Below are 81,868 nucleotides of genomic sequence, written 5' to 3'. Positions count from 1 at the left end.
GCGGCGCGCTGGTGCAGCGAAAGAGGTCGCCCCCTCACGGGGGCGCGGATCGAAACAAGCATCTCGGGGGTCATTGACGCCCCCTCAGATGGTCGCCCCCTCACGGGGGCGCGGATCGAAACAAGAAGGCGTGCCGGCAAGCCGGGGTACCTGGCCGTCGCCCCCTCACGGGGACGGCCTCACGCGATGATGTTGTCCTCCGGGGCGCGGTAGGCGTCGTCCTCCAGGCGCAGGCCGGTGCGGGGATCGTAGAACGCCATGTCGTCGAGGCGCAGCAGGGCGCCTTCGAGCAGGGGGTGGACGGGCCGCAGGCGCCCGCGCGCCAGCCAGAGGGCGCGCAGGGCCGGGGGAACCGGCACGACGTAGGCCTGGAGGCGGCGCAGGTCGTCGCCGAGGGGGCGGTCCATGGCGGCGATCCGCGCGAGCAGCGTCTCCGCCCGGTCGTCGTCGGGGGTGGCGCGCCACGGCACGATGACCGGCTCCATCGCCTCGTCGATGAGGCGGAACGCCCGGGCGATGCGGGCGAAGGGGAAGGCCTGCGTCGTCGCCCGCTCGGCGAGGGCGGGCAGGATCGGCCAGGGCTCCCCGTCGAGCTGCGGCGCGTCGAGGGCGTGCTCGCCCCGGCGCCAGTAGACCTCCTGGAAATACGCCCGGATGGCGTCCGGGGCGAGCGGGTCGTCCCGCGTCCGCAGGACCTCCTCGGCGGCGCGCCGGGCCGTCTCGAGCGCGCGGGGCGGCGGCGCGTCGGCCGGATCGAACACGACCACGCGCCCGGGTCCCGCGAGGGCGCCCTCGCGGTTGCACCGCCCGGCGGCCTGGGCCACCGCGTCGAGCCCGGTCGCGGCGCGCCAGACCTCCGGCAGGTCGATGTCGACGCCCGCCTCGATCAGCGAGGTGCTGACGATCCGCACCGGCGCCTCGCCGCGCAGGGTGGTGCGGGCGGCGTCGAGCACGGCCCGGCGGTGGCGCGGGCACATCAGGGTGCTCAGGTGGACGGCGCCCGGCAGGGGCGCGATCCGGTCGAACAGGGTTATGGCATGCCGGCGGCTGTTGACGATGCAGAGCATCCGCGGCGCCTCGGCGAAGCGGCGCGCCACCGTCTCGTCCGGGGTCGGACCGGGGATGCGCTCCACGGCGACGCGCCGCAGGGTGCGGGCGAGCCGGGGCGGATCGGGGGCGAGCTCGCGGGTGTCGTCGATCGGCAGCCCGGCCGCGAAGCCGTCGATCCGGCGCAAAGCCGGCTGCGTCGCCGTGCAGAGCACGACGCTGGCGCCGTAGTTGCGGGCCAGCTCCTCGATCGCGGCGAGGCACGGCTTGAGCAGGGGGAGCGGCATCGCCTGCGCCTCGTCGAGGACGATGACGCTGCCGGCGAGGTTGTGCAGCTTGCGGCAGCGCGCGGTGCGGTTGGCGTACAGGCTCTCGAAGAGCTGCACCGCCGTGGTGACGACGACCGGCGCGTCCCAGTTCTCGGCGGCGCGGCGCAGCCGCGAGACCGGATCGAGGCCGGTCCCGTCGTCCCGGGTGCCATCGTCCCGGGACCGGGCCGCCTGCCAGTCGAAGGTGGCGTGGTGCTCGAGGATGCCCGCCTCCTCGCCCAGCGCGCTGCGGAACACCGCGGCGGTCTGCTCGATGATCGCCGTGAACGGCGCCACGTGGACGACCCGGCGCAGGCCGTGCCGCGCGGCGTGGTCGAGGGCGAAGGTGAGCGAGGCCAGCGTCTTGCCCCCTCCCGTCGGCACCGTGAGGGTGAAGAGGCCCGGGTCCAGGGCCGCCCGCTCGCGCACGGCCGCCAGCACCTCGGCCCGCACCGCGTTGACCCGGCTCGGCGATGCCGCCGCCGACACCGCGTCCATGTGGGTGCGCAGCCGCGCCTGCAGGGCGGGGATCCCGGGATGGCCGCCGCGGGGGACCGGCCGCGCGCCGGCGTAGAAGCGCTCGGTCTCCAGGAAGTCGGCATCGACCAGGCAGGAGAAGAGCATCCGGATGAGGAATGCGTCGGTGAAGCCCGGCAGCCCGCTCCGGGCGAAGCGCCGCGTCGGTGCCAGCCGGGCCATCGGCGGGAGCGCCGCCGCGTGGCTCTGCCAGCCGTCGAAGGCGGGGATCTCGGTCTGGCGCGGATCGAGCCGGCGGTCGATCCCGTCGCCGTCGTCGAGGCCGGCATGATGACCGGCGACGAGGGTAGCGAGGATCCGCCCGACCGGGTGAGGGTAGTCGGCCGCGGCGACGCGGGCGCCCGCCGTCGAGTGGTCGCAGCTCGGCGCCCGTCCGTGCAGATAGGCCTGGAACGCCTCCGAGGCCTTGCCGACGTCGTGGAGCGTGCCGGCGAGCCGCGCCAGCTCGCCCCAGCCGAAGACCCCGGCGAAGCGCGCCGCGGTGTCGCCCACCCGGGCGAGATGATCCGCCAGGGGCTCCCATTGTGCGGTCGGCCGGCCCGGCACCGAGTGAGCGTAGATCCCCGTCATGCCCGATCCTCCCGCCGCATGTCCGCCGCGACGGCGAGGCCAGACCAGCACGGGCGCAGCCGGCGCGCCAGCGGCGCTGGGTGCCGGCCGCGCCGTCCACGTCGCCGTCAGGCCGCCTTGGTCAGGCCGCCCTGCCGGTCGGCACCGCGACCCCGGCGGGGGCCTCGCCCGTCTCGTCGGGGCCTTCCTGCATCTCGCCCTGCCAGCGGGCGACCGCGGCGGTGGCGAGCCCGTTGCCGAGCACGTTGGTGACGGTGCGGCCCATGTCGAGGATCTGGTCGACGCCCATGATCAGCAGGATGCCGGCGGCGGGCAGGCCGAACATCGGCACGGTGGCGGCCACCACGACGAGGGAGGCGCGCGGCACGCCGGCGATGCCCTTGCTGGTCACCATCATGACGAGCAGCATGGTCAGCTGCTCGGTGACGCCGAGATGGATGCCGAAGGCCTGGGCGATGAACAGCGAGGCCAAAGCCTGGTACATCATCGAGCCGTCGAGGTTGAACGAGTAGCCGAGCGGCAGCACGAAGCCGGTGACGCGGGGGCGCACGCCGAACTTCTCCAGCACCTCGACGGTGCGGGGGAAGGCGGCCTCGCTGCTCGCGGTCGAGAAGGCGACGATCATCGGGGTGCGCAGCAGGCGCAGGAGCCGCACGACGCTGTGGCCGAGCACCAGCCAGCCGGCGCCGATCAGCAGCGCCCACAGGACGGCGAGGCCAAGATAGAACACGGCGATGAACTTGCCGTAGTCGATCAGCACGCCGAGGCCCTGGATGGTGACGACGGAGGCCATGGCGGCGAAGACCGCGAGCGGGGCGACCTTCATCACCGCGTCGGTGACCTTGAACATCACTGCGGCCAGCCCATTCAGCATGTGGACCATCGGGTCGGCGTAACGGCGGTCGATCGCGCTGAGGCCGAAGCCGAAGAACACCGAGAAGACCAGGATCTGCAGCACCTCGTTCGTCGCCATCGCCGACACGATGCTGGTCGGGAAGACGTGGGTGATGAACTCGCGCAGGTTGATCGAGGCGGCCTTGAGCCCCGTCTGGGCCGCGGCGTCCGGCAGCGGCAGGCCGAGGCTGGCGCCGGGCTGGAAGATGTTGGCGACGAGGAAGCCGAGCGACAAGGAGACGATCGAGGCGGTGAGGAACCAGCCCATGGCGAAGCCCGCGACGCGGCCGACCGCCTTGGTGTCGCCGAAGCTCGCGATGCCCGACACGATGGTGGCGAAGACGAGCGGCGCGATGATCATCTTGATCAGCCGCAGGAAGATGTCGGTGCCGATGGTGAAGTAGCCGGCGATCTCCTTCGCCTCGGCCGGGCTGCCGGCCATGCCGTGCAGCACCGCGCCGACCGCGACGCCGAGCGCCAGGCCGATGCCGGTATAGAGGGTCAGACGGCTCGACGAGCGTCCGGTCGATTCGACGTGGGCCATGGTTTCGTGTTCCTCCCAAGGGTGAACGGATGTGCGAAAAGACCCCGGGCGCGATCTGGCGCCCCCGGGTTCGTCCGCGAATGTCTGGCGTTTCCGTCCGGTGCGTGCCGGCGATCCGGAAGACCGCGGCGCGTTCGGGCCACGGCGATCGCGAGATCGCGGCGATCGTCAGATCGCCGTGAGGGCCTGCGGGCGCGTCAGCCGGTCGGGCTGGAGCACCCTGTCGAGCTGGTCCCGGGCCATCAATTGCTTCTCGAGCACGAGGTCGTAGACGCCCCGGCCCGTGGCGTGCGCCTCCATAGCGATGGCGGTGGCGTTGCGATAGCCGATATACGGGTTGAGGGCGGTCACGATGCCGATGGAGTTCTCGACGCTGGCGCGCAGGCGCTCGCGGTTGGCGGTGATGCCGCGCACGCAATGGACGTCGAGGGTGCGGCAGGCCGCCTCCAGGTGGGCGAGGCTGCGAAACAGGCTGTAGGCGATCACCGGCTCGAAGGCGTTGAGCTGGAGCTGTCCGGCCTCCGCCGCGAAGGAGATCGTCACGTCGTTGCCGATCACCTCGAAGGCGACCTGGTTGACGACCTCCGGGATCACCGGGTTGACCTTGCCGGGCATGATCGAGGAGCCGGCCTGGCGCGCCGGCAGGTTGATCTCGTTAAAGCCTGCCCGCGGCCCGCTGGAGAGCAGGCGCAGGTCGTTGCAGGTCTTCGACAGCTTGACGGCGACGCGCTTGAGTACGCCCGAGACCTGCACGAAGGCGCCGCAATCCTGCGTGGCTTCCACCAGGTCCTCGGCGGTGATCAGCGGGATCTCGGTAATGGTCGAGAGCCGCTCGCGCACCAGGCCGGCATAGAGCGGATGGGCGGTGATGCCGGTGCCGATCGCGGTGGCGCCGAGGTTGATCTCGCGGATCAGGAGCTCGGCCTCGCCCAGCCGCGCCTCGTCCTCGGCGAGCATCCGGGCGTAGGTGCCGAATTCCTGGCCGAGCGTCATCGGCACCGCGTCCTGGAGCTGGGTGCGGCCCATCTTGAGGACGTCGTGGAATTCCTCCGCCTTGGCCGCGAAGCTGCCCCGCAGGGCCGCCATGGCGTCGACGAGGCGCCGGATCGCGCCGATCCCGGCGATCTTGAGGGCGGTCGGATAAACGTCGTTGGTGCTCTGCCCCATGTTGACGTGCTCGTTGGGGTGGAGCCGGCCGTAATCGCCCCGCGTGGCGCCCAGCAATTCGAGCGCCCGGTTGGCGATCACCTCGTTGGCGTTCATGTTGGTCGAGGTGCCGGCCCCGCCCTGGATCTGGTCGACCACGAACTGGTCGTGGAGCGCGCCGGCCCGGATCTCGATGCAGGCCGCCACGATGGCGTCGCAGCGCGCGGCATCGAGCAGGCCGAGTTCGTGGTTGGCGAGCGCCGCCGCCTGCTTGATCGCGGCGAGCGCCCGGATCAGGTCGGGGCAGGTGGCGAGCGTGGTGCCGGTGATCGAGAAATTCTCGACGGCGCGCAGGGTGTGGATGCCGTAATAGGCGGCCTGCGGCACCTCCCGGTCGCCGAGAAGGTCGTGCTCGATGCGGGTTGCGATGGCGGTCAAGGCAAGGCTCCTCGCGCGCGGCCGCGTTCCGGCGCGCCCGAAGGCGTGCCGGGGCTCGAGCCCGCGTCGGATGGATGGATCGAGGCCGGGATCGGGCGGGGCGGTTCGGGGAGAACCGCGGCGCCGTCAGCGGATGGCGGCGGAATAATCCCGCATCGTGCCGACCGCCAATGCTATGGTTGGCATGAACTATTCCGCATCCGAATAGTTTGGCGGGTCCTCGGCGGCGACGGCCCAGACCTCGTCGAGGAAGGAGCGGTGGCGCTCGGCGCTGCGGTAGAGCCGGATGTCCATCGGCATCTCGCGGCCGAGCACCGTCAGCGCGCCGGCCCGGATCTCGGGAGCCACCAGGCTGCGCGGCAGCCAGGCGATGCCGTGGCCGCCGAGCGCCATCGAGCGCAAGGCCTCGGCCATCGAGTTCTCGTTGGTATGGACCGGGTAGGTCGCCGGCGCGTCCTCGGCGGATTGCGCGATCCCCGCCAGCCGCCCGAGGAACGAGCCGCGGGAATATTGCAGCAAGGGCAGGCGGCCCCTGGCGTCCGGCACCAGCCCGCGGGGCGCGGCCACCGCCGCCAGGCTGTCGCGGCCGACGATCCGGCACGGATATCGCTCGGGATCGAGGGGGATCGGGATGCCCGGGTGGTGATAGGTCAGGAGCAGGTCGTAGCCGCCCTCGACCAGCGCCTGGACGCAGATGTTGAAGTTGTCGGGCAGCACCCGGCTCGCCACGGGACCGAGGGCGTCGCGGATGCGCCCGAGCCAGCGCGGCAGGAACGACAGGCAGAGCGAGTGCAGCGCCGTGATCGTCACCACCGGCAGCCCGGCGCCGTCGCTGCGGGCGCGGAAATCCGCCCGGCTCAGGGTGAGGAGACGCACCACCTCCTCGGCGGTCTCCAGGAACTGGCGCCCGTCGGCGGTGAGCGTGATCGGGTAGGTGCTGCGGTCGAGGAGCGCGGTGCCGAGCCAGACCTCGAGCGAGCGGATGCGCCGGCTGAACGCCGACTGGGTGACGGCACGGGCTTCCGCCGAGCGCGAGAAGCTGCGGGTCTCGGCGAGGCTCAGGAAGTCCTCGATCCACTTGAGTTCCATCGCGCTCGTCCGGGTGGGGGGAGGAGAGGGCTCCCCGTGCCGCGTCATACGATTTCCAGCGGATCGCTTCGCGATGCGGAAATCGGCTTCGCTCAGGCGCTGCACCTTACGGGAAGCGGCCGGGCAAGGCAGCCGGTCCGCGTCTCCGGCGCCCTCACGCCTCCCGCAGGCCGGGTTTCAGCCCGGGCTCGAAGGTGAACGCCACCCCGGACGCCTCGAGCGCGCGCCGCACCGCCAGGAGCGTGTCGGCGCGCGGCCGCACCGCCGAGCCGGGCGCCTCGAGCCGGTTGACGGTCGAGACCGAGACGTTCGCGAGCGCGGCCAGTTCCTCCTTCGACAGGCCCGCCATGGCGCGGGCGCCCCGGACCTGGGCGGGGGTGAGCGTCTCGTCGGCGGCCGGCACGGCGCGGGGCGCCGCGGCCGGCGCCTCGGACGGGGCGGCGCCGTAGCGGGTCCGGCCCGGGACGCTGAGGCAGACCCCGACCCATTCCCGCACTGAGCCGTCGCGGTCGAGGACCGGGGCGCCGCGGGCGTTGAACCAGCGGTAGATCCCGTCCGCGCACAGGACGCGGTAATCCGTGTTGTAGGGCGCCGTGTGCTCGACCGCCGTGGTCCAGGCCGCGAGCGTCCGGGGACGGTCCTCGGGATGCACGGCGTCGAGCCAGCCGAAGCCCTGCATCTGCGCGTGGGTCTGGCCGGTCAGGGCCATCCATTGCGGCATCTCGCTCGGCTCGCCGTTGGCCTTGTTGACCCAGAACACCGAGGCCGTGGCGGCGATCAGGGCATTCAGCCGGTCGTGACGCTGCTGCAGCGCCCGCAGGGCGTCGTGCTGGGCCGTCACGTCGAACACCACGCCCATGCCCTGGCACGGCACGCCGTCCTGGCCCAGGATCGCCTCGGCCTGGTGCAGGATCCAGCGCTGGGTCCGGTCCGGCCGGACGATGCGGAACTCGCGGCTGACCGACTGGCCGGAGCGCAGCACCGCGATCTGGTCGCGGTGCGTCGCCTGGTCGTCGGGATGGATCATGTCGAGGCCGAAGCCGAAGGTCAGCTCCATCGCCGGGTCGAGCCCCAGGATCCGGTACAGGCCGAGCGAGGCGCTCAGCCGCTCGGTGCGCAGGTCGGCCGACCAGAACCCGACCTTGCCGGTCTCCTCGATGAGCTTGAGGAAGTGGCGGGACGAGAACGCGTACGGCACGGCGTTCGCCTCGGACGTCGCGGGCTGTCGCATCAGGGCACGCGTCGGCATGCGTCGTCCTCGCCGTGTTCGATTCGATTGATGGACGGTTTTATCTCATTCGATCGGTTAACCGGGCATTCCATGAGTCGATGAACATCATGCGCAGCGGGGCCGTGGCGGCGATCGTGTCTCGTGACGCGAAACCTTTCATCGCGGCGGCGCTCTCTTCCCGGGATCGGGAAGATGGCATGAAATCGCCGTCGAGGATGGTGGCATACGCTTGCTTTCGCCGGCTCCCGTTGAGGGCGCGGCAGTCCTGCGGTCCCATCCTGTAAGACGATGGCGCCATGCCGCCATCCCGGGACGAGAGCGCCGAAGCGCCGCGGTCCCGGAATGACGGGGGCGAACGCCCCGCTCGACGATGGAGGGCGACGATGCTGCTGGGACACAACGCATTCAAGGCCAGGCTGGCCGCGCTGGACGCGTCGCAGGCGCTGATCGAGTTCGACCTCGACGGCACCGTCATCACGGCCAACGCCAGGTTCCTCGCCGCCCTGGGCTACCGCCTGGAGGAGATCCGGGGGCGGCACCACTCCATGTTCGTCGATCCCGCCGAGCGCGACGGCGAGGCCTACCGGGCGTTCTGGGAGGCCTTGCGCCGGGGCGAGTTCCAGCAGGCCGAGTACAAGCGCCTCGGCAAGGGCGGGCGCGAGGTCTGGATCCAGGCGAGCTACAACCCGATCCTCGGGCGCAACGGCAGGCCCTGCGGCGTGTTCAAATGCGCGGTCGACGTCACCGCCCAGAAGCTGCGCAACGCCGATTGCGAGGGCAAGCTGAACGCCCTCGACCGTGCGCAGGGCATCATCGAGTTCGACCTCGACGGGATCGTCCTCACCGCCAACGCCAACTTCCTGGCGGTGGTCGGCTACGCGCTCGACGAGGTGCAGGGCCGGCACCACCGGATGTTCGTCGATGCGGCGGAGCAGGGCGCCGGCTACGCACGCTTCTGGGAGGCCCTGCGCCGGGGCGAGTTCCAGCAGGCCGAGTACAAGCGTCTCGGCAAGGGCGGGCGCGAGGTCTGGATCCAGGCGACCTACAACCCCGTCTTCGACGCTTCCGGGCGGCTCCTGAAGGTGGTCAAGTTCGCCGTCGACGTCACCGCGTCGGTGACGCGGCGGCGGCGGCGGGAGGAACTTCACCACGGCATCGACCGCGACCTCGACGGCATCGCGGCCTCGGTCTCCGAGACCTCGCAGCAGGCGGTGAGCGCGGCGAGCGCCGCCGAGCAGGCCACCGGCAACAGCGAGAGCGTCGCCGCGGGCGCCGAGGAACTCGCCGCCTCCGTCGGGGCGATCAGCCATCAGGTCGGCCTGTCCCTCGCGGTGACGCGGAACGCCGTGGCGCAGGCCGACGCGACCTCGGCGGTGGTGGCCGGCCTCGCGGCCGCGGCCCAGCGCATCGGCGAGGTCGTGGAGACGATCGACCAGATCGCCGGCCAGACCAATCTCCTGGCGCTCAACGCGACGATCGAGGCGGCCCGCGCCGGCGAGTCCGGTCGGGGCTTCGCGGTCGTCGCCGCCGAGGTGAAGAGCCTCGCGGCCCAGACCAGCCGGGCCACCGAGACCATCGGCCGTCAGATCGCCGAGACGCAGGCCGCCGCCAACCAGGCCGCCGCCGCCATCGCGGGCATCGGCGCCACCGTCGGCCAGGTCGACGAGATCTCCTCGTCGATCGCGTCCGCGGTCGAGCAGCAGGCGGCGGTCGCGCGGGAGATGTCGTCCAGCATGCAGGCGATGACGGAGGCGGTCGGCGCGATCAGCCGCAATCTCGGCGTCGTCGCGTCCTCGACCCGGCAGATCGACGCCGCGGCCCGCCTGGTCCGCGACGCCTCCCGCAGGATGGCCGGCTGAGGCGGTCCGCAAGGGACGCCGCCCGATCCTCCGCGGGCGGGACCGGCCGGGGAAGGGAGCCGGGACCGAACGCCTGTCGTCGGAGCGCCCGGGCTTCCGGGCGAGCCGCCGGGGGCCGGTGTGGCGCCCGGGGGAACCGACACTCCGCTCCGGCGCGAAAGGCGCCGGCCTCAGGCCGAGCGGCGCAGCGGGTAGGACGGCATCGGGACCTCCACCGGCGTCCGGTCCTGGGCCACGATCACGTCCGGCACGCCGGCCGCCTCGGCGGTGTCGAACAGCCCGACGAGGCGCGGGTCGTCGGCCTCCGCGTTCGAGGCGATCACCACCGCGTCCATCCAGGCCGCCACCGCGCTCACCAGCGCCCGGGTCTCGGCCGAGAAGCCGTCCCCGACCGAGGCGATCACCCAGTCGTAGGCCTCGCCGAGGGCGTCGAAGGTCAGCCCGAGTGCCTCGCCCCCGGCGGCCAGGATCCGGGTCTCGCCGCGGCCGCGGCCGATCAGGTTCAGGCGCGGGCCGGCCTCGCGCCGGATCGCCGCGGTGAAGTCGGCCCGGCCGGCGACGAGGTCGGTGAGGCCCGGATGCGCGTCCGCCGGGCCGTCGAGGCGCACCAGCAGGGCGCGGCCATGCAGGGCGGCGGCACGGCCGAGGCTGCGGGCGAGGTCGTCGAGATCGGTGCCCTCGCCGGTGCCGACGAGGAGCACCCGCCGGCCGGCCCCGGCGGTCTCGACCGCGTCGAGCCGCGCCACCAGGACGTCGAGGTCGTAGCGCGGCTCGGCCGGCGCCTTCGCGGCGGGGGTCGGCGCGGCCTGCACGGGCGGGATCTGGGCCAAGGGAATCTCGGCGAGTGGGATCTCGGCGAGCGGGATCTCGGCGAGTGGGACCTGGGCTGGCGGGATCGGGGCGGTCGGGCCCTGTGCGGACGAGGCGACGACGGGGTGGGCCGGGTCCGTCGGCGCGACGGCCGGATGCGCGACGGCGGGGCCCGGGTCCGCCGCGACGACCGGGGCGGGCATCGCCTCGCCGTCCGGCTCCGCCGCGAGGGCGGCGGCGGCCTGGGGCATCGGTACCGCGCTCGGCGCCGCGACGGGGGCCTCGGCCTCCGTCTCGGGGCGACGCAGCGGCGGGCGGCCGCGGCCCCGGCCGGGCGGATCGCCGGCGAGGAGCGCCTTGGCGACGATGCCGCCGACGGCGAACAGGAAGGCGATCACCGTCGCGAACAGGACGATCGGCAGCTTCTTGGGGAAGGACGGCAGGTCGGGCACCACCGCGCGGGAGACCACCCGGGCATCCGCCGGGGCGGCGCTCGCCTCGTCGCGGGCGGCGGCCTCGCGGAAGCGGCCGAGGTAGGATTCGAGCTGCTCGCGCTGGGCCTTGGCCTCGCGCTCCAGCGCCCGCAGCGCGACCTCGTCGCCGTTCGCCTTGGCGACGACGGTGCGCTGGGCGTCCACCGCCGCCTGCAGGCTCTCGACCCGGCTGCCGGCGATGCGGGAATCGTTCTCGAGCGTGCGCACCGCGCGATCGGCGGCGGCGCGGATCTGCGTCTCCAGGCCCTCGAGCTGGGCGCCGAGCTCCTTCATCCGCGGGTGCTGGGGCAGCAGCGTGCGGGCCTCCAGCGCCAGCTGCGCCTTGAGGCCGATGCGCTGCTCGACGAGGCGGCGGATCAGCTCGTTGTTGGCGACGTCCGGGATCTCGAAGCTACGGCCGTCCTTGAGCAGCTCGCGGATCAGCTTGGCCTTGGCGCCGGCATCGGCCTGGGCGGCGCGGGCCTGGGTCAGCTGGGTCGAGATCTCGGCGAGCTGCTGGGCGGCGAGCGGCTGGTTGGCGGTACCGCCGCTGCCGATCAGGCCGTTGCGGGCCCGGAACACCTCGACCTTGCCCTCGGCCTCGGCGACGCGGCTGCGCAGGGTCTCGATGTTGGAGCCGAGCCAGGTCGAGGCGTAGCGCGCGGTGTCGACCTTGGCGGCGGCGAGCGAGGAGAGGTAGAGGTCCGAGATCGTGTTGGCGGCCTTCGCGGCCAGCTCGGGATCCTTCGAACGGAACTCGATCGTCAGGATCCGCGACTTGCCGGCCGGGTAGACCAGCAGCCGCTCGAAGTATTTTTCCAGCACCCGGTCGACCGGCTCGCGGTCGAGGGGGTTCTGGGCGAGGCCGAGCATCACCAGCACCTGCTGGAGGCCGCCGACGCCCTTCACCATCGGGTCGAATTCGGGGTTGCCGACGAGGCCGAGGCTCTTGATCGCCTCGCGGGCGATGTCGCGCGACATCACCACCTGGACCTGGCTCGCCACCGCCTGCTCGTCGATCGGCTGGGGCAGCTCGCCCCGGTCCTGCTGCAGCCGCGTCAGCGCGCTGTCGCGGCTCTCGAGCAGGAGCTTGGTCTCCGCGGTGTAGCGCGGCGTGACCACCTGGACGAAGACGACCGCGAGCCCGAAGGCCGCGAGCGTCGGCAGCAGGATCACCAGCCAGCGCCGCCGCAGCAGGCGGCCGACATCGGCGAGGGTCAGGCCGTCCGGGGATCCGCGCCCGGTCTCGTCGCGGGGCGGAAGGTCGGAGCGGGATTCGTCCTGGCCGTTGCGGCCGCGCCCGGCCAGGCGGTCGGGCAGGCGGGCACGCGACCGCTCGGCGAAGGGGAAGACGCGGGGCATGGCGGACCGTCTGTCAGGACGCGGGGAGAGACGGCCCTGGTCCGGGCCGCGCCCCGATAACACCCGATTAAGGTTGCCGACGAGTTAAGGCGCTGGCGGGGCGGGCGATCCGCTTGCGCACGTCTCGCCCGACCTCGCGTCCGGGTGAGACTTCATTAACCATGCCGCCCTAGACCTCGGTGCATCAGACCCCGCCGACACGATCTGGACTGGCCGGAAGCGATGAACCGACGCGCCCTCCTCACCGGCATGGCGACCACCGTGGCGACCACCATCGCGCTCGGGGGCTGCCTGCGACCGGAATACCGGACTGCTCTGCTCGACGAGACGGGAACGGGCTCGGTCGGCGCCGCCTATTCCCTGGCGGCCGGCGACAAGCTCCGGGTGATCGTCTTCGGGCAGGACAACCTCTCGAACATCTACGCGGTGGACGGGGCCGGGCGCATCGCCCTGCCGCTGATCGGCCCGGTCAAGGTCGCGGGCGGCTCGACCGCCCAGGCCGCCCGCGCCATCGAGGCGCGCCTGCGCGACGGCTACGTCCGCGAACCCCACGTCACGGTCGAGGTCGAGGTCTACCGGCCGTTCTTCATCCTGGGCGAGGTCACGACCTCGGGCCAGTACCCCTATGTCAGCGGCATGACGGTCGAGACAGCGGTGGCGATCGCGGCGGGCTTCGGGCCCCGCGCCGCCCGCGACTACGCCGTCGTCACCCGCGAGGGGCCGACCGGCCTCGTCTCGGGCATCGTGCCGATGACCTACCCGGTCCGCCCCGGCGACACGATCGTCGTCAAGGAGCGCTGGTTCTGACGTCCCGCCGGCGGGCCTTCCCCCGTCCGGCGCGGCGCAGGCCCCTGTCCTGGCGGACGGTCTCCCGGCCTCGACTTCCGCCGAGACTTCCACTGACCTCCGGTTAACCACGTGCCCGTCGATCCGGGTACGGACTCAACTTTCGATCGGACTTTAACCGGCCGGGTACGGGCCCGGGGCGAGATGGAGGCTGCCGCGCGCCGCGGCGCCGTCATCGAGCCTGAGGACACGCCCGTGGCCGCCTCCCCACTCCGCCTCGTCGCCGATCCCGCTCCGCGGGACGCCGCGCCCGTCGCCGCCGCCGCGCCGCGGGAGCGGATCGTGCACGTCTTCCGGGCCCCGGTCGGCGGCCTCTTTCGCCACGTCGTCGACGTCGCCCGGCTCCAGGCCGCGGCCGGCCACGACGTCGGCCTGTTCTGCGACGCCAGCACCGGCGGCGCCCGGGCCGAGGCGGCCCTCGCCGCCCTCGCCCCGCACCTGACGCTCGGCGTCACCCGCCTGCCGATGCGCCGCAACCCGCATCCGAGCGACCTCTCGGCGCTCGCCGCCCTGTCGCGCCTCGTGCGCCGCGCCGCGCCGACCGTGCTGCACGGGCACGGCTCGAAGGGCGGCCTGTTCGCCCGCCTGGTCCCGGTCGGGCCGGCCTTGCGCCCGGTGCGGGCCTACACGCCGCATGGCGGCAGCTTCAACTACCGTCCGGGTTCGGCGCTCCACCGCCTCTACATGCAGGCCGAGCGCGTGCTCACCGCCCGCACCGACGTCTTCCTGTTCGAGAGCGACTTCATCGCCGGGCGCTACCGGGCCTATGTCGGTCCGACCAGCCGGCTGGTGCGGATCGTCCACAACGGCATCGCCACCGAGGAATTCGCCCCGATCGACCGGGCGCCGGACGCCCTCGACCTCGTCTATATCGGCGAATTGCGCGAGGCGAAGGGCGTCCCGGTGTTGTTCGAGGCGCTGGCGCGCCTGCGCCGCGAGCACGGACGGCGCCTGACCCTGCTGGTGGTCGGCTCGGGACCGGACGAGAACACCCTGCGCACGCGGGTCGCGGCGCTCGGCCTCGCCGAGGACGTGCGGTTCGAGCCGCCCCAGCCGATCCGCGCCGCGTTGAGCCGCGCCCGCGTGATGGTGGTGCCCTCCCTCGCCGAATCGCTGCCCTACGTGATCCTGGAGGCAGCGGCCGCGGCCCAGCCGATGGTCTCGACGGATGTCGGGGGGATCCCGGAGATCTTCGGGCCCGCCGCCGCCGCCCTGGTGCCGCCGAACGACGCCGCGGCCCTCGCGGGCGCGATCCTGCGCAAGGTCGACCAGGATCCCGAGGCGCGTCGCGACGAGGCGGCGGGCCTGAGCGCCTTCATCCGCTGCCGGTTCTCGATGGACCAGATGGCCGAGGACGGCCTCGCCGGCTACGCCGCCGCCCGCCGGCGGATCGCCGGGGGGCTGAGACCGGCCGGGCCCCACCCGGCCCCTTCGGTCGATTTTTAGCGATTCGATTGCGGGCTTCTTAATCCTTCCGTCAGTGCCGACGGGCGATATTCCCCTTTCCACCTAGATCGATGCGGGGGCCACCTCCGCGAGCCGTGACCGGAACCGTGCCATGAGTGCGTTCGACGTCCGCGACATCCTCAAGACCGTGGCAGCCGACCAGGGCGGCCCGCTCGGCCGGCCCGGCCACGAGCGCGAGGCCGTGCCTCCCGCCGAGACCGTGGCGCCGGTGCGCCCGGACCCGGCGGTGTCACCGGTGGTGTTCACCGGCTGCGTGCGGGCGGTCGAGTTCGTCCTCGTGGCGCTCGCCGGCCTGTGCGCCCAGCGCGGGCTCCTCGCCGGCGTGGTGCCGCTGCATCTCGGCTACGTCGCGGCGATCCTCGGGCTCGCCGGCCTCAACGTCCTGGTGCTGCAGGCGCTCGGCGCCTACGGCATCCGGGCGTTCCGGGCCTTCTTCAGCGTCGGCGCCCGGGTGGTGCTCGGCTGGTCGCTGGTGATGCTGCTCGCCGCCACGGTGCTGTTCTTCGCCAAGCTCGGCGACAACTACTCGCGCCTGTGGCTCGGCACCGTCTACGGCGGCGGGCTGGCGCTCCTGGTCGTCGGGCGGCTGGTCCTGTCCCTGGTGGTGAGCGCGCAGATGCGCCGCGGCCGCTTCGACCGGCGCGTCGCCGTCGTCGGCGGGGGCGAGCCGGCCGAGGCGCTGATCCGGGCGATCGAGGCGCAGGGCGATTCCGGCCTCAAGGTCGTCGGTCTGTTCGACGACCGCACCGACGGCCGCTCGGCCGACGTCGTCGCCGGCTACCCCAAGCTCGGCACCGTGAGCGACCTCGTGACCTTCGCCCGGCGCACCAAGGTCGACCTGATCGTGTTCACCCTGCCGATCTCGGCCGAGGCGCGCATCCTGCAGATGCTGGCCAAGCTCTGGGTGCTGCCGGTCGACATCCGCCTCTCGGCCCACGCCTCGAAGCTCCGCCTGCGCCCGCGCAGCTACTCGTATCTCGGCTCCGTGCCGGTGCTCGACGTCTTCGACCGGCCGATCGCCGACTGGGACGTGGTGGTCAAGGGCGTGTTCGACCGGGTGGTCGGCGCCGTGCTGCTGATCCTGCTCTCGCCGGTGATGCTCGGCGTCGGCCTCGCCGTGAAGCTCACCTCGCGCGGCCCGGTCTTCTTCCGGCAGAAGCGCCACGGCTTCAACAACGAGATCATCGACGTCTACAAGTTCCGGTCGATGTACACCGACCAGTGCGATTACGCGGCAAGCAAGATCGTCACCAAGGGCGATCCGCGGGTGACCCCGGTCGGCCGCTTCATCCGCAAGAGCTCGCTCGACGAGCTGCCCCAGCTCATCAACGTGGTGAAGGGCGACCTGTCGCTGGTCGGTCCGCGCCCGCACGCCCTTCAGGCCAAGGCGGCCAACACCCTCTACGACCAGGTCGTCGACGGCTACTTCGCGCGCCACAAGGTCAAGCCCGGCATCACCGGCTGGGCCCAGATCAACGGCTGGCGCGGCGAGACCGACACCAACGAGAAGATCCAGCGCCGCGTCGAGCACGACCTGTACTACATCGAGAACTGGTCGGTGTTCTTCGACCTGCAGATCCTGGCGATGACGCCGCTGGCGCTGTTCAAGACCGAGAACGCCTATTGAGCGGGGCGGGGGCCCCGCGCCTCAGGCGCGCTGGGCCGCGATCCGGCGCAGCGACAGCGTGACGTCGTCCCGGTGCCCGTAGGCGAGGCCGGCGAGCAGGATCAGCAGCACCAGCGCCGGCAGCATCAGGGCGACGGAATCGCCGGCGCCGAGATGGCTGGCGACCGCCCCCGCCATGATGGCCATCAGCAGGAGGGCGCCGAACGCCGTGGCGCCCCTCACCCAGAGCAGAACCGCGCCGTAGAGCTGGGCGGCGCCCACCACGTACATGAACCACGCCGGGTAGCCGAAGCGCGCGAAGCCCGCGACCTCGAACGGGGCGGCGCCGAACTTCAGGCCGGCCGCAACCACGAACACCACCGTGATCAGGATGCGCAGCACGAGCGCGGCGAGGCCGGTCCAGTTCCGGATCGGGGTCATGGGTCTGTCCTTCGGATGGGGTCGTTGCGCGGGAGGGCCGAGCGGGCGGCGGGCGCGATGGAGGCGCGGATCGTCGCGACCGCGGCGTCAGCCGATGGAGGGCCGCCGCGGGAGGCGATGGGTTGCGGTCGCGCCGCTTGCCGCCTCGGCCGGCGCAGGGCGCGCGGAACCGGCCGCAAGGGGCGGTCGCGCGCCGGCCAGAACGTTCAGGATCGCAAGGATGGTCCGCATCGCAAGTCCCCGTCCCGGCCTCCTCGGGCCGTCGATGACGGGGTGGTTACGGCGTGACTGTTGCGGCGCGATTGCGTCGCGTGTTGCGTGCCGGGTCGGGCCAGTCCGGACGGTCTCGTCGTTGCCCCGCGCGGGAGGGCGATCCACCCTCCCGACGCTTTCCTCGTTCCTGCGATGTCTCTGGCCGGGCGGGGGGCCGGAGCCTCATACGCTTTCCGATTGATCGCTTCGCGATGCGGAAAGCGGCTTCGCTCAGGCGCCGCGCTGGCTGGTGATACGAGATCCGGAAGTCATCTTCCGGATCTCGTATCACTCGGCCTGGGCTTCCACCGTCAGGCGGTCGAAGATCTTGCCCGGGCTCGGCGCGGTGCTGAAGTCGATCAGGCCGAGCCCGGCCGGGTCCTTGGCGGCGGCGCGGACCGAGAGCCGCCCGGGCTTGACCACGAAGCGCGACACCGCCTGGCCGAGCGCCTTGGCCGACGGCGAGCCGCCAAGCACGGCGGGGATCCCCAGCATCGCGGCGGTGCCGTATTCGCGCTGCAGCTCCTCGGGCTTCAGGCTCTGGGCCTTGGCCTGCTGGTCGACGAAGCGCTGGAACAGGCCGCCATTCTCGAGCGTGAGCGCCAGCGACTTGGCGCTGGCGCCGAGCAGCGCCAGGGACGAGACCATCGGCTCGGGATCGAACACCTCCTTGCCGATCCCGCCGATCGTGCCGGTGATCCGGGCGGTGCCCATGTCCTTTCCGGTCAGCGTCACGTCCTTGAAGGTCAGCTCGCGGGCGGCCTCGTCCCAGCGGGCGTCCACGGTGCCGGAGAGGTCCAGGCCGGTATAGCCGAGGCCGGCGAGGTCCGAGAGGAGCGGCGCCGTGGTGTCGGGCGGCACCGCGCCGGTCAGTCCGTCGATGGTCAGCCGCGAGGCGGTCGGCACCCCGTCGCGCACCTCGCTCATGGCGAGGCTCCCGCCGCGCAGGGCGAAGCGGAGCGGCCCCGAGGCCTGCCGGAGCGGGTCCGCCCCCGGGCCTGGGGCCGGCGAACCTTGGCCCGGCGAACCTTGGGCCGGCAGATCGACGTCGAGGCTCTCCACCGCGATGCGGGCGAGCGCCGGGGCGTAGCGGCGCATCTCGGCCGGGTCGAGCGGCCCGGCGGCGGCCCGGCGCAGGCCTTCCAGCACCGGCTTGAGCGACAGCCCCGACAGGGTCAGTCCTTTCAGCGCGACGCGGCCGGCCGGCGCTTCGACGGCCAGCCCCTCGGCCCGCATCTCGCCGAGGCCGGGCTGGCCGGCTGCGGTATTGCCGGCCCCGGGTTTGGCCTCGCCCTCCGGCCCGTAGGTCAGCCGTGCCAGGCTGGCCAGGACCGGCTTCGCGCCGGGTCCCGCGGCCGGTCCTCCGGGCGTTGCGGCCGGCCCACCGGGCGCCGCCAGGGTCAGTCCGCTGATCTCGAGGCCGCCGATCCCGAGGCCGTCGATCAGGTCGGCGGCGAGGCCCGCCATGCGGGAGCGCTCCGGCGCGTCCTTGCGGCCGGCGCCCTCCGCGAGCGCCCGGACGGTCTCGCCCCAGGGGATCGTGGTCGGCCGGCCGGTGAGGTCGCGGGCGTCGATGCGGGCGATGCGGAACGCCGCCCCGTCGGGGCCGGTGAGCGCGATGTCCTCGGCGGTGACGCCGGCATAGACCCGGATCGGCGCCGCATCGGGCCCTCCGGGCTCGGTGAGCAGGCGCGCGAGGCCCGGCAGGTCGAGCTCGCGGGCGCTCAAGCGGCCGTAGGCCCCGGCCGCGTCGGGGCCCGGCCCCTCGACCGTCAGGGTGGCGCCGCCGGCCTCCAGGACCCCGATCCGGCCTGCCGTCACGTCCCGCGCGACGACGTCGTGGTAGACCGCGACCTGCACCCGGCCGCCCGCGGGCTGCTCGACCCGCAGGACCGGGATCACGATCTCGCGGGCGCTCAGGCGCTCGAGCCGCGTGCGCCACGGGGCCGGCCCGGCCGGGTCCAGGATCGCCCGTGCCTCGTCCCGCGACAGGGCGGTGCCGCGCAGCTCGAGCGTCGGCGCCTTGAGGGTGACGGGGCCGAGCGACAGCACCACCGCGTCGAGGGCGACCGTGGCGGTGGGGGCAGGGGGCTGTTGCGCGAGCGCCGGGCCGGCGAGGAGCGGCACGGCCGCCGGCAGGGCGGCGGCCAGCGTCGCGCAGGCGACGACACCGAGCGCGGCCCGGGCCACGCCCGTTGTCAGTGAGCGGGTCATGGCGGAACGTCCCGGAAGGATGGCTGGCGGGATTACAGGGAGAACGAGGTGCCGCAGCCGCAGGAGGCGGTGGCCTGCGGGTTCTCGATCTTGAACGACTGGCCGATCAGGTCGTTGACGAAGTCGATCGTGGCGCCCTCCATGTACGGGAGCGAGGTCGGATCGACCAGGACGGTCGCGCCGTCGCGCTCCACCGCGAGGTCGTCGTCGGTGCGATCCTTCGCGATGTCGAAGGCGTACTGGAACCCGGAGCAGCCGCCGCCATTCACGCTGATGCGCAGCATCGAGCCCGGGGGCTCGGCGCCCATGATCTCGTTGATGCGGCGGGCGGCGCGGGACGTCAGGGTGATCGGGGTCATCGACGGCTTCTCGGGTGGGGGTCCGGCGTGCGATGGCAACATAAGAACGGCGGCCCCGGGCCGCAACTGCGGCGCGCGGGCGGATGAGGGGGCACGGGACGTGAGACGGACAGGCGAGCGCTGGCGGGCCCCCTACGGCAGCGATCCTGCCGCGTCGCGCGGGCGGCTGATCGCGGAACCCGGCTCGCCGACCCGCAGCGACTTCCAGCGCGACCGCGACCGGATCGTGCACTCGGCCGCCTTCCGGCGCCTCAAGCACAAGACGCAGGTGTTCGTCCACCACGAGGGCGACCATTACCGCACCCGCCTGACCCATACCCTGGAGGTGAGCCAGATCGCCCGGGCGCTCGCCCGCGCGCTCGGCCTCGACGAGGACCTGGCCGAGGCGCTGGCGCTGGCCCACGACCTCGGCCACACCTGCTTCGGCCATACCGGCGAGGACGCGCTGCACGCCTGCATGGCCGAGCATGGCGGCTTCGACCACAACGCCCAGGCCCTGCGGCTGGTGACCCGGCTCGAGCGCCGCTACGCCACCTTCGACGGGCTCAACCTGACCTGGGAGACGCTGGAGGGGCTGGTCAAGCACAACGGCCCGCTCCTGACCCGCGACGGGCGGCCGACGCCGCATTACGCGGCGGGCGGCATTCCGATGGCGATCACCGAGTACAACGCGATCAACGACCTCGAGCTCGCGACCTTCGCCGGGCCCGAGGCCCAGGTGGCGGCGCTCGCCGACGACATCGCGTACGACGCCCACGACCTCGACGACGGGTTGCGCGCCGACCTGTTCGGCCTCGACGACCTGAACGAGGTGCCGTTCCTCGCCGGCCTCCTCGACGAGATCCGCACCACCTATCCGGGCCTCGAGCGCTCGCGGGTGGTGCACGAGCTCGCCCGCCGGGTCATCACCCGCTTCGTCGAGGACGTGATCGCCGAGGCCGAGCGGCGCCTCGCCGCCCTGCAGCCGGCGGATGCCGCCGCGATCCGCCACGCCGCCGCCCCGGTGGTCGCCTTCTCGGAACCGATGGCGGCGGCCGACCGGGACATCAAGACCTTCCTGTTCGCCCGGATGTACCGCCATCCCGGCGTGATGGCGGTGCGCCGCCGCGCCGCCGCGATCGTCGAGGACCTGTTCTCGACCTTCCGCCGCGACCCGACCCGGATGCCCGAGGAATGGAGCGCGGGCCTCTCCGGTCCCGACGATCCCCGCACGCCCCGCCGCGTCGCCGACTTCATCGCCGGCATGACCGACAACTATGCGGTGGCCCAGCACCGCCGCCTCTTCGCCGAGACGCCGGACCTGCACTGGGTGATCTGGCCGGGGCGGGAGGGGGGAGGGGCGTAGCCGGGCGCGACGGGCCTCACGCCGGCGCGATCACCCGCTGGAGGCAGACGGCGTTCGTGTCGCGGTAGCCGAGATGGTCGTAGAACCCGAGCACGCCGTCGTTCTCGCGCCGCACCAGGAGCTGCACCTTCCAGACGCCGCGCGCGGCGAGCCACGCCTCCGCCGCCTCGACCATGACGCGCCCGAGCCCGCTGCCCTGATGCGTTGGATGCACCGCCACGTAGTAGAGCCAGCCGCGGTGCCCGTCCTCGCCGGCCATCGCGGTGGCGGCGACCGATCCGTCGATCTCCGCCACCAGGACGGTGCCGTGCGGCCCCCGCCGGGCGAAGGCGATGTCGGTGGCCGGGTCGTTCCAGGGCCGCGCCACGCCGGCCGCGTGCCACAGGGCGATCACCGCCGGTATGTCGGCATCCTCGATCGGGCGGATCGTCGGCGTCATGCGGGGTCCTTCTCGTAGCCGGGCTCGTGGCCGGGCGGGTCCCTTGCCAGGACCGTGTGACGGGAGGATGCAGGCCGCTCTACCCTCGCAGGAGCCGCCGGAATGTCCCGACTGATCGACCTCTCCATCGCGATCGAGAACGACGTTCCGGCCGACCCGCCGTTCCAGCGGCCGACCGTGACCTACATGGACCATGCGGCCTCGGCCCCGATGGTCGCCGGGCTGTTTCCGGGCCTGAAGCCCGAGGACCTGCCGGACGGCCAGGGCTGGGCGGTCGAGAGCGTGCAGCTCACCACCCATAACGGCACCCATCTCGACGCGCCCTGGCACTACCACCCGACCATGGATGGCGGCGCCCGGGCGATCACCATCGACGAGGTGCCCCTCGACTGGTGCTACCGGCCCGGCGTGAAGCTCGATTTCCGCCACCTGCCCGACGGCCACGTGGTGATGCCCGACGAGATCGACCGCGAGCTCGCCCGCATCGGCCATGTCCTGAAGCCCTTCGACATCGTGCTGGTGAACACGGGCGCCGGCGCCCGCTTCGGACAGGCCGACTACGTCGATTCCGGCTGCGGCATGGGCCGGGCCGCGACCCTGCACCTGACCGGGCAGGGCGTGCGCGTCGTCGGCACCGATGCCTGGAGCTGGGACGCGCCGTTCTCCCATACCGCCCGCCGCTACGCCGCGACCGGCGATGCGAGCCTGATCTGGGAGGGCCACAAGGCCGGGCGCGAGGCCGGCTACTGCCAGATCGAGAAGCTCGCCAACCTGGAGGCCCTGCCGGCGACCGGGTTCACGGTCGCGTGCTTCCCGGTGAAGATCAAGGGCGCCTCGGCGGGCTGGACCCGGGCGGTGGCGATCCTGGGGGAGTAGGGTAGGATGACGCTGCGGCAGGTCGTTGACCCGCCGCGGCGGAGACCCGATATCCCGTGCGCATAGAGTGGGACGAGCCGAAGCGCCGGGCCAACCTTCAAAAGCATGGCCTGGACTTCGCCGACATCACGGCGCAGTTCGATTTTGCGACGGCAGTCCTGCTGGAAACACGGCCGAGCCGAACGGGACGGGGACGGTTCAAGCTGATCGGATGGTTCAGGAGCCGCCTGATCGTCGTGGTGGTGGCTTCCCCGCTCGGTACGGAAGCTTTCTCGGTCATCAGCCTGCGCCCCGCCAATCTGAAGGAGCGTGTTCATGTCGAGCAACTCTGATTCGAGAAAACCCGACCACGCGCCCGGCTATGTTCCCAATCCGGATTACACGCAGGACGACTGGGACGAGGTCTGTGACGATCCGGAATCGACCGACGAGGAATTTCGCCGGGCCGTGCCATTCCGGGAGGCCTTTCCGGATCTCCATGCGAGCCTGATGCAGGACCGCGAGGCGATCGCGGCCGGGCGTCGGGTCGGAATCTCTATGACGCTGGACGCGGACGTCGTGGCCCGGTTCAAGGCGACCGGTCCGGGCTGGGAGGCGCGGATGAGCGACGCCCTGCGCCGGGCTGCCGACGCGCTGCCTCCGGCCTGACGCGACTGATCCGGCCACTCCGCGGGACCGCCTCACCCGCCGGGGGCGAACAGGTCCCGCTCCGCCTCGACCACCGCGTAGATGTGCTCGGCCACCGCCCGGATGCGGGCGAGGTCGCGGCTGTCGGCGTGCATCATCAGCCAGAAGCTGCGGGTGAGCGACACCGCGTCCGGCAGCACGCAGGCGAGGTCCGGGCGCCCGGAGGCCATGAAGCAGGGCAGCACCGCGACGCCGAGGCCCGCCACCGTCGCCTGGAGCTGGGCGTTGAGGTTGGCGCTGCGAAGCCGCGCCCCGGCCCCGGGGGCGACCTGGTGCAGGTAGTCGAGTTCCGGCGAGTAGAGCAGCTCGTCGATGTAGCCGACGAAGCGGTGGCCCTGAAGGTCGCGCCGCTCGCGGATCGGCGGGTGCCGGGAGAGGTAGGCCGGGGCGGCGTAGAGCTTGAGCGCATAGTCGGTGAGCTTGCGCCCGACGATGCGGCCCTCCGGCGGCAGGCTCAGGCCGATGGCGATGTCGGCCTCGCGCTTCGAGAGGCTGAACAGCCGGGCGGTCGCCACGAGCTCGATGTCGAGCTGAGGGTGGCGCTCGATCAGGCCGGTCAGGCGGGGGGCCAGGAAGGCGCTGCCGAAGCCGTCCGGCGCGCCGATCCGCACCGTGCCGACGAGCTGCGAGGCCGCCCGGCCGATCGCCGCCTCGCCGTGGATGATCGCCGATTCGATCCCGTCGGCGGTGGCGACCAGCGCCAGCCCGGCCTGCGTCGCGGTGTAGCCCGAGGCCCGGCGGTGGAAGAGCTTCTCGGAGAGACGCCGCTCCAGCCGGTCGATCCGCCGGATCACCGTCGCGTGGTCGACCCCGAGCCGGCGCGCCGCCGCCGAGACCGTGCCGGCCCGGTGCACCGCCAGCACGAAGCGGTAATCGTCCCACACGTCGCCCCGTGTCCCGTCGCTGCTCCTGGCCCCCTCGCTCCTGGCCCCATCGCCCCGTACCCCGTCGTCCTTGGCACCGTCCGGTTCCCGCATCCGCGCACACCCGTTCCGCTCTCCTGCCCCTTCCGTCATGCGGATCGCCAGGGCAAGGTGCGCGCAAGACATCTGATCCAGGGAGGATCCCTCATGGCGCGCGAAGTCGGGCACTTCATCGGCGGCGAGCACGTTTCCGGCCGCTCGGGCCGCTTCTCGGACCTCTACCAGCCGATGACCGGCGAGGTGATCGGGCGCCTGGCGCTCGCGAGCCGGGACGAGATGCGCGCGGCGATCGAGAACGCCGCCAAGGCGCAGATCGGGTGGGCCGCCACCAACCCGCAGCGCCGCGCCCGCGTGATGATGCGCTTCCTCGACCTCGTCGCCCGCGAGATGGACAGCCTCGCCGACCTGCTCGCCCGCGAGCACGGCAAGACCATTCCCGACGCCAAGGGCGACATCCAGCGCGGCGTCGAGGTGGTGGAGTTCGCCTGCGGCATCCCGCACCTGCAGAAGGGCGAGTACACGGAAGGAGCGGGCCCCGGCATCGACATCTACTCGATGCGCCAGCCGCTCGGGGTCGTCGCCGGCATCACGCCGTTCAACTTCCCCGCCATGATCCCGATGTGGAAGTTCGCCCCCGCCATCGCCTGCGGCAACGCCTTCATCCTCAAGCCCTCGGAGCGCGATCCGGGCGTGCCGATGCGGCTCGCCGAGCTAATGATCGAGGCGGGTCTCCCAGCCGGCATCCTCAATGTCGTCAACGGCGACAAGGAAGCGGTCGACGCGATCCTCGACGACGACCTCATCCAGGCGGTCGGCTTCGTCGGCTCCTCCGACATCGCCCAGTACGTCTATGCCCGGGCGACCGCGACGGGCAAGCGCGCCCAGTGCTTCGGCGGCGCCAAGAACCACATGATCATCATGCCGGACGCCGACATGGACCAGGCGGTCGACGCCCTGATGGGTGCCGGCTTCGGCTCGGCCGGCGAGCGCTGCATGGCGATCTCGGTGGCGGTGCCGGTCGGCGAGAAGACCGCCGACGCCCTGATGAGCAAGCTGATCCCGCGGGTCGAGAGCCTGAAGATCGGCCCGTCCACCGATCCGAGCGCCGATTACGGCCCGCTCGTGACCAAGGCGGCGCTGGAGCGGGTGCGCAACTACGTGGAGATCGGCGTGAACGAGGGCGCCAAGCTCGCGGTCGACGGCCGGGGCTTCAAGATGCAGGGCTACGAGAACGGCTTCTACATGGGCGGCTGCCTGTTCGACCACGTGACGCCGGAGATGCGGATCTACAAGGAAGAGATCTTCGGTCCCGTGCTCTCGGTGGTGCGGGCCAAGGACTACGCCGAGGCGCTGCGGCTGCCCAACGAGCACGAATACGGCAACGGCGTCGCGATCTTCACCCGCGACGGCGACGCGGCCCGCGACTTCGCCGCCAAGGTCCAGGTCGGCATGGTCGGCATCAACGTGCCGATCCCGGTGCCGCTGGCCTACTACACCTTCGGCGGCTGGAAGCGCTCGGGCTTCGGCGACCTCAACCAGCACGGCCCCGACGCGGTGCGCTTCTACACCAAGACCAAGACGGTCACCCAGCGCTGGCCGTCGGGGGTGAAGGAAGGCGCGCAGTTCTCGATGCCGGTGATGCAGTAACGCCTGTCAGGCGTGCGGGAGCCATCCGGGCTTTACGCGAGTGGCACGGGTTTCCCCTCTCCCCGCCCGCGGGGAGAGGAGAAACGCGCCCCATTCCAAGGCCGGGCACAGACAATAGTCGACATAGAACGGGAGGAACCGCCGCCATGACCCTGTTCACCCTCCCCGAGGACCAGATCGCGATCCGCGACATGGCGCGCAGCTTCGCGGCCGAGCGGATCGCGCCGCACGCCCTCGACTGGGACGAGCGCAAGCATTTCCCCCTCGACGTGCTGCGGGAAGCCGCCGCCCTCGGCATGGGCGGCATCTATGTTTCCGAGGAGCATGGCGGCTCGGGGCTGACCCGGCTCGACGCGGCCCTGATCTTCGAGGCGCTGAGCCTCGGCTGCCCGACGGTGGCGGCCTTCCTGTCGATCCACAACATGGCCGCCTGGATGATCGACCGGTTCGGGTCGCAGGACCAGCGCGCGCGCTTCCTGCCGGGCTTGTGCCGGATGGATCAGGTCGCCGCCTACTGCCTGACCGAGCCGGGCTCGGGCTCGGACGCCGCGTCGCTGCGCACCGCCGCGCGCCGTGACGGCGACCATTACGTCCTCGACGGCGCCAAGCAGTTCATCTCAGGCGCCGGCGCGGCGGATTTCTACGTGACGATGGTGCGAACCGGCGAGGCGGGACCGAAGGGCATCTCGACCCTGGTGGTGCCCGCCGACGCGCCCGGCCTGTCCTTCGGCCCGAACGAGCGCAAGATGGGCTGGAACGCCCAGCCGACCCGGGCGGTGATCTTCGAGGGATGCCGGGTGCCGGTCGAGAACCGCCTCGGCGAGGAGGGGATCGGCTTTCGCATCGCCATGGCGGGGCTCGACGGCGGCCGGCTCAACATCGGCGCCTGCTCGCTCGGCGGCGCGCAGGCCGCCCTCGACAAGAGCTTGGCGTACATGGCCGAGCGCAAGGCCTTCGGGAAGCGCCTCGACGAATTCCAGGCGCTGCAGTTCCGCCTCGCCGACATGGCGACGGAGCTGGAAGCCGCCCGCGCGCTCCTCTACGGCGCGGCGGCCGCCCTCGACCGCAAGGATCCCGACGCCACCCAGCGCTCGGCGATGGCCAAGCGCTTCGCCACCGATACCGGCTTCCGGGTCGCCAACGAGGCGCTCCAGCTCCACGGCGGCTACGGCTACCTGTCGGAGTACGGGGTGGAGAAGATCGTCCGCGACCTGCGGGTGCACCAGATCCTGGAGGGCACCAACGAGATCATGCGGGTGATCGTGGCGCGGGGCCTCGTCGCAAGCTGAGCGCCGTGCCGGCCATGATGGTCGTACCTCACAGAATCAGAAACCAATCGAGGACACGCTGAGCCATGACGCAGATCGCATTCCTCGGCCTCGGCAACATGGGCGGGCCGATGGCCGCCAACCTCGTCGCGGCGGGCCACGCCGTGACCGGCTTCGACCTGATGCCCGACGCGCTCGACGCCGCCCGCGCGGCCGGCGTGACGGTGGCCGAGAGCGCCGAGGCCGCGGTGACGGGGGCCGAGGTCGTCGTCACCATGCTGCCGGCGGGGCGTCACGTCCTGGCGGTCTACGACGCGGTGCTGCCTCATGTGGCGGCGGGTGCGCTCTTGATCGACTGCTCGACCATCGACGTGGCGAGCGCTCGCGCCGCGCACGAGAAGGCGCAAGGACGCGGTCTCGCCGGCCTCGACGCCCCGGTCTCGGGTGGCGTCGGCGGCGCCAAGGCCGCGACCCTGACCTTCATGGCGGGCGGCTCGGCCGACGCCTTCGCCCGGGCCGAGCCGATCCTCGCCAAGATGGGCCGCAAGGTCGTGCATTGCGGCGAGGCCGGCGCCGGCCAGGCGGCCAAGATCTGCAACAACATGATCCTCGGCATCTCGATGATCGGCGTCGCCGAGGCCTTCGTGCTGGCGGAGAAGCTCGGCCTGTCGCACCAGGCCCTGTTCGATGTCGCCTCGACCTCGTCGGGCCAGTGCTGGTCGCTCACCACCTACTGCCCGGTGCCGGGCCCGGTCCCGGCCTCGCCGGCCAACGCCGACTACAAGCCGGGTTTTGCCGCCGCCCTGATGCTGAAGGACCTGCGCCTGTCGCAGGAGGCCGCCGCGGGCGCCGGCGCCGCGACGCCCCTCGGCGCCCATGCCGAAGCGATCTACGCCGCCTTCGAGGCGTCGGGGCAGGGAGGCACGGACTTCTCGGGCATCATCCGCCACCTGCGCGAGGCGGGTCGGGAGTAGAGGACCGCACGCCTCAGCGCACGGCCACCGCGATCAGGGCGGTCGAGGCGATCGGCAGGACGGAGCGTCCCTCCGCCATGCGGCGCGCCTCGGCGATCACCGCCGCCTTGTCCGCGTCGTCGAGGTTCGTCCAGTCGGGCGACAGGCCGAACACGGTGTCGGGGGTGTCGAGCCGCGCGACGTCGAGATCGTAGTCGAACACGACAGGGGTGATCTCCGGACCGCGATACCCGGCCGCGACCATCGCCCGGGCCAGCCGGTCCGGGTCGCCCAGGATCGCCACGCCGTCGGGCATCGCCATGGACGGGCGGTCGGGAAACAGTTTCTCGCGGATCCGGCGCAGGAGCAGGAAGCTGGCCGCGCCCTGCTCCCGCCAGGCCGCCACCACGCCGTGGCCGCCGGGCTTCGTCACCCGGGCCATCTCGGCGAGCCCCCGGTGCCAGTCGGGAAACAGGATCACGCCGAAGATCGAGAACACGGCATCGAAGCCGGCATCCGGCAGGGCGAGGGCCTGCCCGTCCATCACCCGGGCGTCGATGCCAGGGCCGCCCGAGGCCGCCACGCGGGCGACCATGGCGGGCGAGAAATCGACGGCCAGGACCTGCGCGCCCGTCCGCGCCGCAGCGTGCGCGAGGGCGCCCGTCCCCGTCGCCACGTCGAGGACGCGGCTGCCCGGGATCAGCGGCACCCGCGCGAGCGCCGCCTCGGCGAAGCGCGCGGTGAACGGATGCGCAGTCTCCTCGTAGTGCTCCGCCACCTTGTCCCACCGGGCGGGATCCTCGAACTCGCGCATCGCCGACGCTCCTCCGTTTCGTGATCGTGCATCACGTAACTTCAAAAGTATCGTAATGCGGCGCGCTTGCCAATCCGGTCGTCCCGTGGAGGATGGCGCCGTGCGCACCGACAGCCGCCTCTCCCGGACCCTCCACGTCCTCCTGCACATGGCCCGCCACGACGGGCCGATGACCTCCGAGGCGATCGGGCGGATGCTCGGCACCCATCCGGTCGTCGTGCGCCGCACGATGGCGGGCTTGCGCGAGGCCGGCTACGTCCGCTCCGACAAGGGACATGGCGGCGGCTGGACCCTCGCGGCGGATCTCGACGCGGTCTCGCTGCTCGACGTCCATCGCGCGGTCGGCGGTCCCCATCTCTTCGCGATCGGCAGCGACCATCCGAACCCGGCCTGCGCCGTCGAGCGGGTGGTCAACGAGGCGGTGGAGGGCACGCTGCGCGAGGCCGAGGCGCTGCTCGTCGCGCGGCTGGCCTCGGTCAGCCTCGGCGAACTGGCCCGCAGCTTCGATGCGCGCTGTCGCGTGGACGGGGTCGAGGCGCCGGCCTGGTGCGAGTGAGGCGGGGCCCGCAGCGTCGTCGCCGGGCTGTCCGTCATGTCGCAACCGGGCGTCGCCACCCGTGCGGTCGGGCGCGAGCGAGCGCGCGAACCCGGGGCCTCCGGGCGGCCGGTCGGCGAATCCCAGCATCCGATCGTACGATTGCGCGCGGTGGTTGTCGGCATGGGTCCCGACGACGAGGCGGACGCAGCCCTGGGCTCTCGCTTCCGCCTCGGCCGCCCGGATCAGCCTTCGGCCGATGCCGGCGCAGCGCGCGCCCGGGGCGACGAAGAGAGGGTGGAGGTCCACGATTCGCGCCGCTTCCTGGGCGCGGTACAGGCGGACGAGGAGCGCGTAGCCGACGAGGCGCGTCCCGTCCTCGGCGACCAGGGCGACCGCCCAGGGCGATGGGCCGAACAGGTCGGCCCGCAGGGCCGCCGCGTCGGTCGTCGCCCGGTCGCCGTCATGCGCGGCGAGCTGCCCGATCAGGTCGGCGAGTGCCGGCGCGTCGTCCGGAACGGCGCGACGGAGGAGGGGCGTGCCGGAGGTCGCGTCGGGCGCTTCATCCAGGGTCGTCTCCGCCGACAACGAAAACGGCCGCCGGGCGTCTGCCCCGCGGCCGTGGAGAGAGGCGGGCCCGTGCCGGGCCCGCCGTATCGGCTCAGCCGATCCGTGCGGATCAGAGGCCGTTGAACTTGTAGCTGAAGCCCGCGCGCACGAGGTTGCCCTCGGTGTGGAAGCGCGAGGTGTAGGAGCCGCGCGGCTGGGCGCCGACGCCGTTGTTCACCGCGAGGCCGGTGTTGTTCACCAGCACGTTGCGGCTGCCGAGGTCGTAGTGCAGGTACTCGGCCTTCACGGTCACCGCCTCGGACTTCACGCCGATCAGGCTGAGGACGCTGAAGCGCGAGAAGATCGAGTCGGTCGGCAGGGCGTACTCGATGCCGCCGCCATAGGCGTAGCCGGTCTCGAGGTCGTTGTAGCGGCCGGTATAGGCCAGCGCGAGCGGCGGGTTGGCGCCGGCGGTGGTGTAGAAGTTGGCGCGGTAGTCGACGCCGCCATAGGCGAAGCCGCCCATGCCGTAGACGAAGACGCGGTCGAAGGCGTAGCCGACGCGGCCGACGACGGTGCCGAGCCAGGACAGCTCCTGACGGAAGGCGCTCGGGTCCGAGAAGCCGTTGTTCGCGGCGAGCTGCGGGCCGAGGTAGAAGGTGTTCTTGTGGATGTCGTTCCAGGCCCAGTCGGCCTGGACGCCGACCACGAAGCCCGAGCCCGGCGTGAACTGGTAGTTGTAGCCGAAGCCGCCGCCGATGTTGGCGAGGCCGTCCTGCTCGTTGCGCACCGACGGCGGACGGCGCAGGGTCGCGACGTTGCCGATGGTGTTGGTCGGGGTCAGGTCGTTGCCGAGCGTGGTGATGCGCTGGCGGTCGGTGAAGGTGTAGTCGGTGTGCAGGCCGCCGTAGAAGCCGGTCCAGGTGAAGACCGGGACGGGGGTGAAGACCGGCGGCGGGGCGACGCGGCGCGGCAGGTCGGCGGCGGTGGCGGCACCGGCGAGGAGGGTCGCGGCGACGCCGGCGAGCAGGAAGGACTTGAACACTGGACGGCGCCTCGGTTGGACGGATACGTGGCGCCACGCTAGCTTGGGCGTGGCCGAACGCCTATGACCGCCGTGCCACACCGGCCGCGGCACCGTCGTGGTTGTCTGAATTTTTTCCGGCCCGCGCCGCGACGGCGCGGCCGGGTCACCCGGAGCAGCCATGCGCGTGGGGAAGCGGCGGAGTGCCGGAGGCGCCGCGTGACCGCCCGGGCCCTGATGATCCAGGGCACCGGCTCGGATGTCGGCAAGTCGCTGATCGTCGCCGGGCTCGCCCGCCTCTACGCCCGCCGGGGCCTGCGGGTCCGGCCGTTCAAGCCGCAGAACATGTCGAACAACGCCGCCGTCACGGCCGATGGCGGCGAGATCGGTCGCGCCCAGGCGCTCCAGGCCCGGGCCGCGGGCGTCGCGCCCTCGGTCCACATGAACCCGGTGCTGTTGAAGCCCCAGAGCGAGATCGGCTCGCAGGTGGTGGTGCAGGGCCGCATGGTCGGCACGGCCCGGGCCCGGGAATACCAGGACTGGAAGCCGCGCCTGCTCGCGGCGGTGGTCGAGAGCTTCGGGCGCCTGCGGGTGGAATCCGACCTCGTCCTCGTCGAGGGCGCGGGCTCGGCCTCCGAGGTCAACCTGCGCCGGGGCGACATCGCCAATATGGGGTTTGCCCGCGCCACCGGCACGCCGGTGATCCTCCTCGGCGACATCAACCGCGGCGGGGTGATCGCCAGCCTCGTCGGCACCAAGGCGGTGATCGATCCGGAGGACGCGGCGATGGTCCGCGGCTTCCTCGTCAACCGCTTCCGCGGCGACCCCGCGCTGTTCGCCGACGGGATGGAGCTGATCGCCGCCCGCACCGGCTGGGAATCGCTCGGGCTGATCCCGCACTTTCCCGACGCGGCACGGCTGCCGGCCGAGGATGTCCTGGGCCTCAAGGGCGCCGAGCGGCCGGGGGGCAAGGTCGTGGCGGTGCCGGTCCTGCCGCGCATCGCCAATTTCGACGACCTCGACCCCCTGCGGGCCGAGCCCGGGGTGAGCGTGGTGCTGGTCGAGCCCGGACGGCCGATCCCCGCGGCGGCCGACCTCGTGCTGCTGCCGGGCTCGAAGACCACCATCCCCGACCTCGCCTTCCTGCGCGCGCAGGGCTGGGACGTCGACATCCTGGCCCATCGCCGCCGCGGCGGGCGGGTGCTCGGCCTGTGCGGCGGCTACCAGATGCTCGGCACCTCCCTGAGCGACCCGCACGGCATCGAGGGCCCGCCCGGCACGGTGGCGGGCCTCGGCCTCCTCGACGTCGCGACGGTGCTCACGCCCGAGAAGCGGCTGGCGGCGGCCCGCGGCGTCAGCCTGCCGGACGAGACCCCGTTCACCGGCTACGAGATGCATGTCGGCGAGACCGACGGGCCCGACGCGGCGCGCCCGCTCGTGCGCCTCGCCGACGGCCGCCCCGACGGCGCCGTCTCGGCCGACGGGCTCGTCTGCGGCACCTACGTGCACGGGCTCTTCGCCGACGAGGGCCAGCGCGCCCTGTGGCTCTCCCGCCTCGGCGCTGCGCCGGGGCCGGAGGCCTACGAGGCAGTGATCGAGCGCGTGCTCGACCGGCTGGCCGACCATCTCGCGGCCCATGTCGACGCCGACCGGCTGCTCGCGCTCGCGGGCTGAGCGCCCCGGCTTCACCTTACCAAACCGTCATCCGCCGCTCAGCCTCGGTTAAGCCGGCGCGGCGCGTGATGGAGCCTCGTGCGAGGGGGGGAGGGGCATGACGGTCGATCCGCGGCAGACGGCGCTCGCCCTCGGGCGCTTCGGGCTCGGTGCCCGCCCCGGCGACCTCGCCCGCCAGGAGCCGATCCGCGACGCCCTGCGCCGGGAGGTGACGGCGGGCGCGGTCGCCCTGCCGAGCGGACCGGACCTCGAGGCCACGCCGACGCTGCTCTCGGCGCTACGCGCCGAGGAGCAGGCCCGCAAGCTCGCCCGGGAGGGCGCGCCGGACGCGAGCCTGCCGGAAGGGCCGCCGGCGCCGCCGGTCCCCGAGCGCACCTACCGGGCCGAGGTGGCGGCGCGCCTCTCCCTCGCGCAAGCGGCACCGATCGGGTTTGCCGAGCGCTTGGTCTGGTTCTGGACCAACCACTTCACCGTCTCGGTGGCGCGGGGGCCGCAGCTGCGGGTCACGGCCGGCGCCTTCGAGCGCGAGGCGATCCGCCCGCACGTCTTCGGGCGCTTCCGCGACCTCCTGCTCGCCGCCGCCACCCATCCGGCGATGCTGATCTACCTCGACAACGTCGCCTCGGTCGGCCCGAACTCGCCGGCCGGCCAGCGCCGGCAGAAGGGCCTCAACGAAAATCTCGGCCGCGAGATCCTGGAGCTCCACACCCTCGGGGTCGGGAGCGGCTACACCCAGGACGACGTGACGGCGCTCGCCCGCATCCTCACCGGCTGGTCGCTCACGCGCGAGGGCAACGCCGACGGCCTGCCCGGCGCGACCGCCTTCCGCCGCGGCGAGCACGAGCCCGGCGCGGTGACGCTGCTCGGCCGCACCTACCTCGATGTCGGGCCCGAGCAGCTGCGGCTCGCGCTCGCCGACCTCGCCGCCCATCCGGCCACCGCCCGTCACGTCGCCCTGCGGCTCGCCCGCCACTTCGTCGCCGACGATCCGCCCCCCGCCCTGGTGGCGCGCCTCGCCCAGACCTTCCTCGACCAGGACGGCGACCTCGCCCGCGTGTCGCTGGCGCTGGTCGAGGCGCCGGAGGCCTGGGACCCGGCGCAACGCAAGGTGCGCTCGCCGCAGGAATTCCTGGTCGCGGCGATGCGCGGGCTCGGCCTCGCGCTGGATCCCCGGATGGTGATGGCGGGGCTCGCGAGCCTCGGCCAGCCCTACTGGTCGGCCGCGGCCCCGAACGGCTATCCGGACGAGGCGGGCGCCTGGGCCTCGCCCGAGGGCCTGCGGGCGCGCCTCGACCTCGCCGCCCGGGCGGGCCAGCTCGCCGCCGGCACCGATCCGCTCGCGCTCGCCGACGCGGTGCTCGGCCCGCTCGCCACCGAGGAGACCCGCACGGCGCTGCGCCGGGCGGAGAGCCGGGCGCAAGGGATCGCCCTGCTGCTGATGGCGCCCGAGTTCCAACGACGGTGACACCGATGAGCGACCACGCCGACCTCTGCGAGACCCATCCGAGCCGCCGCCGCATCCTCGGCACCGCCGGCGCGCTGTTCGCCTGGAGCGCGATCCCCCGCACCGCCACCGCCGCCCCGGGCGCCCGCGACGCCCGCCTCGTCGTGGTGGTGCTGCGCGGCGCCCTCGACGGGCTCTCGGCGGTGGCGCCGCTGGGCGATCCCGCCTACGCCGACCTGCGCCCCGGCATCGCGCTCACCCGCGACGGGCCGGGAGCGGCCCTGCCGCTCGACGGCTTCTTCGCCCTGCATCCGGCCCTGCCGACCTTCGCCCGGCTCTACGCCGCCCGGCAGGCGCTGGTGGTCCATGCCTGCGCCACCGGCTACCGCGAGCGCTCCCATTTCGACGGTCAGGACGTGCTCGAGAGCGGTCAGCCCGGCCCCGGCCACACCGCCAGCGGCTGGCTCAACCGCCTCGTCGCCGCCCTGCCGGCCGGGGAGGGGATTGCGCCCCGCACGGCGCTCGGCGTCGGGGTGGTGCCGCCCCTGATCCTGCGCGGGCCGGCCCCGGTCCTCGGCTGGGCGCCGCCGCGGATGCCGCGGGCGAGCGACGAGCTCGCCCGGCGGGTGCTCGCCCTCTACGAGGCCGGCGACCCGGCGCTCGCCGCCTCCCTCGCCCGCGGCCTCGACGTCGATGCGCTGGCCAAGGGCGGATCGAAGGAGGGCGGACCGAAGGAGGCCGGGGGGCTGCGCGGCCTCGCCGAGGGCGCGGCGCGTCTCGTCGCCGCCGACGACGGCCCGCGCATCGCCGCCCTCGCCCTCGACGGCTGGGACACCCACGCCAACGAGGGCGGCGCCACCGGCCGCCTCGCCGGCCTGCTCGGCGGGCTCGACGGGGTGTTTTCCGCCTTCGCCGAGGTGCTGGCCCCGCGCTGGGCCGACACCGCGATCCTGGTCGTCACCGAGTTCGGCCGCACCGCCCGGGTCAACGGCACCACCGGCACCGACCACGGCACCGGCACGGTGGCGTTCCTCCTCGGCGGGGCGGTGCGCGGCGGCCGGGTGCTGGCCGACTGGCCGGGCCTCGCCCCCGCCCAGCTCCACCAGGGCCGGGACCTCGCCCCGACCACCGATCTGCGGGCGGTCGCCAAGGGCTTGGCGGCGGACCTGTTCGGCCTCTCCCCGGCGGTGCTGGCGCGCAGCGTCTTTCCCGGCACCGAGGCATTGCGGCCGGTGGGCGGGCTGGTGGTCTGAGGCCTCTTCAGACGGAGCGGGGCCGGCTCGTCGAGAGGGTGCCGCGCGACATCGGAGGCTCAGAGCGGCATCCGGTCTAGGCGCTACGGGACACGGTACGGCGGGTTGTGGGGTGCAGGCGCGACGGTCGCCGCGCAAGAACCTTCCCCCCTCTGCGGGGGAGGGTGGCGAGCGTCAGTGAGCCGGGAGAGGGGCAGCGCGACGCTGATTTAGGTGGCGACCGTCATTGTGGTCGCGACATATCCGGAAGCGGCGTCCCCTCTCCCGCCCCACTCCGTGGGGCACCCTCCCCCGCAGAGGGGGGAGGGGTCACGCTCGCTGTCGTTGCGTCCGCACTTGAACAGCCTCCTGGATCGTGTCCCGTGTTGCCAACCCGGTTGGGCGCTGCTCTAGGCGCCGACATCGCTCGGTCCGTTCGTTCTCGTCAAACCCACACGCAAAGATTGAATGTCAGGATTTATTTAACCTTCGTATCGAAGTATCGATCCACGGCTCCGGTCGTCATATCGCCGTCGGGCCATATGCAATAGGGCGCGATACAACGACTCTATAGATTGTATAGGAGTCCGGATGCGATGATCGGTGGCAATGTCGTGGAGTCATTCCGGCAAGAGAGTGCCGCCGACCGTCCCGCCGAAGACAAGCGCGGACGGGTGCGTCACGTGACGTCGATGCCGGCCACGATCGTGATTTCCCATTACGATCAGATTCCCTGCATCGTCCGCGATCTGTCGGACAGCGGGGCAAAGATCGGTCTGTCCCGGCGCTATGTCCTCTCGGAGCGCTTCTGGATCGTCATCCGGCACGCCAACGTCATCCGCCGCGCCTCCCTGATGTGGCGGCGGGGCGAGTTCGCCGGCATCGCCTTCGATCGCCCGTTCGAGTGATCCGGAGCGCGACGTCGGACGATCGTCATCGCGCTTGACCGAGGGTATCGCCGGAAGAAGGCCGGCCTTCCCTCGATCTCGGGCCGTGTTCTCGGGGTGCCCCCTACCGGAAGGTCTTTCTCGGATCGAAGGCGTCCCGCACCGCCTCGCCGGCGAAGATCAGCAGGCTCAGTGTCACCGCGATGACGGCGAAGCCCGTCAGGCCGAGCCAGGGCGCCTGGAGGTTGGCCTTGCCCTGCGCCAGCATCTCGCCGAGCGACGGCGAGCCCGGCGGCAGGCCGAAGCCCAGGAAGTCGAGGGAGGTGAGCGTCGTGATCGAACCGTTCAGCACGAAGGGCAGGAAGGTCAGCGTCGCCACCATGGCGTTGGGCAGGAGGTGGCGGAACATGATGCGGGCGTTCGACAATCCGAGCGCGCGGGCCGCCCGCACGTACTCGAAGTTGCGCGCCCGCAGGAATTCCGCCCGCACCACGCCGACGAGCGACACCCAGGAAAAGAGCAGCAGGATCCCGAGCAGCACGAAGAAGCTCGGCGTGATGATCGACGAGATGATGATCAGGAGATAGAGCGACGGGATCGCGGTCCAGATCTCGATCACCCGCTGGAACACCAGGTCGACCCAGCCGCCGAAATAGCCCTGCACCGCCCCGGCCAGCACGCCGATGACCGACGAGACCAGCGCCAGGGTGAGGCCGAACAGCACCGAGAGGCGGAAGCCGTAGAGCAGCCGGGCGGCGACGTCGCGGCCCTGGTCGTCGGTGCCGAGCCAGTTCCACTCGATGTCGCGGCAGGTCGTGCCGCCGGTCTTCTCGGCGACGCCCCGACACTGCGCGTCCGAGAGCCGCCAGGTCGGCGGGGCCGGGGCCGGCACCGGCAGGTCGAGGTTGTGGGTGTTGTACGAGAACCGGATCGGCGGCCACAGGGCCCAGCCGTGCTCGGCGATCTCCTTCACGATCACCGGATCGCGGTAGTCGGTCCGGGCGAGGAAGCCGCCGAACTTCTCCTCCGGATAGTCGACCACGATCGGAAACAGGATCTCGCCCTTGTAGGAGGCGACGATCGGCCGGTCGTTGGCGATGAACTCGGCGAACAGGCTCAGGACGAAGATCAGGCAGAACAGCACGAACGACCAGTAGCCGCGCCGGTTCGCCTTGAAGCTCGCCAGCCGCCGCCGGTTGAGCGGCGACAGCCGGCCGTGTCCGGCCGCACCGGGGAGCGGCAGGATCACCGGCGCGGCCGCCGGCGAGGTGACGGGAATCGCGTCGAGTTCGGGGGCCGGAGGGCGCTGGTTCATGCGGCGTCCCCCGGGCAGGCGGTCGAGAGCGGTCGAAGCGGGATCAGTCGATCCGCGTCGCGGTGACGTCGATCACGCTCGGCTTGAGCGACCCGCTGCGCTCGAGGTGACGGCGCAGCAGCACGACGTTGCGGCGGTTGGCCTTGAAGGCCGCGTCGAACAGGTCGCCCACCAGCGGCACCGCGCCGACGACGCCGTCGATCGCCACGTTCGCCGCCATCCGGGCGATGAGCCAGCGCGGCGCGCCGAGGCGACGGGCCTCCCAGACGATGTAGGAGGAGATCGCCGTGGTCACCACGTCGCCGATCACCGGGATCAGGCCGACGATCGCGTCGAGGCCGATGCGCCGGTTGCCCGGCAGCACGATCGCCGTGTCGAGGATGTGGGCGAGCAGCTCGAGCCGCGCCATCACCTGCTCGGGCGTCGAGCCCGCCATGGCCTGGACCGCCTGGGCGCGCAGCCCCAGCGGGTCGTCCTGCGGGAAGCGGGCGTCCTTGAAGCCCGCGCCCTGGGAGCCGCCCGTCTGGAAGCCATTTGCCTGGAACTGGGCCCCGGAGCCGAAGGACCCGGCCCCGAAGGGCGGGACAGGGCCGGCCGTCTGCGAAGAGGTCATCCCGGAACTCCGGAGCGTGTGCGTGGTGCTCATGCTCCAGGATGTGGCCCCGGCCTGCCCGTTCAACAAGGAGGTCCCGCATCAGGCGGCGCGCCCGGGCGCGAGCCCGCGCAGGCGCTCCAGCGCCCGGTCGAGGGTGTCGTCGCGTTTGGCGAAGCAGAACCGCACGATGGTGCGCACCGGCCGGTGGGCGTAGAAGGCGCTGACGGGGATCGCCGCGACGCCGTGCTCCCGCACCAGCCGCTCGCAGAACGCCACGTCGTCGCTCTCGCCGAGCGGCGCGATGTCGAGGTTGAGGAAGTAGGTGCCGGCGGACGGCAGCACCCGGAAGCCGAGGCCTGTGAGGCCGTCGGCGAAGCGGTCGCGGGCGCGGGCGAAGTCGGCCCGCATGCCCTCGTAGTAGGAATCCTCCTTGCCGAGCCCGTAGGCGACCGCGGCCTGGAGGTTCGGCGGCGTCGTGAAGGTGAGGAACTGGTGCGCCTTGGCCAGCCCCCGCATCAGCCCGGGGGCCGCCATCACGAAGCCGACCTTCCAGCCGGTCAGCGAGAAGATCTTGCCCGCCGAGCCGATCTTCACCGTGCGCTCGCGCATGCCCGGGAAGGCCATCAGCGGCCGGTGGCGGCGCCCGTCGAACACGACGTGCTCCCAGACCTCGTCGCAGAGCGCCACGGCGTCGAACCGCTCGCAGAAGCCGGCGAGCAGGGCCAGGTCCTCGTCGGGGAAGACGGTGGCCGAGGGGTTGAGCGGATTGTTGAGCAGCACGACCTTCGTGCGCGGCGAGAAGGCGGCGGCCAGCGCCTCGTCCGTCAGCCGGAAGTGCGGCGGCGTCAGGGTGACGAAGCGCGGCACGCCGCCGGCCCGGCGCACCAGCGGCAGGTAGGCGTCGTACATCGGCTCGAACAGCACGACCTCGTCGCCGGGCTCGATCAGGGCCATCAGGGCGCCGGCGAGCGCCTCGGTGGCGCCCGAGGTCACCATCACCTCCGTGTCCGGGTCGAGGTCGAGCCCCTGCCAGCGGGCGTAGTGCCGGGCGATCGCTCCGCGCAGCTCGGGCAGCCCCATCATCGGCGGGTACTGGTTCCAACCCTCCACCACCGCCTCGGCGGCCTTGGCGCGCACGTCCGCCGGGCCCGGATCGTCCGGGAAGCCCTGGCCGAGATTCACGGCGCCGGTCTCGCGGGCGAGCGCCGACATCACCTCGAACACGGTGGTCGGCAGGTCGGCGAAGATGGGATTCATGCGCGGGACGAAGGGGTTCGAGGGGAAAGGCGCCTCGCTACCACGCCGGGCGGCCGGACGGAACCGAGGGCGATCGTCGCCCTGCGGCCGGTGCCGGTCCGCCTCACGGGCTATCCGCCTCCGGCGTCCCGTTGGCCGAACGGCGGGCGGCCTCGTCCTCCTCGGCCTTCCGGCGCGCGGCTTCCGCCGCGCGGGCAGCCTCCACTCGGGCAGCCTCGGCCGCCTTGGCGGCTTCCGCCGCGCGGGCGGCCTCCGCTACTCTCGCTGCTTCGGCAGCCCTTGCCGCCTCCAGCCTTGCCGCCTCGGCCGCCCGCGCGGCCTCCGCAGCCCGGGCGGCTTCCGCCCGCGCCGTCTCCTCCGCCCGCTGCCGGGCCTGGCGCGCGTCCTCGAGGGCTCGGGCGCGGTCCATCTCCAGGCGGCTGCGGCGGCGGGCGAGCTCGTTGCGGTCGGATTCCACCGTCTCGATCTTGTCGAGCTCGCGCTGCAGCACCACCGCCGCCAGCACGTTGGAGAGCGGGACGAGGTCGAGGTCGCGCTGCGGCTTCGCCAGGGGGCCGGCGAGCGCCAGGCCCAGCGTCGGAGCCGGCGCGGTCCAGGTCCGGGGCGTCGCCGTGGCGGTGAGGGTGCCGCGGGCGTCGAGGCGCCAGGCCTTGGCGTCGACCTGCACCAGGCCGGTCCAGGTCGTCGGGCCGAGGTCGAGGGTGAGCCCGCCGGTGCGCAAGACCCCGCCGACCACCGAGGCCGGGACCGAGACCGGCCCGGCCATCACCAGGGGGCCGCGGTCGAGCTCCTCCGCCACCACCTGGGCGACGCGGCCGGCGCGCAGGGGGTCCTCCTCGGACAGGAGCCGGGTCAGCGCCCGGGGCACCCCGGCGGGATCGAGGTCGCGCACGCTCAGGCCCGCGAGCTCCAGCGCCCCGCTGCCGGCGAGGTTGCCCACCAGCGCCGCGGGGCTCTCGCCCGCGGCCCCCAGGCGCAGCCGTAGCGACACTTGGCCCTTCACGGCATCGCCGCCGGTCAGCGCCGCGAGCGAGGCCGCCGTCAGGCCGCCCTCAGCGGTAAGCGTCGCCTGCCCGCCCTGGCGCGCCAGGGTGGCGCCGCCGGTGAGCCGCCCGCCCGCCAGCCCGCCGGTGAAGTCGCGGATGGAAAGACCGTCGGACCCGAATCCGAGGTCGAACCGCGCCCAGTCCGCCGCGAGGCCGCGGCCGAGATCGAGGCGGCGCACCGTCAGGGCGACGTGGCCTGTCGCGGGCGGCACCGGGGCCGGGCCGAACCGTGCCGCGGACCACGCCTCCGGCCAGGACGGGACCGTCCCCCCGTTCAGCACCATCGCGTCGGCGAGCCAGGGCAGGGAGAACCGCTCGAGGGCGACCGTGCCGGCGACGTCGCCCCCGGCATTCCGCGTCAGGGTCGCGTCGACCGCCGATCCCGCCACCGTGCCGGTCACCGCCAGGCGCGGCGTCTCGCCGGTGCGCGACAGGCCGAGGGTCAGCGTCGCCGGCACCGGGTCCGGCGGGGGCGCGGCGCGGCCGAGAAGGCCGGCGAGCGGACGCAGGTCGGTGGCCGCCACGGTCAGGGCGCCGTCCTGCAGGGGACCGCCGGCCGCCGGCATCACCAGGGCCCGGGCGGTCCCGACCTTGGCCCCGGCGAACTCGCCGTCCAGGGTCAGGCGCAGCGGTCCCTCCGCGCCGTCGCGGCGCCCGGCCATGTGGAGCACCGCCGGCATCGCCAGGGCCGGGTCGGCCGGCCGGCCGAGCCAGCGGCCGGAGGGGACGCCGTCGAGGCGGATGTCGAGGTCGTCGAGCCGCCCGGCGCGGGCGGCCAGCGACAGGGCCAGCCGCCCCCCGGCCGCGGTGCCGCGGGCCTGGCCGCGCAGCCGGTCCGGGTCGGTCCCGGATTCCCGCTCCAGCGTCAGGTCGAGGGCGACCGGGCCGTCGCGCAGGAAGCCCGGCACCAGGCGTGCCTCGTCCACGAAGGCGTGCGACACGAGGTCGATGAGCGGGGCCGCCGCCGGCGCGCTCACCTGCCCGGCGATGCGCCCGGCGCCGTCCGCCCCGATCCGGCCCGACAGGCTGGCCCGGGCCCCGGCGAGGTCGCGCACCTCCAGGCTGTCGAGGCGGATCGCGGCGCCCTCCGATTGCAGGCTGGCGGCGATCTCGCCGGTGCGGGGCCCGGCCGGGCCGTAGCGCAGGTCGCGCGCGAGCAGGGTCAGCCCGACATCGTGGTCGTGCAGGGCGGCCACCGCGCCGCGCATCGGCGGCAGTTCCGCGACGTCGAGGCCGTCGGCGATGATCTGGGCGTCGAAGCGCGGGCGCGGCTGGTCCGGCCCGGCCGGGCTGTAGCGGGCCGATCCGGTGATCCTCGCGCTGCCCAGCGCCACCCGGGCGTTGCGCACGGACAGGACGGGGAGGGCCGCCGCCACGTCGGCCTCGGCCGAGAACGGCCGGCCGTCGAGAAGCCCCGTGAGGGGACCGCCGAGGCCGAGCCGGTCGAGGAGGCGGGCGAGGCGGTCGGAGGCCGGCGCGTTGAGGGCGACGTGGCCCGAGAGGCCGCCGCTCGGCGTCACGTCGCCGGAGAGCGCCAGCCCGAGGCCGCCCGCCGCCTTGCCGTCGAGCCGCCGCAGCGCCACGGCGCCGGAGGGCCGCAGCACCGCGCTCAGGGCCGCGCCGGTCCATTCCTCGCGGGCAAGCGTCAGGCTGTCGACCGCGACGTCGAGGGACAGGGTGCCCGGCAGGGCGCCGGGCGAGAGGCCGCGGCCGAGGAGCGCCTGGCCGGTGGCGCTCATCAGAAAGCCGTCGAGGTCGAGGCGGCGCGCCTCGAGGGTCAGGGCGGCCCGGGCGCCCGCGAGGTCGAGGCTGCCCCGCCCGGTGAAGCGCAGCGGCGCCTCGCCCGGGACCTCGAGGCTCAGGGTCTCGAAGGTGGCGAGCCGGCCCCTCGCCTTGAACCCGCCCTGGACCGAGAACGGCAGGGCGGCGCCTGCCGCCTGGGCCGGCGGCCCCACCACCAGGCGGGCGCTGCCGGCGGCCTCCGGCACGCTGCCGCCCTCGGGGCCGGGGACGAGGCTCACCCGGGCGTCGAGGTCGAGCCGGGGCATCGTGTCGCCGCCGGCGCCGAGCTTGACCGGCACCGCCCCGTCCGGGCCCGGCTCGCCGGTGGTGAGGCGGAACGGCACCGCCTCGACGCGGCCCTCGGCCCGCCACGGGCCGGCGAGTCGCGGGGCGGAGAGGCGGACGGTCTCGGCGTAGACCTGGTCGGTGCGCCCGGTCGCCGCCACCCGGGTGGTGACGAGGAGCTGGGCCACCCTCAGGTCCTCGACCGCGAGGTCGCGGCCCTCTCCGGCGAGGGCCGGCAGGGGCAGGAGGCCGCCGGCCTCGGTCGTCGGCAGGGTGACCTCGCCGCGGCCGATCCGGGTCTCGGTGAAGCGGATCTCGCCGGAGAGGAGCGGGGTGAGGGCGATCTCGGCCTTGACGAAGCGCGCATCGAGGGAGGCCCGGTCGCGCCCGGCCGCGAGGCGCAGGTGGTCGACCCGCAGGCGCGGCGAGGGCAGGAGGCGGATCTCCAGGCGCCCGTCGCTGCGGGCCTCGAGCCCGAGCGAGCGGCTGAGCGCCGCGTCGAGGGAGCCGCGATAGGCTTCCCACGGGATGAAGGGCGGCGCGATCAGAGCCGCGGCGAGGATCAGGATGACGAGGCCCGCCAGGGCGGTCAGGATGTCGCGCACCGTGCTGTCCGTGCCGCCCCGCGAGGAGAGCGCCGTCCCATGTTCGTCCGACGGCCCGACGGGCCGTACCCCGATGACCGGGCTAGCATATCGGCATCGGAAACGCGGGCGAAATCCGGCGCGATCACGCAGCGAGAGCCCGCCCCCGATGCGCCCGTGCCACGCTCCGGACCCGCCTGACAGGGCGGGGCGACGCTGCTAGAGCGGCAGCGTGACCCGATCGACGGACCCGATGCGCTACTATCTCGGCCTCGCCACCACCTTCCACGACCCGGCCCTCGCCCTGGTCGGGCCGGACGGCACGGTGCTCTTCGCCGAGGCGACGGAGCGCTACCTCCAATACAAGCGCGCCCCGAACTGCGAGCCGGATTCGGCGCCCCGCATGGCCGGCCTGCTCAAGGCCCACCTGCCGCCGGGCGCCGAGCTCGTGGTCGCCACCACCTGGGGGCCGGAGTTCAGCCGCTACCTCGCCGACCAGGCCGGGACCGGCGCCTTCCGGCTCGACGCGCTGAAGGCCCATTCGCCGGCCCTCAACCGCTCGCTGGTGCCCGAGCGGGCCGAGCGCACCTTCATCGCCGAGCTGGCGCTGGCGCAGGGGCGGGCGGGCTACGGCACGCTGCTCGGCCTCGACCGGGCCCATGGCGGCCGCTCGACCATCGCGGGACTCAGGCGCTACCCCCACCACCTGACGCACGCCGCCTACGGCCTGTGGGGCTCGCCGTTCCGGGACGCGACCTGCCTCGTCGTCGACGGCATGGGCGAGACCGGCGCCTCGGCGATCTACCGGATGGAGGCGGGGCGCCTCGTCGAGGTCAAGCGCCATCGCGGCCGCGAATCGGTCGGCTTCTTCTTCGGCCTCGTCACCGACCTGGCCGGCTTCGACCAGGCCAAGGGCGAGGAATGGAAGATCATGGGGCTCGCCCCCTACGGCCGGCCCGACCCGGAGCTGATGGCGCTCCTGCGCCGGCTCTACCGGATCGAGGGGGGCCGCCTGCGCTTCTCGGACGCCGCCACCGTCCAGGCGGTGGCCGACGAGATCCGCGCCCGCCGCCCGGCGGAGGCCGACGAGGACGGGTGGGCCGACCTCTCGGCCTGCGGCCAGGCGATCTTTTCGGAGATGATGGACGTGCTCGTCGCCGAGGCATGGCGGCTCGCGCCCCACGAGAACCTCGTCGTCACAGGCGGCTGCGCGCTCAACTCGTCCTATAACGGCCGGCTGCTCGGGCGCAGCGAGTTCCGGCACCTCCACGTCCCGTCGGCGCCGGCCGACGACGGCAACGCGCTCGGCGCGGCCTGGCTGGCCTTCCAGGAGGACCACCCGGACTGGACCGGGCCGGGCGTGCTCGCCACGCCCTATCTCGGCTCGCGGGTCTCGACCGAGCCCCTGGAGCGGATGGTCGGGTGGGAGCCGCGGCTGCGCCATCTCGGCCATGACGGGGTGACGCAGGCGGCGGCCGACATCCTGGCGGCGGGCGGGCTCGTCGGCTGGGTGCAGGGCCGGGCGGAGTTCGGGCCCCGCGCCCTCGGCAACCGCTCGATCCTGGCCGATCCGCGGCCTTCCGACGCCAAGGCGATCCTCAACGGCAAGGTGAAGTACCGCGAGGCGTTCCGCCCCTTCGCGCCCTCGATCCTGGCCGAGGCCGGGCCCGACTGGTTCGAGGATTACCAGGACAGCCCCTACATGGAGCGCACCCTGGTCTGGCGGCCGGAGGTGCGGGACAGGGTGCCGGCGGTGGTGCACGAGGACGGCACCGGCCGCCTCCAGAGCGTGACCGAGGCGCGCAACCCGGCTTACGCCGCCCTGATCCGCGCCTTCGCCGAGCGGACCGGCGTGCCGATCCTGCTCAACACTAGCTTCAACGTGATGGGCAAGCCGATCCTCCACACCGCCGAGGACGCGATCCTGATGTTCGCCACGACGGGGCTCGACGCCGTGGTGATCGAGGACTGGATCCTGGTGAAGGACGGGGTGAAGACATGAAAAGGGCCGGCCCCGTGCCCGGGTGCCGGCCCCTGAATTCTCGGAGAGGCTGCGAGACCTACTCGCAGACCTCGACGCGCTTGTAGGTGAAGGACTCGTCGTCGAGCCACACCTTGCGGCGCTCGAAATGACAGATCGGGCCGCGGCGCGGGCGCACGTACACGGTCTCGGGCTCCTCGACGTAGACCCGGCGCGGCGGCGGCACGGCATAGGCCGGCGGCGGCGGGGGGGCGGCCTGGGCGCCGTTCATGATCGCGCCGGCGGCGACGCCGCCGAGGATGCCGGCCGCCGCGCCGCCGATGAGCGCCGCGCCGACATTGTCGCGGGCCTGGGCCTGGGGGGCGGCGGTGACGAAGAGGGCGGCGACGAGCGCCGCGCCCGCGCCGAGGCGCGGAAGGCCGTGAGAGGTCAGAGCGCGCACGCTGAGGGTCTCCGAAGGATGTGGGCGCGAGGATGCGAGTGAGTGCTTAACGAAGTGCCAAGCTTGCCCGCCCGGTCGAGCACCGGACGGTACGGCCCGGGGCCGACGTGAGCCTCGCGCCGTCGGATCGGAGAGGTGACGGCGGTTTGCGGCGATTTCCGGGTAAGCCGGAGCTTCCGACCGGGGTGTGTCTTTCGGGTCGCGACGGCAGCCGGTCCGGTGCCGACGACGAAAGGACCGCCCGGGGGCGGTCCTCGCTGGTGCCTTACATGTTCATCAGGGCGCTGGCGGTGCCGAAGGCGGTCATCGCGAGGCCGCCGGCCAGGACACCGATCATGCCGTAGGACACGGCGCGCAGAAGCTTCATGTCGCTCATCTCACGGTATCCGTCAGCAGCGGTAGCCGCCGGCCGTCTGGCCGTACTGCTTGACCGGGAAGTTCTGCTGCTTGGCGTTGCCCTCGGCCGCCGAGCTCATCGGGCAGGCGCCGTAGAACGGCACGCTGGTGTTGGCGCGGCCCCCGATGGAGCCGGTGGTCTCGACGTCGCGCGGGGCGAACGGGTTGACGGGGGAATTCGCGCTGAACGCCATGGTGGACGAGATCGGGGCGACGCCAAGGACAAGCGCGGTGACGGCGGCGGCGATACGGGTCTTCATCTGGTATTCGAGCTCCTGTTCGGGGGCGATCCGGGCTCTCGGCCCGCTCTCTTGCGATGATTGGAATATAGGTGGCTGCACACCCGCGCGATGTGCTCCCGCGCACGCGGCATCAGGGAATAAAGATCTGATGCGATCGCCGGCTGACGCGGTCGATCCGGTCACGCTTTCGTAGGGATCGTGGCGGAGGTGGCGAGGCGCGTGGCATTCCCCGGTCCGCGAGCCCAGCATGGCGACGGCCGGCCGGGCGGGGGCTCGCCTCTCTGGACTTGCGGTTCGACGGACTTGCGGTTCGACCGTTCGGAGATCCGGAGAGGCGCAGGTTTCCCCCTTCCCGTGGGTAGCAGGGCTGCCGGGGGGAGGGGACACCGGAGACCGCCCGTTTCGGGTCAACCGAGGTGCTAAGCAGACTTGCGTTGGCAGGCCAACGCTTCGCCCGCCTAGGTTCTCGTTCTGTCGCAGATTTTCGGCGCCGAACCGGTAACTACTTCGGCGAAATCTGCTTAGGCGCGGCGAGTGCGCAGGCGGGCTACGCCGCCCCGTCGCGGCCCGCCGGCGGCACCGCCGCGATGCCGGCGCCCGCCGCCCAGGCGGCGAGGTCCTGCTTGCGGATCGCCGCGGCCATCATGTCGGGAAACAGGTCGGGCGTGCAGGCGAAGGCCGGCATGCCGAGGCCGGCGAGGCGGGCGGCGAGCGCCCGGTCGTAGGCCGGCGCGCCCTCGTCGGAGAGCGCCAGCAGGGCCACCGCCTGGACGCCGGCCCCGACGAGGGCTTGCGCCTGGGCGAGCAGCCCGGCCTCGACCCCGCCCTCGTAGAGGTCGGAGATCAGCACAAGAATGGTGTCCTCGGGCCGGGTGATGCGGGAGGCGCAATAGCCCATCGCCCGGTTGATGTCGGTGCCGCCGCCGAGCTGGACCGAGAACAGCACCTCGACCGGATCGTCGAGTTCGTCGGTGAGGTCCACGACCTGGGTGTCGAAGACGACGAGGCGGGTCGAGACCGCGGGCAGCGAGGCCATCACCGCCCCGAAGATGCTCGAATAGACCACCGAGTTCGCCATCGAGCCGGACTGGTCGATGCACAGGATCACGTCCTTGAGCGAGCCGCGGCTCCTGCGGCCGTGGCCCAGCCGCGTCTCCGGGATGATGGTGCGGTACTCGGCCTGATAGTGGCGCAGGTTCGCCCGGATGGTGCGGTGCCAGTCGATCTCGGCGTGGCGCGGCCGGCGGTTGAGGCTGGCGCGGTCGATCGCCCCGGTGACCGCCTGGCGGACCGGCTCCTCGAGCCGCTTCATCAGCGCGTCCACCACCTTGCGCACCACGAGGCGGGCGGTCTCCTTGGTGCGCCCGCCGAGGAGGCCGCGCATGGAGATCAGGGTCGAGACGAGGTTCACGTCGGGCTGGAGCGCCTCCAGCATCTCCGGTTCGGTCAGCATCCGCTTGAGGTCGAGCCGCTCGAAGGCGTCGCGCTGCATCACCTGCACGACCGGGGCCGGGAAGTAGTCGCGGATGTCGCCGAGCCAGCGCGGGACGGAGGGGGCGGAGGCCCCCAATCCGCCCTTGCGGTCGGAATCGTAGAGGGCGCCGAGCGCCCGGTCGAGGTGGAGGTCGCGCTCGGCCAAGGCGCAGCCGGTGCCCTCCGCCGCGCCCCCGCCGAGGACGAGGCGCCAGCGGCGCAGGCGGTCGGTCTCGCTCATGCTGCGTCTCCTGCGGTGTCTCCGGGGGTGGTCGCGGGGGCAAGGAGCAGGCGCAGGATCGGCAGCACGGCCGCGGCGCGGGCCGCATCGAACCCCTCTGGCCCGTCCGGGCTCCCGGCGCCGCCGCCCCGCGCCAGGGTCTCGCCGATCGCCCGGCGCTCGGCCGGGGCCAGCGTCGCGAAGGTGCGGCGCACCAGCGGCAGCAGCTCGGTGAACAGCGCCTCGTCGAGGCCCGACAGCCAGTCGTCGACGACGCCGAGCAGGCCCTGCCCGTGGATCAGGACGGTGCCGCTCTCCTCCAGAAACCCTTCGATCCAGGCCGCGGCCGGCCCGGCCCCGGAGGCCCGCGACAGGGCGAGGCGCAGGCGCGTGCCGGCCTCCTCGGCGTCGATGGCGCGGTCGTCGAACAGGAGCCGCACGGCGCGGCCGACGACCCGGCCGTGGACGTGGTCCTGGTCGGCGAGCGCCCGGAGCGCCTCCCGCCAGGTGACCTTCAGGCCTGCATCCTCCAGGAGCGCCACCGCGCCCGAGACGGCGACGAGGTGGGCCTTGGCGCTGCGGGCCGCGTCGTCGTCGAGGCTCTGGCAGGCGGCGACGAGGCCGGCGGCCGCCCGGGGCACCAGCCCCCGCACCACGGCGAGCACCGGCTCGGTGTCGGAGGAGCGTACCGACCCGTAGCGGGCGAGCTCGGCCAGAGCCGGCAGCGCCTCCATGAGGTCGAACACGTCGGCCGAGACCGCGGCGCGGTCGTCCAGCGCCCGGGTGACCTGGGCGGTCGCCTCGGGCAGGTCCGCGTCGAGCAGGGTGCCGATGAGGCCCGACAGGTCGGCGACGCGTTGCGCGCCCCGGGCCCGCGCCTTGACCCGGGAGGCGGCGGCCTCCGCCACCGTGCCGCCCTCGGCCGAGGCCGCCACCAGCTCCACCACCCAGTCCGGCTGCCAGGCGAGGAACCACGCCTCCTTGAAGGTGCCGCGCCCGCGCGCCTCGCGCCGCGTGCCCCACGGCACGCCGATCAGCGCCAGCCGGTTGAGGAAGTGGCTGCGGGCAAGATCCGTCTCCTTGCGCAGGTCGAGGACGAGGTCGCCGGCGGACGCGCCGGGCTTCAGCCGCAGGCGCTTGCACTGCGCCTCGAAGTCGGCCTCGACCGGCGTGCCGGGGCTGTCGGGTGGGGTGGCGCCCAGCCGCTCGCCGATGACAAGCTTGCGCCGGATCAGCTCCATCGGCCCCGGATCGGCGAAGCACAGGGTGGCCTGCGTCGCCTCGTCGAGGTCGTCGAGGGAGGGCCGCGAGCGCCCGCGGAACGCGGCCAGCGCCTCGGCGAGGCGCGCCGCCTCGATCACCGAGGCCGGCGAGGCGTCGAGGTCTTCCTCGCGCAGGAGCGCGGCGGCGCGGGCGAGCCAGCGGGCGGCGACCCGGCCCTCGTGGTGCCAGAGCGTGTCGTACCACTCGGGCGACAGCACCCCGGCGCGGTAGCCGGAGGCGGTGGCCAACCGCTCGTAGGACCACGGCGCCCAGGCGGCGGCGACCTTCGTCTTGGGCAGCCCCTTGAGGATGGCGGTGTCGGCGGTCGCCTGGCCCTTGGCGTCGTGGCGGGCCAGCGCCGGGACGTGCCAGGCGCCGCACACCACGGCGATGCGCGAAAACTCCTCCCTGGCAGCCTTGCGGATCGCCGCCCGCATGTGGGCCTCGCGGGCCTCCTCGCGAAGGCCGTCCTCCGGATCGGGGGCTGCGCCCTCGCGCAGGACCGCCATCGCCTCACCGATCGCTGCGAACACGTCGCCGTCGGCGCCGGCCCGGCTCTCCAGCAGGGCGTCCCACCAGCGCTCGCCGTCCGGGTAGCCGGCGGCGGCGGCGAGCTCGCCGAGTGGATCGCGGCGGATCGCGGCCGGGGCGGGCAAGCCCCCCGCCGGCTCCTCGGCCGCGTCGGCGACCGGCTCGGCCTCGACCGGCGCGGATTCGCTCTCCGGCGGAGTGCCGAAGCCGTCGGCGAGCTGGTGGGCATGCGGCAGGTCGATGAAGCGGATCGCCGCCCCCGCGGCCAGCCCGTGGCGCATCGCCACCCATTCTGGCGAGAACGCCGCGAAGGGAAAGAACGCGCAGTCGCGCGGCCGGTCGGGCCGGTAGACGAGGAGCGCCACCGGCGGCGCCATCGCCGCGTGGGCGGCGAGCGGGATCAGCGCGTCGGCATCCGGTGGGCCCTCGATCAGCAGGCAGTCGGGGGCGAAGTCGGCGAGCGCCGCCCGGAGCGAGCGGGCCGAGCCGGGCCCGTGGTGGCGGATGCCGAAGAGGCGGATGTCGGGCATCGTCGCGGGGAGCCTGTTTGACCGATCGTGCGGAGTGTCCCACCCGCGGCCTCATCCTGAGGTGCGGGCGATCGAAGATCGCTGAGCCTCGAAGGAGGGCTCCAGCGAGCGCGGAGACCTCTGGAGCTCTCCTTCGAGGCCTCCGCTGCGCTACGGCACCTCGGGATGAGGTTCGGGGTGGGAGAGAAGAATGGCCGCCCTCGAATCGAAAAATTTCGTTCGGGCAGCCTGCGGGGTCACGCGCTCGCGCGGGCGGCCTTGTAGAAATCCTTCCAGCCGTCGCGCTCCTTGACCACGGTCTCGAGGTATTCGCGCCAGACGATCGCGTCCTGGACCGGGTCCTTCACCACCGCGCCCGAGATGCCCGACACGAGGTCGCCCGCCGAGAGGCGGCCGTCGCCGAAATGCGCCGCGAGCGCGAGCCCGCTGCCGACGACGCTGATGGCCTCCGCCGTCGAGAGGGTGCCCGAGGGCTGCTTGACCTTGCTCTTGCCGTCCACCGTCACGCCCTCGCGCAGCTCGCGGAAGATCGTGACGACGCGGCGGATCTGCTCGGCGCCCGGCGGCTCGGCCGGGATCTCGAAGGCGCGCCCGAGCGCGGCGACGCGGCTCTCGACGATCGCGATCTCGGCCTCGATCGTCGCCGGGGGCGGCAGCACCACGGTGTTGAAGCGCCGCTTGAGCGCGCTCGACAGCTCGTTGACGCCGCGGTCCCGGTTGTTGGCCGTGGCGATGAGGTTGAAGCCCTTCTGCGCCGGCACCTCCTCGTTCAGTTCGGGGATCGGCAGGGTCTTCTCGGAGAGGATGGTGATGAAGCTGTCCTGCGTCTCCGAGGGGATGCGGGTCAGCTCCTCGACCCGGGCGATGCGGCCCTCGTCCATCGCCCGCATGATCGGCGAGCCGACCACCGCCTCGCGGCTCGGCCCCTTGGCGAGCAAGAGCGCGTAGTTCCAGCCGTAGCGGATCGCCTCCTCGCTGGTGCCGGCGGTGCCCTGCACGATCAGCCGCGAGGTGCCGCAGATCGCGGCCGCCAGGTGCTCGCTGACCCAGCTCTTGGCGGTGCCGGGCACGCCGAGCAGCAGCAGCGCCCGGTCGGTGGCGAGGGTGGCGACCGCGACCTCCATCAGGCGCCGATCGCCGATGTATTTCGGGGTGATGTCGAGACCCGAATCGAGCCGGCCGCCCATCAGGTAGGTGACGACGGCTTGCGGCGACATCCGCCAGTTCGGCGGACGCGGCCGGTCGTCGGCCCGGCACAGGGCGGTAATCTCCTCGGCGAAGGCGTCCTCGGCGGCCTGGCGCAGCTGCGCGGCCTTGCGCCCCGTCGCATTGGATCCGGTGCTCGACGTCATCCTCGGGCGGTCTCCTCGGTCGGGGTTTCGAATTCGCGCCGCATCGCGACGCGCAGGTCCAGGGTCTCGCAGAGGGCGGTCACCTGCGGGCGCAGGCGGTCGCCCTCCTGCTCCGGCAGCCGGGCGGCCAGCGCCGCCGCGCTCGCCGCGATGGCCTCGCCCGGCCAGAGCCGCTCGCCGAGGCGGCCGATCACCCAGGGCTTGGCGAGGTCGCGGCGCAGGTCGTCGGAGCCGCGGGCGAAGAAGGCGAGCCAGTCGATCAGCGCGGCGCTGAAGCCCTCCGAGAAGGCCTCGGGCCCGCTGCCCAGCATCGCCAGTACCACCTCGACCTTGCGGGCGCGGATCAGCTCCGTCACGGTCGCCTCCCATTCGGCGTCGGGCAGGAGGTCGGCGGCCCGCACCCAGCGGCCGATCAGTTCGTTGGTGCGGCGGACGCCCGCGACCTTGCCCTCGCAGGCCTCGGCCAGGAGATCGATGGCGGCCCGGGTCCAGTCCGGGTCGCGCTCGCGCGCGATGGTCTCGAACAGCCCGGTCAGGATCGGCTCGGACCACTCGCCGCGCAGGGCGAGCTCCAGCCACCGCCGCGGCGGGTGGTCCGCGAAGGCGCGCAGCGGCGTGCGGGCCAGGATGTCGCGCAGGAGCCCGGCCCGGATACCGCCGCCGCGCTGCTCCCACTGGTTCGGCGTCACGCCGTCGCGGGCGAGCGTGGGCGAGTCCACCGGCAGGGTCACGACCAGTTCGTGGGTCGCGCCGCGCAGCAGCCGCGCCTTGCTCTGGATCACGAGCGCGGTGGCCGTCCGCGCCACCATGCGCGAGGCGTAGAGCGAGCGCGGCAGACGCGGCAGGAGGCGCTGCGCCGCCTCGCGCACGCCCCCGGCCCGGTCGTCGAGGCAGGCTTCGAGGAACGGCTCGTCGGCCGGCGACAGGCCGGTGACGAGCGCACCGACCAGCGCCTCGCGCGCATCCGCCTTCTCCTTGCGGAAGACCGGCTCGAGCGCGGCCCGCGCCGCGTCCGGGTCGCGGGCCCGGAAGGCCGCGAAGGCGGCGCGGCGCTCGGCGAGGCTGCCCTCGGTCCAGTCGTCCGACGCCTCGGCCGGGGCGTCGCCCGGCGCCTCGCCGCAGGCTCCGGCGAGCCAGGCGAGCTCGGGGCCGACGACGGCCCGTGCGGCCTCCGGCAGGGAGCGCGCCTGGAGCATCAGGGCCTGGTGCAGCCAGGCCGGCGGGCGCATCCGCGCCGCGGCGGCGAGATCGAACCACTCGCCCAGGCGCTCGCGGGCGGCGTGGCCGCCGCCGAGGAGGCCGTAGAGCCGCATCGCCGCGGCCGGCGGGCAGTCGCGCCCGGCCGGTTCCCGCGGCTCCAGCGGCGCCATCGCGTCGGGCGCGAGGTCGAGGCCGGCGAGGTGGTGCAGGCCCTCTGCCGCGAGCCGCGCCAGCAGGGCGGCGCCGGGATCGGGTTCGGTGACGAGCTCCGCCAGGGGGCCGGGCGGGGCGGACGGCGCCCGCTCGGCGCCCAGCAGGGCGGCGGCGAGGATCGGCTCCCAGCCGTCGGCGGCGGTCACGGTCGCGTCCATCACGCCACCTGCAGCAGCGCCGGCTGCGACGCCTGGGCCGGCATCGCGTAGAGGCGGCCCTGCGCCGCGAGGGCCAGCGGCGCGACGCCGTGGCCGTCATGGAGGCCGAACAGGTCGAAGGGGTGCCCGCTCGCCACCGCGATCAGGCTCGGCAGGCGCGCATCGGCCCGAAGCGGCAGGCAGCCGGTGTCGTCGCCGACCGCGAAGGCCGGGGCGGCGCCGGCCGGACCCGGCAGCCGGCCGAGCCGGACGCCCGAGAGCCGTACCGGCCAGCTCTCGGTCCAGGGCGCCTGCGCCAGGACGCCCGTGAAACTATCTCGTGCCGCCGCGACGGTGCCGCCTCCGGGCAGGCTCGCCGCGGCGGCCGGGCCGGCGCGGCCGTCCCGGAAGACGGCGCGCAGGGGCGGCGCGCCGGGATGGAAGGCGAGCGCGCCGGAAAAATCCTGGCCCGCGGCGGGGGCCGGCGGCAGGGGCGAGCCGGCGGTGCCGTAATCGAGCACCTGCGCGACCGCGCCGCTGCGGCGGCCGACGAGCCAGACCGCGCGGGCGGTGAGCTTGTCCTCCTCCTCGACCGTATGGGCGAGGACCGCCCACTCGTCGGTCTGGTCGGGCCGCACCGCCATCTCCTCGGCGGTGACGGGATAGCCGAGCGCGGCGCGGGCACCCGCCGCCTGCTCGGGAAAGAGCGCGTCGAGGCGGCGCGCGGCCCGCGCCAGAAGGGCGATGCGCCCGAGCGCCAGGCCCAGGGCCGCCTCCGGCCGGGCGGCGCCGGCCCGCGGGCCCGCCGCGATCAGGCCCGGCAGGGCGCGCACCCGGCGGGCGAGGCCGGGGGCCTGACCGTCGACGAGGCGGCCGGCCATGCGATCCCAGAAGCCGTAGGGCTCGGTGCGGGCGGCGGCGAGCCCGCGGCGCATCAGGTCGCGCAGCCAGAGATCGAGTTCGTCGAGGGCGGCCGCGACCTTGTCCTCGCGGGCCTGGCGGCGCTTGGCCTGCGCCTTCTCGTCGACGGGCCTCGCTGGCTCGGCGGCCCGGGTCTCGGCCGCGGCGGCGCGGCTCTCGCGGCCCTTGGCCCAGGCGGCGACCCAGTCCGGCGCCTCCGCCTCGGCGAGGGGGGCGGCGGCGTCGACCAGCATCAGGCCGAGCGCGTGCTTGCAGGGAAACTTCCGGCTCGGGCAGGTGCATTTCGAGGCCGGCCCGGCGAGGTCCGCGACGGTGCGGTAGGGGCTGGCGCCGCTGCCCTTGATCTCGCCCCAGATCACCGATCCGGCCCGGCCGAGGCCACTCCATTTCGGCGGCTTGGCCTGGTCCTGGCCGGCCTTGCGGCTCGCGGCGTCGGGCGCGAGGTCGAGGATCTGTGCAGTCGTCAGGCTCATGCGGCGGGTCGTCTCTCCGTCGATGCACCGTGTCGGGCGTGCCGCGCAGTCTGCACGAAACGATGTCGCGGGCAAGCCTGGCCGCAGGACGCAAGGTCGCCGTCGATAAACTTTAAATCAATTCCAGGAATGGTCTTCGGGAAAATCCGGTACGACGATAGACGGCTGACGTGCGCGGCTTTCCGGCGGGCGATCGTCTTGCGGGCGTCTCATCGCGACGATCCGGGTTGCGGATTCCATCCGCTGGGGCCCTCGAGCGAAGAAAGCGGCCTCGTGCGAGGGGGCGGCCCGCCGGGCCGCCCCCTCCTCACCCGCGGAGGAAATCCGCGATCACCGCCGGCGCCGCGGCGTCGAACCCGACCACGTCGAGCATGCCGGGATCGGCCGGGTCGGCGATGCTGAAGCCGCTGGAGACGAGCCCGACGACCACCAGCTTCGCCCGGATCCCGGTCTTCTCCCGGTATTCCCGCAGCGCCTGGACCGGATGGACCGGGCCGGCCCAGGTCTCCGAGTCCGTGTAGACCACGAACGCGTCGGCCTCGATCCCCCGCTCCAGCGCCCAGCGCATCGGAAGCGAGCAGTCGGTGGCGCCGAACGGCAGGTCCGCCGTCGCCGCCACCGCCCCGTCGATCCCCTCCGCCTGCATTTGCGCGAAGGCGTGGACGATCATCGGAACCTCCTCGACCAGGCGGCCGCGGCAGATCCAGTCGAACAGGGCCCGGCGTGCCGGCTCCGCCATCTCCGGATGGGCGAGGCGCAGGAGGTCGCGATGCGTCCAGCCCTGGCGCGCACGGAACTTGATCGCCTGGAAGGCCAGGGCCTCCACCGGCGCGGCCGCGTACCAGGCGCCCACCGCCCGCCGCAGACCCCGGCCCCAGCCGTGCATCGCCTCGACGGCCCCGGCGAACTGGAACAGGTGCGTGCCGGTGCGGCAGACCCGCGGCAGCGCCTGGAGCGCGGCGCGCCGGGTCCGGGGCCGCCGCCGCGAGGGCCAGCGCGAAGATCGCCGGATCCTGCTTCGGCGCCCGGCCGCCCTCGCTCACCGCGACGATCGCCGCGACGGCGCGCAGGCCGTCCTCGGCGAGGCAGCGCTGCACCGCCGCCGCGTTCTCGACGGTCAGCGCGCGGGGGCTCGCGTAGTACGAGCCGCCCTCGGAGCCGAGCACCAGGAAGCGCGCGAGCCGGGTCCAGTCGTCGACCGCGAAGGCGTAGCCGCCGGCGCCGTTGCGCACGGTGCCGGGGACGCGGCGACGCTGAGAGCGTCGTGCTGTGTCATGCCTGGCTCCGTCCGAACGGGGCTTCCGGGGTGGCGCAGGCGTGTCGTGCGATGGCTCGGGGTGATCTTCGACAAGATAATTTTGGACGAGATAACCGAGCATCTCCGGCCCGCGCCCGCGACGGACCCCGAGCCGGCCTGACGGCGCGGCCGGTGCCGTCAGCGGAACCGCTCGTGGATCCCGGCCCAGATCGGCCGCGGGCTTTCCGCCAGCCGCTGCTGGCGCCGGCCGGTCTTCGAGGCGGCGAAGCGGCGCGCCGCGTCCGCCCGCTTGCGGTCGTCGGCGGTCTTTCGGATCACGAACCGCACCTTGCCGGTGCCGTCGAGGATGATCGTCGCGCCCCCGATCATCGCGACCGCGTCCGCGCCGGTCCCGAGCGTACCCTCCTGCAGGACCTCGCAGACGAGGCCGAACCGCACCTGCCGGTCGGGTCCGATCCGGCGCAGGATGCGGACCGATTCGACCGACGGCAGGCCGAAGCCGCGTCGGTCCGAGAGGCCGAACTCGCCCCGGAAGCGCGGATCGGTCACCACGTCGGCGAGCGCCCCGGCCTCGCGGGCGATCTCCTCCTCGTCCGGGGCCTGGCCGGGATCGCCGCGCAGCTGGAGCGCCGAGAGGGCGAGGCCGGAGATCTCCGGAATGTCCGCGATCTCGGGCTTCTGCCAGAGCAGGGCGTCCTCCGACAGGTCGGCGACGTCGGGCGGGAAGATGCCCCGGGCCGCGAAGGCGACGATCAGCTCCTGGCGGAACTTGTGCTTGTCGTCCTCGACGAGGTCGCGGTCGGCGGTGATCAGCGCGCGGAGATACTCGCCGAACCGGATGTCGACCGGCGGGCAGTAGTCGATCGCCCGGATGCAGAGCGACAGGAACTGCGAGGCGGTCTTGCTGGCGAGGTCGGCGAGCAGCTCGACCGTGGCGGCATGCAGCGTGCCGGACTTGCGCTGCGCGGCCTGGAGGGCCTTCACCGGGGCGGCGCGCCGCTCGAACACCCGCGCCAGCGCCTCCATGATCGCGCCGACCAGGATCGCGCCGCGCTCGTGCGGCTCCTCCACGCTGCCGTAGGGAGCTGTGCCGCCGCGGCCGCGGCCGAGCGCCACCCGCAACGGGCCGTTGAGGCCCGTCGCCTGCCCGAACTGCTCGGCCAGCGAGAAGATCACGCCGTCCTCCCCGAGCCGGCCGCCGCTGCGCTCGATCGCCTCGCGGACGGCCTCCGGGTGCGTGAAGTGCTGCAGGATGGCGACGAGGTCGGCGAAGGCCTCGTGGAAGGCGAGCACGTCCGGGTTGGTCGGCGCGTCGAAGCGGGCCCGCATGCCGTCGAGCAGCGCGTGGGTCATCTCGTGGGCGACGATGTCGCGGGACATGCAGGTATGGATGTGCCCGCACGGCAGCACCCCGGCGCCCGGCCGGGGATCGGCCCGGAACGAGCCGAAGCGCAGCGCGCCCGCACCCGCGTCGTAATAGGCGTTGCGCACCTCGCCGGCATCCGGGACGAGGGTCAGGCGCGGCCCCTCGAAGCCCCAGGACAGGTCGCGCCCGAGGGCGATCGAGAAGGCGGCGGCCACGTCGGCGCACACTGCGTAGACCATCTGCGCGCGGAAGCGCGGGTCGGTCACCGAGGGCCGCAGCCCCCGGCCCATGGCGACCACAGGGTCGTCGAGGTCGATGGGGTCGCCCACACCGGTCGGGACGACCTCCAGGAAGGCCCCGACCGGTCCGGGCTTCAAGTGCTCGTAGGGCACGGAGACGACGGCGGTACGGCCGGCATAGCCCGATTCCACCGGATCCATCATGAAGACCTGGAGCGGGCGGTAGAGCGGGTCCGTCGGCGTTCGGGTGTAGCGTCCGAACCGGGCGGCCCTCAGCAGGTTCTCGCCGTGCCGGTAGTCGATCCCCGGCCGGGCGATGTGGCGCGTCGGCGGGCCGCCGGGCTCCGGGTTGTTGATCCCGCGCTGCTCGGCCTCGCCGCGGGCCGCCGCCGAGGTGGTGTCGGACGTCATGCCCCGTGCTCCCGGCTTCGGATCAGGGGGCCCGCAGGAGGCGGGCGGTCGCGTCGAGCAGGTCCGCGACCGCATCGCGGTGGTCGCCCCCCGCCTTGGCGACGGCCGGATCGGAATCGCGCCCGCCGGTGGCCGACAGCCCCAGGACGACGAGGTCGTTCGCCTCGCGGCGGCAATCGAGCATCGGGTGCTGGCGCGGCTGGGTGCCGAGCCCGTCGGTCACCCGGTCGCGGAACTGCCGATGGGTCAGGCCTTTGCCCAGCAGCGGCACGGCGATGCGGGAGAAGTCGCCCCGTCCGCCGGATTCGTAGGCGACCTCGTCCGACCGGCAGGCCGAGAAGGCCACCCAGCGCATCTCCTCCGGCGTGCCGGGGCCGCGGCTGGCGCCCCCCGCGAGCGCCCGGCTGCCGCTGCGCCGGCTCGCCTCGTAGCGGGCGATGATCTGCGCCGACAGGGCGACGAAGCGCGCCCGCGGCGGGTCGCCGTCGGCGGCGCCGAGGCCGCGGGTGCGGGGCGGTGCCGCCCGGCCGACGGCGAAGCGGGTGTTCGAGTACGAGTAGCAATTGTCCATGAAGCAGGTGAGCCGGACGCCGTCCGGCAGCGTCTCGAAGACGGCCCTGATGTCGTCGTCGATGAGCAGGTGCCCGTCCTCGAAGTCGACCGGGCAGATCGCCTGGTCCTGGCCCGCCATCTGGCCCGACACCTCGTCGCCGTCCAGGTCCGGCACGAAGGTGCCGTGGCCGGAATACTGGAACACCAGGGCGTCGCCGGCATGGCTCTCGTCGATCATGCGCTTCAGGCCGTCGAGGATCGCCCACCGCGTCGCCTCGCGGTCGTGCAGGCGGTCCACCGTGAAGCCGAGCCGGGCGAGGGCGTTCTCCCAGTCGGTCGCGTCCGCCACGCAGCCGTGCAGCCGGTGGCTCGGGTTCGGGTAGTCGTCGATGCCGACGCAGAGCGCCTTGCGGGCGCCGGATCCTTCGGGGCGGGACGACATCGCGGAAGCTCCTCTCTGGGTAATGGAGGCCGAGGACGGACCGGCGGCCGCGCGGCTGCCGGTCCCGGGCGGGAAGGGACGCCGGAGCGGCGTCTCGTCGGGAATGTCGAGGATGCCCCGGGCGACGCTCTCCATCGTGGCGACGTCGTTGTCGAAGCCGCCATGGGTCCGCGAGCGGCTGGCACGGGCGCCGGTCCGGGCCTGGGTCACGGACCAGATCACCTCGCCGGTCCGGCTCGCGCCGCCGGCCAGGCCGAGGCGGCGCGCGAGGTCCGGGGTCGCCCGCACGGATTCCTCCAGCCCGAGGATCGGTTCCTCCGGCTTCCGCTCCAGGGCGTGGTGGATCAGGTAGAGCAGCGACTTGCGGTAGGCGGGGGTGACGGTGTCGGCCCGCTCGTAGTCCTTCGTCATCGTGAACATCCGCACCCGGCGGATGCGGGCGGGGACGAGCGGATCGACGAGGCGCAGGTACTGGTCGATCGTGATCGCCGGGGCGAGCAGCGACAGGGTCTCGAGCATCGGCGCGTCCAGCGCCTCGAGGCGCCGGATCAGGTGGGCGTGGAAGATCGAGCCGGCGCTGTGGCCGACCGCGTGGAGCCGTACCCGGTCGCCGTGCGCGCGGGCAAAGCGCACCAGCCGCTCGGCGACCATCGATCCCGCGGCGCCGGGCTCGAAGGCGCTGGCCGCCGCCTGCTTCATGCCGCCCCAGATCGCCGGCCCGCCGAGACCGCGGACGGCCCGCTCGACGACGGCGTCGGTGAGGTCGGTCAGGTCGCGGGCCGCCTCGCGCGCGAGACCGCGCTGCAGGCCGAAGAGCCGCTCGATCTGCTCGAACAGCCCGGTCTCCCAGATGAACTGGATCGGGTAGCAGCCGTTGGCGTTCCACCACGGCACCTGGTCGGCGGCGATGCCCAGACCCGCCGCTTCGTCGACGAGCCCGCCATGGGCGTAGAGCACGACCGGGAGGAGGCCGTCGGTCTCCCGCAGGCGGCGCGGCAGGTGCTCCTCGAAGATCCGGGCGATGTCCGCCTCGTCGGTGCGGAACACGCCGCCCGAGGAGAGCCGGCCGGCCCACAGGTCGACGACGTGCGGCCGGAGCCGCTCGAGCGTGCCGGGATCCGGCGCGCCTCCGCGGGCCGCGGCCCGCGTCCCGGGCCAGGCCTCGTCCCGGTGGTGCGCGCCGGATTCCGGGATCGTCGCTCGTGGAGTCATCGCGGGGTCCTCCCTCAACCAGTCGAGCGCGGCCGCGACGGCCGCACGCCCCCGGGGCGGCGGCGGGCCGGTCCCGCGCAGGGGCCGCACGGCGTTCTGCCACCCGGCCGGAGAGCCCGGCGGCCCGCCGCCCGGTCCCGGCACGAGCCGGAGGGAATCGAGCGGCAGGCCGAACCGGTCCTGCAGCAGGGCGACGACCCGCAGCGCGGCTCCATGCGCATCCGCGACGGCCACGACGAGGCATCCCGCGCCGGCCCGGGGGTCCTCCGCGGCGAGCGCCCAATGCCGTCCGAGCCGGATCGCCCCGTCCTCGCCCACCGCCAGGTGCGCGTCGCCGTCCCGCCCGGGGCCTGCGGCTTGCCGGACGGCGATCGTGCGGACCGGACGCCGGCCCGACCGGATCCACTCGCGCAGGACGGCGTCCAGGCCGGCGAGGTCCAGGGGTGCGGACGGCGCCGCCCGGTCCCGGAGCCCGGTCCTCACGGGTAGGTCCGGGCGTAGCCGACGACGAACCGGACCGGCCGCACCCTGCGCGAGACCGCGCCGCCGTCGCCCTGGTTCGGCCCGTCGGCCGCCGTGGTGTTGAACTCGATCGTATGGAGCGATCCGCGTGCGCGCGCGTCGTCCAGGATCGCTTGGCAGCGTGCGCTCGGCTTGAAGTAGTGCCGGCCGATGTCGCCGAGCACGCTGCGGAAGATCGCGAGCCGGTTCGCCTCCGCGTACGTCGCCTCCTGGGTCACCGCCGCATTGCCCTTCGCGCTGGCCGCGCCGCTCGCTTTCACGCCCAAGAAGATGCCCACTAGCGCGCTGAAGAATGTCGTGATCAATCCAGTGGTAGAAGAATTATTGTAATTATTTACCCCGATACAAGCAAAGATAACGACCAGACAGGCTACCGTGGCTGACATCGCGCCGCCGACGATCCAGCTTCCAAGTTGAATTCGCAATCGTTCGGCATCGTGAATGTCAGCCATGATCGCCTCTCCCTGATATTTGAAGGGCGTTCCATGCTCGATGCGCGTCCCATGTCCGAGCAGCGGCCCAATTTTGTTTGATCACGAATAGCGTTGTGGAGCGAAGGCGGCTCCGAACGATCGAGTGTCTTGTAGTTTAGTGTGATGCTGGCAGTCGATTGCGTCAAGATGGCAGTAATGAATTTCGGTTCACGCGCCGCGCGTCCGATTTGCGGTCCGGCTCCAGGTCGTGCTCCGACTCCCGATCGTGACCTCGAAGCGCTCGGCCGGCTGGCCGGGCATGCCCCGTTGCGCTGGATCAAGGTCGGGGCGCCGCACGGGCGCGAGACTGGTCCCAGGCCCGGGGAAGCCCGGGCGGTCCTTCGAGGCCCGGGCTACCCCTGGCGGGCCCTCGGATCGGGAGGTCGTCATGACGTTCGCCACCCTCATGGTCTCGGTCGATCTCGGCGCCGCGGCGGCGGATCGCATCCAGCTCGCGGCCGGCCTCGCCGCCCGGTTCGGGGCGCGCCTGTCGGGCGTCGCGGCCTGCCCGGTGCCGATCCCGATGCCGGCCGGCGAGGCGCTGCTCCTCGCCGACGACCTCTACGAGAGCGAGGAGGAGCGCGCCCGCGAGCGCCTGGACGGCGCGAAGGCGCTGTTCGAGCGCGAGGCCGGCGCGGTCGCCGCGCGGTCCTGGCACGCGGGCCTCGGCTCGCCCTCGGCCTTCCTCGCCGAGCAGGCGCGGGGCGCCGACCTTGTCCTGGTCGGCCGGCAGGGGCCGGCGGACGGCGATCCGGGCCCGCTCGGGGTCTCGGCCGGGACCGTGCTGATGGAAGCCGGTCGCCCGGTCCTCGTGGTGCCGCCGGGGCTCGAACGGCTCGATGCCCGGCGGGTCGTGGTCGCCTGGAAGGATACCCGCGAGGCGCGGCGCGCGGTCCGGGACGCCCTGCCGTTCCTGGCCGGCGCCGAGCGGGTCCAGGTCGTCGCCGTCGGGGCGGAGACCCGGCGCGGCGGCGCGGAGGGCACCGCCGCCTACCTCGCCGCGCACGGCGTCGCGGCGACCGTCCAACTGCTGCCGGGCCAGCCGCTCGGCGCCGCCGACCCGCTGCTCCGCTTCGCCGCCCGCGAGGAGGCCGACCTGATCGTGATGGGCGCCTACGGCCATTCGCGCCTGCGCGAATGGGCCTTCGGCGGCGCCACGCGCGACATCCTGCGCACCGCCCCGATCTGCTGCCTGGCGAGCCATTGATGGGCGCGCGCCGGTCCATCGCGACGATCATCGCCCCGGCGCTGGCCGCTCTCCTGGCCGCTCTCCTGGCCGCGGGGCCCGCGGTGGGCCGGGACCGGCGCGAGGTCCAGGGCGCGGCGCTCGCCCGGGCGCATTGCGCCCGCTGCCACGCCGTCGGGCGGGCCGGCCCGAGCCCGATGCGAGCGGCCCCGCCCTTCCGCGACCTCCACGCCCGCTATCCCGTGGAGGAGCTGGCCGAGTCCCTCGCCGAGGGCATCCGCACCGGCCATCCGGGCATGCCCGAGTTCCGGTTCGACCCCGACCAGGCGGACGACCTGATCCGCTACCTCAAGTCCCTCGAGCGCTGACGCCGCAGGACGCCCGGCGGCCCCGTGCGGCCCCTCGGTTTCCGATCCACCCTGCCGGCCCTCTTCAAGTCGAGCCCAAATCCCGACGGCCCGGATGGCGGGTCGATCGCCGCGCCTTGACTGTCGCGGAGGGACGGGCAAGCTGAAAGAACCGCGCCGGCCTGCCAAGAGCGCGGCCCGAGGGAGTGAGACCATGCTGACGCGCCGCGGCTTCGCCGGGCTGGCTTCCTGCGCCATCTGCAGCCTGACCGGGTTCCTCGCCACCGACGCGGAGGCGCAGACCGCGCCGCCCGCCGCCACGCCGGGGGTGAAGCGCAAGATCCTCGGCCGGACCGAGGGACCGATGCCCGGCTACGTCACCATCACCGCCGAGGTCGAGATCGAGCCCGGCATCCTGGTCGGCCGCCACACCCATCCGGGAATCGAGTCGGGCTACGTCGTCGAGGGCGAGATCGAGCTGCCGATCGAGGGCCAGCCGACCCGCGTGCTCAAGGCCGGCGACGGGTTCCAGGTGGCGCCGGGCGTGCCCCATGGCGGCGCGAAGAGCGGCGAGCGCCCCGTGCGCCTCGTCAGCACCTACATCGTCGAGGCGGGCAAGCCCCTGGCCTCGCCGGCCTGAGGGCCGGCCCGGCCGGCAGGCCAGCCTCGGCCGGTAGGCCAGTCTCGGCCGGTAGGCCGACCCGAGGCCTCCGCCCTGGTTGCGTCCGTGCCGGTGGGGTAGGGGTGGGACCGCCGTTCGCGGCCCGCCCTCGTCGAGTCACGCCCCGCCGCATGCTGCTCTCCCCCCTGGTCGCCGTCCTCGTCGCCATCCCGCTCGCCGCCGTCCTGTCGGCCGGCCTGATCGTCGTCCTGCGCCCGCTCCTCCTGCGCTACGCCCTGGCGCGGCCGAATGCCCGGTCGAGCCACCGGGTGCCGACACCGCAGGGCGGCGGCATCGCGGTCGTCGCGGCGGCGCTCGCGGTGCTGCTCGGGCTGTCCGGCGCGGTGGGCCCCGAGATCGCGGCGCTCGCCGCCGGCACGCTGGCGCTCGCGGCGATCGGCGCGGTCGACGACATCCGGCCGCTCTCGGCGGGGTTGCGCCTGCCGCTCCAGGCCGCCGCCGTCGTGCTGGTGCTCTCGGCCTCCGGCGGCGCGCCGCTCGTCCCGGTCCTGCCGTCCTGGCTCGAATACGCGATCGCGGTACTCGCCGGGCTGTGGTTCGTGAACCTCGTCAACTTCATGGACGGGCTCGACTGGATGACGGTGGCCGAGATGGTGCCGCTCCTCGGCGCCCTCACGGCCTTCGGCCTCGCCGGCCACCTGCCGGTCGAGGCGACCGTGGCGGCCGCCGCCCTGCTGGGGGGGCTCCTGGGCTTCGCGCCGTTCAACCGGCCGGTGGCGAAACTCTTCCTCGGCGATGTCGGCTCTCTGCCGATCGGCCTCCTCGTCGCCTGGCTGCTCTACCGGCTCGCCGGGGAGGGGGGGCTCGCCGCCGCGATCCTCCTGCCGCTCTACTACCTGGCCGACGCGACCCTGACCCTCGGGCGCCGGGCGCTCGCCGGCGAGCCGGTCTGGCAGGCCCATCGCAGCCACTTCTACCAGCGGGCCACCACGAACGGCCGGCCGGTGCCGTTCGTGGTCGGCGCGGTGTTCGGGCTCAACCTCGCCCTGGCGCTGCTGGCCGGCCTCACCCTGGCGGCGCCGGGCTGGACGGTGTCCCTGGTCGGCCTCGCCCTCGGCGGCGGTCTCGTCGCCGCCCTGCTCCGGCTCTTCGCCCTGCCCGCCACCCGGACGAACCCCGCATGACCGCTCCCCTCGTCGCCCTGACCGGCTCGACCGGCTTCATCGGCCGCCACCTCCTGACGGCGCTCGCCGCCCGGGGCTACCGGGTGCGGGTGCTGCTGCGCCGGCCCGTGGACCTGCCGCCGGGGATCAGCGGCGCGGTGGTGGGCGATCTCGCCCGGCCGCAGAACATGGCGGCGGCGCTCTCCGGCGCCGACGCGGTGGTGCACTCGGCCGGCCTCGCCCACGCGATGTCGGGGGCGCCGGAGGACGATTACCGGACCTTCAACACCGAGGCGACGCGGGGCCTCGCCCAGGCCGCCGCCCGCGCCCGGGTGCGCCGCTTCGTGTTCCTGTCCTCGATCCGGGCCCAGTCCGGGCCCTCGGCGGACCGCGTCCTCACCGAGGCCGACGCGCCGGCCCCGACCGATCCCTACGGCCGCTCGAAGCTCGCCGCCGAGGAGGCGCTCGCCGGCATCGATATCGATTACGCCGCCCTGCGCCCGGTGCTGGTCTACGGTCCGGGCCAGAAGGGCAACATGGCGGCGCTGCTGCGGCTCGCCCGCGCGCCCTACCCGCTCCCCCTCGGTGGGCTGTCCGGGCGGCGCTCCCTGGTCTCGGTCGAGTCGCTGGCCGACGCCGTCGATGCGGTCCTGCGGGCGCCCGATCCCCTGCGCCGGCCGCTGATCGTCGCCGAACCCGAGCCGGTGAGCGTGCCGGAGATGATCAAGGCCCTGCGGGCCGGCCTCGGCCGCCGGCCGGGCCTCGTGCCGGTGCCGGAAGGCCTGCTGGGCGCCGCTCTGGCCCTGACCGGGCGGAGCGAACTGCGCGAGCGGCTGGTCGGCTCCCTGGCGGCGCGGGCGGCGGGCCTCGCGGCGCTCGGCTGGGCCGCGCCGGTCGAGACACGGCACGGCCTGGAGAGGCTGGCCCGGGCCGGCGGCTGAGGGCCGGCCCGGACGGGGTATCAATCCTCTGCGTCGTCCTCGTCGCTCTGGCGGATGCCGTAGCGGTTCTCGAGGTTGACGCTCGGGCGGGGAGCGGGGTCCCGGGGCGCGTAGTCCCGCGGGCCGTCCGTGCCGATGGCGCGCGCCGGCCGGGCCGGGCGCTCGCCCTGCTCGCGGCCGATGCGGGGGATCAGCTGCACGATGTCGACGAAGTCGTCGGCCTGGCGGCGCAACTCGTCGGCGACCATCGGCGGCTGGGTCTGCACCGTCGAGACCACGGTCACCCGCACGCCGCGGCGCTGCATCGCCGCCACCAGCGGCCGGAAGTCGCCGTCGCCGGAGAACAGCACCATGTGGTCGATGTGGGGGCTGAGCTCCATGGCATCGATCGTCAGCTCGATGTCCATGTTGCCCTTGATCTTGCGCCGGCCGGTGGAGTCGGTGAACTCCTTCACGGGCTTCGTGACGACGCGGTAGCCGTTGTAGTCGAGCCAGTCGATCAGCGGGCGGATCGAGGAATACTCCTGGTCCTCGACCAGGGCGGTGTAGTAGAACGCGCGCACCAGGTTCTCGCGCGCCTTGAAGTCGGCCAGCAGCTTGCGATAATCGATGTCGAAGCCGAGGGCCTTGGTGGTCGCGTAGATGTTGGCGCCGTCGATGAACAGGGCGCTCCGGGACGGATTGGGCATCGGGTGTCCTTGAAAAGTGCGGTACGGCCGCACGAAAAGAATGACTTGCGAGTAAAGCCGCTACGAGCAATGCACTGCCCCCGGAGTATTGAGGGCAGGGACAAACCGCATGGGTGCCGCACACCGGGCAGCGGCCGCAATCCGGCCAGCTAAGGACGCGCCGCCGCGCCTGTCAAGCGAGGATGCGGCGGCGCAGCGGGGACGACCCGGTTCTAGCCGACCGGCAGGGCGCGGCTGCCGGGCTTCACCGCGGGGATCGCGGCGAGCTCGGGCGGCAGCTGGTCGGCCGGGTAGTTCGGGATGTCGAGGGTGACGAGGGCGACGAGCGGCATGCCGAGATCGGCCTTGCCGCCCGAGCGGTCGATCAGGCAGGCGGCGCCCACCACCTCGCCGGGCTCCTGCGTCAGGGCGGCCAGGCACTCGCGCGAGGACAGGCCGGTGGTGACGATGTCCTCGACCATCACCGCCCGGGCGCCCTTCGGGATCTGGAAGCCGCGGCGCAGGGCGAAGGGCTTGCCGGGGTCGCGCTCGACGAAGATCGCCTTGGCGCCGAGCGCCCGCGCGGTCTCGTAGCCCGGCACGATGCCGCCGATCGCCGGCGAGACGACGTAGTCGACCTTCCCGTACCGGGCCGTGATCCGCTCGGCGAGGGCGCTGCAGACCCGGGCGGTGCGCACCGGATCGGTGAAGATCGCCATCTTCTGCAGGAACACCGCGCTGTGCAGCCCCGAGGAGAGCACGAAATGGCCCTCCAGCAGGGCGCCGGCGGAGCGGAATTCGGCGAGGACGTCGTCGGAGGTCATGAGAGCCTTCAGTGGTCGGCGGGGGAGCACTGAGCCGGGGCTTGTGGCAGCCCGCCGGCCCCGGTGCAATCCTGCCCGTCCGCCCGCCTCACCCGTTCACCCGGTCGACCCGGCTCACCACCCGCTTGGCGCGCAGCTCCGACACGATGGCGTTGAGGTGCTTCAGGTCCCACACCGCGAGGTCGATCGTGACGTCGGTGAAGTCCTGGCTGCGCCGCTTCATCGAGATGTTGTCGATGTTGCCGTCGTGGTCGGCGATCACCTGGGCGATCTGGGCGAAGCTGCCGGGCTCGTTGATCGATTGCAGGGCCAGCCGCGCCGGGAAGCGCTGGTTGGAGGCGCCGTCCACGTCCCAGCGCACGTCGAGCCAGCGGTCCGGCTCGTTGTCGAAGGCGGCGAGCGCCGGCGACTGGATCGGGTAGATCGTCACGCCCTCGCCGGGGGTGAGGATGCCGACGATCCGGTCGCCCGGCACGGCGCCGCCGTCGGGGGCGAAGCGCACCAGGAGGTCGCTGTCGAGGCCGCGGATCGGGATCGCGCCGTCCTCCGAGGCCTCGCCGCCGGGGGCGGCCTGCTTGCCGTTCACGTCCTTGCCGTTCGCGTCCTTGCCCGGCCAGGTGAGCCGCACCGTCTGGTCCTTGTCGAGGGACAGGCGGCCGGCGCCGCTGACGTGCGGCCGCGGACCGCCCGGGGCGGGCTGGCTCGCGGCGCGGCGCTCGTCCTTGTAGTCGGGATAGACCGCCTTCACGACGTCGCCGGAGAACATCTCGCCCCGGCCGACCGCCGCGAACACGTCCTCGGTCGATTGGCGGGCGAGCCGGGGCAGGGCGCCCCGCAGCTTCTCGTCGGAAAAGTTCTTGCCGGCGCGCTCGAAGGCGCGGTCGAGGATCTGCCGGCCGAGACCCGCATATTGCCGGCGCACCGCCGAGCGGGTGGCGCGCCGGATGGCGGCGCGGGCCTTGCCGGTGACGACGAGGGATTCCCACGCCGCCGGCGGGATCTGCCCGTCGGCCCGGGCGATCTCGACCTCGTCGCCGTTCTGCAGTTCGGTGAGGAGCGGCGCGATGCGGCCGTTGATCTTGGCCCCCACCGCGGTGTTGCCGACGTCGGTATGGACCGCGTACGCGAAGTCGATCGGGGTGGCGCCCCGGGGGAGCGCGATCAGCCGGCCCTTCGGGGTGAAGCAGAAGACCTGGTCCTGAAACAGCTCGAGCTTGGTATGCTCCAGGAATTCTTCGGGGCTGTCGCCCTCGGCGAGCAGTTCGATGGTGCGGCGCAGCCATTGGTACGCGCCGCTCTCGGTGGCGAGATGCGGCGCGCCGTCCTTGTAGAGGGCGTGCGCGGCGATGCCGTACTCGCCGATCTCGTCCATCTCGGTGGTGCGGATCTGGAGCTCGACGCGCTGGCTCTTCGGCCCGATCACGGTGGTGTGGATCGACCGGTAGTCGTTCTGCTTCGGGGTCGAGATGTAGTCCTTGTAGCGGCCGGGCACCATCGGCCAGGTGGTGTGGACGACGCCGAGCGCCCGGTAGCAGGTGTCGACCGTGTCGACGATGACCCGGAAGCCGAAGATGTCGGACAGCTGCTCGAACGCGACCGACTTGCGCTCCATCTTGCTCCAGATCGAGTAGGGGCGCTTCTGCCGTCCCTTGACGGTGGCGGTAATGCCGGCATTCGCGAGCTTGGCGACGAGGTCGCGCTCGATGCTCTCGACGAGGCGCTCGGACTTGGCCGAGAGGTCGGAGAGGCGCTTGCTGATCGTCGCGTAGACGTCGGGCTTCAGGTTGACGAAGGAGAGGTCCTCCAGCTCCTCGCGCAGCTCCTGCATGCCCATGCGGCTGGCCAGCGGCGCGTAGATGTCGAGGGTCTCCTGCGCGATGCGGGCGCGCTTCTCCGCCGGCATGTGCTGCAGGGTGCGCATGTTGTGCAGCCGGTCGGCGAGCTTGACCAGCAGCACCCGGACGTCGACCGCGATGGCGAGCAGGAGCTTGCGGAAGTTCTCGCCCTGCGCGGCGCGCTTCGAGACCAGATCCAGGCGCTTGATCTTGGTGAGCCCGTCGACGAGCCGGCCGATCTCCGGGGTGAACACCCGGTTGATCTCGTCGAGGGTGGCGGCGGTGTCCTCGACCGTGTCGTGCAGCACCGCCGCCACGATGGTGGCGTCGTCGAGCCGCAGGTCGGTGAGGATGGCCGCCACCTCGAGCGGGTGGGCGAAGAACGGATCCCCGGAGGCGCGCTTCTGCGTGCCGTGCGCCCGCATCGCGTAGACGTAGGCCCGGTTCAGCAGCCCCTCGTCGGCGCCGGGGTTGTAGGCCTTGACCCGCTCGACGAGCTCGTACTGGCGCATCATCCGCCGTTGGTCTCCTTCAGGCGCGCGAGAGCCGACGGCACGCGGCCGGCGGAGGCGTCGCGGCGTGCCGGATCTGAAGCCGGTTGCGCTGAACGCCGACGACGCTGGTGGAGGTCCGGATGGGAATATCGAGCCGAACGTGCGGCCGCGCCAGCCCCTAAACGTCGCGGCGGCGGCGCTTCCGCCCGGGATCGGTCAAAAAGGTCACGAAAAAACCCGGCCTCTCGGCCGGGTTCGGGTCGTGGGGGTCCTGAGGGAAGGCTCGGTCGCCTTCCTGCTCTTGGTCCCGACGGAAGGCTCGGTCGCCTTCCTCCTCCGGGTCCCGACGGAAGGCTCAGTCGCCTTCCTCCTCCGTCTCGGTCGGGGGCGCGAGGTTCTCGAGGCCGCGCAGCAGGTCCTCTTCGCTCATCTTGTCGAACTGGATGTCGTCGCCGTCGCCGGAGCCCTGCGGTGCCACCGCAGCGGCGGCCGGCGAGCTGGAGAGCAGTGGCACGGTCTCGGCCTCCGGCTCGTCGACCTCGACGTATTTCTGCAGCGAGTGGATCAACTGCTCCTTGAGGTCGTCCGGCGTGATGGTCTCGTCGGCGATCTCACGCAGGGCCACGACCGGGTTCTTGTCGCGGTCGCGGTCGATGGTGAGGGGGGCGCCGGAGGAGAGCAGGCGAGCCCGGTGGCCGGCGAGCAGAACCAGCTCGAAGCGGTTCTCGACCTTGTCGATGCAGTCCTCAACGGTGACGCGAGCCATGCGCGACCCCTTCCTTGGTCAAACGAAAATCTCGGAGTAGCGGCCTCCCTACACGAGATGCCGTTTTGCAACAAGCGTCGGCAGCCCGGAGGATGTGAGGCTTTGCAGGGCAGCCGGGTAAAGTGCACGGCGCGGGTAACCCTCCCCCTCCGCGGGGGAGTGTGGCCTACGGAGTAGGCGCAGCGGGACGCAGTCCCGCCGAGAGGGGCAGCGCGACATCGGTATAGAGGGAGCCGGTCACCGAGGTCGCGACCCCTCCGGAAGCGTCGACCCCTCTCCCGCCTCGCATCCGCGAGCAACCCTTCCCCGCAGAGGGGGGAAGGGGGAAACCCGCGGCACTTCTTCTTGCCGAACGGCTCGCCCTCCGTAGAGGATCGCCGAGGCGACGACGTTCCGCCGACTGGATTCTCCCGCGTCGGACGACGCATTTTTACCGTCCGGCCACGCTTGACTAGCGCCGAAGGCTCTGCGACTGGCGCCGCCCAATCGCTGCGTCCCGCAGCCGCATCGACTCACGAACCCAGGGCAGGAAACACCCGCACGTGTCGCGCGCCTTCATCTTTCCGGGCCAGGGCAGCCAGGCCGTCGGCATGGGCTCGGCCCTCGCCCAGGATCACGCCGCCGCCCGCGCGGTCTTCGCCGAGGTCGACGAGGCCCTGGGGCAGAACCTCTCGCGCCTGATGTTCGAGGGCCCGGCCGAGGAGCTGACCCTCACTGCCAACGCCCAGCCGGCCCTGATGGCCGCCAGCATCGCGGTGCTGCGGGTGCTGGAGGCCGAACGCGGCCTCGATCTCGCCCGGGACGTCGCCTACGTGGCCGGCCATTCGCTCGGCGAGTACAGCGCGCTCGCCGCCGCCGGCAGCCTGTCGCTCGCCGACGCGGCCCGCCTGCTGCGCCTGCGCGGCGAGGCGATGCAGAAGGCGGTGCCGGTGGGCTCGGGCGCCATGGCGGCGCTTCTCGGCCTCGACGTCGAGGCGGCGGCCGAGGTCGCCGCGGAGGCCCGTGACGGCGAGGTCTGCGACGTCGCCAACGACAACGGCGCCGGCCAGGTCGTGGTGTCGGGCCACCGCGCCGCGGTCGAGCGGGCGGTCGCCCTGGCGCAGGGCCGCGGCGCCAAGCGCGCGGTGATGCTCAACGTCTCCGCCCCCTTCCATTGCAGCCTGATGGCGCCGGCCGCCGAGGCGATGCGCGAGGCGCTCGCCCGCGTCGACCTGTGCCCCGCCAGGGTGCCGGTGATGGCCAACGTGCTCGCCGCTCCGATCGGCGAGCCGGCGGCGATCCGCTCGGCCCTGGTCGAGCAGGTCACCGGCACGGTGCGCTGGCGCGAATGCGTGGCGGCCATGGCCGCTGCCGGCGTCGACGCCTTCTACGAGATCGGCACCGGCAAGGTGCTGTCGGGCCTCGTCAAGCGCATCGCGGCGGGGACGTCGGCCACGCCGGTCGGTACCTCGGCCGAGGTCGCGGCCTTCACGCTCTGAGAAAGACACCATCCATGTTCGACCTCAGCGGCCGCAAGGCCCTCGTCACCGGCGCCACCGGCGGCCTCGGCGGCGCCATCGCCCGCTCCCTGCACGCCCAGGGCGCCCACGTGGCGATCTCGGGCACGCGGCGCGAGGCCCTGGAGGCGCTGGCGGGCGAGCTCGGCGAGCGCGTCCACGTGCTGGAGGCCAACCTCTCCGACACCGCGGCGGTCGAGGCCCTGGTGCCGGCGGCCGAAGCCGCGCTGGGCGGCCTCGACGTCCTGGTCAACAACGCCGGCATCACCCGCGACAACCTCTTCCTGCGCATGAAGGACGAGGAGTGGGACAGCGTGATCGCCGTGAACCTGACGGCGGCGTTCCGGCTGTCGCGGGCGGCGGTGAAGGGCATGATGAAGCGCCGCCACGGCCGCATCGTCAACATCGGCTCGGTGGTGGGCGCGACCGGCAATGCCGGCCAGGGCAACTACGCCGCCGCCAAGGCCGGCCTCGTCGGCCTGACCAAGGCGCTGGCGGCCGAGGTGGCGAGCCGCAAGATCACCGTCAACTGCATCGCGCCGGGCTTCATCACTTCGCCGATGACCGACGTGCTGAACGACAAGCAGCGCGAGGGCATCCTCGCCACGGTGCCGATGGGGCGCCTCGGCGAGGGCGCCGAGATCGCGGCCGCGGCGGTCTACCTCGCCTCCGACGAGGCGGCCTACGTCACCGGCCAGACGCTGCACGTCAACGGCGGCATGGCGATGTACTGACCCGGGCGCGGATGGCGGGTTGTCCCCAGGGCAAGGGCACCATTCCGTCGGCGGGGTACGGTTCCTTAACCGGAGCTGAAGCGGGCCTCGCCAGGGCGGAATCCCTGTGTTAAGCACCCGCCGGCCGTGCAAGGGGATTGACGGACCGGCCGTCCGCGGCTTTTCCACGACACGCGCGACCGGTGCGCCGGCCGCATGACGAACTCTCCCCGGGGCTCCGCCCGCACGCGGCGGCTCCGAACAATTCCACGAGCAGTAACTTAAGGACCTACACGATGAGCGATATCGCGGACCGGGTGAAGAAGATCGTCGTCGATCACCTGGGCGTCGAGCCCGAGAAGGTGACCCCGAACGCGAACTTCATCGACGATCTGGGCGCCGACAGCCTCGACACCGTCGAGCTGGTGATGGCGTTCGAGGAAGAGTTCAACGTCGAGATCCCGGACGACGCCGCCGAGACGATCCAGACGGTCGGCGACGCGATCAAGTTCCTCGAGAAGAACGCCGGCTGATCGCCGCGTCCTCCATTCACAGGTAGAACGCTTCCGTCATGGGATCGGGTCGGGATAACGCGATGCGTCGAGTCGTCGTCACGGGCCTCGGAATGGTGTCGCCGCTGGGAAGCAGCGTCGACGTCACGTGGAGCCGCCTCATCGAGGGGCAAAGCGGTGCCGCCCGCGTCGAGGCCTTCGACGTCTCGGATCTGGCGTGCAAGATCGCCTGCTCGATCCCGCTGGGCGACGGCAGCGACGGCACGTTCAATCCCGACAAGTGGATGGAAGCCAAGGAGCAGCGCAAGGTCGACCCCTTCATCGTCTACGCGATGGCGGCGGCCGGCCAGGCGCTCGACGACGCCGACTGGCACCCGACCTCCCAAGAGGATCAGTGCGCCACCGGCGTCCTCATCGGCTCCGGCATCGGCGGCATCGGCGGCATCTACGATGCCTCGGTGACGCTGTTCGAGAAGGGCCCGCGGCGGATCTCGCCGTTCTTCATTCCCGGCCGGATCATCAACCTGGCCTCCGGCCAGGTCTCGATCGCCCACGGCCTCAAGGGCCCGAACCACGCCGTGGTGACGGCCTGCTCCACCGGCGCCCACGCCATCGGCGACGCCGCGCGCCTCGTGGCGCTGGGCGACGCCGACGTGATGCTGGCCGGCGGCGCCGAATCGCCGATCAACCGGCTCTCGCTCGCGGGCTTCGCCGCCTGCCGGGCGCTCTCCACCGGATTCAACGACGAGCCGCAGCGCGCCTCGCGCCCCTACGACCGCGACCGCGACGGGTTCGTGATGGGCGAGGGCGCCGGCGTGGTGGTGCTCGAGGAATACGAGCACGCCAAGGCCCGCGGCGCCAAGATCTACGCCGAGGTCGTCGGATACGGCCTCTCGGGCGACGCCTACCACATCACCTCGCCCTCGCCGGACGGCGACGGCGCCTTCCGCTGCATGACCGCGGCGGTGAAGCGCGCCGGCATCGCCCCGTCCGAGATCGACTACATCAACGCCCACGGCACCTCGACGCCGCTCGGCGACGAGCTCGAGCTGAAGGCGGTCGAGCGCCTGCTCGGCAACGCCACCGACGTGGCGATGTCCTCGACCAAGTCCGCCACCGGCCACCTGCTCGGTGCCGCCGGCGCGATCGAGGCGATCTTCTCCGTGCTCGCGATCCGCGACGGGGTGGTGCCGCCGACCCTCAACCTCGACAACCCCTCGGTCGAGACCGCGATCGACCTCGTGCCGCACAAGGCGCAGAAGCGAAAGGTCGACATCGCCCTGTCGAACTCCTTCGGATTCGGCGGCACCAACGCCTCGCTGATCCTGCGCCGGGTCTGAGTTTTTCGGCCGGGCGAATCGTCCGGCTCCTGCTCGTCTGTTTCGAAAAGCCCCTCTCGCTCCTGCGGAGGGGCTTTGTCGTCTGTGGCCGGCGATGCGCGCGCGGCTCCATTTCGCCATAAAAGTTGCTAGGGTCTCGGTCGATTTCCGCCCCATCGGGCCGGCACGCGCGTCCACCGGCCGCTTCCCGGACGCGCCACGACAGGACCGCCATGTTTCGCAGATCGAAGACGCAGGACCCGGCGCCGAGCGTGCCGGAGCCGGTCAGCCAGCCGAACCGGCTCACTCCGCGCAGCCCGAGCGAGGCCATCAAGCCCACCGCCGCCCCACCCCCGCCCGAGAAGCCGGTGCGCGAGCGCGGCGGCCTGCTCTCGGCGGTGAGCGGCCTCCTGACCCTGTTCGTCATCCTCGGCCTCGGCGCCATCCTGGGCATCGTGGTCCTGGAGCGGCAGACCAACGAGGCCGGCCCGCTGCCCGCCGACAAGGTCGTGGTGGTGCCCCGTTCCAGCGTCGGCGAGATGGCGGAACTGCTCCAGCGCGAGGGCGTGATCGGCCACCCGATGCTGTTCGAGCTCACCGCCCGCTTCGGCCGCAAGGCGGCGCTGAAGGCCGGCGAGTACAACTTCAAGGCCCATGCCAGCATCGACGACGTGGTCGACGTGCTGGTGCAGGGCCGGCCGGTCCAGCACGCCATCACCTTCCCGGAGGGCCTGACGAGCGAGCAGATCGTCGCCCGCCTCAACGACAACGACGTGCTGACCGGCGACATCAACGAGACCCCGCCGGAGGGCTCGCTCCTGCCCGATACCTACAAGTTCGAGCGCGGCGATTCCCGCCAGAAGATCCTCAACCTGATGCGCACCAAGCAGCGCGAGGTGCTGAACCAGATCTGGGCCCGCCGCTCGCCCGACGTGCCGGTGCGCACGCCCCAGGAGATGGTCACGCTGGCCTCCATCGTCGAGAAGGAGACCGGCCGGGCCGACGAGCGGCCCCGCGTCGCCGGGGTCTTCGTCAACCGGCTGCAGAAGCGGATGCGGCTGCAATCGGATCCCACCATCGTGTACGGCCTGGTCGGCGGCCGCGGCACCCTCGGGCGCGGCATCCTGCGCTCCGAGATCGACCGGGTGACGCCCTACAACACCTACGCGATCGAGGGCCTGCCGCCGGGGCCGATCGCCAATCCGGGCCGCGCGGCGCTGGAGGCGGTGGCCAACCCCTCGCGCACCAAGGAGCTGTTCTTCGTCGCCGACGGCACCGGCGGCCACGTCTTCGCCGAGACCCTGGAGGCCCACAACCGCAACGTCGCCCGCTGGCGCCAGGTCGAGAAGGCCAAGGCCGCCGCCGATCCCGGCACGACGATCGGCGTCGACAAGGTCGAGCCGCCGGCGCAGGCCGACCCGGCGGCCGCCGGCGCCGCCCTGCCGCCGCGCACCGCCCTGCCGGGCGCCCCGCTCGCCTATGACGGCGGCGAGGCGAGCACGTCCGCCCGCTCGCGCGCCTTCGACGCCTCGGAGGGGACGGCCCGCGATCCCCTGCGCAACAAGACGTTCGACCTGAACTCGCCCAAGACCGTCCCGGTCCTGCGCAACCCCTGAGCGCCGCACACGATGACCATCGCCAGCATGACGGGCTTCGCCCGCGAGGCCGGAACCACCGGGCCCACGCACTGGGCCTGGGAGCTCAAGAGCGTCAACGGCCGCGGCCTCGAGGTCCGGGTCCGGGTGCCGACGGGCCTCGATTCCGTCGGCGAGGAGGCCCGCACCCTAGTGCAGAAGCGTCTCGGGCGCGGCACCTGCCACCTCACCCTGACCCTGTCGCGGACCGAGGCCGCGCCGCGGGTACGCATCAACGAGGCCCTGCTCGCCTCGCTGGCCGAGGCGGTGACCCGGGTGCCGATGCCGCTCGGCATCACGCTTCCCTCCGTCGACGGGCTGATGGGGGTGCGCGGCGTCGTCGAGGTCGAGGAGGAGACGGGCGACGACGAGGAGGCCCTGCGGCGCGACCTCGCGGCGGCCGCCCTGCGGCTCGTCGAGGCCCTGGCCGAGGGGCGGCGCGCCGAGGGACGGGCGCTCGCGGAGATCGTCGGCGGCCAGCTCGCCGCCATGGCCGATCTCGTCGAGGCGGCGGAGGCCTGCCCGGCCCGCCGGCCCGAGGCCGTGAAGGCCCGCCTCGCCGCCCAGGTCGCCGCCCTGATGGATGTCGCGACCTTCGATCCGGCGCGCCTGCACCAGGAGGCGGTGCTGCTCGCCACCCGCGCCGACGTGCGCGAGGAGATCGACCGCCTGCGCGCCCACCTCGCCGCCGCCCGCGAATTGCTGGCGGCTGGGGGTGCCGTCGGCCGGCGGCTCGACTTCCTGGCCCAGGAGCTCGGGCGCGAATCGAACACCCTCTGCGCCAAGGCCAACGACGTCGCGCTCTCGCGCATCGGCCTCGACCTCAAGGCGGTGGTCGAGCAGTTCCGCGAGCAGGTGCAGAACATCGAGTAGGGGCACTTGTCCCCGCCCGGCCCGCATCTCCCCGGTTGCGCGCCCGCCGGGCCGGCGGCATTGGAAGGGATCTGACGGAAGAGCCGGATGCGCGGCGGGGCACGGCCCCGCGCCCGCCCGCGCCGCCGACGAGGATGATGGAACGCGATGGTGGCGACTATGGGCTCCGAACTCCTGAACGCACCGGTGGCGCGCCGGGGCCTGGTGCTGATCCTGTCCTCGCCCTCGGGGGCGGGCAAGACCACCCTGACCCGGGCGCTGGCGCAGCGGCCCGAATGGGGCCTCGAGCTCTCGGTCTCGGTCACCACCCGGGCGCGCCGCCCGTCCGAGATCGACGGCCAGCACTACCGCTTCATCGACCGGGACGCCTTCGAGCACCTGCGCGAGCGCGACGACCTGCTCGAATGGGCCGAGGTCCACGGCAACTATTACGGCACGCCGCGCAGCCCGGTGGAGAAGGCGCTGGCCGCCGGCCGCGACATGATCTTCGACATCGACTACCAGGGCACCCGCCAGGTGCGGGGCAAGCTGCGCGACGACGTCGTCACCGTCTTCATCCTGCCCCCCAGCATGGCCGAGCTGCGCCGCCGCCTGGAGCGCCGGGCCGAGGATTCCGCCGAGACGATCGAGCGCCGCCTGCTCAACGCCCGCACCGAGATCGAACGCTGGTCGGAATACGACTACGTGCTGGTCAACGACGACCTCGACCGCTCGTTCAAGACCCTCGAGTCGATCCTGGCCGCCGAGCACCTGCGCCGCGAGCGCCAGGTCGGCCTGTCCGGCTTCGTCGGCCGGCTCCTCGCCGAGGGCGGTGCATCGCCGGCCTGATGCCCGGGACGACCCGACGCGCGGGAACGAATCGTCCACGATCCAAGTTGCCCGGGGGCCAACAAGCGCCGTCGCCGCTCCGCCGCGCCGTGCGGCCCGAGGGGAAGACAGATGCGTGAACTGACCTGCGACGTGGCCGTCATCGGGGCCGGCACGGCCGGGCTCGCGGCCTACGACGCGGCGGCGAAGGCCGGCGCCCGCGCGGTCGTGATCGAGCGCGGCCCCGGCGGCACCACCTGCGCCCGGGTCGGCTGCATGCCCTCGAAGCTCCTGATCGAGGCGGCGCGCGCCGCCCACGACGCGCGCCACGCGGGTGTCTTCGGCGTCGGGGTCGGTGAGGTCCGGATCGACGGTGCCGCCGTGATGCGGCGGGTGCGGGACCTGCGCGACGATTTCGTCGCCTCGGTCCTCGGCGGGCTCGATCGCATCCCGGCCGAACAACGGATCTCCGGCACCGCGCGCTTCTCCGACCCGGCGACGCTCGTGGTCGACGACCACACCCGGATCGTCCCGGGCGCCGTGGTGATCGCCACCGGATCGAGCCCGAGCCTGCCCGAGCCGCTGCGGCCGGTCGCCGACCGAGTGCTCACCACCGACACCCTGTTCGAGATCGAGACGCTGCCCGATTCCCTCGCGGTGCTGGGGGCCGGCGCCGTCGGGCTCGAACTCGCCCAGGCGATGACCCGCCTTGGCGTGCGCGTCACCCTCCTCGACCCCGCGGAGGCCGTCGGCGGTATCCGCGACCCCGAGGTCGCGGCGTGCGCCGCCGCGCTCCTCGGCGCCGAGATCGACCTGCGCCTCGGCGCCACCGTCGAGACCGCGACCGCCGAGGGCGAGGGCGAGGGCGTGCGGCTGACCTGGCGCCTCGCCACGGGCGAGCGGGGCGAGGGGACCTTCGCGCGGGTTCTCGCCGCCGCCGGGCGCCCGCCGAACCTCTCCGACCTCGACCTCGCGGCGGCCGGCCTCGACGACCACGAGGAGGACGGCCTGCCGGACTTCAACCCGCGCACCCTGCAATGCGGCACCCTGCCGATCTTCATCGCGGGCGACGCCAACCACGAGCGGCCGGTGCTGCACGAGGCCCAGCGCCAGGGCTGGATCGCCGGCGGCAACGCCGCGCGCTTCCCCCAGGTCGAGGCACCGTCGCCCTGGCCGGCCTTCAGCCTCGTCTTCACCCATCCGCAGATCGCCGCGATCGGCCGTCCCTTCGACGCGGAAGCCGCCCGCGACTGGGTCGTCGGCGAGACGTCCTTCGCCGACCAGGGCCGCGCGCGGGCGATGGACCGGGCCGACGGGATGATCAGGGTCTATGCCGAACCGGACGGGCGGCTCATCGGTGCCGCGATGATCGGACCGGGCGTCGAGCACCTCGCCCACCTGATGGCGGTGGCGGTGCAGGAGGGCTGGACCGCCGCGACCTTCCTCGACCGGCCGTTCTACCACCCGACCCTGGAGGAGGGGCTGCAGACCGCAGTCAAGGCGGTGGCCGCGCGGACCGGCGGCACGCGGTGACGCGTCGTCGGCGGGGACGATACTCCGTTGCGGTTTCGTTCAGCCCCAGAACCCGATAAGATGAGCGGCCCGTCGCTGGACGCGCGCCCGTTTCGGGCCTTCGCCTCCCTGGAATACCCGTGACCTTGCCCGATCAGACGATGTCTCCGGCGATCGACCTCGACGCGCTTGCGCCGCACGGCCTCGACGCGCTTCAGCAGGGCGTGATCCAGGTCGACGGCCGGGGCGTCATCCATCTCTACAACCGCGCCGAGAGCCTTTTCTCGGGCCGGCAACCCGAGCGAGTGATCGGACGCAACTTCTTCACCGACGTTGCCCCCTGCACCCACCTGCCGCATTTCTACGGCCGCTTCCGCGAGGGGTTGCGCCGGGGACGGCTCGATGACAGCTTCTCGTTCGTCTTCGGCTTCGACCCCAAGCCGATGCAGGTGCGCATCACCCTGCGCGACGCGGCGGCGCCCGACCGCTACTGGATCATCACCGAGCCGCTGGAGGCCCTCGAGGCCGGGCACCGGCGCGACGCGGTGCAGGCGGCGGTGAGCCAGCGCGTGCGGGCCGAGCCGGTCGATCCGAGCCTGTGCGAGCGCGAGCCGATCCACATCCCCGGGGCGATCCAGCCCCACGCGGTGCTGATCGCCGCCGAGGTCGACAGCCTCGCGGTGGTCGCCTGCAGCGCCAACGTCTGCGACGCGCTCGACCGCGATCCCCTCGGCCTGCCCCTCGAGGCGGTGCTGGGCGCCGGCCTCGCCGGGCGCATCCGCGCGTCCCTGCAGGGGGAGGGGATCGATCCCGGCCGCACCGTGCGCGAACGGGTCGTCCTCGCCGCCGGCCTGCCGGTCGAGGCGGTGGCCCACCGCAACGGCGAGCGCATCGTGGTCGAGCTGGAGCTGGCCCCGGCCCATCCGGACGATTTCCGCAGCGCCAGCCAGCTCGACATGGAGCTCGCGATCGGCCGGCTGCGCGGCGCCGATTCGCTCGAGGGCGCGGCCCAGGTGGCCGCGCGGGAAACCCGCGCGCTCACCGGCTTCGACTGCGTTCTCGTCTACCGCTTCGATTCCGACTGGAACGGGGCTGCGATCGCCGAGGACAAGGACCCGGACTGGAGCCGGAGCCTGCTCGGCCTGCATTTCCCCGCCTCCGACATCCCCGCTCAGGCGCGCGCGCTCTACACCCGCTCGAAAAGCCGCTTCGTCATCGATCGCGACTACGTTCCGGTGCCGCTGGTCGCGACGCCCGCGACCGCCAACGCGCCGGTCGACCTCACCTTCGCGCAGTCGCGCAGCCTGTCGCCGATCCATCTCGAGTACCAGCGCAACCTCGGGGTGAACGGCTCGATGTCGGTCTCGATCCTGGTCGAGGGGCGGCTCTGGGGGCTGATGATCGGCCATCACCGCCGGCCGCACTACGTCGCGCCCGAGACCCGCGCCGCCGCCACTGTGCTGGCCGATGCCTTCGCGATGCGGGTCTACGAACTCGAGAGCCGGCGCCTCTGGCAGGAGCAGCAGGCCCACCTCGCCCTCGAGAGCGATCTCGTCCGGGAGCTCGCCCGTTCCGACGATTTCGTGAGCGCGCTCACCGAGCAGGCCCACACCGTCCTCGACCTGTTCGGGGCCCGGGGTGCCGCGACGGTCTCGCACGATTCCGTGCGCTCCCTCGGCGAGACCCCGCCGGCCGACGCGATCCGGGCGATCGCGGGCTGGCTGCGCGAGACCCTGCCGGCGGACCGGGCCAGCTACGCCACCGCCGAGTTCCCGGCCGCCCATCCACCGAGCGCGCCCTTCGCGGCCTGCGCCAGCGGCCTGCTCGCGGTCTTCGTCGATCCGGAGCGGCGCCACCTGCTCCTGTGGTTCCGGCCCGAGATGCCGAGCACGGTCACCTGGGGCGGCGATCCGCGCAAGCCGGTGCTCGCCGGCAGCGGGCCGGTGGCGGTGCTGCCGCGACGCTCGTTCGAGCGCTGGGTCGAGGAGCGCCGCGGCATCTCGGAGCCGTTCGCCCCCTGGCAGGTCGCCATCGCCGAGGCGCTCGCCCAAGCGGTCGAGGGCGTGGTGCTGCGCCAGCAGCGCAAGATCACCGAGCTGACCGGGCTCTTGGCCGACAAGGAGCGCCTGCTGGCCCAGAAGGACCTGCTGACCCGAGAGATCGACCACCGGGTCAAGAACTCGCTCCAGATCGTCTCGGCCTTCCTGCAGATGCAGCGCCGCCAGGTGACCGATCCGGCCTCGCAGGCGGCCTTCGCCGAGACCGCGGCGCGCGTGATGAGCGTGGCGCGGGTCCACGACAGCCTCTATCAGGCCGAGAGCGTCGAGGAGGTCGATCTCGGCCAGACGATCGAGAACCTCTGCGCCGACCTCGCCGGCATGGCCGGCAAGGGGCACGCGGTCGACCTCGACGCAGAGCCCGGCCTGATGGTGCCCTACCGCAAGGCGGTGGCGCTCTCGCTGATCGCCACCGAACTCATCACCAACGCCTTCAAGTACGCCTACGCCGAGGCCGGTGGGCGTGTCGCCGTCAGCGTCGCCGGCGAGACGGAGGGGCGCATCCGCCTCTCGGTCTGCGACGAGGGCCAGGGCCTGCCGGCCGGCTGGTCCGACGCGCCGGCCCGCGGGACCGGCCTCGGCATGAAGCTGGTCCGGGCGATGCTGGACCAGATCAATGCCCGGCTCGAGGTCGAGAACCGTCCCGGCGCCTGTTTCACGGTCACGGCGTGATCGATTCCGGGGGCGACGACATCCTCGCGCGCCTGCGTGCCGAGACCCGGGAGGCGCACGAGGCGATCGAGCGCGACCTCGCCTGGGAGACCCGCGTCTCGACCCGCGAGGGCTATCGCGGCCTGCTCGCCCGCTTCTGGGGTTTCCACGCCGCCTGGGAGCCGGCACTCGCCGAGGTTCTGGCGGACGACGCCTTCTTCGGCCCGCGCCGCCGCCTCGATCGCCTCAGCGCGGACCTGCGTCATCTCGGGCTCGACGACGCGGCGATCCGGGCGCTGCCGCGTCCCGCCGCGGTGCCGCCCCGCGACCGGGCGGAGGCCTTCGGCAGCCTCTACGTCCTCGAAGGCTCGACGCTCGGCGGCCAGGTCATCGCCCGGCACGTCACCCAGCAGCTCGGCCTGACCGGCGAGGACGGCTGCCGCTACTACCGCGGCCACGGCCGCGACACCGGCGCGATGTGGAAGGCGTTTCGCCTGCGCCTCGCCGAGGAGGCCGGGACGGCCGGGGCCGAGGCCATCGTGGCCTCCGCCACCCGGACCTTCGACACGATGCGCCTCTGGCTCTGCGCGCCGTCCGACCCCGCGTGACGGCAGGGGAGGGGGCCGGGACGGGCATTCCTGTCGCCGGAGCTTCATAAAACCGGTTGACGGGCCGAAACCCCGGGCCTATACGACCATCCATCGGCGCCGGCCGCGACAGCGGCCCGGGCGCTGAGCCATCTTCGAGACAGTCCGGGCCGGTGAGCCTGACCTTGGTCAGGTGCCGGTCCTGTTTTCGCCGATGGATGCCGGGTTCGCCCGGCGCGCTCTTTGACAAGTTCATATGAGAAAGAGAAGCGTGGACGGCGTCGTCCCTGCGGATCGGATCTTCGGGTCTGGTCGTGAGTAGGATGATGCTGGTCCGACGTTTCGGTGCTCACACGAT

General features: G+C 73.1%; 65 protein-coding genes. 33 read left to right on the top strand and 32 right to left on the bottom strand.

All coding sequences use genetic code 11. The annotated features are described in order from the left end of the window. Positions 1 to 179: 179 nt before the first annotated feature. The 5 genes from BMX97_RS17475 to BMX97_RS17455 all read right to left on the bottom strand — a co-directional run bounded on the left by BMX97_RS17475 (position 180) and on the right by BMX97_RS17455 (position 7,822). The gene (locus BMX97_RS17475) at positions 180 to 2,462 is read right to left on the bottom strand and encodes a CRISPR-associated endonuclease Cas3'' (RefSeq protein ID WP_091752630.1); all 2,283 of its coding nucleotides are present in this window, start codon (positions 2,460 to 2,462) and stop codon (positions 180 to 182) included. 121 nt (positions 2,463 to 2,583) lie between these two features. After that, positions 2,584 to 3,900: a dicarboxylate/amino acid:cation symporter gene (locus BMX97_RS17470; protein WP_091752629.1), complete on the bottom strand. Its 1,317-nt coding sequence runs from the start codon at positions 3,898 to 3,900 to the stop codon at positions 2,584 to 2,586. 168 nt (positions 3,901 to 4,068) lie between these two features. Beyond that, on the bottom strand, positions 4,069 to 5,484 hold the full coding sequence (aspA, locus tag BMX97_RS17465; RefSeq protein WP_091752628.1) for an aspartate ammonia-lyase: 1,416 nt from the start codon (positions 5,482 to 5,484) through the stop codon (positions 4,069 to 4,071). Between the two features lie 189 nt (positions 5,485 to 5,673). Next, the gene (locus BMX97_RS17460) at positions 5,674 to 6,573 is read right to left on the bottom strand and encodes a LysR family transcriptional regulator (protein WP_091752627.1); all 900 of its coding nucleotides are present in this window, start codon (positions 6,571 to 6,573) and stop codon (positions 5,674 to 5,676) included. A gap of 154 nt (positions 6,574 to 6,727) precedes the next feature. Continuing rightward, positions 6,728 to 7,822 (bottom strand): PAS domain-containing protein, encoded by a 1,095-nt coding sequence (locus BMX97_RS17455; protein WP_091752626.1) that lies wholly within the window; start codon positions 7,820 to 7,822, stop codon positions 6,728 to 6,730. Between the two features lie 365 nt (positions 7,823 to 8,187). On the opposite strand from BMX97_RS17455, the gene BMX97_RS17445 reads away from it, so the two are divergent. Continuing rightward, positions 8,188 to 9,663, top strand: a complete 1,476-nt coding sequence (locus tag BMX97_RS17445) for a methyl-accepting chemotaxis protein (protein ID WP_091752624.1) — start codon at positions 8,188 to 8,190, stop codon at positions 9,661 to 9,663. Positions 9,664 to 9,833: 170 nt separating this feature from the next. Here the strand turns inward: BMX97_RS17445 and BMX97_RS17440 are convergent, their stop codons facing one another. Beyond that, positions 9,834 to 12,308, bottom strand: a complete 2,475-nt coding sequence (locus BMX97_RS17440) for a GumC family protein (protein ID WP_091752623.1) — start codon at positions 12,306 to 12,308, stop codon at positions 9,834 to 9,836. Between the two features lie 222 nt (positions 12,309 to 12,530). Between BMX97_RS17440 and BMX97_RS17435 the strand changes: the two genes are divergently transcribed. From BMX97_RS17435 to BMX97_RS17425, 3 genes are all read left to right on the top strand, one after another. Then, positions 12,531 to 13,115 carry a polysaccharide biosynthesis/export family protein gene (locus BMX97_RS17435; protein ID WP_060850742.1) on the top strand — a complete coding sequence of 195 codons (585 nt, stop codon included), beginning with the start codon at positions 12,531 to 12,533 and terminating at the stop codon, positions 13,113 to 13,115. Positions 13,116 to 13,433: 318 nt separating this feature from the next. Beyond that, positions 13,434 to 14,600, top strand: a complete 1,167-nt coding sequence (locus BMX97_RS17430; protein ID WP_244538494.1) for a glycosyltransferase family 4 protein — start codon at positions 13,434 to 13,436, stop codon at positions 14,598 to 14,600. A 112-nt stretch (positions 14,601 to 14,712) separates the two neighbouring features. Beyond that, positions 14,713 to 16,248, top strand: a complete 1,536-nt coding sequence (locus BMX97_RS17425) for an undecaprenyl-phosphate glucose phosphotransferase (RefSeq protein WP_091752621.1) — start codon at positions 14,713 to 14,715, stop codon at positions 16,246 to 16,248. Between the two features lie 21 nt (positions 16,249 to 16,269). Here BMX97_RS17425 and BMX97_RS17420 read toward each other — a convergent pair whose 3' ends face one another. The 3 genes from BMX97_RS17420 to erpA all read right to left on the bottom strand — a co-directional run bounded on the left by BMX97_RS17420 (position 16,270) and on the right by erpA (position 19,493). Next, a complete protein-coding gene (locus tag BMX97_RS17420) occupies positions 16,270 to 16,668 on the bottom strand; it encodes a DoxX family protein (RefSeq protein ID WP_091752620.1) in 399 nt (132 codons plus the stop codon). A 540-nt stretch (positions 16,669 to 17,208) separates the two neighbouring features. Next, positions 17,209 to 19,134 (bottom strand): hypothetical protein, encoded by a 1,926-nt coding sequence (locus BMX97_RS17415; protein ID WP_091752619.1) that lies wholly within the window; start codon positions 19,132 to 19,134, stop codon positions 17,209 to 17,211. Between the two features lie 32 nt (positions 19,135 to 19,166). Then, positions 19,167 to 19,493, bottom strand: coding sequence for an iron-sulfur cluster insertion protein ErpA (gene erpA / locus BMX97_RS17410; protein WP_048429502.1), 327 nt, complete (start codon positions 19,491 to 19,493; stop codon positions 19,167 to 19,169). Between the two features lie 100 nt (positions 19,494 to 19,593). Between erpA and BMX97_RS17405 the strand changes: the two genes are divergently transcribed. Beyond that, complete coding sequence (locus tag BMX97_RS17405; protein ID WP_244538485.1) at positions 19,594 to 20,838, top strand: deoxyguanosinetriphosphate triphosphohydrolase; 1,245 nt, start codon at positions 19,594 to 19,596, stop codon at positions 20,836 to 20,838. A 16-nt stretch (positions 20,839 to 20,854) separates the two neighbouring features. Here the strand turns inward: BMX97_RS17405 and BMX97_RS17400 are convergent, their stop codons facing one another. Beyond that, on the bottom strand, positions 20,855 to 21,277 hold the full coding sequence (locus BMX97_RS17400) for a GNAT family acetyltransferase (RefSeq protein WP_091752617.1): 423 nt from the start codon (positions 21,275 to 21,277) through the stop codon (positions 20,855 to 20,857). 102 nt (positions 21,278 to 21,379) lie between these two features. Here BMX97_RS17400 and BMX97_RS17395 point away from each other — a divergent pair, with 102 nt between their 5' ends. From BMX97_RS17395 to BMX97_RS17385, 3 genes are read left to right on the top strand one after another with little or no spacing between them, the layout of a single operon-like run. Further along, complete coding sequence (locus tag BMX97_RS17395) at positions 21,380 to 22,153, top strand: cyclase family protein (protein ID WP_091752616.1); 774 nt, start codon at positions 21,380 to 21,382, stop codon at positions 22,151 to 22,153. Between the two features lie 56 nt (positions 22,154 to 22,209). Further along, positions 22,210 to 22,485, top strand: coding sequence for a BrnT family toxin (locus BMX97_RS17390; RefSeq protein ID WP_091752615.1), 276 nt, complete (start codon positions 22,210 to 22,212; stop codon positions 22,483 to 22,485). Beyond that, positions 22,469 to 22,801: a BrnA antitoxin family protein gene (locus BMX97_RS17385; RefSeq protein WP_091752614.1), complete on the top strand. Its 333-nt coding sequence runs from the start codon at positions 22,469 to 22,471 to the stop codon at positions 22,799 to 22,801. The genes BMX97_RS17390 and BMX97_RS17385 overlap by 17 nt, the downstream gene beginning before the upstream one ends. A gap of 32 nt (positions 22,802 to 22,833) precedes the next feature. Here the strand turns inward: BMX97_RS17385 and BMX97_RS17380 are convergent, their stop codons facing one another. Then, on the bottom strand, positions 22,834 to 23,724 hold the full coding sequence (locus BMX97_RS17380; protein ID WP_244538484.1) for a LysR family transcriptional regulator: 891 nt from the start codon (positions 23,722 to 23,724) through the stop codon (positions 22,834 to 22,836). A gap of 186 nt (positions 23,725 to 23,910) precedes the next feature. Here BMX97_RS17380 and BMX97_RS17375 point away from each other — a divergent pair, with 186 nt between their 5' ends. From BMX97_RS17375 to mmsB, 3 genes are all read left to right on the top strand, one after another. Further along, complete coding sequence (locus BMX97_RS17375) at positions 23,911 to 25,410, top strand: CoA-acylating methylmalonate-semialdehyde dehydrogenase (RefSeq protein WP_091752612.1); 1,500 nt, start codon at positions 23,911 to 23,913, stop codon at positions 25,408 to 25,410. 146 nt (positions 25,411 to 25,556) lie between these two features. Then, complete coding sequence (locus BMX97_RS17370) at positions 25,557 to 26,699, top strand: acyl-CoA dehydrogenase family protein (protein ID WP_091752611.1); 1,143 nt, start codon at positions 25,557 to 25,559, stop codon at positions 26,697 to 26,699. 65 nt (positions 26,700 to 26,764) lie between these two features. Beyond that, on the top strand, positions 26,765 to 27,652 hold the full coding sequence (mmsB, locus tag BMX97_RS17365) for a 3-hydroxyisobutyrate dehydrogenase (RefSeq protein ID WP_091752610.1): 888 nt from the start codon (positions 26,765 to 26,767) through the stop codon (positions 27,650 to 27,652). 13 nt (positions 27,653 to 27,665) lie between these two features. Here mmsB and BMX97_RS17360 read toward each other — a convergent pair whose 3' ends face one another. After that, positions 27,666 to 28,445 carry a class I SAM-dependent methyltransferase gene (locus BMX97_RS17360; RefSeq protein ID WP_091752609.1) on the bottom strand — a complete coding sequence of 260 codons (780 nt, stop codon included), beginning with the start codon at positions 28,443 to 28,445 and terminating at the stop codon, positions 27,666 to 27,668. A gap of 100 nt (positions 28,446 to 28,545) precedes the next feature. Between BMX97_RS17360 and BMX97_RS17355 the strand changes: the two genes are divergently transcribed. After that, positions 28,546 to 29,001 (top strand): Rrf2 family transcriptional regulator, encoded by a 456-nt coding sequence (locus tag BMX97_RS17355; protein ID WP_091752608.1) that lies wholly within the window; start codon positions 28,546 to 28,548, stop codon positions 28,999 to 29,001. Positions 29,002 to 29,037: 36 nt separating this feature from the next. Beyond that, the gene (locus BMX97_RS33780) at positions 29,038 to 29,673 is read left to right on the top strand and encodes a hypothetical protein (protein ID WP_244538483.1); all 636 of its coding nucleotides are present in this window, start codon (positions 29,038 to 29,040) and stop codon (positions 29,671 to 29,673) included. Here BMX97_RS33780 and BMX97_RS17345 read toward each other — a convergent pair. Next, on the bottom strand, positions 29,660 to 30,574 hold the full coding sequence (locus BMX97_RS17345) for an outer membrane protein (protein WP_091752607.1): 915 nt from the start codon (positions 30,572 to 30,574) through the stop codon (positions 29,660 to 29,662). The two genes, BMX97_RS33780 and BMX97_RS17345, sit on opposite strands and share 14 nt — an antisense overlap. 216 nt (positions 30,575 to 30,790) lie before the next feature. On the opposite strand from BMX97_RS17345, the gene BMX97_RS17340 reads away from it, so the two are divergent. From BMX97_RS17340 to BMX97_RS17325, 4 genes are all read left to right on the top strand, one after another. Next, positions 30,791 to 32,227, top strand: coding sequence for a cobyric acid synthase (locus BMX97_RS17340; RefSeq protein ID WP_091752731.1), 1,437 nt, complete (start codon positions 30,791 to 30,793; stop codon positions 32,225 to 32,227). Between the two features lie 97 nt (positions 32,228 to 32,324). Next, on the top strand, positions 32,325 to 33,692 hold the full coding sequence (locus BMX97_RS17335; protein WP_091752606.1) for a DUF1800 domain-containing protein: 1,368 nt from the start codon (positions 32,325 to 32,327) through the stop codon (positions 33,690 to 33,692). A 5-nt stretch (positions 33,693 to 33,697) separates the two neighbouring features. Then, a complete protein-coding gene (locus BMX97_RS17330) occupies positions 33,698 to 34,924 on the top strand; it encodes a DUF1501 domain-containing protein (RefSeq protein WP_091752605.1) in 1,227 nt (408 codons plus the stop codon). Between the two features lie 575 nt (positions 34,925 to 35,499). Then, positions 35,500 to 35,811 carry a PilZ domain-containing protein gene (locus BMX97_RS17325; protein WP_143074640.1) on the top strand — a complete coding sequence of 104 codons (312 nt, stop codon included), beginning with the start codon at positions 35,500 to 35,502 and terminating at the stop codon, positions 35,809 to 35,811. Positions 35,812 to 35,914: 103 nt separating this feature from the next. On the opposite strand, the gene BMX97_RS17320 is transcribed toward BMX97_RS17325, so the two are convergent. From BMX97_RS17320 to BMX97_RS17305, 4 genes are all read right to left on the bottom strand, one after another. Beyond that, complete coding sequence (locus tag BMX97_RS17320) at positions 35,915 to 37,105, bottom strand: ABC transporter permease (protein WP_091752603.1); 1,191 nt, start codon at positions 37,103 to 37,105, stop codon at positions 35,915 to 35,917. Between the two features lie 43 nt (positions 37,106 to 37,148). Then, a complete protein-coding gene (locus BMX97_RS17315; protein WP_244538482.1) occupies positions 37,149 to 37,718 on the bottom strand; it encodes a DUF4112 domain-containing protein in 570 nt (189 codons plus the stop codon). Between the two features lie 81 nt (positions 37,719 to 37,799). Beyond that, positions 37,800 to 38,957, bottom strand: a complete 1,158-nt coding sequence (locus BMX97_RS17310) for an aminotransferase (protein ID WP_091752602.1) — start codon at positions 38,955 to 38,957, stop codon at positions 37,800 to 37,802. 103 nt (positions 38,958 to 39,060) lie between these two features. Next, complete coding sequence (locus BMX97_RS17305; protein WP_091752601.1) at positions 39,061 to 42,675, bottom strand: AsmA family protein; 3,615 nt, start codon at positions 42,673 to 42,675, stop codon at positions 39,061 to 39,063. A gap of 232 nt (positions 42,676 to 42,907) precedes the next feature. Here BMX97_RS17305 and BMX97_RS17300 point away from each other — a divergent pair, with 232 nt between their 5' ends. Further along, positions 42,908 to 44,656: a carbamoyltransferase family protein gene (locus tag BMX97_RS17300; protein ID WP_091752600.1), complete on the top strand. Its 1,749-nt coding sequence runs from the start codon at positions 42,908 to 42,910 to the stop codon at positions 44,654 to 44,656. Between the two features lie 58 nt (positions 44,657 to 44,714). On the opposite strand, the gene BMX97_RS17295 is transcribed toward BMX97_RS17300, so the two are convergent. The 11 genes from BMX97_RS17295 to BMX97_RS32135 all read right to left on the bottom strand — a co-directional run bounded on the left by BMX97_RS17295 (position 44,715) and on the right by BMX97_RS32135 (position 60,482). Beyond that, positions 44,715 to 45,077 (bottom strand): hypothetical protein, encoded by a 363-nt coding sequence (locus BMX97_RS17295; protein WP_091752599.1) that lies wholly within the window; start codon positions 45,075 to 45,077, stop codon positions 44,715 to 44,717. A 389-nt stretch (positions 45,078 to 45,466) separates the two neighbouring features. Continuing rightward, positions 45,467 to 45,733, bottom strand: coding sequence for a hypothetical protein (locus tag BMX97_RS17290; RefSeq protein WP_091752598.1), 267 nt, complete (start codon positions 45,731 to 45,733; stop codon positions 45,467 to 45,469). A gap of 529 nt (positions 45,734 to 46,262) precedes the next feature. Further along, a complete protein-coding gene (locus BMX97_RS17285; protein WP_091752597.1) occupies positions 46,263 to 47,429 on the bottom strand; it encodes a VWA domain-containing protein in 1,167 nt (388 codons plus the stop codon). Then, the gene (locus BMX97_RS17280) at positions 47,426 to 49,732 is read right to left on the bottom strand and encodes a DUF5682 family protein (protein ID WP_091752596.1); all 2,307 of its coding nucleotides are present in this window, start codon (positions 49,730 to 49,732) and stop codon (positions 47,426 to 47,428) included. Before BMX97_RS17280 ends, BMX97_RS17285 begins: the two co-directional genes overlap by 4 nt. A gap of 236 nt (positions 49,733 to 49,968) precedes the next feature. Next, the gene (locus tag BMX97_RS17275) at positions 49,969 to 51,084 is read right to left on the bottom strand and encodes an ATP-binding protein (protein ID WP_091752595.1); all 1,116 of its coding nucleotides are present in this window, start codon (positions 51,082 to 51,084) and stop codon (positions 49,969 to 49,971) included. Then, complete coding sequence (locus BMX97_RS17270; RefSeq protein ID WP_091752594.1) at positions 51,081 to 52,655, bottom strand: DUF5691 domain-containing protein; 1,575 nt, start codon at positions 52,653 to 52,655, stop codon at positions 51,081 to 51,083. Before BMX97_RS17270 ends, BMX97_RS17275 begins: the two co-directional genes overlap by 4 nt. Further along, positions 52,655 to 54,028, bottom strand: a complete 1,374-nt coding sequence (locus tag BMX97_RS17265; RefSeq protein WP_091752593.1) for an SWIM zinc finger family protein — start codon at positions 54,026 to 54,028, stop codon at positions 52,655 to 52,657. Before BMX97_RS17265 ends, BMX97_RS17270 begins: the two co-directional genes overlap by 1 nt. Before the next feature lie 307 nt (positions 54,029 to 54,335). Beyond that, positions 54,336 to 54,944, bottom strand: a complete 609-nt coding sequence (locus BMX97_RS33775) for a TROVE domain-containing protein (RefSeq protein ID WP_244538493.1) — start codon at positions 54,942 to 54,944, stop codon at positions 54,336 to 54,338. 519 nt (positions 54,945 to 55,463) lie between these two features. Then, positions 55,464 to 57,302, bottom strand: coding sequence for a gluzincin family metallopeptidase (locus tag BMX97_RS32925; RefSeq protein ID WP_091752592.1), 1,839 nt, complete (start codon positions 57,300 to 57,302; stop codon positions 55,464 to 55,466). Between the two features lie 22 nt (positions 57,303 to 57,324). Then, positions 57,325 to 59,991, bottom strand: coding sequence for a caspase family protein (locus tag BMX97_RS17250; protein WP_091752591.1), 2,667 nt, complete (start codon positions 59,989 to 59,991; stop codon positions 57,325 to 57,327). Continuing rightward, positions 59,988 to 60,482: a hypothetical protein gene (locus BMX97_RS32135; RefSeq protein ID WP_143074639.1), complete on the bottom strand. Its 495-nt coding sequence runs from the start codon at positions 60,480 to 60,482 to the stop codon at positions 59,988 to 59,990. Before BMX97_RS32135 ends, BMX97_RS17250 begins: the two co-directional genes overlap by 4 nt. 409 nt (positions 60,483 to 60,891) lie before the next feature. Here BMX97_RS32135 and BMX97_RS17240 point away from each other — a divergent pair, with 409 nt between their 5' ends. From BMX97_RS17240 to BMX97_RS17220, 5 genes are all read left to right on the top strand, one after another. Then, a complete protein-coding gene (locus BMX97_RS17240; protein ID WP_091752589.1) occupies positions 60,892 to 61,710 on the top strand; it encodes a universal stress protein in 819 nt (272 codons plus the stop codon). Further along, positions 61,710 to 62,057, top strand: coding sequence for a c-type cytochrome (locus BMX97_RS17235; protein WP_091752588.1), 348 nt, complete (start codon positions 61,710 to 61,712; stop codon positions 62,055 to 62,057). Before BMX97_RS17240 ends, BMX97_RS17235 begins: the two co-directional genes overlap by 1 nt. 193 nt (positions 62,058 to 62,250) lie before the next feature. Beyond that, entirely contained in the window at positions 62,251 to 62,676 is a 426-nt protein-coding gene (locus tag BMX97_RS17230; protein ID WP_091752587.1) for a cupin domain-containing protein, read from the top strand. Positions 62,677 to 62,828: 152 nt separating this feature from the next. After that, complete coding sequence (locus BMX97_RS17225; RefSeq protein ID WP_091752586.1) at positions 62,829 to 63,842, top strand: MraY family glycosyltransferase; 1,014 nt, start codon at positions 62,829 to 62,831, stop codon at positions 63,840 to 63,842. Continuing rightward, entirely contained in the window at positions 63,839 to 64,762 is a 924-nt protein-coding gene (locus BMX97_RS17220) for an NAD-dependent epimerase/dehydratase family protein (RefSeq protein WP_091752585.1), read from the top strand. Before BMX97_RS17225 ends, BMX97_RS17220 begins: the two co-directional genes overlap by 4 nt. 20 nt (positions 64,763 to 64,782) lie before the next feature. On the opposite strand, the gene BMX97_RS17215 is transcribed toward BMX97_RS17220, so the two are convergent. The 4 genes from BMX97_RS17215 to rpoZ form a co-directional block, all read right to left on the bottom strand. After that, positions 64,783 to 65,451, bottom strand: coding sequence for a LabA-like NYN domain-containing protein (locus BMX97_RS17215; RefSeq protein ID WP_091752584.1), 669 nt, complete (start codon positions 65,449 to 65,451; stop codon positions 64,783 to 64,785). Positions 65,452 to 65,663: 212 nt separating this feature from the next. Continuing rightward, positions 65,664 to 66,254 carry an orotate phosphoribosyltransferase gene (gene pyrE / locus BMX97_RS17210; protein ID WP_060848250.1) on the bottom strand — a complete coding sequence of 197 codons (591 nt, stop codon included), beginning with the start codon at positions 66,252 to 66,254 and terminating at the stop codon, positions 65,664 to 65,666. An 88-nt stretch (positions 66,255 to 66,342) separates the two neighbouring features. Next, positions 66,343 to 68,604: a RelA/SpoT family protein gene (locus BMX97_RS17205; RefSeq protein ID WP_091752583.1), complete on the bottom strand. Its 2,262-nt coding sequence runs from the start codon at positions 68,602 to 68,604 to the stop codon at positions 66,343 to 66,345. 334 nt (positions 68,605 to 68,938) lie between these two features. Next, positions 68,939 to 69,349, bottom strand: a complete 411-nt coding sequence (gene rpoZ, locus BMX97_RS17200; protein WP_060848248.1) for a DNA-directed RNA polymerase subunit omega — start codon at positions 69,347 to 69,349, stop codon at positions 68,939 to 68,941. A gap of 542 nt (positions 69,350 to 69,891) precedes the next feature. Here rpoZ and fabD point away from each other — a divergent pair. The 10 genes from fabD to BMX97_RS17150 all read left to right on the top strand — a co-directional run bounded on the left by fabD (position 69,892) and on the right by BMX97_RS17150 (position 81,531). Next, positions 69,892 to 70,827 (top strand): ACP S-malonyltransferase, encoded by a 936-nt coding sequence (gene fabD / locus BMX97_RS17195; protein WP_091752582.1) that lies wholly within the window; start codon positions 69,892 to 69,894, stop codon positions 70,825 to 70,827. Positions 70,828 to 70,841: 14 nt separating this feature from the next. Next, a complete protein-coding gene (gene fabG / locus BMX97_RS17190) occupies positions 70,842 to 71,579 on the top strand; it encodes a 3-oxoacyl-[acyl-carrier-protein] reductase (RefSeq protein WP_060848246.1) in 738 nt (245 codons plus the stop codon). A 275-nt stretch (positions 71,580 to 71,854) separates the two neighbouring features. Beyond that, the gene (locus tag BMX97_RS17185; protein WP_048430877.1) at positions 71,855 to 72,091 is read left to right on the top strand and encodes an acyl carrier protein; all 237 of its coding nucleotides are present in this window, start codon (positions 71,855 to 71,857) and stop codon (positions 72,089 to 72,091) included. A gap of 62 nt (positions 72,092 to 72,153) precedes the next feature. After that, positions 72,154 to 73,410 carry a beta-ketoacyl-ACP synthase II gene (gene fabF / locus BMX97_RS17180; RefSeq protein WP_091752581.1) on the top strand — a complete coding sequence of 419 codons (1,257 nt, stop codon included), beginning with the start codon at positions 72,154 to 72,156 and terminating at the stop codon, positions 73,408 to 73,410. Between the two features lie 212 nt (positions 73,411 to 73,622). Beyond that, positions 73,623 to 75,005, top strand: coding sequence for an endolytic transglycosylase MltG (mltG, locus tag BMX97_RS17175; protein WP_091752580.1), 1,383 nt, complete (start codon positions 73,623 to 73,625; stop codon positions 75,003 to 75,005). 12 nt (positions 75,006 to 75,017) lie between these two features. Then, positions 75,018 to 75,896, top strand: coding sequence for a YicC/YloC family endoribonuclease (locus BMX97_RS17170; RefSeq protein ID WP_091752579.1), 879 nt, complete (start codon positions 75,018 to 75,020; stop codon positions 75,894 to 75,896). A gap of 147 nt (positions 75,897 to 76,043) precedes the next feature. Then, entirely contained in the window at positions 76,044 to 76,724 is a 681-nt protein-coding gene (gmk, locus tag BMX97_RS17165) for a guanylate kinase (RefSeq protein WP_060848242.1), read from the top strand. 111 nt (positions 76,725 to 76,835) lie between these two features. Further along, positions 76,836 to 78,236, top strand: a complete 1,401-nt coding sequence (locus BMX97_RS17160) for a dihydrolipoyl dehydrogenase (protein WP_091752577.1) — start codon at positions 76,836 to 76,838, stop codon at positions 78,234 to 78,236. Between the two features lie 140 nt (positions 78,237 to 78,376). Then, the gene (locus BMX97_RS17155; protein WP_091752576.1) at positions 78,377 to 80,944 is read left to right on the top strand and encodes a histidine kinase dimerization/phosphoacceptor domain -containing protein; all 2,568 of its coding nucleotides are present in this window, start codon (positions 78,377 to 78,379) and stop codon (positions 80,942 to 80,944) included. Further along, positions 80,941 to 81,531, top strand: a complete 591-nt coding sequence (locus BMX97_RS17150) for a biliverdin-producing heme oxygenase (RefSeq protein WP_091752575.1) — start codon at positions 80,941 to 80,943, stop codon at positions 81,529 to 81,531. The genes BMX97_RS17155 and BMX97_RS17150 overlap by 4 nt, the downstream gene beginning before the upstream one ends. The last annotated feature ends 337 nt before the right edge of the window (positions 81,532 to 81,868 follow it).

The organism is Methylobacterium sp. ap11 (assembly GCF_900110515.1).
GTDB lineage: Bacteria > Pseudomonadota > Alphaproteobacteria > Rhizobiales > Beijerinckiaceae > Methylobacterium > Methylobacterium ajmalii.
Note: the sequence above shows the minus strand (reverse complement) of the source record. Positions and strands in the feature narration are given on the sequence as shown.

Excerpts from the sequence above, each read along its gene's own strand:
- BMX97_RS17395 (WP_091752616.1), top strand. The coding sequence starts at position 21,380 with ATGTCCCGACTGATCGACCTCTCCATCGCGATCGAGAACGACGTTCCG.
- BMX97_RS32925 (WP_091752592.1), bottom strand. The coding sequence starts at position 57,302 with ATGACGTCCGACACCACCTCGGCGGCGGCCCGCGGCGAGGCCGAGCAG.
- fabF (WP_091752581.1), top strand. The coding sequence starts at position 72,154 with ATGCGTCGAGTCGTCGTCACGGGCCTCGGAATGGTGTCGCCGCTGGGA.
- BMX97_RS17340 (WP_091752731.1), top strand. The coding sequence starts at position 30,791 with ATGATCCAGGGCACCGGCTCGGATGTCGGCAAGTCGCTGATCGTCGCC.
- pyrE (WP_060848250.1), bottom strand. The coding sequence starts at position 66,254 with ATGACCTCCGACGACGTCCTCGCCGAATTCCGCTCCGCCGGCGCCCTG.
- BMX97_RS17330 (WP_091752605.1), top strand. The coding sequence starts at position 33,698 with ATGAGCGACCACGCCGACCTCTGCGAGACCCATCCGAGCCGCCGCCGC.
- BMX97_RS17235 (WP_091752588.1), top strand. The coding sequence starts at position 61,710 with ATGGGCGCGCGCCGGTCCATCGCGACGATCATCGCCCCGGCGCTGGCC.
- BMX97_RS17475 (WP_091752630.1), bottom strand. The coding sequence starts at position 2,462 with ATGACGGGGATCTACGCTCACTCGGTGCCGGGCCGGCCGACCGCACAA.
- mmsB (WP_091752610.1), top strand. The coding sequence starts at position 26,765 with ATGACGCAGATCGCATTCCTCGGCCTCGGCAACATGGGCGGGCCGATG.
- BMX97_RS17420 (WP_091752620.1), bottom strand. The coding sequence starts at position 16,668 with ATGACCCCGATCCGGAACTGGACCGGCCTCGCCGCGCTCGTGCTGCGC.
- BMX97_RS17470 (WP_091752629.1), bottom strand. The coding sequence starts at position 3,900 with ATGGCCCACGTCGAATCGACCGGACGCTCGTCGAGCCGTCTGACCCTC.
- BMX97_RS17360 (WP_091752609.1), bottom strand. The coding sequence starts at position 28,445 with ATGCGCGAGTTCGAGGATCCCGCCCGGTGGGACAAGGTGGCGGAGCAC.
- BMX97_RS17160 (WP_091752577.1), top strand. The coding sequence starts at position 76,836 with ATGCGTGAACTGACCTGCGACGTGGCCGTCATCGGGGCCGGCACGGCC.
- gmk (WP_060848242.1), top strand. The coding sequence starts at position 76,044 with ATGGTGGCGACTATGGGCTCCGAACTCCTGAACGCACCGGTGGCGCGC.
- BMX97_RS17460 (WP_091752627.1), bottom strand. The coding sequence starts at position 6,573 with ATGGAACTCAAGTGGATCGAGGACTTCCTGAGCCTCGCCGAGACCCGC.
- BMX97_RS17335 (WP_091752606.1), top strand. The coding sequence starts at position 32,325 with ATGACGGTCGATCCGCGGCAGACGGCGCTCGCCCTCGGGCGCTTCGGG.
- fabG (WP_060848246.1), top strand. The coding sequence starts at position 70,842 with ATGTTCGACCTCAGCGGCCGCAAGGCCCTCGTCACCGGCGCCACCGGC.
- BMX97_RS17385 (WP_091752614.1), top strand. The coding sequence starts at position 22,469 with ATGTCGAGCAACTCTGATTCGAGAAAACCCGACCACGCGCCCGGCTAT.
- BMX97_RS17290 (WP_091752598.1), bottom strand. The coding sequence starts at position 45,733 with ATGAAGACCCGTATCGCCGCCGCCGTCACCGCGCTTGTCCTTGGCGTC.
- rpoZ (WP_060848248.1), bottom strand. The coding sequence starts at position 69,349 with ATGGCTCGCGTCACCGTTGAGGACTGCATCGACAAGGTCGAGAACCGC.
- BMX97_RS17375 (WP_091752612.1), top strand. The coding sequence starts at position 23,911 with ATGGCGCGCGAAGTCGGGCACTTCATCGGCGGCGAGCACGTTTCCGGC.
- BMX97_RS17170 (WP_091752579.1), top strand. The coding sequence starts at position 75,018 with ATGACCATCGCCAGCATGACGGGCTTCGCCCGCGAGGCCGGAACCACC.
- BMX97_RS17270 (WP_091752594.1), bottom strand. The coding sequence starts at position 52,655 with ATGGACGCGACCGTGACCGCCGCCGACGGCTGGGAGCCGATCCTCGCC.
- BMX97_RS17280 (WP_091752596.1), bottom strand. The coding sequence starts at position 49,732 with ATGCCCGACATCCGCCTCTTCGGCATCCGCCACCACGGGCCCGGCTCG.
- BMX97_RS17265 (WP_091752593.1), bottom strand. The coding sequence starts at position 54,028 with ATGAGCCTGACGACTGCACAGATCCTCGACCTCGCGCCCGACGCCGCG.
- BMX97_RS17370 (WP_091752611.1), top strand. The coding sequence starts at position 25,557 with ATGACCCTGTTCACCCTCCCCGAGGACCAGATCGCGATCCGCGACATG.
- BMX97_RS17315 (WP_244538482.1), bottom strand. The coding sequence starts at position 37,718 with ATGACCTCTTCGCAGACGGCCGGCCCTGTCCCGCCCTTCGGGGCCGGG.
- BMX97_RS32135 (WP_143074639.1), bottom strand. The coding sequence starts at position 60,482 with ATGGCTGACATTCACGATGCCGAACGATTGCGAATTCAACTTGGAAGC.
- BMX97_RS17440 (WP_091752623.1), bottom strand. The coding sequence starts at position 12,308 with ATGCCCCGCGTCTTCCCCTTCGCCGAGCGGTCGCGTGCCCGCCTGCCC.
- BMX97_RS17155 (WP_091752576.1), top strand. The coding sequence starts at position 78,377 with ATGTCTCCGGCGATCGACCTCGACGCGCTTGCGCCGCACGGCCTCGAC.
- BMX97_RS17285 (WP_091752597.1), bottom strand. The coding sequence starts at position 47,429 with ATGAGCGAGACCGACCGCCTGCGCCGCTGGCGCCTCGTCCTCGGCGGG.
- BMX97_RS17425 (WP_091752621.1), top strand. The coding sequence starts at position 14,713 with ATGAGTGCGTTCGACGTCCGCGACATCCTCAAGACCGTGGCAGCCGAC.
- BMX97_RS17230 (WP_091752587.1), top strand. The coding sequence starts at position 62,251 with ATGCTGACGCGCCGCGGCTTCGCCGGGCTGGCTTCCTGCGCCATCTGC.
- BMX97_RS17415 (WP_091752619.1), bottom strand. The coding sequence starts at position 19,134 with ATGACCCGCTCACTGACAACGGGCGTGGCCCGGGCCGCGCTCGGTGTC.
- BMX97_RS17205 (WP_091752583.1), bottom strand. The coding sequence starts at position 68,604 with ATGATGCGCCAGTACGAGCTCGTCGAGCGGGTCAAGGCCTACAACCCC.
- BMX97_RS17275 (WP_091752595.1), bottom strand. The coding sequence starts at position 51,084 with ATGACGTCGAGCACCGGATCCAATGCGACGGGGCGCAAGGCCGCGCAG.
- BMX97_RS17300 (WP_091752600.1), top strand. The coding sequence starts at position 42,908 with ATGCGCTACTATCTCGGCCTCGCCACCACCTTCCACGACCCGGCCCTC.
- erpA (WP_048429502.1), bottom strand. The coding sequence starts at position 19,493 with ATGACCCCGATCACCCTGACGTCCCGCGCCGCCCGCCGCATCAACGAG.
- BMX97_RS17220 (WP_091752585.1), top strand. The coding sequence starts at position 63,839 with ATGACCGCTCCCCTCGTCGCCCTGACCGGCTCGACCGGCTTCATCGGC.
- BMX97_RS17225 (WP_091752586.1), top strand. The coding sequence starts at position 62,829 with ATGCTGCTCTCCCCCCTGGTCGCCGTCCTCGTCGCCATCCCGCTCGCC.
- BMX97_RS17435 (WP_060850742.1), top strand. The coding sequence starts at position 12,531 with ATGAACCGACGCGCCCTCCTCACCGGCATGGCGACCACCGTGGCGACC.
- BMX97_RS17320 (WP_091752603.1), bottom strand. The coding sequence starts at position 37,105 with ATGAACCAGCGCCCTCCGGCCCCCGAACTCGACGCGATTCCCGTCACC.
- BMX97_RS33780 (WP_244538483.1), top strand. The coding sequence starts at position 29,038 with ATGTCGCAACCGGGCGTCGCCACCCGTGCGGTCGGGCGCGAGCGAGCG.
- BMX97_RS17445 (WP_091752624.1), top strand. The coding sequence starts at position 8,188 with ATGCTGCTGGGACACAACGCATTCAAGGCCAGGCTGGCCGCGCTGGAC.
- BMX97_RS17215 (WP_091752584.1), bottom strand. The coding sequence starts at position 65,451 with ATGCCCAATCCGTCCCGGAGCGCCCTGTTCATCGACGGCGCCAACATC.
- BMX97_RS17240 (WP_091752589.1), top strand. The coding sequence starts at position 60,892 with ATGACGTTCGCCACCCTCATGGTCTCGGTCGATCTCGGCGCCGCGGCG.
- mltG (WP_091752580.1), top strand. The coding sequence starts at position 73,623 with ATGTTTCGCAGATCGAAGACGCAGGACCCGGCGCCGAGCGTGCCGGAG.
- BMX97_RS17455 (WP_091752626.1), bottom strand. The coding sequence starts at position 7,822 with ATGCCGACGCGTGCCCTGATGCGACAGCCCGCGACGTCCGAGGCGAAC.
- BMX97_RS17325 (WP_143074640.1), top strand. The coding sequence starts at position 35,500 with ATGATCGGTGGCAATGTCGTGGAGTCATTCCGGCAAGAGAGTGCCGCC.
- BMX97_RS17400 (WP_091752617.1), bottom strand. The coding sequence starts at position 21,277 with ATGACGCCGACGATCCGCCCGATCGAGGATGCCGACATACCGGCGGTG.
- BMX97_RS17310 (WP_091752602.1), bottom strand. The coding sequence starts at position 38,957 with ATGAATCCCATCTTCGCCGACCTGCCGACCACCGTGTTCGAGGTGATG.
- BMX97_RS17185 (WP_048430877.1), top strand. The coding sequence starts at position 71,855 with ATGAGCGATATCGCGGACCGGGTGAAGAAGATCGTCGTCGATCACCTG.